Source organism: Gilliamella sp. wkB308 (assembly GCF_001690185.1).
GTDB lineage: Bacteria > Pseudomonadota > Gammaproteobacteria > Enterobacterales > Orbaceae > Gilliamella > Gilliamella apicola_I.
Genome location: NZ_LZGN01000038.1, coordinates 346,027 through 461,369, shown reverse-complemented (window position 1 = coordinate 461,369; position 115,343 = coordinate 346,027). Strand labels below are relative to the sequence as shown.

The following is a 115,343-nucleotide window of genomic DNA, read 5'->3' as shown; positions in this document are numbered from 1 at the left end:
GGCTATCGAGGTTGCAAGTATTGCAGTTTTAAGCTTTTTCATTATTTTTTTACCTATTTTTGTTTTGCATTAAATATAGTGAATGGAACGGTAACAATAAATTTGATATCTCGCTCATCTTGGAAGATATTGCCATAACCTTCACTCCAGCTTGGTATTTTTGAGTGATTGTTATATTTGGTATAATGTAACTGGAAAGAGGTGTTTTTAGCAAAACCCTGTGGTACTGTATAACTTAAATCGAAGTTATAAGCTGATTCAATCAATCGTCTTTTTTGGTCAAAATCTTTATTAGTACTTGGTTTAGCATCCCAACCATAAGCATACGAAGCGCCAGTTCTCCAACCAGATAAATAGTGTGATAGATGACTTAAATCATAGGTAACTTCTGCAAATAAGGCTTTTTCACCATTGGCATTAAAATCTGAACGTGAATTCCACCACACATCTAAACGACCATTTGAGGAAGCATAATCAGGCGTCATTCGTTGTAAAAAGAATCCTTGTTCACCTTCTGCTTTAACTGCAACACCTTCAAGACGTAATCCTACTGGTCCCATTTGATAACCTAATGTCGCTGCTTGTAACCATGCTAAACCATCGTATACTTTTGCTCCCTTATGAGACTGATCTTTCGCACCATAAAATTGATAACTCATTGTTAACGGGTTATCAAGAATATCTAATTGATAAGACGCTTTACCAAAAAACTGATTCATATAGTTATGTGATTGACCAAACGCGCCTTCTATTACGACATTATTTTTAAAATCATACTTCAAACCTGCAGAATGTAAGTAATCGATCTTTCTTCCTTTTTGCCATTGTCTAAATTCATAAAGTCGTTTATACCAAGGTGCTTTATATTTATCTGCCCACATATAGGACATGGATAACACTCCCGCAGAGTCAAAATCAAGCTTTGTACCAAATTCAACGCCTCGATAAGTGCCCGGTAATAAACTCCAGTGTGGAGCAAGCAACGTTTGTCCCGACGGTTGAATATACCCAGCTTTAAGCCAAAATAGTTCATCAAGTTTGAAGTTCAGTTGAGCTTTATAGAAACTAAGACCACTAATATCTTTTTTCCAATTTTCGTCCCAACGGTTATTAGCACCACTAAAACCGATTTCATTAGGATGACCATTACCACCGTTACTGACTTCCCAAGCACCATAGCCGCCCAGTTCAAAAGCAAACATATCGGCAATATATCCTGTTTTAAAATCCAGATTTGTATTGAAAGATGTATGTCTTAGGTTTTTTTCATATTTATGTTGAGTAACATTCTTTCTTTCCCGATCACGATTCCAAAAAAAGACATTACCGGTTAATGAAGCATCCTCAACAAATGGATGGGTATATTCTGCTTGAGCAGGCAACGCACTGATTAAAATGGAGCAAGGCAAAATAAGCTTGGTGATACGACTGAGTGAACGAGTGGTTAATAGGGGATTATAAAAATTCATATCTGCTTCCTTGAAATGACTTTTTTAAATCAACGATCAGATTAGTCCGTTAACAACTTATCTTTATGGATTAAAAAATCATTTTCTACCTAAAATCAATTAAATACGACAAAATTAATGTCAATCTTTTATACAAACAATCTGGTTAAATTTACTAAATTAATCTAAAACACCTGTTAATAAGGTATTTCCATAATGCATAAACATATTTTGGTTATCAAATTAAATGTTGTTAAATCGTGATCCGAATCACCAAAACACCCCTTTTTTTTTCTATTTTTTCGATAAATATCACAACTTTTTTTATTTTAAAAAATAAGAAATGATTAATAGTGTTTTGAATTAACCAATACGATCGCTTAACGCATTCGGATGTATAAATACTATGTTTAAATAAATTTGCTTGTCAGGAATGAAAAGATAGGAAGGGGAAAAAGAAAAATCAAAAAATTATTTTTACCAAAACTGTGATTAAACCCTATTGATAAAATTGAATTTATTAATAGGGATTTAATCATATCAATCAGTTTTAATTTTCAGTGTTAATTTCATCAAAACTTTTTACTAGCTCATCAATAGCTTTCATCTGTTTTAAAAATGGCTCAAGTTTAGCTAATGGAAGTGCTGAAGGTCCATCACATTTTGCATGACTTGGATCAGGATGTGATTCTAAAAATAGCCCTGCTATACCCACTGCCATGCCTGCACGAGCAAGTTCGGTCACTTGTCCACGACGTCCACCAGATGCTGCTCCCATAGGATCACGACATTGTAAGGCATGAGTGACATCAAAAATTACCGGTGAACCATGACTGGCTTTTTTCATGATGTTAAAGCCAAGCATATCAACCACTAAATTATCATAACCAAAGCAGCTACCACGATCACAAAGAATGATTTGAGCATTGCCTGCTTCCTCAAATTTTTCAACTATATTGCCCATTTGTCCGGGACTCACAAATTGTGGTTTTTTAACGTTAATGACGGCACCTGTCTTCGCCATTGCCACAACGAGATCGGTTTGTCTGGCTAAAAAAGCCGGTAATTGAATAACGTCAACAACATCGGCAACAGGTTGGCACTGTTGTTCTGTATGAACATCAGTAATGATTTTTACGCCAAAATGTTGTTTTAATTCTTGAAAAATCTTCATGCCTTCTTCCAATCCTGGCCCTCGATAGGAGTGTACAGAAGAACGATTCGCTTTATCAAACGAAGCTTTGAAAATATAAGGGATGTTGAGTTTATCTGTGACCGTCACAAAGTGCTCGCAAATTTTCATTGCCAAATCACGTGATTCAAGCACATTCATACCACCAAATAATACAAATGGCAGATCATTTGCGACCGTAATATCCCCAACTTTTACTTGTTTTTGCTTCATCATATATTGTTTCCTAATTAAGGTTTGAACCAACGACCAAGCGTCACTCGATCATTGCCACTATAGTCTGTGAAGGTTTCAACTAATTGAAATCCATGTTGTTTGAAAATCGTTTGTACCGCAGAGCCTTGCTTCCAACCATGCTCGATCAGTAACCAACCATATTGATTCAGATGTTTGGTAGCTCCTTTGACAATTAACTTAATATCCGCAAGTCCATCGTCGTCCGACACAAGGGCTGTTCTTGGCTCATAACGAACATCACCTTGCGATAGATGAATATCAGTTGGCTCAATATAAGGCGGATTTGATGTTATCATCGAAAATTTACGGGTTTTGAGTGGTTTATACCAATCGCCTTGTAAAAAATAAACATTATTTACACCGATTTGTGTCGCATTTTGTTGAGCTAATATTAGCGCATCTCGATTTTTTTCAACAGCAGTAAAAAGGCAATCTCGGCGCTCTGTTGCCATAGCAATGGCTATGGCTCCTGTACCTGTTCCAAGATCTAAAACTTCACAGGGAATTTTAGGTAAGTATTCTAATCCCAACTCAACTAATTTTTCGGTATCGGGTCTTGGGATCAAAGTACAATCAGACACATTAAATTTTAAAGACCAAAACTCTTTTTCACCGGTAATGTAAGCAATCGGTTCACCCGCTTGCCGACGCGCTAAATATGCATTGAGGCATGTTAACTCATCGTCTGATAATGAAGTTTCACTAAACGCCATTAAAAATGTTCGTGTTTTGTGCGTCACAAAACTTAATAGTATTTCCGCATCACGTTTAGGGCTTTCACTATCTCTTAAAGTCTGAGATGCATATTTAAGCCACTCTAAATAAGTCATTCATCTTGTTCCGATAATGCAGCAAGCTGGTCTGCCTGATATTCTTGTACAATTGGATCAATCAACATTTCTAACTTGCCTTCCATGACTTCATCTAAGCGGTAAATAGTCAAATTGATACGATGATCTGTTACCCGACCTTGTGGATAGTTATAGGTTCGAATGCGGTCTGAACGATCACCAGTACCTAAAAGGTTACGTCTGGTCGATGCTTCTTCTTGTTGACGTTTTCGGGTTTCAGCGTCTTGGATTCGTGCTGCTAAGACCGACATCGCTTTAGCTTTATTTTTATGTTGAGAACGTTCATCTTGGCATTCAACCACAATTCCTGTTGGAATATGGGTAATACGAATAGCTGAGTCGGTTGTATTAACGTGCTGACCACCTGCCCCAGACGAACGATAAGTGTCAATTTTTAAGTCGGCAGGATTAATTTCTGGCATTTCTGCTTCAGGAATTTCAGGTAACACCGCAACCGTACATGCCGAAGTATGAATACGACCTTGCGATTCTGTTTCAGGGACACGCTGCACACGATGACCGCCCGATTCAAATTTTAAGTTACCATACACGCCATCGCCACTGACTAACATAATGACTTCTTTATAGCCACCATGCTCACCTTCATTGGCACTCATAATCTCAACTCGCCAATGGCGGGATTCTGCATATCTTGTATACATTCTTGCAAGATCGCCAGCAAAGATTGCTGCTTCATCTCCACCAGTTCCAGCTCGGACTTCAACAAAGCAGTTGTAATCATCATTAGGATCTTTAGGTAATAATAAAACTTGTAACTGGTTTTCTTGCTCTTCGATACGGTTTAACGCTTCATTTAACTCTTCTTGAGCCATTTCACTCATTTCAGGATCGGCAAGCATCATTTTAGCAGTTTCAATATCTTCTTGCGTTTGCTTCCAACTTGTAAAACATTTCACCACACCCGTTAATTGCGCATATTCTTTAGAAAGAGTACGGAATCGATTTTGATCGGCAATCACCGATGCATCAGACAATAACGCTTGAACCTCTTCGTAGCGCTCTTGTAAAGTTTCTAACTTACTGATAATTGAGGGTTTCATATAAAAGTCTATTTTTAATCGTGAATAAATGAATTTGCGGGGCATTATATACTTAATCGCCTTTAAAATACAGTTTCCCTACTTTTTCATCCTATCAACTCTGAATAATGCAATGAAATATCTCAGAATTTTATTTTAAATACAGACATTCAAAAAGTGTTATTCATTTCACAAAAATCACTTTTTAATCTTTTCAAAAATTTGCTTAGTCGTTACTATGATTCAGTTGATTGATTACTTTGTTAAAAGGTCTTTACTCTATTCAACGTTTTTTATGAAAACAGGAAAAGATAACTAAAGTTAAGAAGGGCTAAGCTTAAATATCAATATTCGCATCACATTCACTCTATTATAGGTGATAATATGAAGCAAACGATATGGAAACTTGAAAATTGTATTAAAGATTATGATTGGGGAAGTATCGATAGTATCACAACCTTATTTGATATTAAAAACCCAAGCCAAAAGCCCATGGCAGAAATATGGATGGGAATTCATCCGTTAGGGTGTTCAAAAGCCATCGGCGTAAATGGTGAAAAGATCAGACTTGATGAGCTTATTTGTCAAAATCCACTACAGGTACTGGGTAAAAACACTTATCAACTTTTCGGCACACTTCCCTATTTATTCAAAGTACTTGCAGCAAATAAACCCCTTTCAATTCAGGTTCATCCGACTAAAGCTGATGCTCAAAAAGGGTTTGAAAAAGAAAATAAATTAGGTATTGACCTTCATTCGCCAAACCGAAATTTTAAAGATCCTAATCATAAACCAGAATTATTGTATGCACTCACGCCATTTAAAGCCATGAATTCATTTCGACCGATTGAGCAAATCTTGGCATTTTTTTCGCAAATAAAAATCCCCATCTTTAACCATGAATTAGCACAATTACACAACAATCCTAATCCAAAACAACTGAAACATTTTTTTCAATTCTTGTTAAATCTCTCACCAGACCAAAAATTACAAGCTATTCATCAATTATTAGCCTGTATTAGAAGTTTCAATCAAGCCCCTTTTTTAACCGTTCAAACACTGGTAAAAGATTATCCTAATGATATTGGTTTGTTTATGCCACTAATTTTAAATGTGATTGAACTTAAGCCAACGCAAGCAATGTTTTTACACGCCCAAACACCGCATTGTTATTTATCGGGGACGGGGTTTGAAGTGATGGCAAATTCAGATAATGTTTTAAGAGCAGGTTTAACCCATAAGTTTATTGATATTGATGCACTAATTGAGAATACTAACTTTAGTAGTACTGATGCTAGTGAACTGCTAAGCAATCCAAATATTAATCATAATAAAATTGATTTTCCTGTTCCCGTTAATGATTTTAAATTTGAAATCATTCAAAGTGATCTTCAATTAAGAAAAGAAAAAGTCAGCAGCCCTCAAATCCTATTTTGTATGGATGGCTCAGTTACTTTGACAACAAAAAATGAAGTACTCACTTTAAATAAAGGTGAATCGGTATTTATTGCATATCAAGCTCAATATTATAGTTATAGCGGGAAAGGATGTTTTGCGAAAGTGAGTAATTAAAAAAAAGCCGTCAATTATTGACGGCAAAAATTTTAAGATAGATAGAATGACTGAATATAGACTATTTTTTTACTGCTTTCGGATTCGGTAAATCAGTTACCGTTCCTTCATAAATTTCAGCAGCAAGTCCAATTGATTCATGAAGTGTTGGATGCGCATGAATAGTTAAGGCGATATCTTCGGCATCACATCCCATTTCAACCGCAAGGGTAATCTCTCCGAGCAATTCTCCCCCATTAGCACCAACTACTGCGCCACCTAAAAGGCGATTATCTGCTTTATTGAAGATCAGCTTAGTCATCCCTTGTGAACAATCCGATGCGATAGCTCGCCCTGATGCCGCCCAAGGGAAGATAGACACTTCATAATCGATACCCTTTTCTTTCGCTTCTTTTTCGGTTAAACCGACCCAAGCAACTTCCGGCTCAGTATAAGCAATAGAAGGAATCGTTTTTGGATCAAAATAGTGTTTTTTGCCCGCAATCACTTCAGCAGCCACATGTCCTTCGTGAACCCCTTTGTGCGCAAGCATTGGTTGACCAACAATATCACCTATAGCATAGATATGCGGTACATTGGTGCGCATTTGTTTATCGACTTCAATAAAACCACGATCGGTTACGTTCACGCCTGCTTTTTCAGCACTAATTAGTTTTCCATTTGGCGAACGTCCAATTGCCACTAATACTGCATCATAAGTGTGTGTTTCAGTGGTTCCGTCTTTTTTCTCCATAGTGACGTAAATCGCATCATGTTTTGCTTCAACCGTCGTCACTTTTGTTTCAAGACGTAGGGTGAATTTATCCTGAATCTGCTTAGTAAAGACTTTGATCACATCTTTATCAGCTGCAGGAATGACCTGATCAAACATTTCAACCACATCGACTTCTGAACCTAAGGCATGATAAACCGTACCCATTTCAAGTCCAATAATTCCCCCACCCATTAATAATAATTTTTTAGGAATGGTTGTTAAAGCTAGCGCATCTGTTGAATCCCAAATACGAGGATCATCATGCGGAATAAAAGGTAATTTAATTGGTCTGGATCCAGCAGCGATAATAGCATTATCAAACGTAATTTTAGTAATACCTTTTGCAGAAGTCACATCCATAGTATGACTACCAGTAAATTGCGCTTCGCCCTGAATAACATTGACTTTACGCATTTTAGCCATACCTGCTAATCCATTAGTTAACTGATTAATGACCTTTTCTTTCCAACCACGAACTTTATCCAGTTCGAGTTTAGGTGTACCAAAATGAATTCCATGCTCTGTCAGCGATTTGGCTTCGTCCATAACTTTGGCTACATGCAAAAGTGCTTTAGAAGGTATACACCCCACATTTAAACATACACCACCCAATGTAGAATAGCGCTCAACTAACGTTACGTCTAATCCAAGATCGGCGGCACGGAACGCTGCAGAATAACCTGCTGGGCCTGCACCTAAAACCACCACTTGTGTTTTAACTTCTTGACTCATAATTTATTCTCCTAAACTACATCACTAATCGACGTAAGTCAGATAAGACGTTAACAATATGGCTTAAGAAGCGTGCACCATCTGCACCATCAATCACACGATGATCGAATGACAGAGATAGAGGTAACATTAAACGTGGCGTAAACTCTTTACCATTCCAAACTGGTTTCATACTTGAGCGTGACACCCCTAAGATACCAACTTCAGGTGCATTCACTATTGGCGTGAATGAAGTTGTACCAATACCACCTAAACTTGAGATAGTAAAACATCCGCCCTGCATATCCGCACCCGTTAATTTACCTTCACGAGCTTTTTTCGAGATTTCGGCAAGTTCACGAGATAACTCAACGATGCCTTTTTTATTCACATCTTTAAATACCGGCACAACTAAACCATTTGGCGTATCAACCGCTACACCAATATTGATGTATTTTTTAACAATTAAGGTTTGTGCATCTTCTGATAGCGAACTGTTAAAACGTGGATAAGCAGTTAATGCACTTGCCACCGCCTTCATAATAAACACTAACGGCGTGATTTTAAGGTCGAGTTTTTTCTTCTCTGCTTCGGCATTTTGTTGTTTACGGAATGCTTCTAAATCCGTAATATCTGTTTCGTCAAATTCAGTAACATGTGGAATCATAACCCAGTTACGATGTAAATTTGCGCCTGACACTTTTTGGATTTTAGTTAGTGGCAAGGTTTCAGTTTCACCAAATTTGCTAAAATCGACTTTCGGCCATGGTAATAATCCCGGTAATGCGCCGCCTGCTGTACCACCTTCAACTTGTTTCACCGCATTTTTAACGTAAGCTTGAATGTCTTCACGTAGGATTCGGTTTTTAGGCCCTGTAGGTGATACTTTAGCTAGATTAACCCCAAATTCACGCGCTAAACGACGAACAGATGGCGTTGCATGTGCATAAGCATCATTTTCAACAAAATCATTACTTGTCGTTGAAGAAGCTGTGACAGCCGAAGTAGAAACATTACTCGCAGGTGTAGAAACCGGCGCTGATTTTTCAGGTGCTGGCGTTGCTGTTGTAGCTTGAGCAGGCGCACTGTTTGCAGCAGTTTCAAATTCCATAATTTTGGAACCTGTCTTCACTTTATCGCCAACTTTAACTGTGATTGTTTTAACCACACCTGCAATTGATGCAGGTATTTCCATTGAGGCTTTATCACCTTCAACAGTAATAAGTGAATCATCAACCGATACAGTATCACCGACTTTCACTAAAATTTCGGTCACTTCGACTTCGTCACCACCAATATCGGGTACATTAACATCTACCGTTTGGCTCACTGCTGCCACTTGTGGGGCAACATCGACTTTCGGGGCTGATTGTGCTTGAGCTGGCGCAGATTCTGCGCCATTCTCGGTATCAAATACCATAATATCGACACCAGTTTTAACTTTATCGCCGACTTTTACAGAAATAGATTTTACAATCCCTGCTTGTGGTGCTGGGATTTCCATTGAGGCTTTATCGCCTTCAACTGTTAACAATGATTGATCAACTTCTACCTTGTCTCCCACTTTTACAAGAATTTCGGTGACTTCGACTTCATCACTGCCAATGTCAGGTAATTTAATTTCAATACTCATGTTGGTTACCTCTTATGCAATACGTGGGTTTAATTTGTCAGCATTGATTTCAAACTTTTTAATCGCTTCATCAACAACGCTGGCTTTAATATCACCACGTTTAGCAAGCTCACCTAATGCTGCGACAACAACATAAGATGCATCCACTTCAAAATGATGGCGTAAGTTTTCACGGCTATCACTGCGACCAAAACCATCTGTACCAAGTACTCTGTAACTTTCTGCAGGTACAAAGGCACGGATTTGCTCAGCAAACAGTTTCATATAGTCTGTTGAAACCACTGCTGGGTTATTATTCATAATTTGTGTTACATAAGGTACTTTTGGTTTTTCACTTGGATGTAACATGTTATAACGCTCACAATCTTGACCTTCACGAGCCAATTCAGTGAACGAAGTAACACTATATACATCGGATCCAATGCCGTAATCTTTAGCCAAAATTTCTGCCGCTTCACGAACATGACGTAAAATTGCCCCTGAACCTAATAATTGAACAGTTGGACTACCTTTTTTACCTTTAACCGTATCGAGTTTATAGATACCACGACGAATACCGTCTTCAACACCTTCTGGCATTGCTGGTTGTGCATAGTTTTCATTTAGTGTGGTAATGTAATAGTAAACATTTTCTTGCTCACCATACATACGGCGTAAACCATCTTGCATAATCACCGCTACTTCATAAGCGTAAGCTGGATCATATGAAATACAATTAGGAATGGTTAAAGATTGAATATGACTGTGACCGTCTTGGTGTTGTAGACCCTCACCATTTAATGTTGTTCGTCCTGAAGTGCCACCAATCATAAATCCACGTGCTTGTTGATCCCCAGCAGCCCACATTAAATCACCAATACGTTGGAAACCAAACATTGAGTAGTAAATATAGAATGGAATCATTGGTAAGTCGTTGGTACTGTAAGATGTTGCCGCTGCAAGCCATGAAGCAGTTGCACCACATTCATTAATCCCTTCTTGTAGAATTTGTCCTTTTTCGTCTTCACGATAATAAGCCACTTGTTCTTTGTCTTGTGGCGTATATTGTTGACCGTGTGGATTATAGATACCAATTTGACGGAATAAGCCTTCCATACCAAATGTTCTTGCTTCATCTGCTAAAATTGGCACTAAACGTGGAGCAAGTTCTTTATCTTTAAGCATGATGTTAAGCGCACGAACAAAAGCAATAGTGGTCGAAATTTCTTTTGATTGCTCTTCTAAAAGTGGTGCAAATTCACTTAATGGTGGAATTGACACTGTGCCTGAGAATTTAGTTAATCGTGAAGGTACATAACCATGTAATGCTTGGCGACGTTCATGAATATATTTATATTCTGGTGTATGTTCTTCAAATTTAATGTAAGGTAATTTTTCAAGTGATTCATCATTAACCGGGATGTTAAAGAAATCACGAACATGACGAACGCCGTCCATATTCATTTTTTTCACTTGGTGAGCGATATTTTTACCTTCAGCCGCTTCACCCATACCATAGCCTTTAATAGTATGCGCTAAAATCACGGTAGGACGATCTTTAGTCTCTTTGGCACGACTAAATGCAGCAAACATCTTCTCTGGATCTTGACCACCACGGTTGAGTCTGAAGATTTCTTCATCGCTCATGTCTTTTACTAATTCAGCCGTTTCAGGATATTTACCAAAGAAATGCTCACGCACATAAGCACCATCTTTTGATTTGAAAGTTTGATAGTCACCGTCAAGTGTTTCGTTCATTAAACGAATCAATTTACCTGATTTATCTTTTTGTAATAATTTATCCCAACGATCACCCCAAAGCACTTTGATAACATTCCAACCTGCGCCAGCAAAAATACCTTCAAGTTCGTTGATAATCTTACCATTACCTGTTACTGGACCATCAAGTCTTTGTAAGTTACAGTTGACAACAAATACTAAATTATCCAATTTTTCACGGGTTGCCACCGTGATTGCACCTTTAGATTCTGGCTCATCCATTTCACCATCACCTAAGAAAGCGTAAACGGTTTGTTCAGAGGTATCTTTTAGTCCACGATGATTTAAATATTTTAAGAAGCGAGCTTGATAAATAGCACTTACCGGCCCTAATCCCATTGATACCGTTGGGAATTGCCAAAATTCTGGTAACAATTTAGGATGCGGATAAGATGGTAAACCTCTACCATGAATTTCTTGACGGAAGTTATCTAATTGTTCTTCAGTCAAACGTCCTTCGATGAAAGCACGAGAATAGATACCCGGTGAAATGTGACCTTGGAAGTAGACCAAGTCACCACCATCTTTATCGTTGCGTGCACGGAAGAAGTGGTTAAAACAGACTTCATAAAAAGTGGCTGCCGATTGGAATGAAGCCATATGACCGCCAAGCTCTAAATCCTTTTTAGATGCTCGTAATACCATCATGATAGCATTCCAACGAACAATTGAACGAATGCGCCTTTCAATCTCCCAGTCCCCTGGATAAGCAGGTTGTTCTTCTACTGGAATGGTATTGATATAATTACTTGTTGAAGAACCGAAAAGTAGTGGAACTCCACCATCTCTCGCTTTGTTGACTATTTGTTCGATAATGTACTGAGCACGTTCGATACCTTCTTCACGGATAATTGACTCGATACTTTTAAGCCAATCTTGCGTTTCAAATGGATCGATATCATTCATTTGCATGTCCGACATATAAAAACCTCTTTTTTGTTAAAAAAAATGCAGTTTTTGCTATCCTTAGCTATCACAAAAGCATAACTAAATATATAAGCTTCAATTCTGCACTATGGAGCTTTACTAATATCAGTCTGCCATTTTCACAAAAAAAGTAAAGTAAACCTGAGTTTATAAAAGAATGTTAATTCCTATCAAATTAATCAACCATTCCAATAAATATTGCTTTGAACATATATTTAATTGATATAAAAGAATTTTTAAGAAGTGAAAAACTAGAGAATTATCTATATGGTTATACCTTGTTCAAGCATAGGTTGTCAAGCTATAGTAAAATCTGCTATATAAATGTAAATTTTAAAGCAATGTAACGTAGAGATTGAAAAAACAAGCATGATAAACAAAGACATCATTATCAAAGATTTGAACCTACAACCTTACATGCAAACTTATCAAGCCATGCATGAATATACTCAACGTCGTGATAATCAATCGCCAGATCAAATCTGGCTTGTCGAACATAATGCTGTTTTTACTCAAGGTAAAGTGGGTAAACCTGAACACTTACTTAAACAAACTAATATACCTGTTGTACAAACTGACCGAGGCGGTCAAATCACCTACCATGCTCCCGGCCAGCAAATTATGTATATTTTGTTTGACTTAAAAAGAGCCAAACTTGGTATTCGTGATATAGTCAGTTATCTGGAAAATAGTGTCATACAAACTTTAGCTCATTATGATATCATAGCCTATGCCAAACCCGATGCACCTGGCGTCTATATTGATACAAAAAAAATCTGTTCACTTGGTTTACACATTCAACGTGGTTGCACTTTGCATGGACTTGCTTTAAATATTGATATGGATCTTACTCCCTTTACTTATATTAATCCTTGTGGCTATGCTGGATTGCAAATGACACAATTAAAAGACTATGTCACATCAATCGATCTCAAAGTTATTAAACAACAATTAACGGATAACTTTATTAGCCAGTTAAAAAATCAATAAGATAAAATTATGCAAAATGATGAACCAATAATCCGAAGCTCAAAATACCGTGATGCAGATAAAACACGTTTAATTCCAACTATTACGGTGGAAGATTCTGCCCCCTTAAAAAAACCTGAATGGATGAGAATTAAATTATCCGCTAACAGCGATAATATTGCGCATATAAAAAACACTATGCGCAAACATGGCTTACATTCGGTTTGTGAAGAAGCTTCTTGTCCAAATTTAGCGGAATGTTTTAATCACGGAACGGCTACTTTCATGATTTTAGGTGATATATGTACACGCCGTTGCCCATTTTGTGATGTTGCGCACGGTAGACCATTACCACCAGACCACGAAGAACCCATTAAACTTGCTAAAACAATTCAAGAAATGAGATTGCGCTATGTGGTTATTACCTCGGTTGACCGAGACGACTTAAAAGATGGTGGTGCAAGTCATTTTGCAGCATGTACTAAAGAGATTCGCGCATTCAGCCCAACTATTAAAGTCGAAACCTTAACACCTGACTTTCGAGGCTGCATAGATGAAGCTGTCGAAGTTTTAAGTCAAAATCCACCCGATGTATTCAATCATAATCTTGAAAACATTCCTCGTTTATACAAAAAAATACGCCCAGGGGCTAGCTATGAAGGCTCTTTAAAGTTATTAGAAGCCTTTAAAGAAAAACATCCCGATATTCCAACAAAATCGGGCTTAATGGTTGGTTTGGGTGAAACAAATGAAGAACTTATTCAAGTCTTAAAAGATTTACGTAGTCATGGTGTGACAATGTTAACCTTAGGGCAATATTTACAACCAAGTAAATATCATCTTCCTGTTGAGCGTTATGTATCACCATCAGAATTTGATGAACTAAAACAAATTGCCTTAAATATGGGATTTACTCATGCTGCATGTGGTCCCTTTGTCCGTTCATCTTATCATGCTGATTTACAGGCTATGGGTAAAGAAGTGAAGTAATAAATTAAAAAAACGGTTTATATTATGCAGAAATAGAAGCTGATATTAAAACAGATTCAGAATCTAAAACTTCAGCTATAAAATCCTTGCAAAATTTTTTGAAAAAGAGAATGTTACCTATGGTAAGAAACGAAAAAATATAACAATTATTTCACTACTGTGTAGTATTATGAAACATTCTATTATAGTAAAATACGAAAATCCTTAGAATCAACATTAAACAGTATATAAGATAAAAAATTAATCTTTTCAATAACAGCTTAAAATAAATTCTCGATACATAAGGAATATTAACATGAACGAAGGCTTAAAGTTAGAAAACATAAACGCATTATTTGAAAAATTTGAATTACCCAATTTTAACAGCTCATCAGTAATTTATGGTTGTATCAACCCAAAATTTTGGAAATTTGCACTTTATCAGGAATTAGCTGTTTTAGATATTAAAAATTATCTTATTTATTTTGATTCCAATGAAATTATTTTAATAGGTTTAACTGTAACAGGAGATTTTACTTATAATGTTCTCCAAATACCGATGACATCAATTTCAAATATGACATTCAAAAAAGGTTGGATTAACAGCAAATTTGAATTTACGACTACTGAAAATAAACGATATCCATTTAAAGTACCTAATTTTGTGTTGACTGCGAAATGGCAAAAGCCAAATTTAGCGAATATTATTACCACCTATATTAATCAATAACTAACCCAATTATCTTTTACTGGTGTTATTAAAATATTGCCTAATATATTGTCTTATTGGGCGATTTAATTTTAGTTTTTACATTAAATGTCGGATCCTATCATCGATGAAAAGTCCAAACTAAACTCGTTAACTTTTTTGCTTTGTATTTTTGAAAAAGTGCCGATATGTTCTAACTTGCATATTTTTATTTTCTAGTTTAATTTAGCTATCTGGATTAACTAATAATTGAAGAGTAAACATGACGATATCATTTAAAGAACAACAACAACGTATCAGTTTTGTAAAACAATTTTTTGCTGAACAATTAGCAAAAAACTTATCGCTTATTGAAGTGCAAGCACCCATATTAAGTCAAGTAGGTGATGGGATACAAGACAATTTATCGGGAACCGAAAAAGCCGTTCAAGTTAAAGTTAAAGCTATTCCTCAATCACAATTTGAAGTCGTTCATTCGCTGGCAAAATGGAAACGAAAAATATTAAGTATGCATCATTTCCCTGTCGGCGAAGGTTTGTACACGAATATGAAAGCATTACGACCCGACGAAGATCAACTCTCCCCTATTCACTCTGTTTATGTTGACCAATGGGATTGGGAGAAAGTAATGCGATCGGAAGATCGTAATATAGGGTATTTAAAGCAAACTGTTGAAAAGATCTATGCCGCCATCAAAGCGACTGAAAGTGCCGTATCCGATAAATATCATCTATCACGATTTTTACCCGAATCGATTACTTTTATCGATAGCGAGCAATTATTAAAACGTTACCCTGATTTATCACCTAAAGAACGTGAAAATGCCATCACAAAAGAGCTTGGTGCAGTGTTCCTAATCGGTATAGGTGGTGATTTGTCTAACAATGAAAAACACGATGTACGTGCACCGGACTATGATGATTGGAGTAGCGATAATGAAATGGGTTCAAAAGGTTTAAATGGCGATATTTTAGTTTGGAATCCAATTTTAAATAGTGCGTTTGAAATTTCGTCTATGGGAATTCGAGTTAATCCAGAAGCGTTGAAGCGCCAATTAAAAGCAACCAATGATGAAGACCGTTTACAATATGCGTGGCATAAAGCTTTAGTTGATGGTGATCTACTTCAAACTATAGGGGGTGGAATTGGTCAATCTCGTTTAGCGATGCTACTTTTACAACAAAAACATATTGGACAAGTACAAGCAAGTGTTTGGAACGATGTAACTCATCAAAATTACACTAATTTATTATAATGTAGTGATTATCTCTTCTATTTTCATAGTAGAAGAGATATTACTCACTTCTGATTAGAAAAATTACCTGCTTGAAATCGCCGCTTAACGTAACTTTATTCCTGAACAATTATTCACGTTGTTCATTCAATTTTGTTTTCTGCGCTTTGCTTCAAATCATCTTGCTTTTTACACTCAATGACCCCAGAATCTAATTCTGATGGTAAATCTGAAAAATTCTCTGTTTGATTATTTAAACGAAGATAAATAATTTTTTTCTTTCCAGTATCACAGGAGCCAACAATTTTGCCTTCAACTTGATCAGCAATATCAGTGGGTGAAATTTTTAAAATATAGTCAGATGTTTTTACACCATTATTTTCGATTTTTTCAGCAATATCGGTATAAATAGCGTCACAATTTGATGCCAGCGCAAATGTTGGCATACATATCATCAAAACAGAAACCACTTTTTTCATCTATTTCCTTAATAATATTCTATGAAATTAAAATATAATAAATCAAATTGTTATAATTACTTATTAAATGATAACGATTAACTTTGCCATATATTTATCTTAGCAGATTTTAAGACAAATAAACTCAAATACAATTTTGAAATAGGTAAACGAATAATCGGACAGGCAGTAACTTTTAAATATAATTATTGATGCTGTGAGTAACATCAAAATTATGCACTGTACTATTTGATAAGTATTTAACAAACCTGTTGATAACTCTTTATTTAATTGATTATTAAAGGTTTATCATTCAGATTAAATAATAAACGACCCCAAAAATGATATTATTTTAAAGAAAAAATCAAGTATTAAATTGTTAAAATTAGGCTAAATTAAGACGGATTAAATAGATGAAAAAGGAAGGGTCAGATAAATGAGCAGAAGCAAATACTTCCGCTTTCATTGACAATTATAAGGCGGTAAAAAAAGCGATGAGACCAAAAATTACCCCTGGTGAATTCGCTATCGCAATAGGCCAATCCTTTTTTTCACGCAAAAGACCATAACTGACCCATAAGGAACAGTTGATTGCTGCAGCTAACGGCTGAGTAGGATTTGATTTCATTCCCTGTAAATTATCAATGATTTGTGGAATATAAGAAATGTACATACCCAGTGAAGCAATGGTTGCAATAATACCCAGATAATGGAAAGCTTTTGCTGAAAGATACAAAATGACCTCCTAATTTAAAGTTGAATCAATATTTTTCAATAACAGCAATACTAATGATTTTAAATGAAAACGTTTAAATGATATAAAACTCATTAATGACTAAAGATTGACTAATGAAAAACGAAAAGATTTAAACAACGGTAACAACGTTAAAGATAAATTTAGTGTTATCGCTTCATGTTTATCACACGAAGTGACTGGATGACTTTACTAGTATAGGTCAACGCTGAATTTATACAACTCACATTTTGGGCAATCGTTAGATTAATGGTGTTTGCTTGGTTTCTTTACCTAATAACACAATAGCCATTATTGCCATTAAAATAGATAAGCTAAATATCCTAAAAATCACACTTAAACTAATATCTTTAGCCACTAAGAACCCAACCATGAGAGGGCCTAATATTCCCCCTATTCGTCCAACCGAAGCGGCAATACCTGATCCTGTTGCACGAATATTGGTAGAATACTGTTCTGGAGTATAGGCATACATAGCGCCCCAAGCCCCTAAATTGAAAAAAGACAATAATGCACCATACACAAGTAAAAGATTAACTGATTCTGCCTTACCAAATAAATAAGCACTGATTAATGTACCTAATAAATAGGTGATTAGCACCCATTTACGCCTTACTCGCTCAATCAACCAAGCAACCGAAAAATAACCCGGTAACTGCGCAAATGTCATTAATAAGATATATTGAAAACTTTTTATCATGGAAAACCCTTTCATCATCATGACACTAGGTAACCACAAAAACATACCATAATAGGAAAAAACCACACAAAACCATACTATCCATAACATGATGGTCGAACGGCGAAACTCTGAAGTAAGTAAAGAGTTAACTTTCTTAATTACCGATTCTTTTTTTAAATTTAAATTCAAACTATTATAAGCCGATGAATCCGGTAAATTAAAACGTAAGTAAAGCGCATAAAACGCAGGAATAGCGCAAATAATCATCGCCCCTCGCCAACCTATTGCCGGAATAGGAATAAGAAAATAAGCGATTAAAGCGGCTAAAATCCAACCAACAGCCCAAAAACTTTCAAGTAGTACGACAATTCGTCCTCGATGTTCAGGCTCGACACTTTCGCTTACTAAAGTAGAAGCAACCGGTAATTCACCGCCTAATCCCATACCAATAAAAAAACGTAAAATAAGCAGACTTGCCAGTCCCCAAGCAAATGCACTTAATCCGCTGGCAATACTAAACATTAATAAAGTAAATAAAAATGCGGATTTACGTCCTTTTTTATCCGCATAGATCCCAAACAGAAAGGCTCCTATCGCCATACCGATAGAATTGACACTACCAATTAAGCTAAGTTGTTCAGGGCTTAACCCCCAATCTTGTTTTAAGGCGGCAAGTATAAACGACAGTAAACCAACATCCATCGCATCAAACAGCCAGCCAGTACCGGCAATGATTAAAAGTTTTTTTGTTGACATTGAAAGTTTAGTTGAATATTGCATAACGTTAAATAAATGAAGTTAATGTTTGAAGATCAAACCAAATTCTAATTGAAATGTCCATAGCTTAAACGTATCCAACCGAATTTATCACCATAATCACTCCCTGGTGATACGATTATATTTTGTGCAAGCAATTGATTTAATATAGCGATTTCTTGTTGTGATGATTTGACAGATAATTGAGCATATAAATGAAATCCACCTAAGGGTTTTTGATAATTTAATAAGTGACCAAAATAATCATTGAGCCATTTCATTAATTGATTCGCTTTAAGATTGAGCTGTTCACTCAAAAAGCGTTGATGAGTAACATAATGATTTTTCAAATACTCTTCTGCAAGTAATTGTGGCAAAATGCTTAAACCTGAATCGATATGTTGACGAATATCCGCAAGATTTTCAATAATATTGCGAGGTGCTATCATCCAACCCACCCGTATATTTCGACCAATATATTTAGAAAGCGAACCTAAATAGATGACCTGATTATGGTGGTCAAACTTTTTAATGGGTGAGATGGATAATTGAGAATTAAATGCTAGACCACTATAAGCATCATCTTCAACGATACCAATACATTGCGAACGACAGAATGCTAATATCGCTTTTTTACGTTTATCACTCATCACAAACCCTAATGGATTTTGAAAGATGGGATTAAGAAACAGCCATTTTATGGGTTGCTGACTGACGACTTTCCTTAAACTGTCTAAAGTAATACCTTCATTATCGCACTCAATACCATATAATCGTAACCCTGCTGCTTGGAAAAGCGGCAAAGAGTAAAAATAAGAAGGCGATTCGATAGCAATTGCATCACCCGGTTTGAGTAATCCCTGTGTAATTAAAAATAGTGATTGTTGTGTACCTGATGTAATGAGTATTTGAGATGTATCGACCGACATAGCAAAACGTTGTTGCATATAATTGGCTATTTGCGTTTTTAGTGTTGGCAAACCTAATTGTAATTGGTCACTATTTTTTTCATGCATGATAAGCTCATCTGAGCTGATATTGGGTAATAACAATTTAGGCATCCAAATTGTGGGTAAGTCACCATTAGCAAGATCAATAATGTTAGTTTGTTGACGTCGTATTAGTTCGACTTTTTGTTGATAACGAGATTGTTTATTTTGGTAAAAACGTGCAGGCAAACGCCAATTTATCGTCGTATGCGCCTGTACACCCCATTTTTTATCATTAACAAATGTTCCACTTCCTTGCCTGCGGATTAAAAGTCCTCGTTCAGAAAGATTATCCAAAGCTCGAACCACCGTTGTTCGATTGATATTTAAAATATTAGCAAGTTCACGTTCTGAAGGTAATTGTTCGCCAGCAATCAATATGCCTTGCTCAATATAATATTCAATCAGTTGACTTACTTTATTAAAAAGTGCGCCTTGATAAGTGTTTAACTTCTGTTGATTCCACATGTTATCGATTACTCAAAATTAAAAACCTTGCCAGACAACGAGCAAAAATTGGATGACCTAATTATAGTCCAATTGGCTGTTTCTTCCCTAACGCTAATTTTAAATAATACATCACTAAGCATTAATTAATTTAAATCAGGAGACGTGATGAATAAAATTACCGGAACACAGACCGTAAAACGGGGTATGGCGCAAATGCAAAAAGGTGGCGTGATTATGGATGTGGTAAATGCAGAACAAGCCAAAATTGCTGAACAAGCTGGCGCTGTCGCAGTTATGGCACTGGAACGAGTTCCTTCAGATATTCGTGCTGCCGGTGGTGTTGCCCGAATGGCAGATCCAACTATCGTTGAAGCGGTGATGAATGCGGTAACAATTCCTGTTATGGCAAAAGCACGTATTGGTCATATTGTTGAAGCCCGTATTTTAGAATCAATGGGCGTTGATTATATCGATGAAAGCGAAGTATTAACGCCTGCCGATGAACAATACCATTTACTCAAAGATGAATTTACCGTACCTTTTGTTTGCGGGTGTCGTGATTTAGGCGAAGCACTACGTCGTATAGGCGAAGGGGCATCCATGCTACGCACAAAAGGGGAACCGGGTACAGGTAATATTGTTGAAGCGGTACGCCATATGCGCAGAGTTAACGAACAAATTCGATTAGTAAACAGTAAATCTAAAGATGAACTAATGACATTGGCAAAAGAAATCGGTGCACCTTATGAACTCGTAATACAAATCAAACAGTTGGGGAAATTGCCTGTTGTTAATTTCGCGGCTGGCGGCATTGCAACCCCAGCTGATGCAGCCTTGATGATGCAACTGGGCGCAGACGGCGTTTTTGTTGGTTCGGGTATTTTTAAATCCCAACACCCTGAAAAATTTGCGAAAGCGATTGTGCAGGCAACGACATACTATGACGATTATCCACGCTTAGCAGAACTATCTAAAGGATTAGGTGAGGCAATGAAAGGCATTGAGATCAGTAAATTGTCTGAATCCGAAAGAATGCAAGAACGAGGTTGGTAACGATGCAATCACTAAAACCCTTACGGTTAAAAAAAATTGGCGTACTTAACTTACAAGGCGCGGTTAGTGAACATATAACCATGCTACTGAGTATCGAAAATGTAATTGCGGTAACAGTAAAAAAACCTGACCATTTAGTGGGATTAGACGGTTTAATTATTCCAGGCGGTGAATCTACCACGATTAGCCGACTAATTAAACAAAATGGACTATTTGAACCCATTAAAGAATTTGCCCGTCAAGGTAAAGGTATTTTAGGCACCTGTGCCGGTTTAGTTCTTTGTGGTACAACGACCACTCATCATGAAGTTGAACTTCTTGAATTAATGGATATTACCGTTGAACGCAACGGGTTTGGTCGGCAAGTTGCAAGTTTTGAAACCTTTTTAGATATAGCATCAATTGGCGAGCACATTCCAGCTATCTTTATCCGTGCTCCCTATATCATGCATGCAGGTAACCCAGTAAAACAACTGGCATTTATTGATGATCACTGTGTAATGGCAGAACAAAATAATATTTTAGTCTGCTCATTTCATCCCGAGCTATCTAACGATAATCGGGTGATGAAATATTTTGTTGATAAATGTTGATACGAAGTATTTTTAAAAGACAAGGGATAGATATTTAATAATACAGGTTAAATAGTTTATCCCTATGTGTAAAAACAACACATTGACAAAAAGTACATTATGCTAACCGAAAAATGATTTATTCTTTTTCATAAACAAGATTACTTTTATCAAACTCAATAAAATTAAATTCAAGTCTCATTTCTTCTCTATATAAAGTAAACAAATTTTTTAATTAGACACCACCATAAATCGACGGTTTGCCGTGACAATTTGTAAAAATATAGGAAGACTTATTTTTTCTTCTTTTTGTAATGTATTATTGATATCGTAAATTTTAGATCGTCCAAATCCATCTAAAACAATTGTTTTATCATTGTATAGTGCAGCGATTTCTTTTTCGTTACCCGCCACTATCCATTGCCGTGGCTTGCTATTAAATAAGTTTTCACCTTGATTATATAAATGTGGTGATGTGTTAACATACAGCACATCTTGCATTAAGGTGCGCATAATATCAGTTTGCGATGTCAGTCGGGTGATTTGAGCGGGTTCTTTATTTGGCCATGAGATTATCAGTGGCACATTAAGCAATTCTCGACTGTAATTAATGTCGTCATTACGTATCGCTGTTTTTTTCGCTTCTTTTATAGTAATGTCATTGGTTCCGGTAATGACAATTACAGTGTTTTCGTAGGTATTGGTTAGTCTTAAATACGCTATTAATGATTCAAGATATTGATCTAATTTTTTTGCTTCTGTTTCAAGTTCTTTTAGCGGTATATTTTTATGTTTTACGCCGAGTGAATATTGTACCAGTGAAAATAGTGGTGCATGATTTTCTAATTTATTTTGTTCATCATGCCACGCCATCCAATTATCAGTAACCTGTTTATTAGTCATTTTTTTAGCTGGCGGTATTGAAAAATTGGATAGCAACGCATATCGATACAATGGTTCATCAAATCCATCGTAGGAAAACATCCCTAAGTTGTAATGACGGTAATTAATAGCATCAAATAGTACTGAAGGTTTATGACCCGCTAATATGCTGTTGTAATAGTTGGGATCGAGTCCATAAAATAATGAAAATTTATTAATATTTGTTTGGTTACTTGCAGAGTAATGATCCGTAAATTTAAGATTTTCTTTCGCAAATTCATTTAACCATGGCATGTTGTCGTTTAATAAACGACTATTCCAGCCGTCAATGACTATCATTAATATGTTTTGCGTTGCTTGTTTTTCATCATAACTCAGCCGTGCAAGCGGATATTCTATCGCAATGGCAAAAGGATTACCTTCTTGACTGACTCGAGTTCGGTAATCATTTTCTGGCATAAATCCATATCGTTCAAGGAAGTGTCGAGCAGTCAATGGATAGGATAATGGTAAGCTTGAACGTTGCATAGTTATTGGTCGATAAAAGTTAGCATCAGCCCAAATATGAATTAGATGCGAAAAGACAAAACAAAGAATAAATATAACCACGACTGGTTTTGCATAACGTTTACGCTTATTTAAGCTACGTAATTTTTTCCAACTCCATAATGCAAATAATATTTCAATTAATAAAATAAATGGAATGATAATAAACGCACTACTTAAAAAAGTGGCGTTTTGCGCTGTAAATAACTGCCATATGGATAAATTTAAGTGCATTCTAAAATGCGAGAAGATATCAATATCAACTAAAAGTAAGGCAATCCCTAATGTTGCAATTATGGTTGCTAATATTCGATGCCAACGTGCTGAGTGAATAAAAAAGCTTAACGGAAAAAGTAATATGAGGTAGGTAATAAACGTTAAAAAGCTAAAATGCCCAATTGCACTAATGATTGCATAAAACCGCCCCATAAATGTCCTTGGCCAGTCTGCAATGATTAAATATTGGCTACCCAAAGATATAACAACAAAAATATTAAATAATGTAAACCAGTGTCCCCAGCTTACAATTTGTGAGGATTGGGTATCTTTGATATGATTATTTTTGAGTTTGAGCATATTTATTATTGGTAACGATAATAATGAAGAATATTTACTGTAAGATACTTTACAGTTTACCTGATTTTGAAAAATCTTTCTGTAATTTTTTTATTTGTTAGCATAAAGATTTTGGTATGATCTTGGCGTTATAATCGATACTTGATATAATTTAAAGATTAAATTCGCTAACAACAAAGATAATAATTTTGGCTATCTCACAACTTAAATTACATCAAATCCAACCTGATTTGTCTCAGATTAGTACGCTTGTTGATCACAGTAAAGCAAAAACTGAATCTGCGATAGAAAAGTCAAAAAATATTCTTTCTTGGCAACCTCGTATTGCGTCAGCATTATCCATGTTATGCCCGAGTAAAAGAGCAAGTTATCACCCTCGTTTTATGTTACTGAAAGCGTCAGAAAGTGAACTTTTTTTTGATTTGTTAAAACAAGCAGTTAAATTACAGACTTCCTCTTCAAGGTTGGGTTATAGTTATTTTATCAATGATAATAAAGTTACGTTGACTGAAGCTAAAAGCAAGCAGGATAACTTTGCTATTCAAGATGATTGTCTAGCATCAAGCTATGTTGATGGCGAAAAATTATTTGGTTGTGTTCGACAACCGGAAAATAGCCCAATTAAACTCGATCCAGGTTTAGTTCATCAGGCTAATGGTGGCGTTTTAATTTTAGGTTTACGATCTTTATTAAGCCAACCTACTCTATTGATTAAATTAAAACAAATGGTATTTCAACAAGAATTCGATTGGTTTTCAGCAGATGAGTCGCATCCGTTGCCGTTATCCATCCCTTCTATGCCACTTGATTTAAGAATTATATTAGTTGGTGATCGACTGAGTTTAGCTGATTTACAGGATTTTGACCCCGAATTTTATAATACGTCAATCTACGCTGAATTTGAAAATGAATTGCAGATTACCTCATCTGATCAGCTCAATATGTGGGTGGATTATCTGAAGTTTATTGCAGATAAATTTCATTTGCCAAGTATTGCTCAATCAGCCTATAACAAAATTTATCAAGAAGCAGTGCGTTTTACGGGTGATCAGTTTTATCTTCCCCTTGCAATTGATTGGGTCCATGGGTTATTGGTTAATGCTAGTTATTATGCACAAAATGATGTGATTGATGCGTCATCAGTGGCTTTGTCGACTGAAAACAAGTTGTGGCGTGAAGATTATTTGAAAAAACGATTCCATGAAGAGTTTTTTAATAAACAAATCATGATTAATACTCAAGATCAGGTTGTTGGCCAAATTAATGGTTTATCTGTTGTTGAATATCCCGGCTATCCTTTAGCGATTGGTGAGCCAACGCGTTTAAGTTGTCTTGTTCATTTTGGCGACGGTGAATTAATTGATATTGAGCGTAAAACTGAACTTGCAGGAAATATTCATTCTAAAGGTATGATGATCATGCAGGCTTTTATTATGTCAGAATTTGCTATTAATCATCAATTACCTTTTTCAACTTCTTTAGTATTTGAACAATCTTATAATGAAATTGATGGAGACAGTGCATCGCTTGCTGGGCTATGTGCTATTTTAAGTGCGCTTTCAGGTCAGCCTATCGATCAACAATTAGCGGTTACCGGTTCGGTAGATCAATTTGGTCATGTACAATCAATCGGTGGTATCAACGAAAAAATTGAAGGCTTTTTTACTGTTTGTCAGCATCAGGGGTTAACCGGTCAGCAAGGCGTTATTATTCCCGCATCTAATCAACGTCATTTGTGCTTGAGTGATAATGTGATTGAAGCAATAGCTCATGAAAAGTTTTCTATTTGGACTGTTGAACATATTGCGGATGCACTTTATTTATTAACAGGAATTCCTTATAAAGATGATAATGCAATTAGTCTTTATAAGCTTATTTATGCACGTATGCAAACTATGCTTTTACAAGATAAAAAACAGGATAGTTGGTTTGCAAAATGGCAAAGATATTGCAAAAAATAGTAATACCCAATAAACTTGAAAGCCAAATTTGGTTGAGATGTAACGTTTTAGCAAGCGGCAAAAGATTTTACAGTATTGATTATTCATAATATTTTATTGAATAATTATTTTTATAATCATGTAAGTAATGACAGAAAATAAAAGGTTTTTTTATGACATTTGAACGTAAATCTTCATACGATAAAGCAGATCTGATTAAATCAGGAAATAGTGAACTTTTTGGTCATGACGGACCGCCTTTACCATCAGATTTAATGCTTATGATGGACCGTGTTGTCGAAATGAATGAAGAAGGTGGAAACTTTAATAAAGGTTATGTGGAAGCCGAACTTGATATTAATCCAGATTTGTGGTTTTTCAAATGTCATTTTAAAAATGATCCTGTCATGCCTGGTTGTCTTGGGCTTGATGCTTTATGGCAATTAGTTGGATTTTACCTTGGTTGGATTGGCGGTAAGGGTAAAGGTCGAGCTCTTGGGGTCGGAGAGTTAAAATTAAAAGGTCAAATATTACCCAAAAATAAAAAAGTTACCTATAAAATCCATTTTAAACGTGTGATTAACCGCAAATTAATTATGGGAATCGGTGATGGCGAAGTTTATGTAGATGGTAAATTGATTTACGAAGCTACCGATCTTAAAGTTGGGCTGTTCAAAGATACCAGCGAATTTTAATTTTTTTGATTTTTATTAGCCTTACACATTATTTCAGTAAGGCTATCTTGAATATCGTTTATCCAAGCAGTTTCTGATAATTCATTTATCCCTTGTTATAAAAATATATTTTCGCCCGTTTTTATCTTCTCAAAATTAACTATTAACTACAAATTATCTTCAGATTGATGATTTTTCATTAGTATTTTTTGGTATTCAATGTATAATGTGGTAAATTTTTTATAGTCTTTATTAATCATGAGTTTACTTAATCGTTTTGTTGTTTTTTTTATTTTATCTTGTTTTTTCAATACCGTTGCCTATGCTAATTTCAGTGGAAAAGTCGTTAAAGTAATAGATGGTGACACAATTGATGTTTTAACGCCTGTGAAACAAAAAATCCGAATCCGTTTAGTTGATATTGATGCACCAGAAAGCAAACAAGCCTATGGTAATGCATCTAGAAAATACCTAGCTTCACTTATCGCAGGAAAATCAGTTTATATTAAAGAAAGTAACAAAGATATTTATAACAGAACGTTAGGAACCGTTTTTTATAATGGCATAAATATCAATCAGAAAATGGTTTCAAGTGGATATGCTTGGGTATATCGCTATAAAGGTGTGGCTAAAAATAAGCAATTAATAGCGCTTGAATCGCAAGCCAAACAAAATAGAAAGGGACTATGGAAAGATAAAAACCCAATAGCCCCATGGAAATTCCGACGTTTAAATCAGAAATAAATTTTTCATCAAGAATTTATCAATTTATTTTAAAGCAGGATAAAGAGATTCTAATTGTTTAAGTGCTTCTAAACCTTGTTTACAACCTGTTTCTTGATCACTTGAGGACATAGCAGCAACTTGTTTTTTACCTGCTTCTAAATTTTGTTTCATCATATCAGTTTGCTGTTTTGTTGCTGCATCTTTAGGTAAAGATTCAACTAATTTATCCACTTTTTCAAAATAAGTTTTACAACTATCAGATAAATCAGCCATCGCAGCAGAAGATAAACTTAAAAGTACAGCAGAAACTAGAAATTTTTTCATTATTTATTTTTCCTTTCAATTTATAAAATTATCTTTTTGATAATATTAGTATATTTATTACACCTAATATTGCGGAAAATAATACATTAGAGATTTTGGAAAAGCAAATAAAATATTTTGTAGGATGTAGGAAATTATCAGCATATTTAAAATATGCTGATAAAATATAAAGATGGGTGCAGAATTACATTACAACAACATCTGCTGCAGCTGGGCCACGTTCACTGTCTTGAATTGAAAATTCAACCTGTTGACCTTCACCTAAAGTTTTAAAACCTTCACCAGAGATTGCAGAAAAATGTACAAATACATCTTTGCTACCATCAGCAGGAGAAATAAAACCATAACCTTTACTTTCGTTGAACCACTTAACTTGACCAGTTTTCTTAGACATAATAATCTTCCTATAAAATAATTTAAGCCAACAAGGCTAATTTAAAAAAAACATAAAACTTGGACTACTTATAAACACTGAAACGTGAAAGCTGAAGAGAACTAATACTAATGTAAATAGAAAGTAAACTACAAACTGCTTAAATCAAGATGTCACTAAATAAATCTGCACGTTATATGCTGTAAACTATTAACTCATATATTAATTGTTAATGCAAGTGTTGTTTGTAAAGTTTTACAAATTTATTTGATAGGCAAAACCTAAATTACTTTCAATCGTTAAATTAATTTAATTTTTACGTTTTAATTAATTTTTAGCATTTTGCCAAATGTAAATTTTAGATTAACTTATTTTTCACTCATGCTTTGAGACTTATTTATTGTTGCTTCAACAGCATCAATAACCGCCGCTCTGAATCCCTTTTCTTCAAGCATTTGCACACCCTCAATGGTCGTACCGGCTGGTGAACATACCATATCTTTTAATTCTCCAGGATGTTTACCCGTTTCTAGTAACATCTTTGCTGACCCCATTACTGTTTGGGCAGCAAATTTATAGGCTTGTTTTCGAGATAACCCCCCTTTTACTGCCCCATCAGCTATAGCTTCAATAAACATAAATACAAACGCTGGAGAGGATCCACTTGCACCTACTACAGCATCAATTAAATATTCAGGTACAATTTCAGTTTCACCAATACAATTAAATAATGTTTGAACCGTAGCTAACTCTTCCTCTGTAACTTCTGTATTTGGCGTGATTGAGCACATTGCTGCGTTGACTAAGGCTGGTGTATTTGGCATGACTCTAATAATTTTTTGTTCATATCCCACACATTTTGCAATCGTTTTTATACTAACTCCTGCAGCAATAGAAATCACAATAGTACTTTTTTTTAATTCTTTTTGGATATCATTTAAAACATCGATAATCGCATTGGGTTTTACAGCCACAATAACCATATCCGATTCTTTTGCTACATTTCTGGCTGAATCTAAATTATTAATTCCATAAGATTGATTAAGTGAAATCCCTTTTTCTGGATGGGTATCATAAATATTGATTTGGTTACCTGATACAATTTTACTTGATAAAATACCTTGTAAAATAGCATTACCCATATTGCCTAAACCTATTAAACCAATGCGTTGTTCCATTTTTTACCCCTTTTTCATTTGAACTTTTTAACATTAGTATAATTTATTTTTTTAGAAAACTTTAAATTTTATTAAATTACTGATCATTACAAATCATCACTTTGCATTATTTGCATACCATATTGTTGACCCGTTTGCATTAATGAAAGTATCTGTTTAGTTTTGCCTTCGTTGATAAGGTTGCTTACCGCAGGCGTATTAATCAAAACTTCGAATATCGCTTTACGCTGCCGGTTATTTGTGACTAATTTTTGGGTAATAATTGCTTTTAAGCTTGTCGATAATTGTGCTCGTATAAAATTATGTGAATGATTTTCAAAGACATCAATAATTCGGTTGATACTTTTAATTGCCGAGCTTGTATGTAAAGTTGCAAAGACTAAATGTCCTGTTTCAGCGGCGGTTAACGCAGCTTGAATAGATTGTTTATGCCGTAATTCGCCAAGCATGATAATATCGGGATCTTGTCTTAAAATACTATCAATTGCCGAGCCAAAATCAGAAATCTCACGTTGTTGAATAAGCGATTTATTATTTTGATAAATAAATTCTATCGGATCTTCTAAAGTAATAATATGTTTTGTTGCTGTAATATTGATGTATTGTATCAATGACGCCAACGTCGTTGATTTACCGCTACCCGTTGCACCGGTAACTAAAACAATCCCGCTTTGAGTTTGTGTTAATTCAGGTAAAATTTTTGGGGCTTTAATTTCTTGTAAACTTGGAATTTGGTGATTGATGACACGAAAGACAGCTGAAATACCTCGCATTTGATAAAATATATTTACTCGAAATCGCCCTATTTTTGCGGGATGATAGGCGATATCAATTTGACCATTTTGTTGTAATCGATTTTTTTGGGAATCATTGAGTAATTTAAATAATTCTATTTCCAAAACTTGAGCTGATAGTTGAGAAACAGACAAAAATTGTAGTTGTCCATTAATTCGCATACAAGGCACTTCGCCACTAGATAGGTGCAAATCCGATGCTTTTTGGGTTACACTAAGTGATAATAAAGAATGTAATATTAATTTAGACATACTAATGATAATTAGGTATAAACATGAATACAGTACATGACAATTTAATGGCTATAAAAAAAGATATTGAGAAAATAGCTTCAAATTGTGGTCGAGATCCCAAAAAAATTGAACTTATTGCGGTAAGTAAGACCAAACCAGTTACATTAATTACAGAAGCTATAGACGCAGGACAACTCGCATTTGGTGAAAATTATGTTCAAGAAGGTGTAGAGAAAATAAATTATTTTCAAAAAACGATGCCAAATTGTCCTCTTATTTGGCATTTTATTGGCCCTTTGCAGTCGAATAAAAGCAAGTTGGTTGCAGAACACTTTGATTGGATGCATACAATTGATCGTTTCAAAATCGCTCAGCGTTTAAGTGATCAGCGCCCTGCCAATATGGCTAAATTAAATGTACTTATTCAGGTTAATATAAGTCAAGAAGCCACCAAATCCGGCGTAAAACCAGAAGAAGTGTTAGCTTTAGCTAACCAGATTATTACATTACCTAACCTTTGTTTACGTGGTTTAATGGCTATCCCTGAAATCGAAGATGATTTCGATAAACAATTCATTATTTTTTCAAAAATGACGGCGCTTTTACAACAATTAAAAATTGATATTCCTTATGTTGATACATTATCTATGGGAATGAGTGGAGACATGAAAGCGGCGATTTTAGCTGGTAGCACAATGGTTCGTATTGGTACGGCAATCTTTGGCGAGCGAAAGTATTTATGATATATTGGCTCAATGACTTTCATTTAAGGAGTTTTCAATGGAATTGATCTACTTTCTTGGCAAAACGGTAATAACGTTTTGTCTGTATGTTTTAATTTTACGTTTGTGGATGCAGCAAGTCAGAGTTAATTTTCATAATCCAATCACTCAATTTATTGTAAAAGTTACTCAACCTATTATCGGTCCAATGCGCCGTTTTATTCCTTCAGTAGGAAAATTTGATTTTGCAACGTGGCTACTTTTGTATTTAGTTGCTTTAATTAAAATTTTGTTCATCTTTAGTTTTATCCCCATAAATTTACCATTTAATGTTAATTATTTATGGTTTGCTTTGGTAGCAATTTTGCATGCTATGGGTTACCTGCTATTTTGGTTATTGCTATTCAGAGCGATTTTGAGTTGGATTAGTCGTGGACAATCAGTACCTGACGAAATTCTTTACCAATTAACAGAGCCATTAATGGCACCAATTCGTCGTTTTATTCCACCTATTGGCATGATCGATGTTACGTTTGCAATTGTGGCTGTCGTGCTTATGTTTATGAACTATTTTGCCACCAAAATTTTTGGTGCGCTGTGGATCATTCTTTAGATGATTTAAAAAAGGAGCTGTTGCTCCTTTTTTTAAATGATATGATCTTCCCAACAAATCACATCTTTTTCATATACAATTCGATTTTTAACCGATATTTTTAATTCATGCATTAGTTTTTTGTTGCCCGCAATCAGTGGATGCCATTCAGGTAATTCCCCATTTTTTTGGAAATATCGATAAGAACAACTCAAAGGTAGCCATTCAATAGTAAGTAAATTTTCTCGAGTAAGCTTAATGCAATCGGGTTCATATTTGAATCGATTAGCGTAGTGTTTACATTGGCATGTGTTGGCGTCGAGCAAATTGCAAGCCACATTAGTGTATAAGATTTCGTCAGTGTCCTCATCCATTAATTTGTTCAGACAACATTGTCCACAACCATCACATAGTTGCTCCCATTCATCATCGCTGAGTTGATCTAAAGTCTTACCTTTCCAAAATGGCTCAATCATGCTTTAAAATCATCTTCTTTTAACATTTGTAAGAAAAACCCATCCGTTTTAATCTTTTCTTCGATTTCTTCGGATGTCCCAACTACAAAACGTCTTTTTCCATCTAATAATACTTTCATAACAAATATCGGAGAACCAAAAATTGAGAGTATTCTTTCAGGTATACCAGAAAAATCATTTTCATTTTTCATATACAAGTAACAATTTTCTTTTTTTGGACTACGATAGATATAACACCACATCATAAAATAAAACCTTTAATCAATATTTAGAAGACTATTTTGTAAATAAACACCTGCACCAAATAGCCCTGGATCTTCATGTGTAATCACATATACAGGAATTTTTTTGACCAGCGTAGACATTCGCCCTTTATATTCAAAGGCAGATCTAAACGGCGAAGCTTTAAAAAATTCAATAAAACGAGGAGCAATACCACCGGCAATATATACTCCCCCTTGAGTATTGAGCGTTAATGCTAAATTACCGCCAAATCTTCCCATAAATGTACAAAAGTAATTTAAGGTTTGCAAACATAAATCACAACTGTTTGTTAGTGCTTTGTTGACAATGATATCTGGAGTGATATTAGTTAATGGTTGATGATTAATTTGCTGTAGGGCTTGATAAATGTTAATAATACCATTTCCTGATAAAAATCGTTCGGCTGAAACTCGTCCAAATTTTTTACGCAACTGAACCAAAATACGATCTTCTTCTTCATTTATCATGGGTAATTCTGTATGCCCACCTTCACCGGACAAACTTACCCAATGCTGATTAACTTTTATCAAATGTGAAACGCCAAGCCCAGTTCCCGCACCATAAATTGCTATAGGATAATTTAAATTAGGCTCATCCCCTCCAATTTTTACCAAATCTTGCGGTGACAATCTTGGAATGGATGTCGAGACTGCTGTAAAATCATTAATCACCTCAAGTTTTTTTAGTTTGAGTTCTTCAATTAGTTCACGACGAGAAAATGACAAATTGTTATTTGTCATAATAACAGTATCAGTATCATCAATTGGACAAGCGATGGCAATGCACGCAATTTCAATTTTTACGGTTTGCGCTTGAAGATAATTTTTGATTAATGTAAGTAATATATCTTCTTTTGAAATGAGAATTTTTGTGATTGCCGATAGCTCATTTGTAACTAAATTAAACAATGCAAAACGGGCATTGGTTCCACCGATGTCGGTGACTAGTGCGTACTGACTCATGTTACTCCCTTTTTTGACAAACTAATTTTACTAATGATCTAAAATCGATATCTTTCAATACTTATTGTATTTGGTCATTGAGTTTAAAAAAGCATAAAAGGCAACCTTGTTGTCTCTTTGTTGTTCGTGGAGTCACTCAGTTCCCTTTGTTAACTTTTGAAATTAACTCATTTTTTTATTCACTGCCTTAAAAAGGCTAGGTTAACATATAATTAACGTCTATGTTTATAACCATTTTTTAAGTTTAAAATAAATATAGGGTGCTACACCGGCCAATAACATGAGTAATAATGAAAATGGATAACCGTATTCCCATTTCAGTTCTGGCATATTCTCAAAGTTCATACCATATGCAGATGCAACCACAGTTGGCGGTAAGAATACAACTGATACCACTGAGAAAATTTTAATAATTCGACTTTGTTCAATGTTGATAAAGCTTGTTGCTGCTTGCATTAAAAAGTTAACTTTTTGAAATAATGATTCATTATGTGGCACCAATGATTCAACATCGCGAATAACTTCACGTGCTTGCTCAAGTTGTTCTGCCGGCATTTTTGCTCGGCGAACAAGGTAGTTAACCGCACGTTGGCTATCCATTAAGCACAATCTTACTTTCCAAGCCGTATCTTCTAGTTCAGCTAACGATGTCATAGCTTCGTCGTATTGCTCTTGTGCAGAACGGTCCATAATTACTTGGCTCAATTCTTCTAATTTACTATAAATACTTTCGATTTGATCGGCTAGCTGTTCAACTTTAACTTCAAACAAATCCAGCAATATTTCATAAGGATTTCCATCAACCATGCTTTGATATCGAGATCGCATACGATATAAACGAAAAGCAGGCAGATCCCGTTCACGCAAGGTAAATAATCGACCATTGTGTACTGTAAAAGCAACGGTTGAATTTCCCGCCCGATCTTCAGCATCTTCATAAAAGAAGAAAGAGTGAACATGCAATCCTTCATTATCTTCAAAAAAACGTGCAGAGGCCTCGATATCATCTAATTCAATACTGGTTGCTAAATTTTGTCCTAAATGAGTTAAAACAAAATCACGATCGGCTTCTTCTGGTTCAATTAAGTCAATCCAAGCCGCATTGTTGATGTCGCCTTCATTAACTTTTACTAATTGTTTGTTCTTTAGTCCAAACGCATTAATCATAAGGCCCCCCTTAAAGAAAAGTTTCTAGAACATTCTATTAACAAATGTGGCGCATTATACTCGTAATATCTTTAAATTCCTATGTCTAAAGTTATTTTTGTAATGTTAAAAATAGAAGTAATATTCCAGAATTAAATTAAAAACGATGATGTTGCTGTTGTCTCATGTTACAATACGCAAATTAATTATTTAAGCAATTTTTAGGAGTTTATAATGGCAAACCGAGGAATAAATAAAGTCATTTTGGTGGGTAATTTAGGTCAGGATCCAGAAGTTCGCTATATGCCAAACGGAAGCGCTGTTGCAAATTTTAGCGTAGCAACTTCAGAATCATGGAAAGATAAACAAACAGGTGAAAACCGCGATCGTACAGAATGGCATCGTGTGGTTGTTTTCGGTAAATTAGCTGAAATTGCTGGTGAATATATTAAGAAAGGAACACAAGTTTATTTAGAAGGTCAATTACAAACCCGTAAATGGCAAGATCAAACTGGTAACGACCGTTATACGACAGAAGTTGTTGTTAATCCAATCGGTGGCACATTACAAATTTTAAGTTCACGAAATGGTAATGATAACTTCGATGATAATGCACAAAATTGGGGCCAAAGTGCGAATAATATTTCAACTGCGCCTGCCGCTGCAACTCGCCCAGCAACTCAAGCCGCACCCGCTGCTCAACCTAAAGCACCTGAACCACCAATGGATTTTGATGACGATATTCCTTTTTAATTTTCCTCTCCCTTTTAAAATATTGGGCGTAATTAGGCGCCCATATATCTTATCTTTTTAATTTCAATTATACTTATAACCTACCAATTTTTTTCATTTTATAGTGTTATGTTTGAACTGATACAAACTGTTGGCTTTGGTTTAATATTATTTATTCCTCTAACTAATCCGTTAACTACTGTCGTACTTTTATTAGGTTTGTCGGGTGATATGACCAATGAAGAGCGTAATTATCAATCTAAGATGACTTGTATTTACGTTTTTATCATTATGGTTGTTTCTTTTTATGGTGGACAACTAGTGATGAGTACTTTTGGTATTTCCATTCCAGGCTTGCGTATTGCTGGTGGTATGATTGTTGGTATTATTGGATTTAGAATGCTGTTTCCTCAACAACCTTCTCATAGAACATTAGAAGCCGATGCTAAAATGAAAGAAGTATCGAATAATATTGCTTTTGTACCGCTAGCCATGCCAAGTACGGCGGGTCCTGGAACGATTGCAATGATTATCAGTATGGCTTCAACAGTAAAAAGTGGAGGTTATGATATTTCAAGTTGGGTTGTTTATACATCTTCAATCTTTGTTCCGCTTTTATTGTGTATTATCCTTTGGTTCTGTATGAGAAGTGCAGGCAGTATTATGCGTTTTATGGGAAAAAGTGGAATTGAAGCGACGTCAAGAATAATGGGATTCTTATTAGTTTGTGTTGGTACTCAATTTATTATCAATGGTGTAAAAGAATTAATCATGAGCTTTCCCAATATTTAAGAAACTAAATCATTTTAAAAAAGTTGTTTATTAAAAAAATGTCGTTTACTTAGGTTAGCTCATTTAATCATGGTGTTAAATCATAAATTAGGAATATTTTTTATCATTTCCACCCGCATTAAATAATCATAAAGCGGTAATAGTTGTTTAAAACCCTTTGATAATTTGTCAGGTAGATCGCCGTTTAGCAAATCCTCAATATTGGAGTTAGTGACCATTGCGGCTAAACTTTTTCGATTATACCACGTTGCTATTTTTGGATCTTGATCTTTAATTAGAGGGCGTTTATAACTTTCACCAACAAGTTCAAATGGTTTTTTAACACAGCGAATCATGTCTAAAAATTTTGCACTGTCATTAAGAATTTCTTCACGAAAAATATCCATTGTCTGCTTTGATGCACAATAATAGCCAAGTCCATAACGATAGCAATCTGGTGCTATTTCAAAAAAGTAAGCTGGCGCTTCTTTCCAATCTCGGTTTGGTCGTTTAAATGTGAGCCATAAACGACTACGATATAACGATTTATCTTTCGAAAAACGTGTGTCACGATGTATGCGAGATATCGTTTTACCAATAGCGGGTTTTGTTTCAAACCATTCATCAATTTTGAGCATGTTGGGGGTTAACTGTTCTACTAACAGCCGGAATGGTTTGATCAATTCATTATCATAGATTGATCGGTGCTCTTCAAACCATGCTTTACTATTATTAATCCAAACATCTTGTAAGAAATTAAGTCCTGTTTGAGTAAAACCAGAAAATTGTGCCATATTTTAATCCTTGAATAACTTTCTGACTTTTTCTAAGTCTTCTTGCGTATCCACCCCAATAGCAGGTGCTTGTTTTGCAACCGCCACATGAATTTTTTCACCATACCAAAGTACACGCAACTGTTCTAACATTTCAATCTGTTCAAGTGTAGAAGGTGCCCAATTGATATATTGACGAATAAAACCAGCTCGATAGGCATAAATCCCGATATGTCGAAGATAAAAATCACCAATACTGGTTTGTTTGAAAAGATCTTCAGATTTTGCAAAGCGATCCCTTTCCCAAGGAATGGTTGCTCGTGAAAAGTAGAGTGCATAACCATCTTTATCAGTCACAACTTTTACTGCACCAGGATTAAATGCTTCTGCAGCTGAATCGATTGGAACAGCTAATGTTGCCATTCCTGTTTTATACTGTACTAAGTTTTCAGCAACTTGATCTATGATGATTGGCGGAATTAGCGGCTCGTCACCTTGTACGTTCACAATAATTTCATCATCAGAAAATTGATAGGCATTAATAACTTCTGCTAATCGTTCTGTACCCGAATTATGTTTATTGCTAGTCAGAATTACTTCACCGCCATAAGATTTCACCACATCGAATACTTGTTGATGATCAGTTGCAATAATGACCCGATTTGCTGAAGACTTTTTGGCTTGCTCCATCACTCGCACAATCATAGGTTTACCATGAATATCAGCAAGCGGTTTTGCCGGTAAACGACTTGAAGCATACCTTGCAGGTATAATAACCGAAAAATTCATAATTAAAACCTTTTACCTATTCGTGAACTGAAATTGAGGAATCCAGTGTTTTCGCTTCGTTTTCCAGTAACACAGGAATATTGTCTTTGATTAGATAAACAAGTTTATCCTTTGGACATATTAGACTATTTTGTTCAATATCATATTGAAGTTCACCATGACATTTAGGACAAGCTAGCGCCTTAAGGAGGATTTCTTTCATTTTTATTCTCTTTTAGATTTTATTTCTTCTAACAATGAGCAGATTTGATTAGTTACCTGATTAGGCAATATTGCCTCTATGGGTAAATACCACCAATTTGGTAATGTAAATTGGAAACATTTTACCGCATCTTTTTCTGTCATTAAAAGGGTTTGATCTTGTGTAGCAATATTCGCTAACAATGGCAATGTATATTTTTGGTGATCCGCAAATGGTACTGTTTTAATCACATCAGCTTTGAGTGTATTTAGCATAGTAAAAAAACGGTTGGGATCACCAATACCGGCCATAGCACAGATATTTTTTAATAAATGCAATTCTATTTTTTCTTTTGTTAATAAATTTACTGCATATTGCGGTTTTAGTTGCATTGTATAAGTTTTTTCGGGAAATCTTTCAGCTAAATGACTTTTAGTTTCGCCATTAATAATAATAATATCAACAGATTTTAATCGACTTTGTCGCTCCCTCATTGGCCCTGCCGGTATCCACCAACCGTTACCAAATAAGCGTTTACCGTCAACAACTACAATTTCAATATCTCGCTTTAATGCATAATGTTGTAAACCATCATCAGTTAAAATTGCATCTAGTTGATAGTTATCTAATAAAGCTTGTACTGCTTGACTTCGATTGGGAGAAACGGCAACAGGCACATGTGTTCGTTGATAAATTAATACTGGTTCATCCCCTGCTTGTGCTGTGGTTGTTTGTTCATCTAAAATAAGAGGATAACTTTCTGCTTTTCCACCATATCCACGTGAAACGACACCGATTTTTAAACCTTTAGCCTTTAAAGCTTCAATTAATTCTATTACCAAGGGAGTTTTTCCATTTCCACCTACCGATAAGTTTCCGATTACGATGATAGGTACTGGTGATTTCCAAGATTTTAATATTCCTGTTTTGTAGAGTTGGCGTCTAACCAATGTTATTAATCCATACAACCATGATAATGGCATCAGTAACCAATAAAAATGTGTTTTACCATACCATAATTTTTCAATCATTGTTTATTCACCATTGAATTATGCTTTTATATTAAATTTGCTATTGTAATCTATTCTGCTGTTTATTGACTAATCCAAATCATTTTAGTCATTTTTACTTTATACATTGAGAATAATCTAACAAAGCATAGTTAAGTAAGCCTTTTAAAAAATTATCCTATTTTATAATTTTAAAATCGATTAAACCAATGTTAAAAGTTTAAATTTAAGAATATTTAATCATTCAGTATTACTGACAATAATTTTAATATAGAAGGGAAACAATAAATAAAAAAGGATTCTTATCAAATCCTTTTTTATCACTGAGAAAATGAATTGATTATCAGTAATTAATCAAATTTATTTATCTTGAGATGTTTTTTGCAAATATTGTTGAAAATCTTGCTTATTTCCGTCAAAAACAATATTACCACCATTAAGCATAATAACTCGATCAACAAAGCTCAGAAGATTAGTTCTGTCTGTTGCAATAACCATTGTTTGTCCTTGTTTTGCACGTAAATCAAGTTGTGCTAACAATAACTGCTCAGTATTCGGGTCTAACTCGGCGCTAGGATTATCTAGAAATGATATATTATGCGGAGATAAAATAAATCGAGCTAAAGCTAACTTTTGACGTTGTAATGTCGTTAACGGAACAGGCAGTTGACGCCAATAAGTATCAAGACCATTATTTAAAAAAGGTAACAAATTTTGCAAATTCACTTGCTTTAATACTTCTAAAGCGCGATCATGCGAAATTTTGTCAGATTTATTATTTAGTGTAAGATATTCGTATACTGTTTCGCCGATAATACCACTATATTGCCATAGATAATGAGTTTCACTTCGTAACGAATCGGCAATAGATTTAGTTAACATAAAACCATTCCAAGTTATGTTGCCTTCATCTGCTTCTAAAATACCTAATAATAATTTTAGTAAGGTACTTTTACCTGACCCTGGCCCACCAACTATTGCTATCCGTTCACCTGACTTGATTTGCAAACTGATATCGTCTAAACAAGGTAAGGAAGGATGATATTTGAAACTGACTTTAGATGCCCCCCAACCATTTTTAGGTCCGTTGAAGCCACTTAATAATCCATTTTCATTTTGTTCTTTATCAAGAAGCGCATTAATCTGTTTCATGGAGTTAGTCATACGTTCAAGATTGGGTAACATATGCATTAACGAGAAAAACGGTTGACTCAAACGACCACCAATAATAATTGTCGCAAATAAACCTGCTGGCGACATATGACCTGTCTGTATTAGGTAAAAAGCGACAATCACGGCAAGCACAGTTTGTAAACTAGTTAAACCCATTAAAAAAGAACTACAGCGGTTATGAATAATATAACGTTTTTGTTCATTTTGCTGCGCTTTTTCATTACCGGCTAGAAAGGTATGAGTCGCTTCTTTATAAGAAACCGAAGACTGATAATATTCAAGGGTTGTCGGTGAAAAAGGAACTTGAGCATTTATCGTTGGAATAGATTTATTTTCAAAATAAAAAAGCGTGATACGAACGATTGCACATATAAAAATGAAAATAGGAACAACGATTAACCAACCCGCAACAATCGCAATAACAATAAAATAAAGCAGACTGAAAACCAGATCCAATACCGTGCTTGAAAAGAACGTTAAAAACTGCATTCTAAACACATTCCAGTTATTCATTGCCTCAATCACTTTGCGTCCCCATTGAGTTTTAAAGCTAGGCATAACTTGAATAAGTTCAGAAATAATTTTAGGTTCTAAACGATATTGTACTAAAGATGAATATTCACACCCCAATTTTATTCTATCCATTCTAAAGTAATACTCAACTAAAATAGCCAGCATTACACCTAAAGATAGTGTCCATAGTGAAGAGTCAGCTTGCCCGGGTATTACCCGATCATATATCGCATTTAAATATAATGGAATGAGCATGATAAAGAGATTGATTATCAGAGTTGTCCAAAAAAGACGACTGATAATCCTATTTTCTTTTTGTCCCATAACCAATAATGAACGCCAACTTAATTTATTTTTTCTTTCAGTTAGCAAGACACGCCAAGTCGCTTTTGGCAGTTTTTCTAATTTAACATTTTTTTCATTTTTTATCTTATTAGAATGAACAGTAAGCAGCGACCATCCTGTTTGTTCTTCAAAAGCAACATATAACCCTTTATTAACAGCATTATGTTCTTCGGAACAAGGAAATAGTTCTATACCAAGATATTTTTGTGCTAACTCAAACAACATCTCTTGGTTAGCAGTCTGATCTAATTTTCCAATCTGCTCCTGCCATTCCCATTGACCAACAGGCAAAGATAATTTTTTTGCGGCCTCTGACAAGACCGACTTTAGTTGAAAAATATCACCAGAATTTGTAGATAATTCACTATTCATAAAGATATTTGATACCTATACATGATTCCAAGTTAATGTATGGGTTCCATCTGTCCACTGATCAACACCCGGTGAAATTTCAGAATGTACCCAAGTACCTGCACTATCTAAAATTTGTAATGAATCAGTACTATCGGTATCAAATCGAATATTGTTATTATCCATATTCTCAAATAAATCACTTAAATTTACGAGGATAAAATCACCAGCTACCCCATCTTTAAAATTGAAAATATCAATATGTTTAAATAAATTTTTATTAACGACACTAAAATCAAACGTTCCAGCTCTTCCTTTTTTGGTAACACTATCTATACCTAAACCACCATCAATTGAGTGATATCGATTGAAATCGGATAGCGAAGTGAATTGAAACTCGTCATTAAAATTAGTTCCTGAAATATCGGTAATGGAAGTAAGTGTATCTCTCCCCCAATTTCCTTTAGAAACAGTCATATCTTTATTGTTAGTAACATAAACTCTTATACCTTCTCTTAAATTAGTATAATCTATTTTAGTATTACCACTAGTATTCACTATTCTATCATTACCACTACTGCCGTAAACAATATCATTTCCAGCACCAGTATGAATTTCATCACTTACACTACTACCATAAAATTCATCATCTTTATCGGTTCCAATGATTTTGTGTATATTCACGATACGATCTTCTTTACCATACCCATTATCGCTTACTATACCTGTGTCAAGATTTGCTTTAATTCCATTTGGTGATTTATATTGAACAACTGCATTATTACCAATGCCAATTAATGTATTGTTTCCATCACCACCAATTAAAATTCCTTTTCCTGATATTATATCGTCATATTGTGAACCATGTATGTTTTCGATATTTTTTATCGTATCTTTTCCGCCAAAACCATTAGTCGCCGTACCATTACCGTTTGCATCTAACGAAACAACTACACCTTGAATTCCATCATCGTAATAGAGCCAGTCATTACCAGCGCCACCGTCTATGAAATTATCACCACCTTTAGCATGGATATGATCATCACCTGCACCAGCAATAACGGTATTACCTTCTGTTTCGTTTCCATAAAACTGCAAAGTACCACCTTTAATGGTCACATTATTTATATTCTTTATTTCAGCATCATAATTATTAGCTGTAATACGATTGTTTTCTAAATCAACAATATACGATCCTTGCATTGTTTCATCTAAAATAAGCGAGTTAGTTCCACCACTACCGTCAACAAATGTTGTACTCTGGTTTATGATAAATGTATCATCATATTCCGTACCAACAAATTTTGTAAATCCACCCGCTGTAAAACTATCCTGAAATGCCTGTCCGTTGATATCTTTTATTACTGTTCCATTAGTAGCGTCTATCTCAATCCCAGAATTCTGCGCAACAATAGAATAACGACTATAATCTAACGTATTCGTTCCATTATTTTTAGCAATAATTTGGTCATTACCCAACGAACCGTAGATGATATTTTCCGACCCACCACCAACATGAATAATATTATCAGCATCACTTCCTTCAATAATATCATCAAAAGCTGAACCAACAATATTTTCGAAATTTGAGACCCTATCTACACCATCATTACCATTGCTATCTTTGGTACCATTTTTGGTTGCTACTTGATTTTTCAGGCTGATTTCAATGCCATTAGCGACATTACTATAATCGATAGTATCGACACCATCTCCACCATCATAATAATTAGACATTCCGCCTTTGCCTACAATAAGATAATCATCGCCAGCGCCAGTACTGATTAGATAATTAGTGTCATTAGCCAATTCAATACGATCGTCAAAATCTGTTCCAACAATGCCATTTATGTTAGTTAACTGATCCGCACCACCAAAACCATTTGAATAGGCACGTCGTGTTTTAAGATTTACATCAATGGCCGAAGTTGCTAGATGATAATCTACAACATCAATTCCTGTACCACCAATAAAGGAGTTATAACCTTGCCCAGCAACATAAAGATTATTACCTGCTTCACCGTGAATTACAGCTCGACTAATTGCATCACCTTCAATATAAAAGGTATCATTACCTTCACCACCATATATTGTTATACTACCTTTGGCAGTTTTAAAGATATCATCATGTTGACTACCTTTTATTGATTGAATATTCTTTAAAGTATCAGAACCATCAAAGCCATTATTGATAACTTGTTTATCTGTTTTAGAAAGGTCAACATTAATTCCTTTTGCGGATTCTTGATAACTGGCTGTACTATTTCCACCATTACCGCCTATTAGCGTATTGTTACCCCCCATACCTATTAGGATATCATTACCACCATTACCAATTATAATATTGTCTTTATCATCTCCAATTAAGACATCATCAAAACGTGTACCAGTAATGTTATTAATATTTCGAATTGAGTCATTTCGACCAAATGCATCGGTAACAGTGCCTTTAGTTAAATCAACGTTAACTCCGTTATCAGTGGTTTCATAACTTATTGTATTAATACCGCCTTTTCCATCTATCTGATTATCTTTGCCGCCACCAACAAAAAAGATATCCTTGCCATCACCACCAATCAAGTTGTTACTTTCTGTTAAGCTTCCGATAAAGGTATTATCACCATTGTTACCAATAATATTTTGAATATTTTCAACTTGTTGATTTACAGCTCCTGTAACAGTTTTCGTATGTAAATCAATAATTAAATCACCTTTTACTTGGCTATAATCTACAGTATTAATTCCAGCTCCACCGTCATAAATATCTTGTGTTGTGCCAGCAATAATGACATCATCGCCAGCACCGCCAACAACATGAACATTATTAGCGGAACTTGATAACAATATGTTTCCATCGATATCAATAAGTGATGAAGGGGAATCAACAACTGAAAAATTAAAGTCTTCTGTTACAGTTTTTCCATTTGAATCAGTGTATGTTACCGAAATCGAGAATTTATTAATCTGATCTTTCGGATATACAATAATGATTTCATTGAGCGATAAACCATATTTATCACCCTGCGCTGTACCGCCACGAATGATTTCATAGTCAGAAGGAAGCCCTGTTATGTTACCTATTGATTGAGCATCATCAAAAGAGACAATACGAAGAATTTTACCTTCTTCAATATAATTTTGATTTGCTACGTTAACCGTCCAATCAGCATTTTCTTGCGAAAGATCAACCAGTGTTGTTGAATACTGCGCATTGGCTGTAACATCCGTTCTTGCTGATAGATTACCACCACCGACGTCGTAAACATGTTGAGCACTATCTATTAATCCTTCCCACTGATAAAGTTTAACATTAGGCATCTTTGGCGTAATACTTGCAGGTGGTTTACTTTCAACAATAGGAACTTCACCATCGATACTTGATTGATACTTTTCTGAATCTGAACTGGATGATGAACTCTTCTTAAAGACAATATCTGCATGAGGTGACTTAAGTTTTGTAGGCTTCACTTGCATGTCTAAATCCATCATATTTTCAAGTGAAGATTGAATTTCATTTGATGACGTGTCTGCACCACCACTTGTATCAATAACAATAAAATTGTCTGTCATGTTTGTCGTGAGATCAACCGTTTTATCTTCGACACTTTCGACAGTGATATCATCCTCTTTAGTGGTAAGTTGTTCAGGTGCTTTTGTTTCAATGATCTCTGGTGTAATGTCTTCAATTTTCGCTAAACTCATAATTTCATATGAATTTAATTTTTTTCCATCATTAAATGCTAATGAAAGCACGCCTCCATTTAAAGAAGCTAATTCGGCTCCCATCGTTAAAATCAATTTACGATTGTCACCTGTAGTAATGATTAAATCCGAACCATTAATTGACAAAGATACTTTATCTTTTTCCCATGAAGCATTAATTTTATTGTCTTCATAAGTAAAAGGAATAATTGAAAGAGCTGGCTCCATCGGTGTTAAGGCTGTATTTGTGTTACTCATAAACTTGTCTCACTTCTTATCTCTATTTATACTCGGTCAACGATTAATTCATGTGTGCCATCTGTCCAAATTTCTTTTGAACCATTTACACTATGTGACCAAGAAGAAGAATTTATTAATGCTAAACTGTCATTACTATCTAAAACAAATTCAACTGAATCTGTATCCAAAGCATCAAAAAAGGTCGATAAATCAATGGAAATTCTATCCATGCTATTGTCTTTGAAATCAAAACTGTCTATATGTTTAAAAATAGTTGAACTTCCAAAAAAGAAATTATCTGTTTGACCAGATTTTTTAACAACATCAAATCCTTGACCTCCGTCAATACATTGATAGCCATTTAAATCTGCTAATGAGGTAATTTTGAATATATCATTACCATTGGTTCCAATGATGTTTTCAATACTTTTATAGTTGTCCACACCTTGATTACCATTATCATGGGTTTTGACAATTGTGTTAGTATTAAGATTAACTTCAATTTTAGTATTATTTAATTCATTATAAATTAAAGTATCATTACCGCGATCGCCATTATAACTATCGTTTCCTTTAGAAGCGTAAAATGTATCGTTTCCAAATCGTCCGGTTATAACATTGTCGTTATCATTGCCTCGAACAATACTATCACCCGAACCAGTTACAACTTTATTGATATTGATTAGTTTATCTGTACCTGAGGTTCCCCCACCGCTTTTTACAGCAATACCTTTTTCTAAATCGATATCCACATTTGATGCATCGCCATAATCAACCCACGCATTTTTACCAACGCCTTCTAGTGTATCGTTACCAGAAAATCCTCTCATTTCAGCGAAAGATTTAATATAGTCATTGAATTCGGTACCATAAACGGTTTCGACATTCACAATATGGTCTTTACCACCATAGCTATTTTGTGTTGCATAACCTGTACCACTTTGATTGAGTTCTACTACAACACCTTTTCCAGTAGTAGAGTATCGATAACTGATTATATCTGTGCCACTTCCACCAAAAATTTCATTATTTCCGCCTAAAATATAGAAGGTGTCATTTAATGAACCGCCGACAAACTTTGTTGAACCCGATGTTTTAGTATAGCCAATATTACCTGAAGCATTTGAAAATCTAACTTCATCAATATTTTTTACGGTGTGATGAAATAAATGTCTATCTTTAACATCATCATCAATCTGATTAGTATCAAGATGTGCGACCATTCTTCCAGACATACCACTATAATCTATGGCATCATGACCTGAGCTACCATCAATTGTTTGATTTCCTGCTGCAGCGATGAAAACATCATTGCCTTTTGAACCAATAAAAGTATTGAAATTGGTAAAATTATCTGTACCAGAGGTTTTAGTAACAGTTCCGTTACTCATATTGATAGTAACACCGTCACTGAGAGCATCATATCTTAATGTGTTTACACCTTCTCCACCATCAAGAATGTCATTACCATAATTGCCGTAAACTGTGTCATTTCCAGCCCCAGCTAAAATACTTAGATCGTTAGCACTACTGTAGATCACATCATCAAAATCAGTCGCTATAATTTTTTGAATGTTTGTTATGTTATCTTGACCACCAAAGCCATTTTTAGCAACATCACCCGTTACTAAATCCATTTCCAGACCTGAAGTTGCATTACTGTAATCAACAGTATTAATGAAACCTGCGCCTTGACTTCCTCCATCAATTTTATTGTTGCCAGAACCTGCTATGATTGTATTATTACCAAGACCCCCATCGACTGAATGATCACCATTACCTAAAACGAAATAATCATCAAAATTAGTTCCAATGACTTTATTAATATCCTTTAAAATATCGATGCCTGAGAAGCCATTGTCATAAACAATACTTTTATTGAAATCAATGCTAATTCCATAAGCTGCATTTACATAACTAAGGGTGTCAAAACCTGTTCCCCCTAAATAATTGTTAAATCCTGCTCCTGCTTCATAGGTGTTATTACCACTATTTCCACTTAAAAATGTGATGCTCGCTTCATTACCACTAACTTTAAAGTGATCATCACCAGCGCCACCATCAATAATGGTAGTGCCAACACCTGTTATGAATTTATCATCATAATCACTTCCAACAATAGCTTGGATATTAATTAATGTATCTTTTCCACCGAATCCATTATCTTCAACTTGGTTATTATCTTTTGTTAAATCCACTTCAATTCCAGTTTCCGCGTCTGAATAGTCAGCGGTGTTAATTCCCTCACCACCATCGAGTGTATTATTTCCACCTCGACCTGATAAAGTATCATTACCTTTACCACCAACAATGAGATTGTCTTGATCATCGCCTATTAAAATATCATCAAAATCACTACCAGTGATATTTTGAATATTTTTAACTGAGTCTGAGCCACCATTACCGTTATTAATGACTTTATTTGCAGATAAATCAACGTGAACACCGCTAGTCACATTTTCAAAGGCAATGGTATTGATACCTTTACCGCCGTCAATAATGTTGTTACCCCCACCACTCATAATCGTATCATTACCATCACCGCCAGTGAGTATATTATTTTCTTGGCTATGCCCAATTATGGTATCGCCATTATTGCTTCCAATTACATTTTGAATATTTTTTAATGTATGGTGGGTATTTTTGGCGTCAGTTTTTCCATTATTTAAATCAATAACCAGTGATTCTTTAAGTTGGCTATAATTAACTGTATTTGTACCTGCACCTCCATCATAATGTCCATTTTGATTGCCTGCGAAAATAGTATCATCACCACTACCAGCGGTGATATCAACATTATTTTTGGTTGATGAAAGTTGAAAATGCCCAGTATTATCAACAATAATTGCTGGGTGATCGGTAATATCAAAATTAGCCTGTTCATTTACTGTATTGCCTTGATTATCAATATAGCTAAAAGCAAGACTAAAAGACGATTTTATTCCTTCAGGATAAATAATTAAAAATTGATTTGCAGCTAATCCAAATTCTTTACCGAGTGCCGAATCAGCTGTAATAATTTTCATATTTCCGAGTTGACCAGTAACAGAAACGACACTTGTTGCATCATTAATTTCTATAACGCGACCTATTTGCCCAATAGGTAGCTTCGTTTCATCATTAGCGTAAATTGTCCAATTTTCTGTTTCTCCCGATAGATCTATATGAATATTCTCATATTGGATATTAAAATTTTCTGATTCAGCTGCTTCATCATTACCAGTACCCGCTATCCAAATTTTACTCCAGTTATTAACAACCGATTTGATTTGTAATAACTTTATTGAAGGAATATCGATTTCATCAGAGCTATCATCGTTATTGTTATTATTATCATTGATATCGATAATTTCATGAGATTCTGCAATAAATTTTTCCTTAGAAGATTCGGCTGTATCGGATGTTGAAGGATACGGGATATTTTCTGAAATATTGTTATCATTATCACTGATAGTTGATGAAGAATTTTTTGAAATAAGCTTTTCAAGATCTTCAACACTCTCTTCATCTTTTTGTAATTGACTGTCTAAATTATTCACTACGATAATTTCAACAGATTCATTAGCGACAGGTTCGATAACTTCATGTTCATCTTGCCCTTTCATCTCATTTTTTTCAGTAACATCAGATTCATTATTTTCAGTTAACTTTGGCGCAGTGTTAATAGATTGAGACTTGGAAATCAACTCATTAGCATTGATTGTAACCCCATCTTTAAATGAAAAAGTAAATATATTTGGGTCTAATGATGCTAGTTTAGCAGCTAATGGTAATATTAATTTCTTATCACCAGACTGAACAATCAAATCAGTACCATTAATTAATAATTCAACATCTTTATAATTAACGGGTATATAGTTTTCTGCATAGGTAACAGGAACAACAGCTGTTTCTGATGATGCAGGCATTGGTAATTCATTATATTGTGACATCTATTTATATCCATTCATCTAAATAAGTTAAGGTTCGGAAAAAACAAGAGAACTGTTTGACAATAAGGGTTTTAAAAAGTATTCCAGTAATGTCCTTTTTCCAGTCAGCAAATATGCATCGACACTCATACCTGGGTACATAGTTACATTATATTTCTCAGAAGGAACTTCAATACTAACAAGGTAATATCGACCTAAATTTTCGTCTGAAACAGCATCTGCACTGATAACAGATACTCTTCCCTCTAGTGTGTTAGCATATGAAACGTCAAAAGCACTGATATGCAATCTTGCAACCATTTTTTCCCAAATACGATCCCTATCTTCTGGTCTTACTTTTACTTCAGCAATGAGAGGAACTTCTGAAGGTGCTATTTCAACTACTTCTCCCCCTGCTCGAATAACTGCACCTGTATGAGCAACAAACAGACGCTGAACTACACCATCGGCAGGACTGACAATTTTTGAATTTTCTCGTCGTCCTTCACTGTGCGTTCGCGAGTTATCAACATCGCTTAAATTGATATTAACTTGGGTTAGTTGTTTTTGAACATCAGATATGAAGTCAGCTTGAATCTGTTCATATCTTGCTTCATATTCTGAAAGTTCGCTATTTAATCGTGGTACTCTTAATCTGGACTCATTAAGTGCGGTTTGTATTTGCTGATTTTCAAGTTTTTTCTGAAGCAAAGCTCCTTGTGCTGCTGCTCCCTTAGCTACCATGTTTTTGTACAGCTGTACTTCTTGTTTAGCCAACTCCGCTTGTTTGCTAAGGTCATCAATTTTAGTGACCAATTCTAAAATTTGCGCTTTCTTCTGTTCTACTTGAGCATTAATAACTTGTTTTTGAGCCCTTAAAGCTACGGATCTTGAATCAAATAAATGCAATTCATTCGTTATAATTTCATCTAATGATTTGTCACCCGTAAATTTAGGTTCAAATTTTTCATTACTTAATTCTGCATTAAGTCGTTCTATTCTAACCAATAATGCTTTGCGTTCAATTTCATTTTTGGCAAAGCTTTCATTAACATAGCTATTATCAACAATCGCAATTAATTGTCCTTTAGTAACATGTTGCCCTTCATGTACCAAAAGTTGTTGAATTACGCCACCCTCAGGGTGTTGGAGAGTGATATTTCGACTTTCGACACGAATAACACCAACACCTTTAACTAACACATCAACTTTAAATAACGAAATCCAAATTAGAAATAGAACGATAACAAGTAGTGTTCTACCTGCTATTCCTGTTGGCATATAGTTAGCTAGTTTTTTTAAAACTACCACTCCATCTTGAAATTTTTCTCTAAATCTATCTTTCATTTTGATTCAAATATTGTCATTAATTTGTTGGTATTAGTTGGCAACGATGACCACTTTAATTTACCTGTTCTAGTAATTTATTATGCCTATATTTTAGTTCTGTATCATTCTTTGACTTTGAATCTCTGAAGGCTGATTTTCAACCATATTGACTTCATCATCGCGTAATATACGGATAGATACAAATCCAATATCACTCCTATTAACAGAAGCATTTTCTATTTTTACTTTTTGAACGGAAACTTTTCGAGATTGTAAAATACTAAACACTTCTAAACTTCGTTGATATTGTAGACTTAAAGAAAAACCAACTTGTGCATCATCTGAGGAGGTAGCAAAAATAACAGCACCTTTTTCTTCAATTTGGTCTTTATTAGCATCAATCCATTTAATCAATTTTTCTTTATTTGCTTCTGTTAAGAAATTTCGATTTTTAGGTCCCTGAAAATCCAGACGTAATTCATTTGGATTGACCCCCTGATCATACTTATAAACATTAGTCACTAATTGATTACGCTCACGCAATTTAATCCCAACATTTTGTTGAGCAATAATCATTAATATTTGAAAAAGTAACGTGATTAAAAGATACACAAGTAATAATACTGTCATCATATCAACATATGCTGGCCAGAAATGTGAATTTGATTTCATAGAAATACCTTTCTTTTCATTATTTTAAGCTAAGTTTGAACATTCCATCATCTAACTTATCAGCAAGTAAATATAAACCGAGTGTAGAAAGATAATAATCATATAATGCTGATGATCGACTTACTTTCGCACTAAAGTAATCTGTTTCTACGGTTAATAAATCGTTTAGATTACGTTTACCTAAAATAAATTCATCCATATATAATTTGCGAGTTCTACTTGCATCATCTTCGGCTTTCGATTGTATTAGGTAAGTATCAGTAGAATTAAGCGCATCTTCTACCAAATTATTTGAAACTTCTTTAATATCACGTACCAGTTGATTGTAAGAAGCCATACTATAACTATATCGAGCTACTGCTTGACTGATTCTTGATGAATTAATACCACCATCTAATACAGGCATACTAACTTGTAATGAAACTTTGCCACCGATGAAATTGCCATTTTTATCACTTGGATGTTGGAAAGGTTTACTATACGAGCCAACAGCATCAACTGACGGATATCGCGCACTTTTTGCAACCTCAATTTCTGAACGAGCACTGTTTAACTGAGCCTCAGAAGATTTAATATCAGGGTTATTTTCCAACACATTATTCAAGATTTGGTCATATAATTGACTTGTAATAAATACTTCTTTTAATTTTACAGGATGGGTTGGCGCCGAACGACCTAACAAAGAATTTAACTCTTGAATCGATTTTTTCAATTGAAGTTCAATTGATTTAGAAGCATTTTGTGCATTGGTTAATGCTAATTGTGCCCTGATTAATTCTGACTGAGGTGAAAGCCCTCCTGTAACTTGTACACCAATAGTATTTACAAGTTGTGACATTTCTTTTATATAATCTTGAGCATAATCTTTTTGTTGAGTGTAACGACGCACATTAAAATAAGCTTTCACTACATTGAATGTAACTTTATTTTTTTCATAATCAGCAACATATTTAGCTGATTCACGAAGTTGTTTTGCGCTATCTACACTATAACGTGTACGACCAAAATCAAGCAGGTTATATTGAAAAGAGACCTGAGCTTGAGCATATTCATCATTAGACCTTGATATCGAGCTCATTCGATCGAAGGCTTTATCGCGAGTTTTAGCTAACACATTAACTTTAGGATAGTATGTTGCTTTCATTTCATCTATTCTTGCATCTGCTTCTTCTAATCTCGAGTTCGCAGAAACAGTACGCAAGGAGTAATATTGAGCAAGTTCTATGGCTTCTGCTAAAGATAATCCTCTTGATTCAATATCAAAACCATTTTGCAATATACTAGGTAATTGTTTATTAGCTAATAGAATATTTTCATTTGCTTCGTAAGTATTTTGGGTATTTGGTAGCTCATGTTTAACAGTACAACCAATCATAAGGGACGAAAGCACACTTAATACGATAATTTTATTTTTCACAACATAATCCATATAACAAATAACTATTTAAAAATAATTAACTCCATCTTATCTTTAATAAAATAGAGTTAATTAACTGTGCTACACAAAGTATTAACTCAATTTTGAACAGATGCTCTTAATGTAGTCATTTGACTAACACATTCTTGCAAAAGTTCATTTTGTTGACGTACTACTTGTACTACTGCTTCGGAATCACTTGTTTTCATACGAGCAACGGATTCAATTGTTAATAACTGTTGGCGAACACCTTCCATTTCAGATTGCAAACATGTCAGTGTTTCAGCTACTTCTTTAAATGTTTGAACTATTTGTATGCGATCCGCATTCATTCCACCAATTGCTTCAACTAGAGCAGTACGATTTCTATCTGTTGAGGTATAAACATTTTCAATAACTTCAATTGTTTGACTTTGAACCTCATTAATTTTCACCGTATGTTCATCAATTGCATTTAAAGCATTATTCGCTGTTTCTAATTCGACTTGAATACTTTTTAAAATAGGTTGTTGACCATCAATAGAGGCAAGCATTGAATTGACACCTTCTAACTCACTTTGTATTTGCCCCAACACAGATTGCATAGAATTGAATATTTGGTTTTGTGAGGCAAAACTCTGCTCTTGCTGTTGAATGAGCTTATCAAAATAATTAGATAATTTATTGGTGCTTTCAATCTGTTGTAATTGATTATCTTCGAATTTTTTCTGATAATTAAGAAATTGATTAAATGAATCTAATAAAGCTGCATTTAAATTCGTTGTTTGCAATTTAACGTCAGAAGGTGATGCAAGAGCAGACTCAGTAGAACTATTAATTACACTTGATATAGAAACGCCTACATCATTAGCATTCGTTTTAGCCCAATCTTCAACTGAAAAATAGATATTATCAACTATTGAGCCTAATAAATGCGCTAATAAGCCCATTACTAAAGAACCCATTAATCCAAGAAATGATGCAGTAAATGCTGCTGACATGCCACCTAAAGGTGCCGCAATACCACCAAGTAAAGCTGAAATATCACTGGTATTATTAGTAACAATATCCATTGATTCACGGATACTGCCCATTGTTAAGATTAATCCAATGAACGTACCTAATAACCCTAAACCAACTAATAAACCTGATAAATAATCTGCGCCAGATACACGGTGGGAAAAACCATCTTTTAATTTGTCTAGAACAGAATTACGGATTTCTGGACCTGAAAGTGCCAAATCAGATACACGCCCTCTTAACCCTTTAACTGCACCTTTAAAAGGAAAGTTATTTAATTTATCAAAATTATTGGGATTTTCTGAGGCTACTGATAAAAACTTTTTCCAGCTATTGATTCCACTCATTAGTGAAACAGAAACAATAAAAGTATAAATTACACCAATAACTTGCATTGAAATAATAGCGGTATTGATAATTTTATTATGATTAATAGCTTCTAAAAGATCATCAAAAAAATATGCATAAGCTATTACTATTACAAAGAGGATCAATAATATAAATCTTATCGATCGTTTAACAGAATTCAACTTCACTTTATCCATCCTTAAACTAAATTATAAAAACATTCATAATTTAGTATTACTATATTTATTTTCCAATTTTTTATAAAAAATTAATATTCATCAATCTTCTTAACGAAAATATGATGAATTCTTATTATAATACTGATTAAAAAAATTGAAACCTTTTTATTCAAAAATTTCCAAATAAATATTATTTAGAAATAAAAACATTTAAAAGAACTATAATAAACCATTATCTTTGTTAGCATTAATAAATATTGCGCTTTTATTAAACTATAATTTAGAAATTTTTAGATCAATTTTTTACGCCAATTCGCACCCTAAAATTGCATGAATAATTATGGCGAATCATTTTATATAACTTACTTAATTAAGTTCAATATCCTCAAGATAATTATATTATTAGCCAAATGAGCTATTACTGAGATTTTATAGAAGAGCGTAAAAATTTATTTTGTAAAATAAATTAACTTTTATTACAGAAAATTAACAATTAAGTATTTGTGTTGAATTCATGTTAGCAAATCTTATGTGATAGTTTTTTAGAGAAGATGATTGAAGAAATTAAACTATTTTTTTAAAAGGAAATTGAGTTAATATACAGGCAAATGACCAAACCAATTATGATACCACCGAGGATTTATTTCATTCCTCATTGTTTTCAACTCCCATTTATGATGATAAAAAACTAAACTTATTTGTCCTGATTGAGATGTGGTATAAAAATTTAATTGTCGATCTTTGTAACGTGCTATAACTTTATTGGAAGGCAATTTCCAAGGATTATAACGGGCAGTCGACAAAAGGGACACGCTAGGGTTAACAGCGTTTAAAAAAGCATAACTTGATGATGTATTACTACCATGATGAGGAATTTGCAAAATTGTTGATTTAAGTGTATTTCGATATTTTTCAATCAATTGATACTCTTGATTTTTTTCTAAGTCACCTGATAATAATACTGAAAATTGACCATCAGTAATGTGTATCACACATGAATCTTCGTTTTGCGCATATTCAGCCAGATGAGTTGGCCACAATACAGTTAAACTCAGATTATTCCATTTCAGATGATTTTCTGATAAACAGTGATAGTGATTTTTTAATCTTGACGATGAACTCATCAGCCATGCATTGGGATAATGTTGTTGAAGTAGAGAAAGCCCACCAATATGATCATTGTGTTGATGGCTAATAATAATTCCCTTAACATCTAAATTGTGCCTTTGTAAAAATGGAATGATTATACGTTCCGCAGCAGAACTATTTTGCCACTGTGCCCCCGTGTCATACAATATTGCGGATTTCCCATCATGTATGACAATTGCCAAACCATGACCGACATCTAACATATCCATTCGCCATAGATAATGCTGTTTTTTAAAAAATGGACTCACTATTATCATGAGTAAAATGCAGAGGGTTATAGTATGACGACGCCAAAATTCCGTTTTCAGTATAATTATGACCAGCCATCCAATAATACTTAATAAATAAAAATCAGATGAAGTAGTAAACCAAGGGAAATCAATTAGCTCCAGACAGTAAAATAAATAATCAAGTGACTGTTCAGCAACAAACCAAAACCATAATGCGAAATAGAAACAATCAAAAAAACTGAAACAAAGTGCTATTAAGATTGATGGAAAAGTCATTAGCGATATGATTGGAATCGCAATTAAATTTGCCAAAAGTGCCATAATACTGACACCTTGAAAAACAAATAATTGTATTGGTAACAATAACGCCGTTAAACCTAATTGTAGATGTATTAATTTAACTAGGTAACCCCTTTTGTTATATTGATTCTTTTTTGATAACGGAACCCATTCATATAAAAATATTAAGCTAACAACAGCATAACAAGATAACCAAAAACTTTCAGACAAAATCATTAATGGATCGGTTAATAATAATAAGGCTATTATTCGATTAACTTTCTGCCATGCACTGATATGTTGGTTTTTACAGCGTAAATAAATCCATATCCCTAATGCCATTATTGCACGTAAAGCAGGAGGATTGAATCCTGTTAACCAAGCATAAAAACAGGCGCATAACCATCCGATTACGATTGGGACATATAAATTATTGAATCGCTGTGGAATAAAAAACAACATTAATTTGACCAGGCTGTAACACATACCAAAGACTAACAAAATATGCATACCCGATATCGCCATTAAGTGAGCAACACCGGTATTCATCATAATTTGCCGATAATGATGATCAAGTTGAGAGCGATCACCAAAAGCCAATGCAAATAATATCCCACGGTAATGAAACAAATACATATAAGGCAAAGCATGATCAACAATCGTTTGTCTAATATCATTTTTATCTTTCAATAATTTAGCATTAATGATTTTTGCAGATAATAATGTCCGATTGGCTATAGCATAACGCTGGCTATCAAATCCTCCTTCATTTAAGTAACTATGAACGACCTTTGTTTTTATCGTTAATTGCCAAATTTGACCTATTTTAGGTACATTAACATTATCCCAATAAATTGAAATTGGGATAGGAGTTGATAATGTTTGATGATTACTATCAAGAATAGTCCATTGCAGATAGTAAGGATTTATTTGGTGAAATGGATGTCGGATATTGATACTTTCGACTTTGGCCTTGACGACGAGTGTTTTGTCAATGTAAGGAGCGATATTGATTAAATACTGTTTAGAATATGCTGTCGACCATAAGAAACTTAACATAAATATACTGATAAGTAACAATGTTTTTCTAAATAGAAATGTACTAACAATGACAGTAATCATCACACCAAAAGCTATCGCATACCAAAGTATGTCTGAAAGTAATTTAGACATAAACATTAATGGTAAGCAGCCTAATGAAAATGTAATTATAAGTAAATCATGTGAATAAATTTGCCGCATTGGCTCAATTTAGGCTATCAAATTAATAATAATTTAGCTTAACCTGTCAATAAATTATGCTCAGAACTTTTTGATAGATATTGCGATCTTGGTTCCAATCTTAATTTGCATTTGTTAAAAAACGATCATTATGATAAGAATATTCTTGAAACGTATTTTGATAGGTGTTAAGGCTAAAATTACTTTAAATAGTCATCAGACTTTTTAATTATTTTTAAATAACGGTTTAATGTGTAATCTATATATTAATTGAGGGGGTAATAAAAAAGCCTTTGAGATAACTCAAAGGCTTTAAAACTAAATATTATTTTAGAGATTATGCTTTAGCGGCATTATTTACTCTTTCACGTAATTCTTTACCTGGTTTAAAATGAGGAATGTATTTATGTTTAACCTCAACATTACCACCAGTTCTTGGGTTTCTCGCTTTACGTGGTGCACGATAATTTAAGCTGAAACTACCAAATCCTCGAATTTCTACACGATCGTTGCTTTCCATAGCTAAAGCGATCTGTTCAATAATATCTCTTACAGCGTCATCAACAAGTTGCACAGGAAGGTGTGCCCGCCAGTTGACTATCTTTTCCACTAAATCTGATCTGTTCATGGTCACTCCTAAGTTATGTATGTGATATATAATTTATTCATTTTATACCACAAAAGAAAAAGAGGGCAAGCCCTCTTTACTTTTTAATTGAATATTTTTTACTCGGTTTTTGATGCAGCCTTGAATGCTTCAGCCATTGCATTAGTAAATGATGCTTCTTCTTGAGTTGAAGTATTATTTACAGCAGCAAGCGCTTCTTTTTCGTCAGCTTCATCTTTAGCTCGTACAGATAATGAAATTGCGCGAGTTTTACGATCGATATTAACAATCTTAGCCTCGACTTCATCACCAACTTTTAATGCAGTTGTTGCATCTTCAATACGTTCACGTGCGATATCTTGAGCTTTTAAGTAACCTTCAATGCCTTCTGCGATTTCAATTGTTGCGCCTTTAGCATCAACAGCTGTTACACGACCTTTAACAATTGAACCTTTTTTGAAGTTTGAAGCAAAGCTACTAAATGGATCATCTTCAAGTTGTTTAATACCTAAAGAGATACGCTCACGTTCTGCATCAACTTGTAATACAACCGCTTCGATATCATCACCTTTCTTATAAGCTTTAACTGCTTCTTCACCTGGCATATTCCAAGAGATATCAGAAAGATGAACTAAACCATCAATACCACCATCTAAACCGATGAAGATACCGAAATCAGTGATTGATTTGATCTTACCGCTAACTTTGTCACCTTTATTGTGTGATTCAGCAAATTGTAACCATGGATTTGGTTTACATTGTTTAAGACCAAGAGAAATACGACGACGTTCTTCATCAATTTCAAGTACAATAACTTCAACTTCATCACCTAAGCTAACCACTTTAGATGGGTGAATGTTTTTGTTAGTCCAATCCATTTCAGAAACGTGTACTAAACCTTCAACACCCGTTTCAATTTCTACGAAACAACCGTAATCAGTTAAGTTAGTTACTTTACCAGTTACTTTAGTGCCTTCTGGATAACGTTTAGCAATAGAAACCCATGGATCTTCGCCTAATTGTTTTAAGCCAAGAGAAACACGTGAACGGTCTTTATCAAATTTAAGTACTTTAACAAGTAACTCTTGACCCACTTCAACCACTTCACTTGGGTGTTTAACACGTTTCCAAGCCATATCAGTAATATGAAGTAAACCATCAACGCCACCAAGATCAACGAATGCACCGTAATCAGTAAGATTTTTGATGATACCTTTAACTTCAGAACCTTCTTGAAGATTTTCAAGAAGTTGTTCTCTTTCTGCGCTATTTTCAGATTCAATTACTGCACGACGAGAAACAACAACGTTGTTACGTTTTTGATCTAATTTAATAACTTTTAATTCGATTTCTCTATTTTCAATATGAGAAGTATCGCGTAATGGACGTACATCAACAAGCGAACCAGGAAGGAACGCACGAACGCCATTAAGATCAACCGTAAAGCCACCTTTCACTTTACCATTGATAACACCTAAAACTGTTGCAGCATCTTCAACTGCTTTTTCTAATGTAAGCCACGCTTCATGACGTTTAGCTTTTTCACGAGATAGAATGGTTTCACCAAAGCCATCTTCAATTGAGTCAAGTACGACATCAACAACGTCGCCAACTTTAACTTCTAATTCGCCTTGGGCATTTTTAAACTGCTCTACTGGAATTGCTGATTCAGATTTTAAACCAGCATCAACTAAAACAACATCTTTGTCGATTGCAACGACAGTACCACGGATCATGTTACCAGAACGAGTGTCTAGTTGATTTAAAGACTCTTCAAAGAGTTGAGCAAAAGATTCAGTCATATTTATATACTTAAATTAATATTAACGTCCACATTACATCATGTCTTGTGGGGTTGTTTATGATACTCCACTCGTCCTTATAATGGAGCTTTGTTCACGTTATAAGTAAATTTACAACGCAAGTTTTTCGTTTATATACGTAATAGATTGATTAAATACATCTTGAATAGAGAGTGATGTGGTATCAATTATTAGTGCATCTGTTGCAGGTTTTAATGGGGCAACGGCTCGATTACGATCTCGCTCATCACGCGCAGTTATCTCCTGCAAAATTTCGGCGAATTTAGCATGTTTTTGCTTATCTTGCAACTGTTTCATTCTTCTTTCTGCTCTTGAGTGTGGGCTAGCATCCAGAAAAATTTTTACCGGCGCATCAGTAAATACAACTGTCCCCATATCTCGCCCATCAGCAATTAACCCCGGTGCTTGCCTGAAATCTCTTTGCCGTTGCAATAATGCTGCCCGAACTTGATTTAGCGAAGCGACTTTAGAAGCAGCGCCTCCAGTCTCTTCAGTACGAATATCTTTAGAGACATCGACGCCATTTAATAGTACTTTGACTTCGCCATGACGGGTATCAAATCTTAAAGGTAAATTTAATGCTAATTGAGTTAATTGTTGTTCATCATCCAGTGCAATATGATGATTGAGCGCCGATAACGCAAGCACTCGATAAATTGCACCAGAATCTAAAAGATGCCAATTGAAATGATTAGCTAACGCTTGGCACAACGTGCCCTTCCCCACACCACTAGGGCCATCAACAGCTATAACAGGAACTAATGTATTCATTTAGTATTCACTCAATCGTTTAAATTGTTCAAAATAGTCAGGAAATGTTTTCATTGTACATTTAGGATCTAATATAGTCACGGGCGTATCGGATAATGCCACTAATGAAAAACACATTGCCATACGATGATCGTTATAGGTTTTTATTTCAGCATGTGTTAAAGAGTTAGGCGGGATAATCGTTATATAATCGTTACCTTCTTCAACCTTTGCCCCTACTTTACGCAATTCAGTTGCCATAGCAGATAAGCGGTCAGTTTCTTTAACTCGCCAGTTATAGATATTACGGATAGTTGTGGATCCTTTGGCAAACAAAGCGGTTGTTGCTATTGTCATCGCCGCATCAGGGATATGATTCATATCCATATCAATACCGTTAAGTTCTCCTCGGCTACACTCGATATAATCATCAGCCCACGTTACTTTGGCACCCATTTTTTCAAGTACATGAGCAAATTGGGTATCACCTTGTAAGCTTTTTTTACCAATACCGGTGACGCGAACAGTGCCACCTTTAATCGCCGCTGCAGCTAAAAAATACGAAGCTGATGAAGCATCACCTTCAACCAAATACGTACCTGGTGATAAATAAGTTTGTTTTGCTTTGATAACAAATTTTTGATAATTATCATTGATGACCGACACCCCAAATATCGCCATCATTTTGATCGTGATATCAATATAGGGTTTAGAGACTAAATCCCCTAAAATAGTAATTTCAGTATCGTTATCAGCAAGTGGGGATGCCATTAATAGTGCCGTTAAAAATTGACTTGAAACAGAGCCATCCACCTGAATATTTCCGCCAATAAAGCCCCCATGAATATGCAGTGGTGGATAACCTTCATTTTCAAGATAATCTATTTTAGCCCCGCCTTGACGTAGTGCATCAACTAAATGTCCTATCGGGCGCTCTTTCATACGTGGTTCGCCCGTAAGCACAATATTATTTTCGCCAAGACATAACGCAGCAGTTAGAGGGCGCATCGCCGTACCGGCATTCCCTAAAAAAAGCTCTAATGCGTGGGATGAATGTAATTTTCCGCCGACGCCCTCAACATCACAAATCGTGCGATCATTCGATAATTGACACGTAACACCTAATGCTTTTAGCGCATCAAGCATATAACGGACATCATCACTATCTAATAAATTTGTTAAACGTGTATTACCATGACTCAATGCAGACAAAAGTAGCGCCCGATTAGACACGCTTTTTGAACCTGGTAAGTTTATCGTACCATTAAATCTTTTTATCGGTTGTAATGTTAGGGATAACATGATAGTTCTCTTTATATTTTTAAAATTTATCTAAAGTTGCTTTCAACAATTCAATTGCTTGTTTATCTTTAGCACTATTTTGCCACAATTTATCAAATAACAAACGGTATCGCTTAATCGCATCATAAGATGAGGTAATAGAAGCAATCCCTGTGGTCACATTTGGTAATTCACCTAATCGAAATGGGCTCATCGCTAACGAAATCGGGCTTTCATTTTGATAAAATAATTGAAAAGCAATAGATGGAATAGCATGCTCTGTAATAGCAATGGTTGGCGAATAAATTTGTTGTTCAATTAATTCAATTAAGTGATAGACTTCTTTGCGAGCTAATAGCATGCGTTCGGACTTTTTACCTGGTGAAAGATTTAAATTACCGACTAAACCAATATGTAAAAAACGCTCTACATTGCGTAAACTAATTAAATTAATGACTTTAGGCACTGATTGATAAAATTGTGTTTGTCGTTCTTTTAAAATGGCTAACGTTGTTGCATATTTTTTTAAATTAATTGAATCGCCCGATTCATCTAGCATCATAGCAAGATGAGAAAGATAATCTGGTGAAGTGAGTAAAAAAGAAAAAGGATCAAAATGAGAATAAATATGTGTTGATTGTTCTTCAAGTTGGCGCATACGTTCAAAAAAGCCTTCACCACTTGAATAATATTCCGTATCAATACCAAGCAAGCTCGCTAAGGATGTATCTAACAAAGTCGCTAAACGTCCTAATGTTTCGATTTTGATAATTTCACCCTTTTCTAAACGATAAACCGCAGCTCTTGAAATTTTAAGATTTTGTGCAATGTCTTCTGCTTTTAAGGAAGCTGCTATACGATACGCCCGTAAACGCTGACCTATCGCACAATAATCAATCGATCCACTATTCATAATTCACTCAAATCATTCGGATTTCGGCAGTGTAACATAAGGTAATCATATTGCCAATTTGCAATCCAGGCAATTTTGTTCAATTCATCATACCATTAACTTTTTTATATCATTTTCAATTCATCAATATATGATTTTTAACTCAAGTAATGAATAATCTATCATCCATAATTAAACAGCGTCATAAATATTGGCATTAGCAATGTAAGCAAAAAACCTTGCACGATAGCAGGTGGCACTATCATTATACCAGCTCCTTTTTGTAACATAGGCAAAGTAAAATCCATAGACGTTGCACCACATAAACCCAGTGTTGTTAATTTATACCGTTTTATTAATGTTGGAATAAGTATAATGGCAAAAAGTTCACGTAATATATCATTTAAAAATGTGGCACTACCAATAATTGCTCCATGCGCTTCAGTCATTAAAATACCTGACAAAGAATACCAACCAAATCCAGATGACATACCTAATCCTACACGCAAAGGGAGATCTAATAATAAAGCGGCTACCATTCCACCAATAAAAGTGCTTATAATGACAATTAGCGTTGTTGCAATACCGACTTTGTTAAGTAAAATTTGTTTAAGTGAAATATTATTACTTCTTAACTGAATACCAATTAACAAGAGTAAAAAAACTAAAACAACCTGAATAATGTTTTCGGTATATTGCCATACAAACAATGGAAAAAGTCCGACTATAAATCCCAAAACAAGTGCAATAAAGACACGTAATGATTCCAATATCATTTTTACGCGTGAACCAAAGGTTTGATTAGCACTTGAAGTTTTCCACGGTAAAAATAGGTCAAATAACATAAGAAAGATAAAATTACCGCCAAAAGTACAGATAAAAATAATAACAGTATAAAATAGAATGTTTTGCAAATTCGTCGCGAGGTTATCTAAATGAGCAAGTTCTGCGCCCATGATAAAAAGAATAAAATAAACCATCCAACTTAGAATTTGGTTAATTTTAGCTATCCATTTTTCTTGTTTGCATTTAATTAAATAACCAATGCACAAAGGCACAAGTGCTATTAGAATACCAAAATACATATTTCATTCCCTACCAATTAATTTGAGGCGATTATTTTATTAAGCTTTAATTAAAAAAATCGATAAACAACAAGTTGAATATCGATTGTAATCAATTTTGATAATTTGGCACTACATAAGGTAATAATCATTACCTTTACTCTATTATATAAATGATGCTAATTGTGTTTCAATATTCAGTTTGAGTTGATCTAACAAAGCATAACGATTACGGTATTCAGAACGTTTTTTACTCGCTATATCTTCTATCGATTTTCGGCTAATTTCAGTGGGTAAAATAAATAACTCACGATCGTCTTGTTGACCATCGATCGTTAACCAAAAATCATCATAATCGGACAAAATTCGTTCTTGTCTGCTGTTATAACGCCAATTGTTATAGACATGCGTTTTATTTCCAACCGCCACAATTTGCTCTAGCTGAAAATAATGTGCAATGATTAATGCTGCCTCAACGGCGACTCGTTTTGGAAATAATCCATAACATTGCTTAGTCGCTTTTTGCACCCGAACTCGCGCTTCATGATGACCGCTACCTTGCAACCCTGCAATAAATAAAGTCGTTTTTTGTTGATATTGAATGATTGAAAAAGTTAATGTTGCTAAATCAATACCCTCATTATCATAAAAATAAAGGCTTATTTCGCCTTCTCGAGCAAACTTGTTACGAGCTTGAATCGCAATTTGAATATTAGCCTCATTTTTTACTGTTAGGTTAGCCAATACATAAGGAGTTTTAGGATCATAAAAAGCCTTAGTCATGCTATCAGGCTGATTCGCTAAAAAATCATAATGACAAGCTAACGCATCAAAACGCTCTTGTTGCGACAAACTTGATGATAAATAGGGTCTTTGTAATTTACACGGTAAATTGGTTTGGCAAGAAAAATAGTAGCCAAGTAATGGATATTGTCTTAATTTATCTAACCATTTTAGTGTAATAGGACTTAAAAATAAGGTTCTAAAAAAAAATTTATAACGATAAGTCGGATTAAGCCAAAGTTCATTTAGCGGTAGTTTACCGGTACATAGCCAGTTAAAAAGTTGCCATTTGCTTTTTGGCTGGGACATATTCGTAATATTATTCATAAGCAGAAAAATAAATTTGAGTTAGTTAATTTATAAAAATTTTATATGTGGCTAAATTATAAAATATCAATAGATATCAAAGATTAGTCATAAATACCAACTATTAAGAGTACAATACAACATAAATCAACGCAACCTTTGCCATCGTATTCTATAAGAAAAGAAAATAAAAAACGGTGAACTGGTCACCGTTTCTTAGTTGAACAATTATTCAGTTTTATAAACTCAATTATTGTCCTTTCACTTCTTTAAGTCCGTTGAATGGAGCTTTAGCACCTAATGCTTCTTCAATACGGATTAATTGGTTGTATTTAGCAACACGGTCAGAACGGCTCATAGAACCAGTTTTTATTTGACCAGCAGCTAAACCAACAGCTAAATCAGCAATAGTTGAATCTTCAGTTTCACCACTGCGGTGAGAGATAACAGCAGTATAACCTGCATCTTTCGCCATTTTAACCGCTGCGATAGATTCAGTTAATGTACCGATTTGGTTAACTTTAACTAAGATTGAGTTAGCGATGCCTTTTTCAATACCTTGTTTGAAGATTTTAGTATTGGTTACAAAAAGATCATCACCCACTAATTGGATTTTGTGACCTAATGCTTTAGTTTGATATGCCCAACCGTCCCAATCGCTTTCATCTAAACCATCTTCGATTGATACGATAGGATATTGTTCAGTTAAACCTTCTAAATAGTGAGTAAATTCTTGAGCAGTAAACTCTTTATTACCTTCACCTTTTAATACATATTTACCTGTTTCTTTGTTATAGAATTCAGAAGCAGCACAGTCCATCGCTAAAGTAATATCTTTACCTAGTACATAACCCGCTTTTTCAACAGCTTCTTTGATACAAGCTAATGCTTCAGCATTTGAATCTAAATTAGGAGCAAAACCACCTTCATCGCCAACAGCAGTATTCATACCTTTAGCATGTAAAACTTTCGCTAAGTTATGGAATACTTCAGAACCCATACGGATTGCTTCACGTACGGTTTTCGCACCAACTGGTTGGATCATAAATTCTTGCAAATCGATGTTATTATCAGCATGTTCACCACCATTGATAATGTTCATCATTGGTAATGGCATTGAGTATTGACCTGGAGTACCATTCAAATCAGCAATATGTTGATATAGTGGTACACCTTTTGCTGCTGCTGCTGCTTTAGCATTAGCTAATGATACCGCAAGAATTGAGTTTGCACCTAAGTTTGATTTAAAATCAGTTCCATCTAAATCAAGCATGATTTGGTCGATAGCCGCTTGATCTAACGCATCTTTACCAACAACCGCTTTCGCAATTGGTCCGTTTACGTTTTCAACAGCTTTTAAAACACCTTTTCCTAAAAAGCGAGATTTGTCACCATCACGAAGTTCTAACGCTTCACGAGAACCAGTTGATGCGCCAGATGGAACGATTGCTAGACCAACAAAACCACCTTCTAAATGAACTTCAGCTTCAACTGTTGGGTTCCCACGAGAGTCGATGACTTCACGACCATGTACTTTAACGATTTTTGCCATGTTATTTTCCTCTATATGACAGATATATTACAAATGTAAAACTTTAAAACTATTTTTGTTGTAGCTGCTGATACTCCTTGGCAGCTTTTATAAAACTACTAAACAGTGGATGCCCATCTCGTGGTGTCGAGGTAAATTCTGGATGGAATTGACAAGCAACAAACCACGGATGATTAGGAACCTCAATAATTTCGACTAATTTTCTATCAGTTGAAAGCCCGGTTACTTTTAATCCTGCTTTTACAATTTCAGGTAATAAATTGTTATTCACTTCGTAACGATGACGATGACGCTCAGTGATTGACTCTTTTTTATACATGTCAAATACTAATGAGTTTGGTTCTAAATGACATATCTGAGAACCAAGTCGCATAGTACCACCTAAATCACTATTTTCATTACGTTGTACCACATTACCCGATTCATCACTCCATTCAGTGATTAACGCAATGATTGGATTCGCACAATCTTTAACAAATTCGGTAGAATTTGCGTCTTTAATTCCAGCCACATTACGGGCATACTCAATCATGGCGACTTGCATTCCAAGACAAATACCTAAATAAGGAATTTGGTTTTCACGCGCATAGCGTGCAGCAATGATTTTACCCTCTACGCCACGATACCCAAATCCACCAGGAATTAAAATCGCATCTAAGCCTGCAAGTAAATCCGTACCACGTGATTCAAGATCTTCTGAATCAATATAACGAATATGAACTGTTAAACGGTTTTTCAGTCCACCATGTTTCAATGCTTCGTTAACAGATTTATAAGCATCAGGTAATTCAGTATATTTACCTACCATACCTATGGTGACTTCACCAACAGGATTAGCTTCTTCATAAATCACTTGTTCCCACTCGGAAAGATCTGCCTCAACGCAATCAAGATGGAATCGATTGCAGACAAAAGTATCTAAATTTTGTGATTTTAAAAGAGCAGGGATTTTATAAATTGAATCGACATCTTTTAATGAAATAACTGCACGTTCAGGCACATTACAAAATAGTGCAATTTTTGCTCGCTCATTAGCTGGAATGATACGATCTGAACGACAGATTAACACATCAGGTTGAATACCAATAGATAACAACTCTTTGACTGAGTGTTGTGTAGGTTTTGTTTTAACTTCTCCAGCAGAAGCTAAATATGGCACTAGGGTTAAATGCATAAATAAGGTATGTTCTCGACCCACATCAACCGCTAATTGACGAATAGCTTCTAAAAATGGGAGTGATTCAATATCCCCAACTGTGCCACCGATTTCAACAATAGCAACATCGAAGCCTTTAGCTCCTGCAATAACGCGAGATTTAATCTCATTGGTAATATGTGGAATGACTTGAACAGTTGCGCCTAAATAGTCCCCACGACGTTCTTTACGTAATACATCGGAATAGATACGCCCTGTTGTGAAGTTATTTTTGCGCGTCATTTTAGTGCGAATAAAACGCTCATAATGACCTAAATCAAGATCCGTTTCTGCCCCATCTTCCGTCACAAAAACTTCACCATGCTGAATCGGGCTCATTGTACCCGGATCGACATTAATATAGGGATCAAGTTTTAACATGGTGACTTTTAAATTGCGGGCTTCTAAAATTGCAGCGAGTGATGCTGCGGCAATGCCTTTACCAAGAGAAGAAACGACACCGCCTGTAACAAAAATATAATTCGTGACCATTAATACCAGACCATTATTAATTTATAAGAACAATATTGAGTCGTTTTCAAACGATAAAAGCAACACAATATACGATAAATCAGACGGGAAAATAGTATAACAGAATCTGACCTTGCTCACAATTGAATAATTATCTTTAACAGATGTTTTAATTAAGCTGATTAGATATATTTAATGCTACTCAATCTAATCAACTTTAATTGGAAAACAGAATTATCCTCGGCAATAAATCTAAATTGTAAGATGAGCATAAAAGTTTTTAATCTTACTTTTACGAATTCGATTTTGTATCCGTTTCCAAACGAAAATTAAACCATTAAAAATCGTACCCAATGCAAATAAAGCAAATAAAGAGATACTTAAAATAATGGGTAACAACCTGTCTTGTTCATTAATTTGATATCTAATGTCAGGATTAATCGTAAATCCTGAGATAGAATTATCATCCCGATAATAGATATCTGAAACTAATCCAGAAAAATTGACTCGCCCCGATTGGCTATCCAAACTATTTAAAGAAGTGAAATTCGAAACCCGATTAGATTCTAAATCCTCTTGGTCTTTGCTATCCGTTTCGTTAAAAAACTTATTTTTCAGCGTAATGGTGAAAGAAGCATTATCGGTTTGATTATGAATTTCTACTTTTTCACACTTACTTTTTACCTTTTTGTTATATTTATCACAAAGTGCCCCTTCCGTGGTAACATTTACCCAATCGCCCTCTTTTAGATTGTTGGTTAATAATTGTGAACTATCATCAAAATTCCAACTTTTTAGATCATGATTCGTAAAGTGATACATATAAAAGATATTATCTTTGACATTGGCTTTTGCATAAACAATAAATGTCAAAATAATACCTACAAGAAAAAGCCATAAATTACGCCCCGTAAACTTTGGCGACCCAAAATTTTCAACCTCTTTCGAAACAGACAGTGTATAACCATAACGAATTATTTTTTTATCCTCAAAAGTAACATCAAGCTCAACATTGGTTAACGTATGCTCGGGAATATATGCTTGCCAATTATCAGGATAATTTAAAATAGAATTGTGACCAACAGTAATTTGTTTCGTTTTAGAGTTTTTATTTTTAACTTTTCCTCTTATTCGATTAACATATTGAATTTTGACTTTAGACTTTGGTTTACGGCGATAAAAATAGATAACTGCAACTAAATTTAGACCAAACAAAAACAGATCAAATAGTTCATTACTTTGCCAAAAATCTAAAAAATAATTAATTGTTAAAAAGCAAAAAAATACCGCAATTATCCCTTTATTATTTTTATTTCGATACGCTGATTCTAACGGTGTTTCTTGTCGTGTCATTAAAATTTCATAACCAAATTTTTGTTGATTTTCAATGCGATTGTTTATCGTCTCATTGTCATGATTATGATTTTCTGGATGTTGAACATCAAAAAACTCATTTGCCCAATACTCCATTTCATCATTTTCTAATTTTTTTTCATTGATGATATTTTGATGCGCTGCATAACGAATATCGTGATCATTTAACCTGATCACAATTGCATAGTCTTCAGTGAAAACTACTTCAGCCACATTATCATCTAAGATAAAACGATCCATATCATAGGGGATAACAACATCAATATTATTAATTTTATAAAAAAGTGTTTCGCCAACATAGTGATTAATATTTTGTTTGACTAATTTGCCAGATATAGATATTACATCTGAATTGATTAATGACGATTCTTTTACCTCTGAAGATAAATGTTTCGTTGTTTTTAGATAAGGTGTTATAAGACGTTCTTCTAGTGCGGATAATTGCCTGATAGGCTTAAGATCAACAATATAGTTTTTTTCCATTAACTTTTTCTTTTTTTTGGCACTTTTAAAGTTTTTTCTAATCGATGAAACGATCAAAACCAAAATGTGAATGACAAATATTAAACCAAGTATATTCATGTTGTGACTTATTCCTTATGAAACATTATTATAGTTATATTTAATCGATAAAATTGGTCAATCTTATTCTTTTATTTAGTGATTTGCCGTTTTTTCACTACGCGATAATCCAATAATTCCCGATCGAACCATTTCGACAATATGACAAGTTTCACGTATCGACAATAGGAAAGAATCAAGTTTTTCACTTGTACCCGATAATTGAACAATGTAATGCGTTGCGGTAACATCGACAATCGAGCCTCTAAAAATATCGGCACAACGTTTGACTTCATCTCGTGCATCAGACCCTTTAGCGGCCACTTTCACTAACATAATTTCTCGTTCAACATGAGGCCCTTCGGTTAAATCATGTACACGGTAAACATTGACAAGTTTATGAAGCTGCTTTTGAATCTGCTCTAGCACATGTTCATCACCTGTTGTTTGAATGGTCATTCTGTGCATGGTCGGATCTTCTGTCGGTGCTGTCGTGATGGTTTCAATATTAAAACCACGTTGTGAGAACAGACCAATAATTCGAGATAAAGCCCCAGGTTCATTCTCTGTTAAAATTGATAAAATATATCGCATTAGGTTCTCTCCGTTTTACTCAGCCACATTTCGTTCATTGCTCCACCACGTATTTGCATTGGGTAGACATGTTCAGTTGCATCGGTCATGACATCAATAAAGACTAATCGATCTTTAATTGACAAGGCTTTTTTTAGTTTTGTTTCCAGATCTTCACGTTTGGTAATGACCATACCAACATGACCATAAGCTTCCGCTATTTTTGCAAAATCGGGCAATGACTCCATATATGAACAAGAATGTCGCCCTGCATAAATCATATCTTGCCACTGTTTAACCATGCCTAAAAAACGGTTATTCAGATTTAAAACAATAACCGGTAAACCATATTGTAAAGCAGTTGAAAGTTCTTGAATATTCATTTGAATACTACCATCACCAGTTACACATACGACACATTGATCAGGAAAAGCAAGTTTCACCCCGAGCGCAGCAGGAAGACCAAACCCCATGGTACCTAGACCACCAGAAGTAATAAAATGACGCGGTTTATCAAATGGATAATACAAAGCAGTAAACATTTGATGTTGACCTACATCAGTGGTGACAAATGCATTACCTTGCGTTAATTTATACAAAACTTCAATTGCTTCTTGTGGTTTGATGCTTTCACCTTCATGACTATAAGCTAAACAGTGACGTGAACGCCAATGATCAATTTGTTTCCACCAATCCACTAATGCATCAAGATCACGATCAGCTTGCAATTCATTAAGTTCGGATAACATCGTTTCAACCACTACTTTAGCATCACCCACAACAGGAATAGTGGCAGAAATTGTTTTTGAAATTGATGTTGGATCAATATCAATATGTATTATTTTTGCTTTCGGACAATATTTTTCAACATTATTGGTTGTTCTATCATCAAATCTGGCACCAACAGCAACTATTACATCGGCATTATGCATCGCCATATTGGCTTCATACACCCCATGCATTCCAATCATGCCTAAATAGTGTTTATCTGTACCAGGAAAAGCACTTATCCCCATTAATGTTGACGCAACAGGGAGATTCAATTTTTCGGCTAAACTTTTAATTGCATCACTTGCACCGGCGCTAATTACTCCGCCACCAATAAACAAGACGGGTTTTTTAGCTGCCAATAATGTCGTTAATGTTTTTTTAATTTGTCCTTTATGTCCTTGAATAGTTGGATTATATGAACGCATTGAAACAGATTTAGGATAATGGTAATTATATTTATTAGCAGGATTAACAATATCTTTTGGTAGATCAATCACAACTGGACCAGGTCTACCTGTTGACGCAATAAAGAAAGCTTTCTTAATGATTTCAGGAATGTCTTTACTGTCTTTTATTAGAAAACTATGTTTGACTATCGGACGTGATATACCGACCATATCGCACTCTTGGAAGGCATCATTTCCAATCAAGTTACTTGCTACCTGACCCGAAATAACAACCAATGGCACAGAATCCATGTAGGCAGTCGCAATACCGGTAATTGTATTCGTCGCGCCAGGCCCTGATGTTACCAGTACAACACCAACATCACCTGTAGCCCTAGCATAACCATCTGCCATATGTACAGCGGCTTGTTCATGACGAACTAATATATGCTCTATGCCACCTAAAGTATGAATTGCATCGTAGATATCAAGAACACTACCACCGGGATAACCAAATATCTGTTTTACTCCTTGATCAATCAAAGATTGAATGACCATTTCTGCGCCTGACAGTTTTGCCATCGTTGTTGCCTCCAATATTACAAATTAGTCATTTATTTTGCATTAACTACTACATTAAATCAATAAACTGAATAAGGTTATTAATTTTCTTTATAAGATAACAGCGTATACAAATGTCAATAAAAGTCAATATAAAACATACTGTTAAAAAAATTAACGCAAAATATAATTCTTGTGTTTTATTGTTATTTTTATGTTTTTTCTATACACTTTGGAAGAGTCTATTTAAGTCTTATCTAAACCCGACATATTATTCCTAAAAGGTATTATCATGAGCAATTATTCTTTGGAACCTATCTCGCTGGCTGATTGGCAATTAGTAAAAGTGATAGGGGAAGACAATCTTAAATATTTACAAGGTCAAGTGACTATTGATATGAAAAATCTTTCCGAGCACTCAGCATTGTTTGCTGCTCATTGTGATGCAAAAGGAAGAATGTGGAGTAATCTTTTATTATTTATGCGCGGTGCTGAGATATATTATTTAGTGCGTAAAAGTGTTGCAGATAAGCAAATTGCCGAACTAAAAAAATATGCTATTTTTTCCAAAGTGACGATTGAAAAGGTACAAGATTTAAATATGTATGGAATTATGGCTGATGCATTACCAGAGAAAATTCTATCAAAATTCGATAATGATAATTGTATTAGTGAAAATGACACTACTTATATTAAATTAATGTTACCTCAACCTCGAATCATTGTCATTACGCCACAGCCTATTGAAAGTCATTTACAACCAAGCAATAAATGGTTACAACTCGATTTAGAAGCAGGCTATGCCATTATCGATAGTGAAAATACAGAAAGTTTATTACCGCAAGCGTGTAATTTACAACTCTATAATGCCATTAGTTTTGATAAAGGTTGTTATTGCGGACAAGAAATGGTTGCTAGAGCGCAATTTCGTGGCACAAATAAACGAGGGCTTTATCTATTATCTGGCAAAAGCGATGTACTACCTATCATTGGTGATACGATAGAATATCAAATAGAAGGGAATTGGCGAGAAGGGGGAAAAGTGCTAGCAGCACTAAAACTTAATCAAAATCATGATGTGTATGTACAAGTAGTACTACCTAATGGTATAGATATCAATACTGACTTTAGAATTAAAGGACAATCAACAAGCAAGCTAAATTTTCATTGATTAGTTAGTTTGCTATTAATCATTCAAATTAAAAACGATATCGATTTTTCAATTTATATTCATTGAAATTAAACAAATTGAATTGATAAAAATAGCTAGAATTTAAATAAATATCTTCTAGCTATCAATGAAATCTTTAATTATCCCTTACCTAACTCTTGATAAACAATTTGCACAAAATAGTTTACACCCGTTGTTAATAGATCATCATTAAAATTATAAGCAGGATTATGCAAATTCGCTCCCTGCCCTGCACCTAACCAAACATAAGCACCGGGCACCTTTTGTAACATAAAGGCAAAATCTTCAGATCCCATTGAAGGGGGCGGATCAATCGTTACATTATTATCGCCCACCACTTTTCTTGCTGCGATAATGGCTATATCCGCCTGCTTAGCATAGTTTATGGTAGCAGGATAACGACGCTGATAATTGACTTGCGCTTTGGCATCAAAAGTTGATGCTATGCCTTGTGCTATCTGTTTGATTCTTGATTCAGCCATGTCCTGCACATCAGAACTAAATGCTCTAACTGTTCCTCGAATTACAGCTTGTTGAGGTAATACATTCCAAGTATCACCACTATGAATTTGTGTTACGCTGACAACTAACGAGCTAAGAGGATCGGCATTACGGCTCACAATACTTTGTAATCCATTGACAATTTGTGTTGCAGTTAAAATTGTATCTTTACCCAAATGCGGTGCCGCTGCATGTGCGCCAACACCAGTGACAGTAATTTCAAATACATCATAGGATGCCATTATGGCACCATGATTAATATAGAAATGATTTAATGCCATATTTGGCTGATTGTGAATTCCATATACTGCTTCTATAGGCAATTTATCAAATAGCCCATTTTCCGCCATTACACGACCACCCCCTTCGTTTTCTTCGGCTGGTTGGAAGATGACAACTACCGTTCCACTAAAATCACGATGCTGGCTCAAATATTTCGCCGTCCCCAATAACGTTGCTGTATGTCCATCATGACCACAAGCATGCATTTTTCCGTGTATTGTTGAACAATAATCAATATTATTTTCTTCGGTAATATCCAAGGCATCGATATCCGCACGTAAGGCAATCATCCGCCCTTCTTTATTACCTTTTATGATGCCAACAACCCCTGTTGGTGCAAAGTCAGTGTATAATTCTGATATACCAAATGATTTCAACTTTTCAATAATAAATTGAGTGGTATTAGTTTCTTCAAATGCGGTTTCGGGATGAGAGTGAATATAGTGACGCCATGAGATCATCTCATTTTTTAGTTGTGTAATTGAGTCCATTAATTATTCCTTTCTAACTAATTGATTGACCAGTTATACCTCGAATTAATAGCCACTATAATACGATATCATTCTTAATAAAAATAACTAATTTTACTATGATTATTAATTTTAGTTATAAGTTTCACATTCAAATCTAGTTAAATGCCTCTATTTTCAATCGAACATTAAAACGGCTTTTAAAACTGTATATAACTGAAAAAACTTACACATGGTAATAAAAAATCAAGTAACCCGAAATTAACAAAAACGGACCAAATGGAATAAGAGTTATTGATTGATCACTGAATCCATAACGCAAAATAAGATAATAAACGATAGCTAAAAATGATGAAAAAACTAACAAAAAGGGAAGGTCATCATAAGATATCCATGCGCCTAAAGCAGCTAATAACTTAACATCACCTTGCCCTAGCCCCTGTTTTTTGGTCAGCAAATAAAATAAGTCTTTAGGGACTATTAATAAAAAATACCCCCAAATAATGCCAGTGATCGCTTTATTTAACGTAATGCCAAATAGATTAAAATAGCCAACTAAAATCCCTGACCATAGTAAGGGTTGAGTAAATCGATCTGGCAATAAATAATATTTTAGATCTATCATTGCCAACAAGACAAAATAACACGCTAATATCATTAATAAAATCGTGTTTAAATTCCAACCTTTTGTCAAAAATAGAATAGCAAAAATAACCGCAAATAAAACTTCAAACATGATATAGCGATAATGAATTTTCCCTTTGCATGACCAGCATTTTCCCTTCAGTAATAGCCAAGAAAAAACAGGAAACAGTTGCCAAAATCTAAGTTGTTTGTGACAATGCGGACAACGAGAGCGATGAAAAGAAATGGCAATCAAATATTCATACCCTGAATAGTTAGGCTTAAAACGACAATAAGCCACATGAATGAAGCTACCCAAACACATTCCCAATCCAATAATCAACCAAATCATCAATGAATAACATCCCCCAATTGGAAAATCGGTAAATACAAGGCAATAATTAAGCCACCAATTATCAAACCTAAAATTAACATCAACAGCGGTTCAAACAACTGTATCATGTTATCAGTCAAAGTTTGATGTTGTTCCTGATAATATTCTGCTAGTTGTTTTAGCATCAAATCTAATGTACCTGACTCTTCACCAACCAAGATCAATTGACTACACAATGGAGGCAATAAACTTTGCTTATCGATAACAGCACTGAATGAATGACCTTGTTCAATTCCGGCGATAATTTGATAAACAACATGACGATAATGGTAATTTTGCATAATTGTTGCAACCGCATTCAACCCACTCAATATAGGAATACCTGCTATTTGCGTGATAGAAAGAGTCTGAAATATTTGGGTTAAATGCAAAGTATGAATTAACGAATTCAAAAAGGGTAATTTCAATATTAATTTATCCATTTTTGAGGGGTAATATTTTTTTAAGTGATAGTGATAAATAAGCCAAAACAAACCAATCATGCCGACCCATTTCCCATAGTTATTCTGAATATAGTAAGATAAATCAATAATTAATAATGTAAAAAAGGGAAGTTCAGCTTCAAAACTTTGATAAATATCTACAAATTTAGGTAATACAATCAATAACATAATTAGTGTTACAATAACTGACATAAACAAAAGGAATAATGGATAACGCAATGCTTTTTTTAGTCGTTTTTGTAAATTGATTGATGCCTCTATTTGAAAAGCCAATTGTTCAAAACTCAAATCAAGCTGTCCTGTTAATTCTCCTGTTGCAATAATTTCAGCATAAAGTGGAGGAAAGACAGATTGATGTTGAGTTAGTACTGTTGATAGTCGTTCCCCTTTAGCTAGTTGCTCTGCAATTTCTGTCAATAAACATTGCCAATGCTGTTTAGGGTGTTCATGCGCAAGTAAATGCAAAATTTCAAGCAAAGGCAATCCAGCTTTTAGCATGGTAGCCAGTTGTTTTGTCAAAACAAATAATTCAATACGATTAAAACTACTTGAAAATACATAGTGACCTGCCCTGAATTTTATGGCGATATCCCCTTGCAATAATAATTGCCGTCGCGCTTCGTTTTGTGAAGCAGCTATAATTTTATGTTCTACAAAATTGATGTCATACCAATAATAGAGCCTTTTCATGTTTCACCTAATACTCTATTTATTTCAGCTAAAGTCGTTATCCCTTGCTGTATTAATTGTTCAGCTGATTGCCTTAAAGAAATTTGATTTGAAGGTGTAATAACCTGTTGATTTAAAATTTGTTGTTGAATTTCAGGGGTGATAGTTAAAAATTCATATAACCCTATTCGTCCTGAGTAACCACCTACGCAGTCCTCACATCCGATTGCGATATAATGTGGAATTGGCTTTTGTCCTAGCCTAATCAGCTCGCTCGCCACCACTTTACAATGACAACATAACTTACGTACTAATCGTTGAGCGATAATTAATTTGACACAAGCAGAGATGAGATATCGCTCTATTCCCATTTGATTCAAACGTGTTATCGCTTCTATACTTGAATTAGTATGTAAGGTAGACAGGACTAAATGTCCGGTTTGTGCAGCTTGAATGGCTATTTCTGCTGTTTCATGATCACGAATTTCACCAATCATCATTACGTCTGGATCTTGCCTTAACAAAGCCCGTAAAATGGTTGCAAAAGTTAACCCAATTTTCATATTTACAGAGGTTTGATTAATACCTTCAACCGGTATTTCAATCGGATCTTCTACGCTACAGATATTACACTGAGGCAGGTTTAATGTTTTCAGTCCACTGTAAAGCGTTACTGTTTTACCGCTGCCTGTCGGCCCTGTAACTAAAATTAGTCCTTGTGGGTAATTTAATATTTGTTGAAACCGAGTAAGATCCCTATCCGTTAATCCCAAATCGTGAATTGACCGTGGTGAATCATGGTTATCGAGCAAGCGTAATACCACTTTTTCACCATTCATAACCGGTATGGTTGAAATCCGCATCGCATAACGATCTATCACCAATTGCCCATCTTGGGGTAATCGCTGTTCTGCGATATTCAACTTTGCCATTATTTTCAATCTGGCAACAATTTGCTTTGCCAATGTTAAAGGAGGAGCCAGCATGGTATGCAATACACCGTCAATCCGCATACGAATTCGATAACTTTGTTGATAAGGTTCAAAGTGAATATCCGAAGCACGTTTTTTTAATGCTTTAAGCAATAATTTATCTATGCTGTCGACTAGTTGATCTTCTTGCATGACTAAAACCATTTTAATGTTGCATTAATTAAAATTTAAAGATATCTTCACATATACTATTTAAGCTTACATCAACAGGATTGGTTACGCAGCTACGTGACCAATCAACACTACCATGGTTTATATTCAGCGTTGGTGTCATTGTTACTGTTAAGGTAGATAAAGCATTTTGTCCAACTAATTGAATTACCCCATTTGTGACAGTCACGGAGGTGACATAATTGGTTGATTTAGTCATTGGAATACCATTACTTGCATTATTACAATTTGCTAATCCACCTTGCTCAATCACACATATTTCTACCGCTGTTTTATAAGCGGTCATGGCTTGTAGCATATCGGTCATGGCTGCTTTTTTTACATAACCTTGATAAGCCGGCAAACCAATTGCCGTTAAAATAGCAATCACTATAATTGCTATCATGAGTTCAAATAAAGAAAATCCCGATTGTTTGTTCATATTCATTCTCTGTTATTAAATTGCTATCGAAACACAAGCAACTTTATAGCGTTTAAAAAAAATGAAATAATAACGGTATGCCAAATATGGAAAAAGAATAACAATAATTGTTTTTCTGATTTCATCATTATTCAAATTATTGGAAGTCAAATCACAAATCAGTCATTTGATAACAAAGTTTTATAAGATAGGGAGTCAATATGTCCTTAAAGATCGTTAATGGTTGGTTACAAGGTGTAAAACAGGTCATTTCACCATTTTATAATGATCGACCAAGTGATAAACCAATTTCATTATTGGTAATACATAATATTAGCCTTCCGCCCAATCAATTTGGTGGCCCTTATGTAGAACAGCTTTTCACAGGTCAGCTTGATCCAAATGAACACCCTTATTTTGCCGATATCTATCAAATGCAGGTATCAAGCCACCTATTTATTCGCCGTGACGGTGAGATGATTCAATTTGTGCCTTTTGATAAACGAGCATGGCACGCAGGTATATCAGCATTTGAAGGACAAGAAAATTGTAATGATTTTTCAATAGGAATCGAATTGGAAGGATGTGATAGTGAAAAATTTACCGAAGTGCAATATCAACAACTGGCAAAAGTTACCCTTTTACTACAACAAACTTATCCAATTAACAATATCACCGGACACAGTGACATTGCGCCAGAACGTAAAACAGATCCCGGACCTTATTTTGATTGGCAATATTATAGGCATTTGCTTGCTAACAAAATGCAAGCTAATTTAATTAAAGATCAATTAGAACGAATTGAGCAAGCGTTAAAAAAAATAGATTTATGGCAAGCATTGCCACCCAGTCAGGATGCTTTTTTAAGTCAACAACCTTTTGCTCTTGATACCATGAAATCATACGAATGGTTACAATGGATTTTTATACCCCGAATTCGAGCTATAATTGATGCAAATTCGGCTATTCCACCCTTTGCATTACACCCCTATTTTGAAGAAGCGTTAAAAGAGTCAGATAAAAATATTGACCATTTGTTAGATCTAATAAAACAACTTGATGAATTGACCCAATCAAAATAGTTAATGATGGCTTAAACATTTGAAAAGGTGATATTGAATAGATCTGAGAAGTTAATTACCGCGTTCTGTCCGCGGTAATTTTAATAAAGAAAACAATTTTTATTTTTTTAACTTATTTCGATACTCATTAACTGCTTTTAAATGGCTATTGTAATTCGTCGTAAACGTATGTCCTCCCTTACCATTAGCGACAAAAAATAGATATTTGGTATCAGCAGGATGTGCCGCAGCTTCTAACGACGCTAAACTTGGCATTGAAATAGGCGTAGGTGGTAAACCATTAATAACATAGGTATTATAAGGATTAGTCTTATCGGTCATATCAATACGTCTAATTTTACCGGTATATTTATCACCTAAACCATAAATAATTGTAGGATCGGTTTGCAGCTTCATTTTTGCTTTTAATCGATTAACAAAAACAGATGCGACATTCGCACGTTCAGAACTAAGACTAGTCTCTTTTTCAATAATTGAGGCAATAATAAGTAATTCATACGGCGTGCTATATGGCAGCCCACTATCACGATTTTCCCACACTCTTTGCAAGTTATTTTTCATAGTGAGATGAGCACGTTTTAAAATATTAATATCTAAGGTGTCGACCGTATAAAGATAAGTATTTGGCGAAAGCCACCCTTCAAGAGGCCCCTCAATACCTAAAATTTTTGCAATATCATCGCTTGATTTATCAACCAAAGTTTGTTGAATGTAAGGGGTATTTTTCATGGTATTTAACCAATCATTGGCTCGCTTCCCTTCTACAAATCTTAGCGTAAAACTGCTTTCTTTTCCTGACACTAATAATTGTAGAAACTCATCAACAGTCATATGGGGTTCTAACTTATATCCCCCAGCTTTAATAGAACTTAATTCAGGATTTAATTTATACAAATAAGGAAGTAGATAAGCCCTATCCATTAAATTTGCTTGATCTATTTGTTCAACTAACTGATGTATTGACGTTCCTTTTTTGATAATAAACACTTTATTATCATCGTTAACATGAATATGCTGTTTAGAAAACTGTTGTAAAAAATAGTAACCCAACGCAAGCGAAGCGGTGACAACTAAAATTATTGCCAAAAACGTGTATAAAAATATTTTTTTAATCATAACTTATTTATCTATATAGTGAACCTTAGCTCGTGTAGTTAAGCGCGTTAATAATTCATATGCACTGATACCTGTATGTTTAGCAATTTCTTCTACCGGCAACTCCTTTCCCCAAAAAATGACTTCGTCTCCTGGTTTATCCGAACTATTCTGACCCAGATCAACAATAATCATGTCCATTGAAACACGCCCCACAATAGGAACACGTCTGCCATTAATTAACACAGGCGTATTCTCGGGTATACCGCGAGGATACCCATCACCATATCCCATTGCAACAACACCTAATTTTGTCTCTTTATGACTTGTCCAAATTTGCCCGTACCCCACAGATTCACCCTTTTTATGCTTTCTTACTGCAATTAGTTCTGACTTAAACGTCATTGCTGGGTGTAATTCCGCAATAGGATTCTCAAAAGGAGAAACTCCATACAAAGCAATACCTAATCGAATCACATCACGATGTGAATTTGGCCAAGCAAGAATACCGCCAGAAGCAGCAATAGATTGCTTGTGAAGCAATGATTTGTTAGAAATTGATTCAACAAATTCGTCCAACAGCAAACATTGATTTGACGTTTGGTCGGAAGAAAAATCATCAGCAGAACTAAAATGACTGATAATATTTAATGGTTTACGCACAACGCAACAACTTGCTAATCGATTAAATTCACCTTGAGCCTCATCAAAACGAAACCCTAGACGATGCATACCCGTATCAATTTTGAACCAAACTGTGATTTGATTTTCAATTTTAATCGCATTTAACGCATCAATTTGCCAACTTGAATGAACTACTGTTTGCAAATTAAAATCAATTAAATCCGTTATCTCATCATGAGGAAAAAAACCTTCCAACAAAACAATGGGGGTAATAATCCCAATTTGCCGTAACAAAAGCGCTTCAGAAAGTCTTGCAACCCCAAAGTAATCGACCTTATCAGATAATAATTGAGCAATGCCAGCAATCCCATGACCATAAGCATTTGCTTTAAGAATAGCCATTAAAGTGCTATTAGGTGAATTTCGTCTAACATACTCAATATTATGCAGAATAGCTTGACGGTTAACATTAACGACAGCAATAGACATTACTTCCAACCTAACTCAGGTAAAAAAAGATATTTTAATTTCTGTTCTAAATAATAACAAATAAAAAATGAAAGGTTAATCAAGTTTTAATACAAAAAAACCACACAATCAATAAGTTAATTAAACAACTCGGGGGAATAAGTAATTTATCTTTCTAAAAAATTATAGGATAATTTGCTAGAAAACGGTATGATCATTAAAGATATTTTTAGAAATCAGCATAATTTTTTAAAGGATAATAGATGATTGATTATAATTTATTTCCTGAACAACGCCAATCTTTTATCCGGCAGCTTCTGACTGAAAAAGGACGTGTTGTCAGTGCTGATTTAATTAAATTGTTAGGTGTTTCAGAACATACGATTCGTCGAGATTTACAAAAACTAGCCCGTGATGGTGTTTGCAAGCGTGTATATGGTGGAGCTGTTAGCCATTTAAAACAATCAGCCACATTTGAAACTCGTGTTAGTCAAAGTGTAGATGAAAAATCTTCGGTAGCAATACAATGTGCAAAATTAATCAAAGATAACTCCTGTATTTTTATTGATACGGGCTCTACCTATTTAGCAATGGCAAGTTATATCCCACAAAATTTGACATTAACGATTGTCACCAATTCACCTCAAATTGCTTCGGTCTTAAGTAGCCGTACCAATGGTGAACTCATTTTATTAGGTGGCAAAGTCAATCCATTAACTGGGGGAACAATGGGCGCTGATACCGTTAATCAGATCCGAAATATGGTTTTCGATCAAACCTTTATTGGCGTCTGTGGACTTGACCCACATGCGGGGTTAAGCGCAGTTTATTATGATGATGCCTGCTTCAAAAAAGAGGTCATTAGGCAAAGCAATGAAGTTATAGCCGCGGTGATTGCCGACAAAATGCTTCAAATTGCACGTTATAAAGTTGCCACTTGTGAAGATATAGATATCATTATCGCTAGTCGAGATAGCAAAATTGAGGGCTTTGAAGATTTTAATCTAAAAATTGAAATCGCTTAATAGATTCAGCTGTCATCAACTGAATCTGAGCATGGCATCAGTTGCTTTGTAATTCAATTAGTTGCTTTATCGTATTTAGTACCGCACTATCATCATTAAAACCGGTGATAAATTTTGCGACAGCTTTGGTTTCTTCAAATGCATTACGCATTGCAAAACTGTACTCCGCTTGTTCAAGTAATTCTATGTCGTTGTAACCGTCACCAAATGCCATGGTTTCATGATAACTTACCTTAAGTAGCTGTTGTAATTTTTTGATAGTATTTCCTTTATGAACATCATGCTGAGTGATATCAATCCATGCAGCTTCAGACACCACAATATAAGCTTGGTTTTCAAACGGGGTTAAATGCTGTCGAGTTTGTAAACATTGCCCTTTTTCATCATATACAGTGATTTTGATAAAGTCATCACCAATAATAGCAAGATCATCCACTTCAATTATTGTTGCATATGAACCTCTGACTTTAGCTTTTAATCGTTCAGGTAAATGGGCTTTGATGACGGCTCCTTGAGCAGTACAAGCAATGATAACGTGCTCTTTACTAACTTGTTCCAAGGTTTTTATCATACGCTGCCCTAGTTCATTAGGGATGAATGAGCGATAAATAAATTCACCTTTATGTTTTATGGTCGTTGCGCTATCACCGACTATCCAGATTTTGTCGCTGTAATCACCAAAGAGTTCTTCAACCCGTTCACATTGTTTACCGGTACATGCCACAAAATGAATTTGTTGTTCAGCCATGAGTGCATACACTTGCGAAAATAGCTGACGGTCATAATCACCTTGGCTATTTAAAAATGTCCCATCTAGATCACTTATAATCAATTTAATCATTTTATTATCCTTTTTCATTGCAATTTTATTTAATCAATCAAGATATGATTGATTATGATTCTTTATGCTCGATTTGGCAATATTGTAATAGTTTAGGATGAGATCACGATCACAAAAAATGAACTAATTTAAATTCTATTGATGTTTTTAAAATAGGAAATACTTAATATTATTAATATATTAAAGTTATTATTTGTGCAAATGAGTAAAAACGAGAATGGATCGATTGATTATTGAGAGAACTAAAATTGTCGATGACTTATTTACCGCAACATACACTCTTAAAGTGATAGCAATATAATAAAAAACCGACCATTAAGGTCGGTTTATTTGTTGATTACTGTTTAGCTTCGATATTATCACCAACTAAATCCAAATGAATGGTTTTACCTGGTACTAATTTACCGGACAATATTTGTTGTGCTAATGGGTTTTCTATTTCTTGTTGAATAGCGCGTTTTAGCGGTCTTGCACCATAAATTGGATCGAAACCAACTTTAGCAAGATGCTCTAACGCTGCATCAGAAATATCCATTTCATAACCTCGCTCATCTAAGCGTTTTTCAACATGTGCCAATTGAATTCTAGCAATCGCTTTGATGTTTTCTTGACCTAGTGGATGGAAGACCACCGTTTCATCAATACGGTTGATAAATTCAGGTCTGAAATGTTTAGTTACCACAGTCATAACTAATGCTTTCATTTCGTCATAACTAAGCTCAACTTGTCCTTGAATTAAGTCAGAACCCAAGTTAGATGTCATGATGATAACCGTATTACGGAAATCCACTGTACGTCCTTGTCCGTCAGTTAAGCGACCATCATCTAAGACTTGTAATAAAATATTAAAGACATCCGGATGCGCTTTTTCCACTTCATCAAGTAGAATCACTGAATAAGGTCGACGTCGTACGGCTTCGGTTAAATAGCCGCCCTCTTCATAACCAACATAACCAGGAGGCGCACCAATTAAGCGAGCAACGGAATGTTTTTCCATGAATTCAGACATATCAATCCGTACCATGGCATCTTCACTATCGAACATAAAGTTTGCCAATGCTTTACAAAGTTCGGTTTTACCCACACCTGTTGGACCTAAGAATAAGAAAGACCCAATCGGTTTATTCGGATCAGAAAGACCAGCACGGCTACGACGAATAGCATTTGCAACAGCGACAACGGCTTCATCTTGCCCAATAACACGTTTATGTAAAGCTTCTTCCATGTGTAATAATTTATCTTTTTCGCTTTCAAGCATTCTTGAAACAGGAATACCCGTCGCTTTCGATAATACTTCGGCAATCTCGTTATCGGTCACTTTGTTACGCAATAATTTCATGGTTTTACCTTCTAATTGCGTAGCTGTTGCGAGTTTCTTTTCAAGTTCCGGAATTTTGCCATATTGCAATTCCGACATCTTGTTTAAATCCCCAGCTCGACGAGCTTGTTCTATCTCAGTGCGAGCTTTTTCCAACTCTGCTTTGATATTCTGAGTGCCCGAAAGTGCAGCTTTCTCTGATTTCCACTCTTCTTCAAGTGACGCATAATCCTTTTCTTTTTCAGCAAGTTCATTATTTAACATCTCAAGTCGTTTTTTACTGGCATCATCCGACTCTTTCTTAAGCGCTTGTTGCTCAAGTTTAAGTTGAATGATACGTCTTTCAAGACGATCTAATGATTCTGGTTTAGAATCCATTTGCATACGAATACTCGATGCAGCTTCGTCAATCAAATCAATGGCTTTATCTGGCAACATACGATCTGAAATATAACGATGCGATAAGGTTGCCGCTGCCACAATGGCTGGATCGGTAATTTGAACATGATGATGCAATTCATAACGCTCTTTCAAACCACGCAAAATGGCAATGGTATCTTCAACAGTCGGTTCAGCCACATAAACTTTTTGAAAACGACGTTCCAATGCAGGATCTTTTTCAATATATTGACGATATTCGTCAAGTGTTGTTGCCCCAACGCAGTGTAATTCACCTCGCGCTAAAGCTGGTTTTAACATGTTACCGGCATCCATAGCACCATCGCCTTTACCTGCACCGACCATGGTGTGAATTTCGTCGATAAATAGAATGATACGACCTTCTTCTTTAGCGATGTCTTTAAGGACAGCTTTCAAACGCTCTTCGAACTCACCGCGATATTTAGCACCAGCAATTAAGGCTCCCATATCCAAGGATAAGACACGTTTATTACGTAATCCTTCGGGGACTTCACGATTCACAATACGTTGTGCTAATCCTTCAACAATCGCAGTTTTACCCACACCCGGTTCACCAATTAACACAGGGTTATTTTTGGTACGACGTTGTAACACTTGTATCGTACGGCGAATCTCTTCATCACGTCCAATAACCGGATCGAGTTTACCTTGTTCTGCACGCTGTGTTAAATCAATAGTATACTTTTTCAACGCACCACGTTGATCTTCTGCATTTGGATCATTCACGTTGTCGCTTCCTCTTAATTGATTGACTGCTTGAAGAAATTTATCTTTAGTGACACCCGATTTTTTCAGGATATCGCCAAGGCTCCCTTTTTCGTCTAATGCGGCTAATATAAATAGCTCTGAAGAGATATAACTATCTCCATTTTTTTGAGATAATTTATCGCATAAATTTAAAACTTTAATTAAATCTTGAGAAGGGATAACTTCGCCACCGACACCCTGCACTTGAGGTAATCGGTCAATAGATTGATTTAATTCTTGTTGTAAAATGGCATTATTTGCCCCAGCAGCAGCCAATAATGGTTTAACACTACTACCTTCTTGATTAAGCATTGCTGAGAGTACATGAATAGGCTCTATATATTGATTATCTTTACCTAATGCCAAAGACTGTGCATCAGCTAAAGCTTGTTGAAATTTGTTTGTGAGTTTATCTAACCTCATATTATCTATCTCCTTAGCAATAAATTTGGCATAAATGATTAAACACTTATTCCATTTGCATAATGACTAAATGAGTGTGGAAGGAAAAATTTCAAGAGCTTGTCAAGAATTTTTTTACAGATAATAAAAATTAACTAACGCAAAACATTTTAGACCTAAAAATGATAAATTTAAATATATTTAGAATCGCATCCTAAACAGGATATCTGGTTTCAGATAATAATTGAAAGGTGACAAATAACTTGATATCAATTATATTAACCGCTTTCTTCTGTTAGGTTAACTAACCGTGGTTCGTAATCCATCCCACGAAAAAAAACTAGGAATGTAAAATGTTCAAAATTGCCAAAGAGTTCCAATTTGATGCTTGTCACATGTTAGACGGGCATAACAAGAAATGTCATAACCTGCATGGTCATACTTACCGTTTAGTCGTCGAAATTAGTGGTGAACTCATTAATAAGGGTTCGAGCGAAGATATGGTAATGGATTATGCTGATCTCAAATCCATTGTAAAAAAACATATTATTGATCCTCTCGATCATGCTTATCTTTATCACCAAAATAATGTTAATGAATGCCGTATTGCTACCTTATTGCAAGAAATGGATCGGAAAACCTTTGCTTTTCCGTGTCGAACAACCGCTGAAGGAATGAGTCAATACATTTTTGATTGTTTATCGAACTATTTACCCATATCAAAGATTAAACTGTGGGAAACCCCAAGCTCTTACTGCGAATATCAACGGAGTTAACTATGCTTGAGTTTCGTATTGTTGAAATCTTCGAATCACTGCAAGGCGAAGGTTATAATACTGGTATGCCCGCCATTTTTATTCGATTGGCAGGTTGTAATCTGAATTGTCGTTGGTGTGATACCAATTTTCGTCAATATACCCGTTTCACATTAGATCAACTTCTCGACAAAGTGAAGCAGTATAAAAGCAAAAATATCATTATCACTGGTGGCGAGCCAACCTTAGTTAAAAATCTGTCTAAATTACTCTTCCCCCTTAAACAAGCGGGTTATTTTATGGCTATTGAAAGTAATGGTTTAGGTAAAGTAGACGATTTAATTGATTATATCGCTCTCAGTCCTAAGTTTTGCTATCAATCACGTTATCAAAAAATAGTCCAGTCTAGTGCTAACGAAGTGAGAATCGTTGCTGAAAATCATCCTGACTTCATTTCGTTTTGCCAATATATTGAACAAAATATTCAAGCTAAACGCTATTACTTATCGCCTTGTGAAAAAAATGGCGAGTTTAACATGTATGAAACTATCACATTACTTGGACAAATTAATCAAAATCGTATTGAAAATAAATGGTTACTGAATATCCAAACACACAAATTTGCTAATATTGAATAATTGATCACGAAAAAGCACATCTGTTTACCGTTAACGGCTCATCATTTTGCCCTGAACGATGGTGATGGTTTTATAACTTAATAATTTAATACATTTTTTGTTGTGAAGATAAGAATAACGTGTTTGAATCTTGCATAATATTAGTTAAGATTAACTTGTACAAAACCTGAAAGACGAATTTTTAATGAAAATTGACTTAGCTTCTCTAAGTTAAACAAATAAAAATGATTATTTAGCTGGCAGAAGAGAAATTTTATATTTTTTAGTCTCCAAAATAGAACACCTGAGGAACGCCATGATTGGTTTCTTTATTTGCCAGCTAATCTGAAAATGTTTGCACCATTTTTTTAAATATCACTCAAACCAAATCATTGATGCCATTCTTCCTGTTCGGTTTTCTCGTCGATAAGAAAAGAATTTATCTTGTTCTGTATAAGTACAATAATCACCACCAAATATTTTATTTACACCTATTGAATTCAAACGTTGTTTGGCAATTAGGTAGAGATCGGCCAAATATTTTTGCTCTGGTATATTGATTAATTTAAATGCACTTTTTGCTTCTGGATCAATGGCTTCAAATTGTTTTTTTATTTCTTCCCCTACTTCATATTTTTTGGCACTTATGGCGGGTCCCATCCAAACCATAATTTCGGATGGTTTACAGGAAAACTTTTTAACGGTTTCTTCTAAAATTCCATTGCACAATCCTCGCCAACCAGCATGCGCTGCCGCAACCTCATCGCCTTTCGAAGAGCAAAATAATAAAGGCATGCAATCGGCAGTTAAAACAACACACACTTGCTTTGCTTGATGAGTATAAGCCGCGTCAGCTTCAAATATTTGTTTATTATTAACGATTCCAGTGGGGGGTTGTAATTTTATTTGTGAAATATCGAGGGCGACAGTACTATGAGTTTGATTAAGCCAATAAGGTTCGCTAGGTATTTGTTCAGCGATAATTAAGCGTTTTCGGTTTTCTGCAACATCATTTATATTATCACCAGTACGCCCTCCCATATTCAAACTTTCAAATGGCGGCATACTGACACCGCCCATTCGTGTTGTGGTCAACGCACGAACATTTTTCGGCGCAAACCAATAAGGATAAATCGATTTAATCATTTTTCTTTCACCAATCTAGCTCATGTTTATATAATTCTGTATCTTCTTGTAATGCTTTAACTAGTCTTTGCATATCTTCTGGTATAGGCGCATGCCATTCCATTTGCTCTCCCGTTACTGGATGATATAACCTTAACATGGTTGCATGTAATGCTTGCCTATCAAATTCTCGTAATGTGTTAATAAGTGTTTCGCTGGCCCCTTTTGGTGGTCTTGGACGTCCGCCATAAAGAGGATCACCGACCAAAGGATGAGCAATATGTGCTAAATGTACTCGAATTTGGTGTGTTCGTCCAGTTTCTAATCGTAAACGCAATCTTGTATGCAATCGATATTTTTCTAAAACACGATAATGTGTTACAGCAGGTTTTCCTGTCGGAAACACAGCCATATGAGTTCGTTTGGTAGGGTGTCGGGTAATCGGCTGATCTATCGTTCCCCCCGCTGTAATAATACCCATAGCTACCGCTTCATACTCACGGGTTATTTCTCTTAATTGTAGCGATTCGACTAAATGCGTTTGGGCAACGATAGTTTTAGCAACGACCATCAAACCGGTCGTGTCTTTATCCAACCGATGAACGATACCTGCACGTGGAACGCGAGCAATTTCAGGGAAGTAATGTAATAACGCATTTAAAACTGTGCCATTTGGATTACCTGCACCGGGGTGAACAACTAAATCTCGTGGTTTATTTATCACTAAAATATCATCATCTTCATAAACAATATTTAATTTAATATCTTCTGGTTGATGATAAGTCTCTTCTTCAATCTCAGCATGAATAATAATTTTTTCACCACCCAATACTTTCTCTTTGGGTTTATTAACTATCACATCGTTTACTAATACTTTATTATTGATAATCCAGTCTTTAATTCTTGAGCGTGAATAATCGGGGAAAAGTTCTGATAATGCTTGGTCTAAACGCATCCCAAGTTGAGTTGACTCAATTTGATTTGATAATTTTAATTCTTGCATATGTAATTTATCTATTTTAAGCTGATATGTTTTAGAGTATTATATACTAATCATAACGGTTATTGTTTATTTTTTGGATTGGAAACTGAATGAAATTACGCTTACACTCGTTATTGGCTATCGCATTAAGTGGTGTGCTTATTGGTTGTACATCAACAAAGCCTGATGTTGAAAATGTATCAGAGGTTGAACTCCATAGTAAAGCACAAGATGCACTTGATAATGGTAATTTAAAATCAAGTATTACTGTTTTAGAAGCATTGGATAAAAGTTATCCTTTTGGTCCCTATTCTCAACAAGTTCAACTTGATTTAATTTATGCATATTACAAAACTGCAGATTTACCACTTGCTGTAGCCTTGATAGACCGTTTTTTAAAATTAAATCCAACTCATCCAAATGTTGATTGGGTGATATATATGCGTGGCCTATCTAATATGGCTCAAGATGACAATATGATTCAGGGTTGGTTCAATGTTGATCGTTCAGATCGCGATTCCCAATATGCGATCACTGCTTTTAAAGATTTTTCTTACCTTGTTTCCAGTTTTCCATCAAGTTATTATGCCGCTGATGCGCAAAAACGCTTAGTTTTTTTAAAAAATAGAATAGCTCGTTATCAATTAAAAGTAGCTGAATTTTATACCAAACGTGGCGCATATGTCGCTGTTATTAATCGCGTGACACAAATGCTATCCCTATTTCCCGATACAGATTCAACAAAATCTGCTCTATTGTTAATGCGCAATGCTTATCAAGAATTAGGGTTAACTGCAGAAGTCGAAAATGTTGATAAACTTATTCAAGCTAATCTTGAAAACATACCCAAAGAGGAACAAAAGTCATTCTTTTCACGGTTTACTAGTGTCTTTAATGGCGGCTAATTAACCATTAATCACTTCATATCCAAATTTGTATAAAATCGAGTATGGCTATTTAATTGTTTAAATAGCCATATTAGTATTTTATGATCAAGAAACATTGCCTCGTTACCTTCTGACATATAAATAACGGTATACTCCATGATCATCATTTATATTTGTTAATGCTTTTGTTAGTTCTTGGGTAAGTTTAGTTGATAAAGTTGTATCCGATGAGGATAATGTAAAATCTGGCTTTATAATTTGTTCTTCGACATATTGTATAAATTGAAGAAATTGATCAATATCTTTTTTGGATAAATATATACTTTTTGCCATCATCATATTAATAAGCTTATTGTTAAACTCCAAAATAATCGTTTGATATAGCACTACGGTACTTTTATACATTATTACTGTTTTTAATGCTGACCATTGAAACGTTTGATTCAATGTTTTATGGTCATCAATACTAATCGAATATGAATTGACATTAATCGTCATTTTTTTACGAAACAAGCGAGCAATACATATAGCAAATAGAAAGATAGAAAATAATTCCGGAACAAGCAGTCCAACAATAAAAATGACCTCAAAGTACCGGTTGGGAATCATCGGCATGATCGCATCAGAGAAAAATAAATACATGAGACAACCAAGGACTAAAACACCAAAGCAACAAATGAGTATCATTAAATTTTTAAATGAGCGCTGAGTAAAACAACGAAATTCAAATGTACGATTTTCCATAAGCTATTCCTTATATTTTTTTAGAAATATATCTTAAGTTTTTTTTAAATACTTTGAGAAGAAAAGATCTATTTCTTTTTATTTTGTTAACTTTATTGAGTTTAATTCATATAAATATTGGTATCAAATCATTCTCCTTGTTTCTTACATCGTTTGTATAACGTGCCAATAGAGTTAGCAAATTTTTTTATTAGCAATAATAGGTAGGACATATCACGCAAGAGCAATATCGCCCCAGCAAGATTGAAGCCCAAAAAGTCGATGAACTTATTTAAACCAATTTCGAAAATATACCGGTTGAAGAGAAAAATCATTCTTTACGTTTCTTAAGTGCGTTTAATGGTAGCTAATATATTGACCAATTAAAAGGCAGTTGAAGTTTATCAATACAGTTTAAGGCTATTTAAACATTTCAATAGCCATTGTTTTATCATTAATTTATAAACAATAAATGCGCAATAGCTACTTTCTGACATAAAGGTAACGATATTCTAAATCATGTGAAACATTCACTAGAAATTCAGCTGTTTTAGATGATAAAGTTTTATCCACCGAGAATAATGTAAAATCTGGTTTGAGAACTTGTTCATGAAGATATTGTGTAAATTCAAAAAATTGATCGATATCTTTTTTGGATAATAGTGGAATTCTTCCCTTTACTATCTGCATATTAATACGCTCATTGTCAAACTCAAGGATAAGTGTCTGATTAATCCAAACAGCGTTTTCGACTTTAAACATTATTACTTTTTGTAATGCTGACCATTGAAACGTTTGATTCAATTTTTTATGGTCATCAATATTGATCGAATATGGATTGAAATTAATCGTCATTTTTTTACGGAATAAACTCACAATACTTATAGCAAACAAAACGCCAGAAAGTAAGCTCAACACAAGGATTCCACCAAAAAGAATCTCCATAAAATATTGTTTGGGGATCAAAGGCATGACAGCATCAGAAAGAAATAAAAGAATGAGATAACCTGCGACAAATGAAGCAAAGCTAATAACTGATATAACTAAAACAATAAATGATCGCCGAGTGAAACAACGAAATTCAAATGTACGATTTTCCATAAGAAGCTATTCCTTAAATTTTTTAGAATATATCTTAAGTTTTTTTAAATCTATTGAGAAGCAAAAATGTATTTCTTTTTATATTGTTAACTTTATTGATTTTAATTCTTATAAATATTGGTATCAAATCATTCTCCTTGTTTCATATATCGTTTGTAAAACGTGCCAATAACCAATACAATTAGCAAATTATTTTTTATTAGTAATAATAGATAGGACATTAATTCGTCATGCAAGAACAATATCGCCCAGATGAGATTGAAGCCAAAGTTCAACAACATTGGCTAGAGAACAAAACATTTCACGTTACTGAAGATGCATCTAAAGAGAAGTATTACTGCTTGTCAATGCTTCCTTATCCTTCAGGTCGTTTACATCTTGGTCATGTCCGTAATTATACAATCGGTGATACGATCTCACGTTATCAACGTCTAAATGGTAAAAATGTATTACAACCAATAGGTTGGGATGCCTTCGGTTTACCCGCTGAGGGGGCGGCAGTAAAAAACAATACCGCACCAGCAAAATGGACTTACGAAAATATTGCTTACATGAAAAAGCAATTACAGTTATTAGGTTTTGGTTATGATTGGGATCGTGAAGTCACCACTTGCCGACCGGAATACTACAAATGGGAACAATGGTTTTTTACTAAACTTTATGAAAAAGGTTTAGTTTACAAAAAGACTTCAGCAGTTAACTGGTGCCCTAACGATCAAACTGTACTGGCGAACGAACAAGTCGTTGAAGGTTGCTGTTGGCGCTGTAATACCCCTGTCGAGCGTAAAGAGATCCCACAGTGGTTTATCAAAATTACTGACTATGCCGAAGAACTACTCAATGATTTAGATACGCTTGAAGATTGGCCAGAACAAGTTAAAACAATGCAACGTAACTGGATTGGTCGTTCTGAAGGAGTCGAATTTGATTTTGCTGTAGAAAACTACAATGATAAATTGCGTGTTTATACAACTCGCCCTGATACCTTAATGGGCGTAAGTTTTGTCTCAGTTGCCGCTGAGCACCCATTAGCACAATTAGCAGCGAAAGATAATCCGAAAATTGCTGAATTTATTGCAGAATGCAAAAATACCAAAACCGCAGAAGCCGATATGGCAACAATGGAGAAAAAAGGCATCGCCACTGGATTTTATGCAATTCATCCGTTAACGGGGAATAAAGTGCCGGTATGGATTGCCAACTTTGTCTTGATTGAATATGGCACTGGTGCTGTGATGGCAGTACCGGGACATGATGAGCGCGATTATGAATTTGCATCAAAATATAATCTGCCAATTAAACCAGTTATCTTAAATCAAGATGGGCAAGCTCCTGACCTTTCCGAAAATGCTTATACTGAACACGGTAAGCTATTTAACTCGGGTGAATTTGATGGACTTAATTTTGAGCAAGCATTCAATGCTATCGCCGACAAATTGACTACATTGGGTATTGGTCAACGTAAAGTCAATTATCGCTTACGTGATTGGGGTGTTTCCCGTCAACGTTATTGGGGCGCACCAATTCCAATGGTCACCCTTGAAGATGGAACAACCATTCCGACGCCAGAAGACCAATTACCGGTTATTTTACCTGAAGATGTCGAAATGAATGGGATCACAAGTCCAATTAAAGCCGATCCAAATTGGGCAAAAACGACAGTTAATGGTCAACCGGCACTTCGCGAAACCGATACCTTTGATACCTTTATGGAATCATCGTGGTATTACGCACGTTATACTTGTCCGCACTATGACAAGGGCATGTTAGATGAAAAAGCAGCGAATTACTGGTTACCTGTCGATCAGTACGTTGGTGGTATTGAACATGCCATTATGCATTTACTTTATTTTAGATTCTTCCATAAATTAATGCGTGATTTTGGCTTAGTCAGCTCTGATGAACCAGCTAAACGATTACTTTGTCAAGGCATGGTACTTGCTGATGCATTTTATTATACCAGTCCGACTAATGAACGCATTTGGGTATCACCAACCGAAGTGATCATTGAACGTGATGAAAAAGGTCGCATTTGTAAAGCAACCGACAGCAAAGGCAATGAACTTGTGCATGCAGGTATGACCAAAATGTCGAAATCGAAAAATAACGGCATCGATCCACAAGAAATGGTAGAAAAATATGGTGCTGACACAGTTCGATTATTTATGATGTTTGCCTCGCCTGCTGATATGACGCTTGAATGGCAAGAATCAGGTGTTGAAGGGGCTAACCGTTTTATTAAACGTGTTTGGCGTTTAGTGTATGAGTATGCACAGCAAGGTAAAAGTGTCAAATTAGATGTGACACAATTAAATGCTGAACAAAAAACTTTGCGTCGCGAACTTCATAAAACCATTGCTAAAGTCAGTGATGATATTGGACGTCGGCAAACATTTAATACAGCAATTGCTGCCGTCATGGAGTTTATGAATCGTCTACAAAAAGCACCTTTAGAAAACGACCAAGACTATGCATTAATGAACGAAGCTTTAAATGCGATTGTCCGCCTACTTTATCCAATGATTCCGCATGTTTGTTTTGTTATGTGGCAAGCATTAGGGCATAGTGAATCAATCGATAATGCAACATGGCCGATTGCTGATGAATCAGCGATGATTGAAGATGAAAAACTCATCGTAGTACAAATTAATGGTAAAGTACGTGGCAAATTCACTGTACCTGCTAATGCTGAGCAAGATTTTGTTGTAGAACAAGCTAAACAAGAACCTAATATTCAAAAATATTTGGCAGATGTGACTATTCGTAAAGTCATTTATGTACCAGGTAAATTATTGAATTTGGTTGTTGGTTAATATTGTTAATAACGAAAATTGGTGGTAATACTTATGAAAAAATATATCGTTTTAATCATGCTAATGGCAACATCACTGACAGGGTGTGGATTTCATTTGCAAAATGAAACTGAAATTCCTGCACGATTTAAAACCATGTCTTACGTAAGTTATGATCCTTACGGTAAATTATCAAGATATGTTAAAGAACTCTTGCATGATAATCATATCACACTAGTCAATGATGATGCTTCAGGCAAATATCCGACGCTGAATATCACCAATGAAAATATTGATCGCAATACCATATCGATTTATCAAGACGGTAAAGCTGCTGAATATCAATTAGTTTTAACCGTCCATGCTCAAGCCGTGATCAATGGTAAGCAAATTTATCCAATTAATGTACGGATATTCCGTACATTCTTTGATAACCCGTCAACGCCATTGTCTAAAACAGCAGAGCAAAATTTAATCGAAGACGAAATGTATAGACAAGCAGCAAAACAGATTATAGGTAAATTAAAATCTGTAGATGCCAAAAAATAAACGTTGTTATGATTAAAATCAATGCTGATCAAATTACTAATCACCTAGGATCGCCCTACTATTTATTAATAGGAGGTGATCCCTATCTGCAACATTATGCACAAACGCAATTGCGTCATACTTTTAAACAGAAAGGATTTGATGAGCAACTGACATACACGATAGACAATCAAACCGATTGGTCAGCAATCTATGACAGTTGTCAGGCATTGAATCTATTTTCGAATAACACGCTTATCTTTCTTGATTTTGGTGATAACGCATTAAATACTGCTTTAATAACAAAGCTTAATACACTAAGTGACGTTTTAACCCCTGAAATTGCACTAATAATCAGTTTAAACAAAATCACTAAAACTCAAGAAAACGCAACATGGTATAAAGCGTTAAACGATAAACTTGTGGTCGTTAATTGCGTCACGCCCGATACCTTACAATTACCTCATTGGATAAAAAGTCATCTTCAGCACAGACAAATAAGCATCGAACCACAAGCGATTGAACTACTTTGTTATTACTATGAAGGTAATTTACTCGCATTAACACAAATTATTGAACAATTAAAATTACTTTATCCAAATCATACCATTAGTTATGATCAAGTTGAAAATAACATTAATGATTCGGCCGTATTTACGCCTTATCATTGGATTGATGCTATGGTTGCCAATAAATCTAAACGTGCAACACATATATTACACCAACTAAAAATGAATGATTTGGAACCACTAATTTTAATGCGAATTTTTCAAAGAGAGCTTATTCTAATTATTAATTTAAAAAAATCTTCAGAAAAAAAATCGCTTAAACAAACGTTTGATGAATATAAAATATGGCAAAACAAAAGAGCTTTATATACCGCCTATTTAACGCGTTGTGATATCAAAAATTTATTTACCACTTTGGCAAAATTGACCGATATTGAGATCGGTTTAAAGCACGATAGCCAATTGCAAATTTGGGACAATTTGACCAGTTTGATGATGCAATTTATGGGATTAAATCAATGCTAACCGCTTTATTTGGTGGCACGTTCGATCCTATTCATTACGGTCATCTACGCACTGCAATTTCATTAGCGCAAGAAGTGGGCTTGACACAGATAGTTTTATTACCCAATAAAATACCACCTCATAAACCGCGACCAGAAATAACCACACAACAGCGTCTGGCAATGTTAGCATTAGCCATTGAAGATTTACCCTTGTTTACCGTTGACACGCGTGAAATTGTTCCTTGCTCTGTAAATCGTCCTTCTTATACCATCGATACTTTAAAGCAATGGCGTCATGAAAACGGGAAAGCAGCATCACTTGCATTCATTATGGGGCAAGATTCATTACTGAGTTTGCCAAGTTGGTATAAATGGCAATCATTACTGGATTATTGCCATTTGATTATTTGTCAGCGACCAAATTATGCAGCAAGGACTGATAACATTGAATTTCAACAATGGATTGATAAAAATCGCACGACTAATATAAAACATTTGCATGATTCTGCTCAGGGATATATCTATTTTTCTCACACACCATTAGAAAATATTTCAGCAACCCAAATCAGACAAAAAATTAAGAATCAACAAAGTTGTGAAGGTCTATTACCACTAAAAGTTTGGCAATATATCCACCAACAAGGTCTTTATCAGACAAAGAAAATTTAGAAATGACTTTACTTCTGGGAGTTTTTTCGGCATTATTTTGCGGCGATACTTATATGTTGTAAGTTGAGCTTTTTTATGTTTATACACACTATCATTTTTCTTATGATAAAATACTGATCTAGTCATTTAAGAAAAGCACCCTAAGTTGACTTTTCTTTCCCTCAAAATTTAAAGGGATGTCATAAACGAGTTGTGTATAGTTAATTTGTTTTTATTATTAAGAGGCCCCAATGGCAAAAGAAGATAACATTGAAATGCAAGGTACCATACTTGATACTCTTCCTAACACGATGTTTCGTGTTGAACTTGAAAATGGTCATGTCGTTACTGCACATATTTCTGGCAAAATGCGAAAAAACTATATTCGTATTTTAACTGGCGATAAAGTTACTGTTGAAATGACGCCTTACGATCTTTCTAAAGCACGTATCATCTTCCGTAGTCGCTAATATCGTTATCAAACTTGTTATTTAAAAATTAACTAACCTTATGGGTTATTTTTCTCTTTTTTAATAAAATTCCGTCGACATAAGTGTCGACGGAAGAGAAAAAATGTTATCAACTTTCTCAAACTAATCTGTTTGAGAAAAATCCATATCTTCGTATTTCACCCATTTAGTTTTCTTCACAATCTTATAACCCAAATAAATAATAAAGAATAATGGGATACCGACATAAGTCGCTATTACACCATTCCAATCAATGGTATCTTGTAAAAATGCTTCATAGTTTTGCCCAAGAGTGATAGTGAGACAAAGTACAAAAGCAAATATAGGGCCAAAAGGGAAACAACTTGAACGATAAGGTAATTTATTAACATCAAAACCTTGAGCCATATATCCTTTTCTGAATCGATAATGACTAATTGCGATCCCAAGCCATGCAATAAATCCGGTCATCCCCGACATATTAAGAAGCCATAAATACACTTCCTGATCTTTGTACATTGAGGTTAAAAAACATAACATCGCAACAAATGTTGTGGCTAACAATGCAAATCGAGGTACACCCGTTGAAGATAATCTTGAAAAGATTTTAGGTGCTTTTCCTTCTTTCGCTAAGGCATATAGCATACGTGTTGAGGCATATAAACCAGAATTACCAGCGGATAAAACTGACGTTAAAATAACCGCATTCATTATGGCTGCTGCCGATAGTAAGCCCGCATGTTGGAACACTAATGTAAATGGGCTAACACTAATGTCGGTTTCCTCATTACGAAGTAAATTAGGATCGGTATAAGGAATAATCAAACTGATGACTAAAATTGCAAAAATATAAAATAGCAAAATACGCCAAAAAACTTGTTTCATGGCTTTAGGTATATTTTTTTCAGGATCTTTTGATTCGCCGGCTGCAATACCAATGAGTTCTGTGCCTTGGAATGAAAAACCAACCACCATAGCAACACCAATCATCGAAGAAAAGCCACCAACAAAAGGCGCATCACCAACAGTCCAATTTTGCAAACCGGTACTTTCACCCCCACGTAAAATACCGACAATCATCAATAAGCCAACAGCAATAAAAATGATAACAGTCACAACTTTAATTAATGAGAACCAGAACTCAGCTTCACCAAAACCTTTGACAGAGATATAATTTAAACAGAAGATAATGCTTAAAAATAGCAAACTCCAAAGCCAACTATACGCTCCGGCATCAAACCAATATGAAATCACCAGCTGTGCAGCAACCAGATCGACCGCGACGGTAATTGCCCAGTTGTACCAATAATTCCAACCAATCGCAAATCCGAACGCCTCGTCAACATAACGAGCGCCATAAGTCGCAAATGTCCCAGATACAGGTAAATATGCTGCAAGTTCACCAAGGCTGGTCATTAAAAAGTACACCATTACACCAATAATGGCATAGGAAAGCAAAGCGCCGCCAGGCCCTGCCTGTGCAACTGTCGCACCGGATGCAACAAAAAGCCCAGTTCCAATTGAACCACCGATTGCAATCATGGCTAAATGGCGAGCCTTTAAATCCCGTTTTAATTTATTTTTCATAACAAAAATCTTCTTTTAAAGAGAGTAAATGTAATTAAGAAAACTTTAGTTTCCAATCGTATATTTTAACAAATTGATAGAAAACGCTATTTATCTTAATTATTGTGTATATTTATCATTGAATAATGAAATGCGGTGAAGTGTATCAAAAAAAAAACAACACGAGATAAATAATTCTAATAATAGCGCAAGTTTGTTAAATATTAGCAATATTTAGGCGCTAGTGACCTGTTCTAATTGAGTTAAATAATCTAAAGCTTGTTCACGATCATTGCCACACATTTCCATACACGGCTTTAATCGACAACAAACCCTTGGTCTGGAGGATTGTCCAAAAAGCTGGCATTGAAAACGACTATCTAAATGGATACAGGGCACACCGGCAGGCTTGCCATTCGGCATTCCGGGAATAATCGACGAGATAGAAGGTGCAATACAGCAGGCCCCACAATTTTGACGACATTTAACCAATTCTGTCATAAGATTCCTTTAATTTAAGGAACATCGATAAATTTTGATGGTGACAATAGCAAGATAGCGGTAAAATAGCGAGCTAAATTTTAAAACCTTACAAAGAAACGATTATGGCAAAAGCAAATGAAATAAAACGTGGCGATGCCGTCACTTATAATGGTAAATTATTACTGGTTAAAGACATTGATGTTCAAAGTCCAAGTGCCCGTGGTGCAAGTACACTCTATAAAATGCGTTTTACCGATGTCAAGACAGGCGGTAAAGTAGAAGAGCGATTTAAAGGTGACGATATTATCGAAACCATTGAACTTTTTCGACGTCCGGTCAGCTTTTCCTATATTGATGGTGATGAATATGTCTTTATGGACAATGAAGACTATAATCCTTTTATTTTCAAAAAAGCGCAAATTGAAGAAGAACTGCTTTTTATTCCAGAAGGTGGCATGAACGGCATTCAAGTACTCATGGCCGATGGCGAAGTCGTTGCGTTAGAATTACCGCAAACAGTTGATCTAGAAATTATTGAGACCTCACCAAGTATCAAAGGTGCATCAGCAAGTGCTCGCACTAAACCAGCCACATTATCAACAGGACTTGTTATTCAAGTTCCGGAATACATTGATAACAATGAAAAGGTCAAAATTCATATCGCCGAACGTCGCTATATGGGACGATCAGAATAACGTATTAATTTGTCATGAAAACCTATAATCAAAACAAACTCCATAAACGATTGCGTCGCCTTACCGGTGAGGCGATCGCTGATTTTAATATGATCGAAGAAGGCGATCGTATTATGGTCTGTTTATCAGGCGGTAAAGATAGTTATACTTTGCTTGATATTTTATTAAATTTAAAGATCAGTGCGCCTATTGATTTTGATCTCATCGCCGTTAATTTAGATCAAAAGCAACCCGGATTTCCTGAGCATGTATTACCGCAATACCTTGAGTCGTTAGGCATTGAATATAAAATAGTTCAAGAAAATACCTATGGTATTGTTAAAGAAAAAATTCCAGAAGGTAAAACAACTTGTTCGCTTTGTTCACGTCTACGCCGTGGTATTTTATATCGCACCGCAACCGAACTTGGCGCCACAAAAATAGCCTTAGGTCATCATCGTGACGATATTTTAGAAACCTTGTTTTTAAATATGTTCTACGGCGGTAAACTTAAAGCAATGCCACCCAAATTAATGAATGATTCAGGTGAACATATCATTATTCGACCGCTTGCGTATTGCAAAGAAAAAGACATTGCAAAATATGCTGAAATTAAGCAATTTCCAATAATTCCTTGTAATCTTTGTGGTTCACAGCCTAATTTACAACGTCAAGTGATAAAAGAGATGCTTAATGAATGGGATAAAAAATATCCCGGACGCATTGAAACCATGTTCCGTGCAACCCAAAATATCACCCTATCACATCTTTGTGATACCTCACTTTTTGATTTCAAAGGAATTAAAAAAGGGGATCGTGTAATTGATGGAGGAGATATAGCATTTGATCACGAAGATATGCCACAACCGATTGGATTTGATGCATCTGACCTTGAAGATCAAGACATGATCTTATGGAAAGAAGTTAACTAAATCTATATATTATCGCTATCTTATCGAATTATCCCACTAAAACTTTAGTGGGATGACAAAGCTAAAATATCATTTTTGCGTCAATTTTAATAACGTTAACTCACTGATAACATTCAATCGATTATTCCATCGAAAAATTTTAAATTGGTTAACAATATTAATATTTTTCAATCCATTAACCATTTAGCCCAACTCTGATTGACGATTTGTTTTTCCTCAACAAAACAGGTGTTATCAACCGTGCTGGGTAACAGTTGTAATGATAATTGATGAATTTCGTTACGCATATCAATATAAGCTTGAGTGAGCTTTTGGGCTTCATCCTGTTCCATAATTTGATAATTAGCAGCTAACTCTAATATCCGAACGTTATCGCTCCAAGTTGTCATTTTAGGATAATGATGTGCATAATTAAGCACAAGATACTGTGATAAAAATTCAATATCCCCTATTCCACCCTGATCAATTTTTAAATTGAATGAATCCGGTTGAGTTGACCCCAAATGAGTACGCATTTTTTCACGCATTTCTCTAACTTCGGTTTTTAATTGGCTTTCATCCCGTACTTTACAAAGCACTTTATGTCGGATTTGTTTAAAACGCTCAATAAGTTCAACTTCGCCATAAATGGCTCTGGCGCGAACTAATGCTTGATGCTCCCAAGTCCATGCGTCTTGCATCTGATAGTCCTCAAAAGCAGCTAAACTGCAAGCTAATAAACCCGCTTCCCCTTGCGGACGTAAACGAACATCAACTTCATACAAAATACCAAAACTGGTACGTACATTGAATAAATGGATAATACGCTGAACTAAGCGAAGATAGAATTGACGACTATCTATCTGTTTTTCACCCCTAGTCATACTGTTAACAGGACAGTCATGTAAAAAAACTAAATCTAAATCCGACCCATAACCCAGCTCCCAACCGCCTAATTTACCATAAGCAATAACCACTAAACCTTTATGATCATCAGTAAGATGTTGTGGCTTGCCATATCGAGCTATCATTTGATTCCATGCCATTTGAACAACAAAATCAAGGAGAGCTTCGGCCACAAACGTTAAATGATCACTGACTTTCATGGTAGTTAATACATGTGCAACATCAGCAGCAGCGATATGCAATAACTGCATCTGCTTGAACTGGCGGAGCGCTTCAAGTTGTTGTTCTTCATCATCAACTTGAATGCGAAGCAAATATTGGTAAAGTTCACTTTTATATTCATTAGGGGCAACTGTTTGATAAAGTGAATGAATATCGATGAGTTCATCTAACAAGATCGGATAATGTGCCAACTGATCACTAATCATCGGGGAAGCACTACACAACCGAATTAACTGCTTCAATGCGGTAGGATATTCAAGTAATAATTCTAAATAGGTGGTACGGCTAACAATATTGACTAATAAAGGAAAAATTCTTGCTAACACAGTTAAGGCATTTTTTTCATTGCAGAGTATTTCTAATAATCTCGGCATAAGTTGATCAAGGATTTCTCGCCCACGCACTCCAATTGTCCGTTTACCAATATCATTGCGAAATTGTATTAACAATTGACAAAGCTGGGTTGCCATTTGATCAGAATAGTTAGGTAATACCGCTTTGACATCACTTAATTCTAAGTCTGGTACCCATAAATCATCAAACTTATCATTATATTGTTTAGACTGGGTGGATTCGGACTGTTCATCGCCAATTAATTCATTGAATATTTCACGGTTGATCAACATTCTTTTTGACAAGTCTTGTTCAAAGTTTTCCCAATTATTAAATCCCATACTGGTTGCTAAACGCATTTGATCTAGTTCATTGTCTGGTAAAGTTTGGGTTTGCTCATCATTAATCGCTTGTAAAAGGTTTTCACAACGACGTAAAAAAAGATAATTTTCTCGAAGTAAAATCACTTCACTGAGTTTCAGTAATGATTCTTGTTCAATTACCTGCAAAGCGTTTAATAACGAACGTGTCTGCAATCCAACCACTCGACCACCTCGAATAAGTTGAAAAACTTGAACGATAAACTCAATTTCCCGAATGCCACCAGCGCCAAGTTTAATATTGTTTTTTAAACCACGACGACGGACTTCACGTTCAATCATACTTTTCATGTTTCGCAGTGACTGTAAAACACTAAAATCGATATAACGGCGATAAATAAAAGGTTTAAGCATTTGATAGAGTTCTTGGGTATAAGGATCATGCTGATCACCTAATACCTTTGCTTTCACCATTGCATAACGTTCCCAATCTCGACCTTGTTCTTGATAATAATCTTCCATAGATGAAAAGCTAAGAACCAATGGACCACCATCCCCTAAAGGGCGTAAACGCATATCAACACGGTAAACAAATCCATCTTCTGTAATCTGATCAAGCGTTTTAATTAAACGTTGTCCTAAACGTGTAAAAAAAACCGCATTATCCAATTCTCGACGTCCACCTTGTGTCTGTCCATGTTCTGGATAAGTGAAAATCAAATCAATATCAGACGAAAAGTTTAGCTCGCCTCCACCCAATTTACCCATACCTAAAATCAATAACGGTTGGGGTTTTCCTTGCATATTGCTTGGCGTTCCCCATTCTTGACAACTTAATGTATAAAGCCAATCACGAGCGGTGACAACAATTATTTCTGCCAATTCACTGAGTTGTAACAAAATCTGTTCATCACTACTTGCCTTTATTAATTGAGACCATGCCAAGCGAATTAGCATTTTATGGCGAAATTGCCTTAAAGTTTTCATTAATGCGGCTTCATCCACGACTGAAACTAACTGTTCATTTAACCAAGATTGATAATATTGTCTTTCATCTGCCAGTGGTGGGTTTTGTACAAAATCAGCAAGCCAATGTGGAAAACGAGAAAATGCCTCAACAAGAAAATTACTTTGCACTAAAATATCAAGGTTTGATTGTACCAGTACTGGATCGCATTGTTGAAGCAGATTGATAACGCGTTGCTGTTGATCTTTAAAAACATTAGATTGGGGCATTTTTCTGTCTCACACAAGGTATTATCGGGTTTGAATTGTCAGATTATTTTATCGATGTCATTTGCTATAACCGAAAACATAATCTAAGTATTACTTTAAAACTCATTTTCACCAATACATCTATAACATCTTGTATTATTGCGTGATATTAATGTTATTTTTGGTTGAATTAAATAACAGTTTAGTCATAATTCTAACCATTATCGAACTTAAAATAAACACCATTCCTATCGTTATCCATGTATAACACAATAAAAAGTTATTGGAGAATCTATAAAATGCTTGAGAATATTCATACAGAAAAACAGATACCCAAAAAATTATTGCAACCAAGATACAATTGAAAATAAATATACATAGCGAACTAAATATAAGCTTTTTAAGGTTTAAAATTTCTGTTACGCCTGTAAAACATTTTCTCAACAAAAAATAGCCTATCAAATTAGTCATGAATAAAAATAGAACTAAAATTGTTAGATTAATAATTGAACTTGTTAAACTGTGATAATAACCGAAAAAAATTAGAGGAAATAACAACGTGCTAAAATAACAATTATAAAGCGAAATAAATAACCCAAAATGTAACCGCTGACTTTCTGATTGAGTTAATACGTTATTGCTGCGAATAAAATTTTTATTCAACAATTTGATACTAAGATAAGTCCACAGTATTATAAAAATATAACTAATTAATATGTTAACAAAATTAATCGATTCATGAGTTAGAGACGAAGAAGAGATAACAGAATTTGAATAATTAAGTTTAGATCCAACCCAAGAAAAGATACCACTGTAGAAAAGCGATCGTCCTGCAACCTCCATTGAGGCAAATAAAATAGCAACAAATAAAGTATTAATAATATTTCTCGAATTGACTTGATGAATGGAATATTTATTAAATAATACTATTGAAACAACAAATAAAACAATCGAACAGGGTATTTGGAAGAAGAAGTTGATTACGACTTGCCTAGTTACATACCGAATAAATTGATTATTTGTCATATCTGACAATAAAGGATAATCATCAAATCCAGTAACATAGACTATGATATATAAAATATTAAATAACCAATAAAATAAAACTAATAATAGTGGTAGTTTAAAAAAAGTCCTGTCCAATTCCATTGTTATACCTATATTCCATTTATTTCAGAAATTAGCTTAAGTTTGAGTTTTGTGTTTACCTCGCTATAAGCAAACTTTGCAATCGAGTCAATACGTTGTATCGCCATTTGCCATTGCTCAAATTCCGGCTCAATTTGAAGATTTTGGTTTATTAATACTTCGTTTATTTGAATAAGTAACTGTTTATAATAAGTGAAATAATTATTTTCTAAAGCATATTCTTCATTTTGTTGCCAAAAGTTGAGTAAACTGGATAAATCTTGTTCAATTTGTGCAGAAAAGATTTCAGAAGTAACTGGTTTATTTAATAATAAACGGTAACCTCTTGAAGCCTTACTCTGCGAAAAAAGATGTAAGTTAAAACGACTTAACTCAATCGCAAAGTTAATCAAATCTTGTTTATTACCTTGTTTTATTTCGAGTTCAACTTCTTGTATTGGTTGAAATTTATCATTTGAGGTTATTTTGCCTATATCTAAAGCAACTTCAATTTCGCTATTTGCAAACGAGATTAACCACACTTGACGAGTAAAGTTAGTAGTAAAAAGTGGTTTTAAATTTTGCTGCAACTGTTCGATGTCACAATCGTTAGAAAATACGCCTACAGGAAATAGAGATAAATCGAGTTGTGGACGATTTAAATCAACATTATATTCAGCGCGTTCATGCAAACCGGCTATAGCATGACTATCACGTTTTAACGTCATTTCGTACTGTTTACTTTCGTTGTTTTCAGTTGTTCTAAGTCTTAATCCACAATGATGATTTCGCAAATAATTATCCGCTGTATCATAGTAGCAGTTACACAAAGATAAGGTTGAAAATGTACGCTGATTATTCGATAAGCTGGAAAATTCAAGCTCATCACTACTTGCCCATTGATTTAAAAAAGATTGTAGATCAGCAATATCACGATTATTTATCTGGAATTTTAACTCAATTTCATTACTCATGAATTTAAACAGGAATATGATTTATTTTGCTATATCATATCCCGATTAATAAAATAAATATACACTATTAGGCGGGAATAAACAGTTGATCATCACTTTTTATAATTAACCAACTGTTCAACTTAATTTATCATCACGTTTTTGGGTTAAATTATTACTTCACTACTCGGAATGGGTTTGTTGATTTCTTCTCGGTTTTATCAGATTTCTGAATATCGGTTTCGCGTTGCTGTTTATATTCGGGTTCGTCTTCAAATCCCATCCCCACGCCATTTTCACGAGCATAAATTGCTTCTACTGCTGACATCGGCACAACAATATGTTGTGGCACACCTGAAAATCGCGCATTAAATTCAATTTTTTCATTCGTTGCCATATATTGTGCAACAGAATGGGGAGCAATATTTAAAACGATCTGATTATCTTTAACAAACTCTTGCGGAACAAGAACACCCAATACCGAAGCATTTACCACGATATAAGGAGTGAGTTCATTATCAACAATCCAATCATAAAACGCCCTGAATAAGTAAGGGCGTCGGGCAGTCATTTGGTTAGGATCCATTTAGATTACCTTCTAAAATCACATCATAAATTAGAGCAGATAAATTATTATACTCTAATTTTTCTCTCATCTTCAGTTAATGAACTGATAAAAGCTGGACGTTCAAAAATTCTAGCCATGTAGGCTAAATAATTTTTTTCAGCAACTTTAGGTAATTCAATACCAAGTTGAGGTAATCGCCATAATAGCGGAGCGAAATAACAATCGCATAACGTAAAATCATCACTCATAAAAAAGTCTTTTTCTTTAAACATGACAGAAATTGAGACTAAATCATCAAGAAGATTTTTACGTGCGACTTTAGCAGCATCACTATTTGGATCAGCGATAATGGTTTCATAGGCACTGTACCATTCTCTTTTAATACGATACATTGTTAATCGAGAATTAGCACGCACAATCGGATAAACAGGCATTAATGGTGGATGAGGAAAACGTTCATCGAGATATTCCAACGCTATATGAGGCTCATATAATGTCAAATCGCGATCTATCAACGTTGGAATTGAACCATAAGGATTAAGATCCAGCAACTCCTGAGGTAAATTATCCGCAGTTACAAACTCAATTTCAGCAGTCACACCTTTTTCTGCCAACACAAATCGGATCTGATGACCATAGATATCTGTTGTATCACAAAATAATGTCATTACAGAACGTTTATTAACAGCAACAACCATGTTCACTCCAAATATGCAAAATTTAAAATAGGTTTAGAGAGCTTCTATTCTAACAAATTGGATAACAAAATTGTTAAAAAAAATTAATTTTCTTATCATCTTTCTTCAAATAATCGTTTTTATTGTGAAAAACTTTGACAATTTACAATGTTTAAGTCAATTAAAACCAATACAATTTATCAATAACAATTAGGCTCACAACAAATCATCAGATGAAATGAACAAAAAGACTTTGGTAATTTGAAATGTGACCAAAATTTAGTCATAAAAAAACCCAGATAATGCTGGGTTTTTGAAATAATTTTGTAACGTCTGCAATTAACGTTTGCTGAATTGTGGACGACGACGTGCTTTGCGTAGACCCACTTTTTTACGTTCAACTTGACGTGCATCACGAGTAACAAAGCCCGCTTGACGTAATGAAGAGCGTAAAGTTTCATCATATTCCATTAATGCACGAGTAATACCGTGACGAATTGCACCCGCTTGACCTGAAATACCGCCACCTTTAACAGTGATGTAAAGATCAAGTTTGTCAGTCATTTCAACTAACTCTAGAGGTTGCATCACAACCATACGAGCAGTATCACGACCAAAGTATTGCTCTAATGAACGTTTGTTAATAACGATGTTTCCACTACCTGGTTTGATAAACACACGAGCAGCAGAACTTTTGCGGCGACCAGTACCGTAATATTGATTATCAGCCATCTTCTATCCCCTTAAATATCTAATACTTGCGGTTGTTGTGCCGCATGATTGTGCTCGCTACCAGCATAAACTTTAAGTTTACGGTACATTGCACGACCAAGAGGACCTTTCGGTAACATGCCTTTTACAGCAATCTCGATGACTTGTTCAGGATGACGTTCAATCATTTCTTTAAAAGTCGCTTCTTTAAGTCCACCGATGTAACCAGTATGACGATAATAGATCTTATCAGTGCGTTTTTTGCCTGTTACAGCAACTTTTTCTGCATTGATAACGATAATATAATCACCTGTATCTACATGTGGTGTATATTCTGCTTTATGTTTACCACGCAAACGGCTTGCGATCTCAGTAGCTAAACGACCTAACGTTTTACCTGCTGCATCAACAACATACCAGTCGCGTTTAACTGTTTCTGGTTTAGCTGAAAAAGTACTCATTCGTATTTATCCAATTTTTAATTAATCTCACGTTAATAAATCAAACGATTTATTTACACTTTTTGATTGCAATGATCAAGTAACTAACCCCTTCGAGTTGTTATATTAACCTTGACAACCGAAAACAGCGTTGGGAAAACACTGTTGTAACGTGGGTTGCAATATTATACAGAAATATAGTAAAAGTGCTAGGATTTGTCATAAAAAATTATAGCAAGAAAAAACGCTTGCTGTTAAACTCTAAAACTCAATTAATCTAAGCATATTATTCCAGATGAGCCATATAATCCAACTTACCGACAAAGATTACATTAGCAAAGGATTACATCGTAAATGTTATCATCATCCAAGCAATCCTTCTCAATGTATTAAAGTCAATTATAATGACGGAGCGGAACAAGAAACTAACCGCGAAATTGCCTATTATAAGCATCTTATTAAACGCAATATCTCGTGGGATGCGTTAGCCAAATATTATGGCCCTGTGCAAACAAATTTTGGTGAAGGACATCTTTTCGAATTGATTCGTAATTATGATGGAAAAACTGCTACACCACTCGAAACATATCTTGCTGACCAACAATTAACGCAACAATACTATGATGAATTAATTGTTTTGTTAAAAGCACTAAAGTCAAACTTGCTAAACAATCGTATTATTACGATGACGATTAAAAGCAAAAATATATTATTTCAACATCTTTCAGAACAAAAAAATCGGCTGGTCATTATCGATAATATTGGTAATTCTACCTTTATTCCGATTGCCAACTATGTCCCCTATTTTGCTAAATCGAAGATTGAGCGCACATGGCAACGTTTTTTAAAATCAGTCATCAAAGATAATTGGCATAATCCACTGGTGGCTAAGTTAATTGATGAGGTAAATCAGTAAGCCGTAGCTGAGCAACGGTACCTTGATGATGATCATGACGATTTTCTAAAGTAAACGACCCATGATGTAACTTTGAAATACGATTTACTATACTTAATCCAAGCCCTATTCCATCATGTTTTCGATCCATACGGAAAAAGGCTTGAGTTAATTTTTCGCTTTTAGACTCGTCAATTCCGCTACCTTCATCGACGACATTAATAATAATGCCTTTTGCATCTTTAAAACAATTAACGACAATTTTAGTATTGGGCGGACTATAACGACAACTATTTTCAACCAAATTTCGAATCAACAATCTAATTAAAGTGGTATCTCCTTCAAACATCAGTTTTTTATCGGGTATATTCCATTGAATCGCTTGTTGCTTATGTAATGCTTGCTCTGATAACTCTTCAAAAAGCGGCAACATAATATCATCATGAAAATTAATTTTTTGATAGTGACCAACGGTAAATTTTTGACTAGCTCTGGCAAGCATTAATAACTGTTCGACGGTATTAACTAAGCGATCGATACGATCAATTAATTCATGACAATCGATATGATGTGTTGATTCTAATAACTCTAAATGCAAACGGATACCGGCTAATGGTGTTCGCATTTCATGCGCAACATCAGCCGTAAAAAGACGCTCTTGAGCAAGCGTACTGCTTAATCGGACAAACAACTTATTTAAAACAGTGGTAATGGATTTAATCTCTCGCTTATTACTAATCGGATCAATAGGACTAAGATTATCTTCGGTTCGTTCATTTAAATCTTTTTCTAACACTTCTAATGGTTTTGTAATCCATTTAATGGCTTTATATGCAAGGAATAAAGTGACTAACATCATTGAAAAAGCAGAACAAAATAAGGCAAAAATAGCTTCTAATTCTTCATGTTCGACCACTTCATCAATCTTGTTTTGACTTAGGGTCAAATTTACCAATACATCTATCTGTTCTTTACTTTCATGCCATAACCATAACACCGTAATGATCTGGCAAATGAGCATAATCGCCCCCAAAGTGAAAAAAAGATTCCAACGAATACTTTGACGAATATTATTTAAGGATTTAAAGATCATCATGTTTTTCATTTAATAAAAAAATAATAATTTAATGGTCGCTATTGAGTTGATAACCATAGCCCCGCACAGTTTTGATCAAACTTTTACCTAATTTAGTTCGTAACCCATGAATATAAACCTCAAGTACATTGGAACTTGGATCACTTTGCCAATCATATAAATCATTTTGTAATAAATCACGGTGTACTTTTTCACCAGCTTTTAACATCAGTCGAGAAAGTACAACAAACTCTTTAGGCGTTAATATTACTTCACGCTGATATTGAGTGACAATTTGTTGCTTAATATCAATAGTAATTGAACCAAAGCAAATAACATTATCAGCTGTGCCCTGATTACGTCGAATTAAGGCTCTAACACGGGCTAAAAGTTCAGTTAAAGCAAAAGGTTTAATAAGATAATCATCGGCACCATGATCTAATCCTTCAACTCGATCTTCAATGGTATCTCGAGCGGTTAAAATAAGCACCGGGGTATCAATCTGTTTTTTACGCCAACGCGTTAGCAAATCTAAGCCGTCACAATCAGGTAAACCCAGATCCAATATTATCAGACTAAATTGACCAAATTGAATAAACTGCTCAGCTTGTTTACCATTAGATGCCACTTCACACACATAACCATTAGCGGTAATGCCATCATAAAGCCCTTTTTGAAGAAGGCTATCATCTTCAACAATAAGTATTTTCATTAGGTGTTATCCTATTGTCGATTGGACATTCATAATAAATGTTCCTTAATTAACGTAATAATAGTGTTATTAAAAAATTTAATTACTGGATTAACTTACTTAACCTTATTGAGTTATCGATAAATACACTCGATCATTTAAGAAAAGCAACCCAAAATTTAGACACAAAATAAGCCGATAAAAGACTGATAATAAAACTGATTATAATATCTAAAGGCCAATGAATACCTAAATAAACCCGGCTCCAACAAACCAATAATGCAACCACAAAACAGCAATAATATAATTTTTTAACTTGTTGCTTTGCATTAAAAAAAATTGAAAAAAACAGTGTCCATACAAAAACAGCATGTTGGCTTGGTAACGAACTATTGGTTTCGTGATACAGATAATGGGTTCCAACATCTAGCGCAAAAGGGCGAGGCGAATAAAATAGATGACGTATCACAAAAGAAATTAATAGCGCTAACACTAAACTCACTATAATTTTAACAATCGATTGTCGATAATCGGGTTTTAAAAACCAATAGCCAGCTAACATGATAATTGGAAAAAACATTAAATAATTAGCACAAAAGATTGCAAAGTAGATAAAGGATTTTGATGCTTGATCAGAAGCATTAATCAATAAAAAGAGTTTAGTATTAATATCATACCACATGAAAAGTTGAACAGACTGAATTATTCATATCAAAAATGTAACGTATTAACCTTAAAAAAACCTTAACAACCCTTTTTAATCTATTTTACATGAGTGACTTATCGTTATACGGGTTTAATTTTAATACTGAAAAATTAGACATATTTATTTATGGTCGAAGCCATAATGCAACCAACATTTAGCCAAAAATGAAACTGTAATATCAAGCAACCAACAAATGAAAAAATAAACCACAATGACAAATAAAAAAATCTCAGTCGGATAAACCATACTAAGATTATTAATTTGTGTTGCAACAAAGGTAAATTCGGCAACACCGACAATATAGGCCAAAGAAGTATCTTTAATCAGTGAAACCCATTGGTTAACAAACGACGGCAACATCATTTTTAATGCTTGCGGTAAAATGATAGCGATAATCACTTGCGCTTTATTCAATCCCAATGAATAAGCAGCTTGCCACTGATCTTTACCAACTGCAATCATACCGGCATGAACAGAGTGACCAATATAAGCAGCCCCAATTAATGATAAAGCAAAGATCACGGTCGCAATAGCCGGTACATCGATATTAAAAATCACAGGCAATAGAAAATAAGTCCAAAAAATTAACATGATGACTGGGATTGCTCGCAAAAAAGCAAGAAGCGTGATGAGTAACTGACGCATTCCCCCTTTTAGCACGGTCAAACCGATACCGGCTAAAATGCCTAACAGAGTTGAAAAAACAATCGCAACAATGCTCATTAACAACGTCAAAAACATGCCACCAGGAAAGTTACCCCACATCAGATAACCCAAATTATTCCAAATAACAGCAAATCCCATAAAATCCATAACTGACTAACCTTTACTTATTTGCAATCGACTTGCTTGATAAATCTTACTTGATAAATATTGCCAAGCGTTCCTACTATCACAATGGCAAAAATATATAACAAAGTTGCAATAGCAAAATCTTGAAACGTCTTTAACGTCTCTGTTTCGACTTGCCGAGAAACATAAGAAAGTTCAAGCACACCGATAGCCATGGTTAATGATGAATTTTTGATAACATTCATATATTGCCCAATTAATGGCGGAAAAGCGATGCGAATACTTTGTGGTAAAATGATAAACCGCATACTTTGCCACCACGTTAACCCCAACGCTAAAGACGCTTGTTGTTGACCCTTTGCTACGCCTAAAATACCAGCCCGAAACTCTTCAGCAATAAAAGCACTGGAATAAAAAGTTAAAGCTATTAAACCAATAATAAACTCAAAAGAAGGCATTTTTAACGTTAAAAAAAAGAGTTGAATTTGGGGTTCATCAAATAACCACACTTTAAATTCAATAGGTAATAAATTACCGACACCAAAATACCAAAAAAACAGTTGGGGCAGTAAAGGCGAATAACGAAAAATAGCATTGTAGGCTGTTACTGCTCCTTTGATGATTTTGATATGACTTTGTTGAGCAATGACTAACAAAAAACCCAGCACGGTTGACAATATTATGGTGAATAACGAAATCGCAAGCGTCACTAAAAAACCGTCCCACAACCACCACAAATATCGTGGTTCAAGTAATTGCTCAACCATCTATCTATTGACCTTTACCAATTTTGAAATCACCACGAGGCATTGCTGACGTCGTTTCGGGTCCAAACCAACGATTATAAATCGTCACTGCTTCACCGTCTGTTTCAAGATTTAACAAGATTTGATCCACTTTATCTTTTAGACGAGTTTCACCTTTAGGAATACCAACCGCTTGATATTCTTGCGTAATACTAAAGGGTGAAATTTCAAAAACGGCACGTTGATCTTCCGGTATATTGGCAAGTAAACCAATCAATTTAGCATCATCTTGCGTAATAGCTTGCACCACACCATTACGTAATGCTGCAAACGCAAACGGCGTATCATCATACGATATTACTTTAGCGGTAGGATATTTTTCACGTAGGGTAATTTCCATTACTGTCCCTTTATCGGCGCCTATACGAAGATTTTTTAAATCATCCGGTGATGTTAATACCCCTTTTTTTGCCACAAATTTTTGTCCGGTAGCAAAGTAAGGCACACTAAAATCGACCGCTTTGGCACGCTCTTCAGTTACGGTGAAATTAGCCACAATTAAATCGGCTTTTTGTGAAGTTAATAATGGTATACGATTAGCAGGATTAGTCGGTACAAGTTCAACCTTTACCTTTAAAGCTTTACCGATTTCATTGGCATAATCCACATCTAACCCGACAATATTATGCGTTTTTTCATCAACAAATCCAAAGGGTGGATTACTATCAAATACCGCAATTTTAATTACCCCTTTTTTTTCGATATCATCAAGACGATCAGCATAAACCGAACTTGCAACCAATAACGAGCCGATTAATGCAGCTGCCGACAGTGACTTAGTAAAAAATTTCATTGTTATTATCCCCCTTTGGACTTAATAGGGTTTTAAGTTTATCAATAAAAAATCGAAGGGAATAAATAACGATTATTTAGGTGTTTATAACTTAAAGTTATATTAAAAATGTTTTATAGTCTTATAAGTAAAGCGAAAAATTATCTGAATTTAGAGAACATTTCTATTTACACTCACTCGGGCGGATTTGATACTCAAAAAAGTAAATGAAAAGTAAGATAAATTTCTGCTCTTTGCCAAAAAAATATTTCAAATTATCATAAGCCGAACTCGCAACCAAAAATGAGCCGATTAAGGTAACCACTGTCAGTGACTTTGTTAAAATATATGATTATCCCCCCCCTTTGGACTTGATAGGTTTTTTAAGTTTATCAATAAAGTATCGAAGGGATAATAACGATTATTTAAATGCTTTTAACTTAACGTTATATTTATAAAAGAACTAGTGATAGTAAGTTCAGTTTAAACTAAACATATCAAAATGCCTTTAAATAATCATTGCTATCATCAATTTTTTATTACGTCTACTTGGTATTTATGGATCAAGTTTTGCCAGTTCAGATGACCAAATTTCTTGGAATTCATGATCATAAGTTTTTATTTCTCCATATTGAGAAAGCGGAATGATAATAGCTAAAGCAACGGCTGCCACAAAAATAATGATAAAACAGGTCATCAAAATATTTTCGTTTGCCGGAATTAAAGCAATCAAAGTAAACAGTAACGAAATGATACTTATAAGATAAACAACCGGTAAAATAAATAATTCAATTTTTTGATTTGAAGGCTGCATATTTTTATCATACAACTGCATGATATGAATCTCATCACCACACTGCGCTACAACCATTTGCCCTTTTTGACCTTGATTTACGGCTTCGGCAGCAAGCGATAACGTCAACCATGCGTGGCTATCATCTAAAACACCTAAGTTCTCATCCAAATGGTAAAGCTTATTCGGTTCGATAATGATCTCACTGTCATTATCTAAAAATGTTCCCTTTAAAATATTCAATGCAGAAGCAGGCAGATGCGCTGCCCATAATTGTCGAACCTGTTTTTTTTCAATCTGTTCAGCTTTAATTAAGTATTCAATATCATCACTTAAATCCGTTAATTTGGTTATAATGGGGCGAAATACCCTTAATTTTGAAAGTTTTGACGCTTTATTTTCATTTGAAAATAATAAAGCACAACAATATTCACTAAAAGGTAAACTATTTTTGACATCATACACCAAATTAATAATCAAGGTTGTTTGATTATCATATTCATCTACCCATTCATTAATCATTTTTGGCGAAG

The 115,343-nt window shown here is 34.8% G+C and carries 99 protein-coding genes, 3 pseudogenes and 1 riboswitch (2 of these 103 only partly in view); of the genes and pseudogenes, 29 read left to right on the top strand and 73 right to left on the bottom strand.

Going from position 1 to position 115,343, the window contains the following annotated elements:
• From A9G10_RS09950 to prfA, 5 genes are all read right to left on the bottom strand, one after another.
• Nucleotides 1-42: the 5' portion of a beta-N-acetylhexosaminidase gene (locus A9G10_RS09950; RefSeq protein WP_065559375.1), read on the bottom strand. It extends 2,640 nt beyond the left edge of the window; the window shows 42 of its 2,682 coding nt (coding positions 1-42); its start codon is at nt 40-42; the stop codon falls past the left edge of the window.
• An 11-nt stretch (nt 43-53) separates the two neighbouring features.
• Entirely contained in the window at nt 54-1,469 is a 1,416-nt protein-coding gene (locus A9G10_RS09945) for an OprD family outer membrane porin (protein ID WP_065559374.1), read from the bottom strand.
• A 529-nt stretch (nt 1,470-1,998) separates the two neighbouring features.
• On the bottom strand, nt 1,999-2,853 hold the full coding sequence (kdsA, locus tag A9G10_RS09940) for a 3-deoxy-8-phosphooctulonate synthase (protein WP_065559504.1): 855 nt from the start codon (nt 2,851-2,853) through the stop codon (nt 1,999-2,001).
• A gap of 17 nt (nt 2,854-2,870) precedes the next feature.
• Nucleotides 2,871-3,707, bottom strand: coding sequence for a peptide chain release factor N(5)-glutamine methyltransferase (prmC, locus tag A9G10_RS09935; RefSeq protein WP_065559373.1), 837 nt, complete (start codon nt 3,705-3,707; stop codon nt 2,871-2,873).
• Nucleotides 3,704-4,789, bottom strand: a complete 1,086-nt coding sequence (prfA, locus tag A9G10_RS09930; protein ID WP_065559503.1) for a peptide chain release factor 1 — start codon at nt 4,787-4,789, stop codon at nt 3,704-3,706. The genes prmC and prfA overlap by 4 nt, the downstream gene beginning before the upstream one ends.
• Nucleotides 4,790-5,152: 363 nt before the next feature.
• Between prfA and manA the strand changes: the two genes are divergently transcribed.
• Entirely contained in the window at nt 5,153-6,340 is a 1,188-nt protein-coding gene (gene manA / locus A9G10_RS09925; protein WP_065559372.1) for a mannose-6-phosphate isomerase, class I, read from the top strand.
• Between the two features lie 61 nt (nt 6,341-6,401).
• Here manA and lpdA read toward each other — a convergent pair whose 3' ends face one another.
• From lpdA to aceE, 3 genes are read right to left on the bottom strand one after another with little or no spacing between them, the layout of a single operon-like run.
• Nucleotides 6,402-7,826 (bottom strand): dihydrolipoyl dehydrogenase, encoded by a 1,425-nt coding sequence (lpdA, locus tag A9G10_RS09920; protein ID WP_065559371.1) that lies wholly within the window; start codon nt 7,824-7,826, stop codon nt 6,402-6,404.
• 16 nt (nt 7,827-7,842) lie between these two features.
• Nucleotides 7,843-9,438 (bottom strand): pyruvate dehydrogenase complex dihydrolipoyllysine-residue acetyltransferase, encoded by a 1,596-nt coding sequence (gene aceF, locus A9G10_RS09915; protein WP_081299179.1) that lies wholly within the window; start codon nt 9,436-9,438, stop codon nt 7,843-7,845.
• A 12-nt stretch (nt 9,439-9,450) separates the two neighbouring features.
• Nucleotides 9,451-12,117: a pyruvate dehydrogenase (acetyl-transferring), homodimeric type gene (gene aceE / locus A9G10_RS09910; RefSeq protein ID WP_065559370.1), complete on the bottom strand. Its 2,667-nt coding sequence runs from the start codon at nt 12,115-12,117 to the stop codon at nt 9,451-9,453.
• 375 nt (nt 12,118-12,492) lie between these two features.
• Here aceE and lipB point away from each other — a divergent pair, with 375 nt between their 5' ends.
• From lipB to asnA, 4 genes are all read left to right on the top strand, one after another.
• On the top strand, nt 12,493-13,113 hold the full coding sequence (gene lipB / locus A9G10_RS09905; protein WP_065559369.1) for a lipoyl(octanoyl) transferase LipB: 621 nt from the start codon (nt 12,493-12,495) through the stop codon (nt 13,111-13,113).
• Between the two features lie 9 nt (nt 13,114-13,122).
• Nucleotides 13,123-14,082 (top strand): lipoyl synthase, encoded by a 960-nt coding sequence (lipA, locus tag A9G10_RS09900; RefSeq protein ID WP_065559368.1) that lies wholly within the window; start codon nt 13,123-13,125, stop codon nt 14,080-14,082.
• 295 nt (nt 14,083-14,377) lie between these two features.
• Nucleotides 14,378-14,791: a hypothetical protein gene (locus tag A9G10_RS09895; RefSeq protein ID WP_065559367.1), complete on the top strand. Its 414-nt coding sequence runs from the start codon at nt 14,378-14,380 to the stop codon at nt 14,789-14,791.
• Between the two features lie 241 nt (nt 14,792-15,032).
• Nucleotides 15,033-16,025: an aspartate--ammonia ligase gene (gene asnA / locus A9G10_RS09890; protein ID WP_065559366.1), complete on the top strand. Its 993-nt coding sequence runs from the start codon at nt 15,033-15,035 to the stop codon at nt 16,023-16,025.
• A gap of 122 nt (nt 16,026-16,147) precedes the next feature.
• Here the strand turns inward: asnA and A9G10_RS09885 are convergent, their stop codons facing one another.
• From A9G10_RS09885 to A9G10_RS09870, 4 genes are all read right to left on the bottom strand, one after another.
• Complete coding sequence (locus A9G10_RS09885) at nt 16,148-16,483, bottom strand: DUF1161 domain-containing protein (protein WP_065559365.1); 336 nt, start codon at nt 16,481-16,483, stop codon at nt 16,148-16,150.
• Between the two features lie 451 nt (nt 16,484-16,934).
• Nucleotides 16,935-17,198 (bottom strand): SemiSWEET family transporter, encoded by a 264-nt coding sequence (locus A9G10_RS09880; RefSeq protein WP_081299178.1) that lies wholly within the window; start codon nt 17,196-17,198, stop codon nt 16,935-16,937.
• 259 nt (nt 17,199-17,457) lie between these two features.
• Nucleotides 17,458-18,654, bottom strand: a complete 1,197-nt coding sequence (locus A9G10_RS09875) for an MFS transporter (protein WP_065559364.1) — start codon at nt 18,652-18,654, stop codon at nt 17,458-17,460.
• Nucleotides 18,655-18,722: 68 nt separating this feature from the next.
• Nucleotides 18,723-20,111: an aminotransferase-like domain-containing protein gene (locus A9G10_RS09870; protein ID WP_065559363.1), complete on the bottom strand. Its 1,389-nt coding sequence runs from the start codon at nt 20,109-20,111 to the stop codon at nt 18,723-18,725.
• Between the two features lie 147 nt (nt 20,112-20,258).
• Here A9G10_RS09870 and pdxS point away from each other — a divergent pair, with 147 nt between their 5' ends.
• Both pdxS and pdxT read left to right on the top strand, forming a co-directional pair.
• The gene (pdxS, locus tag A9G10_RS09865) at nt 20,259-21,146 is read left to right on the top strand and encodes a pyridoxal 5'-phosphate synthase lyase subunit PdxS (protein WP_065559362.1); all 888 of its coding nucleotides are present in this window, start codon (nt 20,259-20,261) and stop codon (nt 21,144-21,146) included.
• 2 nt (nt 21,147-21,148) lie between these two features.
• Nucleotides 21,149-21,739 (top strand): pyridoxal 5'-phosphate synthase glutaminase subunit PdxT, encoded by a 591-nt coding sequence (pdxT, locus tag A9G10_RS09860; RefSeq protein ID WP_065559361.1) that lies wholly within the window; start codon nt 21,149-21,151, stop codon nt 21,737-21,739.
• Between the two features lie 210 nt (nt 21,740-21,949).
• Here the strand turns inward: pdxT and A9G10_RS09855 are convergent, their stop codons facing one another.
• Complete coding sequence (locus tag A9G10_RS09855; protein WP_065559360.1) at nt 21,950-23,722, bottom strand: DUF3413 domain-containing protein; 1,773 nt, start codon at nt 23,720-23,722, stop codon at nt 21,950-21,952.
• A gap of 188 nt (nt 23,723-23,910) precedes the next feature.
• Here A9G10_RS09855 and A9G10_RS09850 point away from each other — a divergent pair, with 188 nt between their 5' ends.
• The 3 genes from A9G10_RS09850 to A9G10_RS09840 all read left to right on the top strand — a co-directional run bounded on the left by A9G10_RS09850 (nt 23,911) and on the right by A9G10_RS09840 (nt 27,080).
• Nucleotides 23,911-25,683, top strand: a complete 1,773-nt coding sequence (locus A9G10_RS09850; RefSeq protein ID WP_218837386.1) for an AAA family ATPase — start codon at nt 23,911-23,913, stop codon at nt 25,681-25,683.
• Between the two features lie 152 nt (nt 25,684-25,835).
• On the top strand, nt 25,836-26,357 hold the full coding sequence (fabA, locus tag A9G10_RS09845) for a bifunctional 3-hydroxydecanoyl-ACP dehydratase/trans-2-decenoyl-ACP isomerase (RefSeq protein ID WP_065559359.1): 522 nt from the start codon (nt 25,836-25,838) through the stop codon (nt 26,355-26,357).
• 237 nt (nt 26,358-26,594) lie between these two features.
• Nucleotides 26,595-27,080: a thermonuclease family protein gene (locus tag A9G10_RS09840; protein WP_065559358.1), complete on the top strand. Its 486-nt coding sequence runs from the start codon at nt 26,595-26,597 to the stop codon at nt 27,078-27,080.
• Nucleotides 27,081-27,104: 24 nt separating this feature from the next.
• Here the strand turns inward: A9G10_RS09840 and A9G10_RS09835 are convergent, their stop codons facing one another.
• From A9G10_RS09835 to A9G10_RS09820, 4 genes are all read right to left on the bottom strand, one after another.
• The gene (locus tag A9G10_RS09835; RefSeq protein WP_081299177.1) at nt 27,105-27,386 is read right to left on the bottom strand and encodes a DUF5339 domain-containing protein; all 282 of its coding nucleotides are present in this window, start codon (nt 27,384-27,386) and stop codon (nt 27,105-27,107) included.
• Nucleotides 27,387-27,570: 184 nt separating this feature from the next.
• Nucleotides 27,571-27,780, bottom strand: coding sequence for a transcription antiterminator/RNA stability regulator CspE (gene cspE / locus A9G10_RS09830; RefSeq protein WP_065559356.1), 210 nt, complete (start codon nt 27,778-27,780; stop codon nt 27,571-27,573).
• Nucleotides 27,781-28,127: 347 nt separating this feature from the next.
• Entirely contained in the window at nt 28,128-28,937 is an 810-nt protein-coding gene (gene proC, locus A9G10_RS09825) for a pyrroline-5-carboxylate reductase (RefSeq protein WP_065559355.1), read from the bottom strand.
• Between the two features lie 86 nt (nt 28,938-29,023).
• Nucleotides 29,024-29,983, bottom strand: coding sequence for a type IV pilus twitching motility protein PilT (locus A9G10_RS09820; protein ID WP_065559354.1), 960 nt, complete (start codon nt 29,981-29,983; stop codon nt 29,024-29,026).
• Nucleotides 29,984-30,006: 23 nt separating this feature from the next.
• Here A9G10_RS09820 and A9G10_RS09815 point away from each other — a divergent pair, with 23 nt between their 5' ends.
• Nucleotides 30,007-30,708: a YggS family pyridoxal phosphate-dependent enzyme gene (locus tag A9G10_RS09815; RefSeq protein ID WP_065559353.1), complete on the top strand. Its 702-nt coding sequence runs from the start codon at nt 30,007-30,009 to the stop codon at nt 30,706-30,708.
• A 37-nt stretch (nt 30,709-30,745) separates the two neighbouring features.
• Nucleotides 30,746-31,300 (top strand): YggT family protein, encoded by a 555-nt coding sequence (locus tag A9G10_RS09810; RefSeq protein WP_065559352.1) that lies wholly within the window; start codon nt 30,746-30,748, stop codon nt 31,298-31,300.
• Between the two features lie 32 nt (nt 31,301-31,332).
• Here the strand turns inward: A9G10_RS09810 and A9G10_RS09805 are convergent, their stop codons facing one another.
• The 4 genes from A9G10_RS09805 to corA all read right to left on the bottom strand — a co-directional run bounded on the left by A9G10_RS09805 (nt 31,333) and on the right by corA (nt 34,148).
• A complete protein-coding gene (locus A9G10_RS09805) occupies nt 31,333-31,755 on the bottom strand; it encodes a YcgN family cysteine cluster protein (protein WP_065559351.1) in 423 nt (140 codons plus the stop codon).
• The gene (locus A9G10_RS09800) at nt 31,752-32,000 is read right to left on the bottom strand and encodes a YcgL domain-containing protein (RefSeq protein WP_081299176.1); all 249 of its coding nucleotides are present in this window, start codon (nt 31,998-32,000) and stop codon (nt 31,752-31,754) included. The genes A9G10_RS09805 and A9G10_RS09800 overlap by 4 nt, the downstream gene beginning before the upstream one ends.
• 12 nt (nt 32,001-32,012) lie before the next feature.
• Nucleotides 32,013-32,981: a glucokinase gene (gene glk, locus A9G10_RS09795; protein ID WP_065559350.1), complete on the bottom strand. Its 969-nt coding sequence runs from the start codon at nt 32,979-32,981 to the stop codon at nt 32,013-32,015.
• A 225-nt stretch (nt 32,982-33,206) separates the two neighbouring features.
• Nucleotides 33,207-34,148, bottom strand: coding sequence for a magnesium/cobalt transporter CorA (gene corA, locus A9G10_RS09790; protein ID WP_065559349.1), 942 nt, complete (start codon nt 34,146-34,148; stop codon nt 33,207-33,209).
• A gap of 213 nt (nt 34,149-34,361) precedes the next feature.
• Here corA and A9G10_RS09785 point away from each other — a divergent pair, with 213 nt between their 5' ends.
• Both A9G10_RS09785 and A9G10_RS09780 read left to right on the top strand, forming a co-directional pair.
• Entirely contained in the window at nt 34,362-34,880 is a 519-nt protein-coding gene (locus A9G10_RS09785) for a single-stranded DNA-binding protein (RefSeq protein ID WP_065559348.1), read from the top strand.
• A gap of 108 nt (nt 34,881-34,988) precedes the next feature.
• Nucleotides 34,989-35,651, top strand: a complete 663-nt coding sequence (locus A9G10_RS09780; protein ID WP_065559347.1) for a MarC family NAAT transporter — start codon at nt 34,989-34,991, stop codon at nt 35,649-35,651.
• An 80-nt stretch (nt 35,652-35,731) separates the two neighbouring features.
• Here A9G10_RS09780 and A9G10_RS09775 read toward each other — a convergent pair whose 3' ends face one another.
• The 24 genes from A9G10_RS09775 to ilvI all read right to left on the bottom strand — a co-directional run bounded on the left by A9G10_RS09775 (nt 35,732) and on the right by ilvI (nt 71,412).
• On the bottom strand, nt 35,732-36,424 hold the full coding sequence (locus A9G10_RS09775; protein ID WP_065559346.1) for a DUF2461 domain-containing protein: 693 nt from the start codon (nt 36,422-36,424) through the stop codon (nt 35,732-35,734).
• 3 nt (nt 36,425-36,427) lie between these two features.
• The gene (kdsB, locus tag A9G10_RS09770; protein WP_065559345.1) at nt 36,428-37,192 is read right to left on the bottom strand and encodes a 3-deoxy-manno-octulosonate cytidylyltransferase; all 765 of its coding nucleotides are present in this window, start codon (nt 37,190-37,192) and stop codon (nt 36,428-36,430) included.
• A gap of 16 nt (nt 37,193-37,208) precedes the next feature.
• Complete coding sequence (locus tag A9G10_RS09765; protein WP_065559344.1) at nt 37,209-37,394, bottom strand: Trm112 family protein; 186 nt, start codon at nt 37,392-37,394, stop codon at nt 37,209-37,211.
• A gap of 2 nt (nt 37,395-37,396) precedes the next feature.
• Entirely contained in the window at nt 37,397-38,404 is a 1,008-nt protein-coding gene (gene lpxK, locus A9G10_RS09760) for a tetraacyldisaccharide 4'-kinase (protein ID WP_065559343.1), read from the bottom strand.
• A 339-nt stretch (nt 38,405-38,743) separates the two neighbouring features.
• Nucleotides 38,744-40,786 carry an ATP-binding cassette domain-containing protein gene (locus A9G10_RS09755; protein ID WP_065559342.1) on the bottom strand — a complete coding sequence of 681 codons (2,043 nt, stop codon included), beginning with the start codon at nt 40,784-40,786 and terminating at the stop codon, nt 38,744-38,746.
• A gap of 15 nt (nt 40,787-40,801) precedes the next feature.
• Nucleotides 40,802-44,725, bottom strand: a complete 3,924-nt coding sequence (locus A9G10_RS09750; RefSeq protein WP_065559341.1) for a beta strand repeat-containing protein — start codon at nt 44,723-44,725, stop codon at nt 40,802-40,804.
• Nucleotides 44,726-44,751: 26 nt separating this feature from the next.
• The gene (locus tag A9G10_RS09745; RefSeq protein ID WP_065559340.1) at nt 44,752-48,639 is read right to left on the bottom strand and encodes a beta strand repeat-containing protein; all 3,888 of its coding nucleotides are present in this window, start codon (nt 48,637-48,639) and stop codon (nt 44,752-44,754) included.
• 27 nt (nt 48,640-48,666) lie between these two features.
• Complete coding sequence (locus A9G10_RS09740; RefSeq protein ID WP_065559339.1) at nt 48,667-49,965, bottom strand: HlyD family type I secretion periplasmic adaptor subunit; 1,299 nt, start codon at nt 49,963-49,965, stop codon at nt 48,667-48,669.
• A 93-nt stretch (nt 49,966-50,058) separates the two neighbouring features.
• Nucleotides 50,059-50,619, bottom strand: coding sequence for a hypothetical protein (locus A9G10_RS09735; protein ID WP_065559338.1), 561 nt, complete (start codon nt 50,617-50,619; stop codon nt 50,059-50,061).
• A 19-nt stretch (nt 50,620-50,638) separates the two neighbouring features.
• Nucleotides 50,639-52,036 (bottom strand): TolC family protein, encoded by a 1,398-nt coding sequence (locus A9G10_RS09730; protein ID WP_179855830.1) that lies wholly within the window; start codon nt 52,034-52,036, stop codon nt 50,639-50,641.
• A 98-nt stretch (nt 52,037-52,134) separates the two neighbouring features.
• Nucleotides 52,135-53,571 carry a MotA/TolQ/ExbB proton channel family protein gene (locus A9G10_RS09725; RefSeq protein ID WP_065559336.1) on the bottom strand — a complete coding sequence of 479 codons (1,437 nt, stop codon included), beginning with the start codon at nt 53,569-53,571 and terminating at the stop codon, nt 52,135-52,137.
• A gap of 584 nt (nt 53,572-54,155) precedes the next feature.
• The gene (locus tag A9G10_RS09720; RefSeq protein WP_218837385.1) at nt 54,156-56,399 is read right to left on the bottom strand and encodes a DNA internalization-related competence protein ComEC/Rec2; all 2,244 of its coding nucleotides are present in this window, start codon (nt 56,397-56,399) and stop codon (nt 54,156-54,158) included.
• A 379-nt stretch (nt 56,400-56,778) separates the two neighbouring features.
• Nucleotides 56,779-57,069, bottom strand: a complete 291-nt coding sequence (gene ihfB, locus A9G10_RS09715) for an integration host factor subunit beta (RefSeq protein ID WP_065559335.1) — start codon at nt 57,067-57,069, stop codon at nt 56,779-56,781.
• A gap of 98 nt (nt 57,070-57,167) precedes the next feature.
• Nucleotides 57,168-58,850: a 30S ribosomal protein S1 gene (gene rpsA / locus A9G10_RS09710; protein ID WP_065559334.1), complete on the bottom strand. Its 1,683-nt coding sequence runs from the start codon at nt 58,848-58,850 to the stop codon at nt 57,168-57,170.
• A 111-nt stretch (nt 58,851-58,961) separates the two neighbouring features.
• Nucleotides 58,962-59,642, bottom strand: a complete 681-nt coding sequence (gene cmk / locus A9G10_RS09705; RefSeq protein ID WP_065559333.1) for a (d)CMP kinase — start codon at nt 59,640-59,642, stop codon at nt 58,962-58,964.
• Nucleotides 59,643-60,926: a 3-phosphoshikimate 1-carboxyvinyltransferase gene (aroA, locus tag A9G10_RS09700; protein WP_065559332.1), complete on the bottom strand. Its 1,284-nt coding sequence runs from the start codon at nt 60,924-60,926 to the stop codon at nt 59,643-59,645.
• 16 nt (nt 60,927-60,942) lie between these two features.
• Complete coding sequence (locus A9G10_RS09695; RefSeq protein WP_065559331.1) at nt 60,943-61,815, bottom strand: helix-turn-helix domain-containing protein; 873 nt, start codon at nt 61,813-61,815, stop codon at nt 60,943-60,945.
• Nucleotides 61,816-61,976: 161 nt separating this feature from the next.
• Complete coding sequence (locus tag A9G10_RS09690) at nt 61,977-62,879, bottom strand: lysine exporter LysO family protein (RefSeq protein WP_065559330.1); 903 nt, start codon at nt 62,877-62,879, stop codon at nt 61,977-61,979.
• A gap of 144 nt (nt 62,880-63,023) precedes the next feature.
• A complete protein-coding gene (locus A9G10_RS09685) occupies nt 63,024-63,950 on the bottom strand; it encodes a VirK/YbjX family protein (protein WP_179855829.1) in 927 nt (308 codons plus the stop codon).
• A gap of 247 nt (nt 63,951-64,197) precedes the next feature.
• The gene (eno, locus tag A9G10_RS09680; RefSeq protein WP_065559328.1) at nt 64,198-65,499 is read right to left on the bottom strand and encodes a phosphopyruvate hydratase; all 1,302 of its coding nucleotides are present in this window, start codon (nt 65,497-65,499) and stop codon (nt 64,198-64,200) included.
• A gap of 49 nt (nt 65,500-65,548) precedes the next feature.
• On the bottom strand, nt 65,549-67,186 hold the full coding sequence (pyrG, locus tag A9G10_RS09675; RefSeq protein WP_065559327.1) for a glutamine hydrolyzing CTP synthase: 1,638 nt from the start codon (nt 67,184-67,186) through the stop codon (nt 65,549-65,551).
• Between the two features lie 231 nt (nt 67,187-67,417).
• Nucleotides 67,418-69,121, bottom strand: a complete 1,704-nt coding sequence (locus tag A9G10_RS09670; protein ID WP_065559326.1) for an IgaA/UmoB family intracellular growth attenuator — start codon at nt 69,119-69,121, stop codon at nt 67,418-67,420.
• Nucleotides 69,122-69,196: 75 nt separating this feature from the next.
• Entirely contained in the window at nt 69,197-69,694 is a 498-nt protein-coding gene (ilvN, locus tag A9G10_RS09665) for an acetolactate synthase small subunit (protein ID WP_065559325.1), read from the bottom strand.
• A complete protein-coding gene (gene ilvI / locus A9G10_RS09660) occupies nt 69,694-71,412 on the bottom strand; it encodes an acetolactate synthase 3 large subunit (protein WP_065559324.1) in 1,719 nt (572 codons plus the stop codon). The genes ilvN and ilvI overlap by 1 nt, the downstream gene beginning before the upstream one ends.
• A 271-nt stretch (nt 71,413-71,683) precedes the next feature.
• Here ilvI and ygfZ point away from each other — a divergent pair, with 271 nt between their 5' ends.
• Complete coding sequence (gene ygfZ, locus A9G10_RS09655) at nt 71,684-72,562, top strand: tRNA-modifying protein YgfZ (protein WP_065559323.1); 879 nt, start codon at nt 71,684-71,686, stop codon at nt 72,560-72,562.
• Between the two features lie 140 nt (nt 72,563-72,702).
• Here ygfZ and A9G10_RS09650 read toward each other — a convergent pair whose 3' ends face one another.
• The 5 genes and pseudogenes from A9G10_RS09650 to ppdD all read right to left on the bottom strand — a co-directional run bounded on the left by A9G10_RS09650 (nt 72,703) and on the right by ppdD (nt 77,550).
• Nucleotides 72,703-73,857, bottom strand: coding sequence for a M20 aminoacylase family protein (locus A9G10_RS09650; RefSeq protein ID WP_065559322.1), 1,155 nt, complete (start codon nt 73,855-73,857; stop codon nt 72,703-72,705).
• A gap of 205 nt (nt 73,858-74,062) precedes the next feature.
• On the bottom strand, nt 74,063-74,812 hold the full coding sequence (locus tag A9G10_RS09645) for a prepilin peptidase (RefSeq protein WP_065559321.1): 750 nt from the start codon (nt 74,810-74,812) through the stop codon (nt 74,063-74,065).
• Nucleotides 74,812-75,987, bottom strand: a complete 1,176-nt coding sequence (hofC, locus tag A9G10_RS09640; protein WP_065559320.1) for a protein transport protein HofC — start codon at nt 75,985-75,987, stop codon at nt 74,812-74,814. The genes A9G10_RS09645 and hofC overlap by 1 nt, the downstream gene beginning before the upstream one ends.
• Nucleotides 75,984-77,075 (bottom strand): annotated as a pseudogene (locus A9G10_RS09635) (GspE/PulE family protein); the annotation flags it as partial. The pseudogene A9G10_RS09635 and the gene hofC, both read right to left, overlap by 4 nt.
• Before the next feature lie 43 nt (nt 77,076-77,118).
• A complete protein-coding gene (gene ppdD, locus A9G10_RS09630) occupies nt 77,119-77,550 on the bottom strand; it encodes a prepilin peptidase-dependent pilin (protein WP_065559498.1) in 432 nt (143 codons plus the stop codon).
• Between the two features lie 200 nt (nt 77,551-77,750).
• On the opposite strand from ppdD, the pseudogene ampD reads away from it, so the two are divergent.
• Nucleotides 77,751-78,287: pseudogene (gene ampD, locus A9G10_RS13030) on the top strand (1,6-anhydro-N-acetylmuramyl-L-alanine amidase AmpD); the annotation flags it as partial.
• Nucleotides 78,288-78,293: 6 nt separating this feature from the next.
• Nucleotides 78,294-78,611, top strand: coding sequence for a YqcC family protein (locus A9G10_RS13025; RefSeq protein ID WP_442903223.1), 318 nt, complete (start codon nt 78,294-78,296; stop codon nt 78,609-78,611).
• Between the two features lie 99 nt (nt 78,612-78,710).
• Here the strand turns inward: A9G10_RS13025 and mltG are convergent, their stop codons facing one another.
• Nucleotides 78,711-79,724, bottom strand: a complete 1,014-nt coding sequence (gene mltG / locus A9G10_RS09620) for an endolytic transglycosylase MltG (RefSeq protein ID WP_442903222.1) — start codon at nt 79,722-79,724, stop codon at nt 78,711-78,713.
• A 6-nt stretch (nt 79,725-79,730) separates the two neighbouring features.
• Nucleotides 79,731-80,819, bottom strand: a complete 1,089-nt coding sequence (alr, locus tag A9G10_RS09615) for an alanine racemase (RefSeq protein ID WP_065559316.1) — start codon at nt 80,817-80,819, stop codon at nt 79,731-79,733.
• A 242-nt stretch (nt 80,820-81,061) separates the two neighbouring features.
• Here alr and A9G10_RS09610 point away from each other — a divergent pair, with 242 nt between their 5' ends.
• Nucleotides 81,062-81,823: a DeoR/GlpR family DNA-binding transcription regulator gene (locus A9G10_RS09610; protein WP_065559315.1), complete on the top strand. Its 762-nt coding sequence runs from the start codon at nt 81,062-81,064 to the stop codon at nt 81,821-81,823.
• 37 nt (nt 81,824-81,860) lie between these two features.
• On the opposite strand, the gene A9G10_RS09605 is transcribed toward A9G10_RS09610, so the two are convergent.
• Nucleotides 81,861-82,664 (bottom strand): Cof-type HAD-IIB family hydrolase, encoded by an 804-nt coding sequence (locus tag A9G10_RS09605; protein ID WP_065559314.1) that lies wholly within the window; start codon nt 82,662-82,664, stop codon nt 81,861-81,863.
• 337 nt (nt 82,665-83,001) lie between these two features.
• A complete protein-coding gene (clpB, locus tag A9G10_RS09600) occupies nt 83,002-85,572 on the bottom strand; it encodes an ATP-dependent chaperone ClpB (protein ID WP_065559313.1) in 2,571 nt (856 codons plus the stop codon).
• Between the two features lie 283 nt (nt 85,573-85,855).
• Nucleotides 85,856-85,901, top strand: a riboswitch (PreQ1 riboswitch).
• 3 nt (nt 85,902-85,904) lie between these two features.
• Between clpB and queD the strand changes: the two genes are divergently transcribed.
• Together queD and A9G10_RS09590 are read left to right on the top strand one after the other, a co-directional pair.
• Nucleotides 85,905-86,327 carry a 6-carboxytetrahydropterin synthase QueD gene (queD, locus tag A9G10_RS09595; RefSeq protein WP_065559312.1) on the top strand — a complete coding sequence of 141 codons (423 nt, stop codon included), beginning with the start codon at nt 85,905-85,907 and terminating at the stop codon, nt 86,325-86,327.
• Between the two features lie 2 nt (nt 86,328-86,329).
• Nucleotides 86,330-86,944: a 7-carboxy-7-deazaguanine synthase QueE gene (locus tag A9G10_RS09590; RefSeq protein ID WP_065559311.1), complete on the top strand. Its 615-nt coding sequence runs from the start codon at nt 86,330-86,332 to the stop codon at nt 86,942-86,944.
• 354 nt (nt 86,945-87,298) lie between these two features.
• On the opposite strand, the gene pgeF is transcribed toward A9G10_RS09590, so the two are convergent.
• Both pgeF and rluD read right to left on the bottom strand, forming a co-directional pair.
• Nucleotides 87,299-88,066, bottom strand: coding sequence for a peptidoglycan editing factor PgeF (gene pgeF, locus A9G10_RS09585; RefSeq protein WP_065559497.1), 768 nt, complete (start codon nt 88,064-88,066; stop codon nt 87,299-87,301).
• Nucleotides 88,067-88,076: 10 nt separating this feature from the next.
• Nucleotides 88,077-89,051: a 23S rRNA pseudouridine(1911/1915/1917) synthase RluD gene (rluD, locus tag A9G10_RS09580; RefSeq protein ID WP_065559310.1), complete on the bottom strand. Its 975-nt coding sequence runs from the start codon at nt 89,049-89,051 to the stop codon at nt 88,077-88,079.
• 89 nt (nt 89,052-89,140) lie between these two features.
• Between rluD and bamD the strand changes: the two are divergent.
• Nucleotides 89,141-89,869 (top strand): annotated as a pseudogene (bamD, locus tag A9G10_RS09575) (outer membrane protein assembly factor BamD); the annotation flags it as partial.
• Between the two features lie 171 nt (nt 89,870-90,040).
• Here bamD and A9G10_RS09570 read toward each other — a convergent pair.
• Nucleotides 90,041-90,661, bottom strand: coding sequence for a hypothetical protein (locus A9G10_RS09570; protein WP_065559308.1), 621 nt, complete (start codon nt 90,659-90,661; stop codon nt 90,041-90,043).
• A gap of 462 nt (nt 90,662-91,123) precedes the next feature.
• A complete protein-coding gene (locus A9G10_RS09565; RefSeq protein ID WP_065559307.1) occupies nt 91,124-91,741 on the bottom strand; it encodes a hypothetical protein in 618 nt (205 codons plus the stop codon).
• Nucleotides 91,742-91,971: 230 nt separating this feature from the next.
• On the opposite strand from A9G10_RS09565, the gene leuS reads away from it, so the two are divergent.
• The 5 genes from leuS to infA all read left to right on the top strand — a co-directional run bounded on the left by leuS (nt 91,972) and on the right by infA (nt 97,194).
• Complete coding sequence (gene leuS, locus A9G10_RS09560) at nt 91,972-94,554, top strand: leucine--tRNA ligase (RefSeq protein ID WP_065559306.1); 2,583 nt, start codon at nt 91,972-91,974, stop codon at nt 94,552-94,554.
• A gap of 33 nt (nt 94,555-94,587) precedes the next feature.
• Nucleotides 94,588-95,082, top strand: a complete 495-nt coding sequence (gene lptE, locus A9G10_RS09555; RefSeq protein WP_065559305.1) for an LPS assembly lipoprotein LptE — start codon at nt 94,588-94,590, stop codon at nt 95,080-95,082.
• A gap of 8 nt (nt 95,083-95,090) precedes the next feature.
• A complete protein-coding gene (holA, locus tag A9G10_RS09550; protein ID WP_065559304.1) occupies nt 95,091-96,095 on the top strand; it encodes a DNA polymerase III subunit delta in 1,005 nt (334 codons plus the stop codon).
• A complete protein-coding gene (gene nadD / locus A9G10_RS09545; protein ID WP_065559303.1) occupies nt 96,089-96,745 on the top strand; it encodes a nicotinate-nucleotide adenylyltransferase in 657 nt (218 codons plus the stop codon). Before holA ends, nadD begins: the two co-directional genes overlap by 7 nt.
• Before the next feature lie 230 nt (nt 96,746-96,975).
• Nucleotides 96,976-97,194, top strand: coding sequence for a translation initiation factor IF-1 (gene infA, locus A9G10_RS09540; RefSeq protein ID WP_025315083.1), 219 nt, complete (start codon nt 96,976-96,978; stop codon nt 97,192-97,194).
• A 123-nt stretch (nt 97,195-97,317) separates the two neighbouring features.
• Here infA and A9G10_RS09535 read toward each other — a convergent pair whose 3' ends face one another.
• The gene (locus A9G10_RS09535; protein ID WP_065559302.1) at nt 97,318-98,760 is read right to left on the bottom strand and encodes an amino acid permease; all 1,443 of its coding nucleotides are present in this window, start codon (nt 98,758-98,760) and stop codon (nt 97,318-97,320) included.
• A gap of 213 nt (nt 98,761-98,973) precedes the next feature.
• Complete coding sequence (locus A9G10_RS09530; RefSeq protein WP_065559301.1) at nt 98,974-99,240, bottom strand: YkgJ family cysteine cluster protein; 267 nt, start codon at nt 99,238-99,240, stop codon at nt 98,974-98,976.
• Between the two features lie 104 nt (nt 99,241-99,344).
• Between A9G10_RS09530 and yeiP the strand changes: the two genes are divergently transcribed.
• Both yeiP and ttcA read left to right on the top strand, forming a co-directional pair.
• A complete protein-coding gene (yeiP, locus tag A9G10_RS09525; RefSeq protein ID WP_065559300.1) occupies nt 99,345-99,917 on the top strand; it encodes an elongation factor P-like protein YeiP in 573 nt (190 codons plus the stop codon).
• A gap of 14 nt (nt 99,918-99,931) precedes the next feature.
• Nucleotides 99,932-100,828: a tRNA 2-thiocytidine(32) synthetase TtcA gene (gene ttcA / locus A9G10_RS09520; protein WP_065559299.1), complete on the top strand. Its 897-nt coding sequence runs from the start codon at nt 99,932-99,934 to the stop codon at nt 100,826-100,828.
• Nucleotides 100,829-100,995: 167 nt separating this feature from the next.
• On the opposite strand, the gene glnE is transcribed toward ttcA, so the two are convergent.
• The 6 genes from glnE to rplM form a co-directional block, all read right to left on the bottom strand.
• Nucleotides 100,996-103,824, bottom strand: coding sequence for a bifunctional [glutamate--ammonia ligase]-adenylyl-L-tyrosine phosphorylase/[glutamate--ammonia-ligase] adenylyltransferase (gene glnE / locus A9G10_RS09515; protein ID WP_065559298.1), 2,829 nt, complete (start codon nt 103,822-103,824; stop codon nt 100,996-100,998).
• 1,136 nt (nt 103,825-104,960) lie between these two features.
• Nucleotides 104,961-105,905 (bottom strand): CYTH domain-containing protein, encoded by a 945-nt coding sequence (locus A9G10_RS09505; RefSeq protein WP_065559296.1) that lies wholly within the window; start codon nt 105,903-105,905, stop codon nt 104,961-104,963.
• Between the two features lie 154 nt (nt 105,906-106,059).
• Complete coding sequence (locus tag A9G10_RS09500; RefSeq protein ID WP_065559295.1) at nt 106,060-106,470, bottom strand: ClpXP protease specificity-enhancing factor; 411 nt, start codon at nt 106,468-106,470, stop codon at nt 106,060-106,062.
• A gap of 47 nt (nt 106,471-106,517) precedes the next feature.
• A complete protein-coding gene (gene sspA / locus A9G10_RS09495; protein ID WP_065559294.1) occupies nt 106,518-107,150 on the bottom strand; it encodes a stringent starvation protein SspA in 633 nt (210 codons plus the stop codon).
• 318 nt (nt 107,151-107,468) lie between these two features.
• Entirely contained in the window at nt 107,469-107,861 is a 393-nt protein-coding gene (gene rpsI, locus A9G10_RS09490) for a 30S ribosomal protein S9 (RefSeq protein ID WP_034901366.1), read from the bottom strand.
• An 11-nt stretch (nt 107,862-107,872) separates the two neighbouring features.
• Nucleotides 107,873-108,301 carry a 50S ribosomal protein L13 gene (gene rplM / locus A9G10_RS09485; RefSeq protein WP_034901369.1) on the bottom strand — a complete coding sequence of 143 codons (429 nt, stop codon included), beginning with the start codon at nt 108,299-108,301 and terminating at the stop codon, nt 107,873-107,875.
• A 274-nt stretch (nt 108,302-108,575) separates the two neighbouring features.
• On the opposite strand from rplM, the gene A9G10_RS09480 reads away from it, so the two are divergent.
• Complete coding sequence (locus A9G10_RS09480) at nt 108,576-109,196, top strand: YrbL family protein (RefSeq protein WP_065559293.1); 621 nt, start codon at nt 108,576-108,578, stop codon at nt 109,194-109,196.
• Here the strand turns inward: A9G10_RS09480 and pmrB are convergent.
• The 7 genes from pmrB to A9G10_RS09445 all read right to left on the bottom strand — a co-directional run.
• Complete coding sequence (gene pmrB, locus A9G10_RS09475) at nt 109,168-110,271, bottom strand: two-component system sensor histidine kinase PmrB (RefSeq protein WP_218837381.1); 1,104 nt, start codon at nt 110,269-110,271, stop codon at nt 109,168-109,170. The genes A9G10_RS09480 and pmrB overlap by 29 nt on opposite strands.
• Before the next feature lie 28 nt (nt 110,272-110,299).
• Nucleotides 110,300-110,962, bottom strand: a complete 663-nt coding sequence (gene pmrA / locus A9G10_RS09470; protein WP_065559291.1) for a two-component system response regulator PmrA — start codon at nt 110,960-110,962, stop codon at nt 110,300-110,302.
• A gap of 133 nt (nt 110,963-111,095) precedes the next feature.
• A complete protein-coding gene (locus tag A9G10_RS09465; RefSeq protein WP_065559290.1) occupies nt 111,096-111,623 on the bottom strand; it encodes a phosphatase PAP2 family protein in 528 nt (175 codons plus the stop codon).
• 144 nt (nt 111,624-111,767) lie between these two features.
• Entirely contained in the window at nt 111,768-112,451 is a 684-nt protein-coding gene (locus A9G10_RS09460) for an amino acid ABC transporter permease (protein WP_065559496.1), read from the bottom strand.
• Between the two features lie 26 nt (nt 112,452-112,477).
• Entirely contained in the window at nt 112,478-113,206 is a 729-nt protein-coding gene (locus A9G10_RS09455; protein WP_065559289.1) for an amino acid ABC transporter permease, read from the bottom strand.
• Nucleotides 113,207-113,210: 4 nt separating this feature from the next.
• On the bottom strand, nt 113,211-114,038 hold the full coding sequence (locus A9G10_RS09450; protein ID WP_065559288.1) for an ABC transporter substrate-binding protein: 828 nt from the start codon (nt 114,036-114,038) through the stop codon (nt 113,211-113,213).
• A 535-nt stretch (nt 114,039-114,573) separates the two neighbouring features.
• On the bottom strand, nt 114,574-115,343 hold the 3' portion of the coding sequence (locus A9G10_RS09445; protein WP_065559287.1) for a hypothetical protein. 631 nt of this gene lie beyond the right edge of the window; only the last 770 of its 1,401 coding nucleotides appear in the window; its start codon lies off the right edge, out of view; its stop codon occupies nt 114,574-114,576.

Coding starts and splice junctions, on each gene's coding strand:
- corA (WP_065559349.1), bottom strand. CDS start 34,148: ATGATTAATGCGTTTGGACTAAAGAACAAACAATTAGTAAAAGTTAAT.
- A9G10_RS09755 (WP_065559342.1), bottom strand. CDS start 40,786: ATGAATAGTGAATTATCTACAAATTCTGGTGATATTTTTCAACTAAAG.
- asnA (WP_065559366.1), top strand. CDS start 15,033: ATGACGATATCATTTAAAGAACAACAACAACGTATCAGTTTTGTAAAA.
- A9G10_RS09720 (WP_218837385.1), bottom strand. CDS start 56,399: ATGTTTATGTCTAAATTACTTTCAGACATACTTTGGTATGCGATAGCT.
- pdxS (WP_065559362.1), top strand. CDS start 20,259: ATGAATAAAATTACCGGAACACAGACCGTAAAACGGGGTATGGCGCAA.
- lpxK (WP_065559343.1), bottom strand. CDS start 38,404: ATGATTGAAAAATTATGGTATGGTAAAACACATTTTTATTGGTTACTG.
- lptE (WP_065559305.1), top strand. CDS start 94,588: ATGAAAAAATATATCGTTTTAATCATGCTAATGGCAACATCACTGACA.
- A9G10_RS09450 (WP_065559288.1), bottom strand. CDS start 114,038: ATGAAATTTTTTACTAAGTCACTGTCGGCAGCTGCATTAATCGGCTCG.
- prmC (WP_065559373.1), bottom strand. CDS start 3,707: ATGACTTATTTAGAGTGGCTTAAATATGCATCTCAGACTTTAAGAGAT.
- A9G10_RS09765 (WP_065559344.1), bottom strand. CDS start 37,394: ATGAAAGAAATCCTCCTTAAGGCGCTAGCTTGTCCTAAATGTCATGGT.
- glk (WP_065559350.1), bottom strand. CDS start 32,981: ATGAGTCAGTACGCACTAGTCACCGACATCGGTGGAACCAATGCCCGT.
- alr (WP_065559316.1), bottom strand. CDS start 80,819: ATGTCTATTGCTGTCGTTAATGTTAACCGTCAAGCTATTCTGCATAAT.
- eno (WP_065559328.1), bottom strand. CDS start 65,499: ATGGCAAAAATCGTTAAAGTACATGGTCGTGAAGTCATCGACTCTCGT.
- rluD (WP_065559310.1), bottom strand. CDS start 89,051: ATGCAAGAATTAAAATTATCAAATCAAATTGAGTCAACTCAACTTGGG.
- A9G10_RS09650 (WP_065559322.1), bottom strand. CDS start 73,857: ATGGACTCAATTACACAACTAAAAAATGAGATGATCTCATGGCGTCAC.
- queD (WP_065559312.1), top strand. CDS start 85,905: ATGTTCAAAATTGCCAAAGAGTTCCAATTTGATGCTTGTCACATGTTA.
- prfA (WP_065559503.1), bottom strand. CDS start 4,789: ATGAAACCCTCAATTATCAGTAAGTTAGAAACTTTACAAGAGCGCTAC.
- A9G10_RS09820 (WP_065559354.1), bottom strand. CDS start 29,983: ATGTCTAAATTAATATTACATTCTTTATTATCACTTAGTGTAACCCAA.
- ihfB (WP_065559335.1), bottom strand. CDS start 57,069: ATGAACAGATCAGATTTAGTGGAAAAGATAGTCAACTGGCGGGCACAC.
- A9G10_RS13025 (WP_442903223.1), top strand. CDS start 78,294: ATGCAAGCTAATTTAATTAAAGATCAATTAGAACGAATTGAGCAAGCG.
- ilvN (WP_065559325.1), bottom strand. CDS start 69,694: ATGCGATATATTTTATCAATTTTAACAGAGAATGAACCTGGGGCTTTA.
- A9G10_RS09690 (WP_065559330.1), bottom strand. CDS start 62,879: ATGTATTTTGGTATTCTAATAGCACTTGTGCCTTTGTGCATTGGTTAT.
- pyrG (WP_065559327.1), bottom strand. CDS start 67,186: ATGGTCACGAATTATATTTTTGTTACAGGCGGTGTCGTTTCTTCTCTT.
- leuS (WP_065559306.1), top strand. CDS start 91,972: ATGCAAGAACAATATCGCCCAGATGAGATTGAAGCCAAAGTTCAACAA.
- fabA (WP_065559359.1), top strand. CDS start 25,836: ATGACATTTGAACGTAAATCTTCATACGATAAAGCAGATCTGATTAAA.
- A9G10_RS09800 (WP_081299176.1), bottom strand. CDS start 32,000: ATGATGTGGTGTTATATCTATCGTAGTCCAAAAAAAGAAAATTGTTAC.
- nadD (WP_065559303.1), top strand. CDS start 96,089: ATGCTAACCGCTTTATTTGGTGGCACGTTCGATCCTATTCATTACGGT.
- A9G10_RS09740 (WP_065559339.1), bottom strand. CDS start 49,965: ATGAAAGATAGATTTAGAGAAAAATTTCAAGATGGAGTGGTAGTTTTA.
- A9G10_RS09835 (WP_081299177.1), bottom strand. CDS start 27,386: ATGAAAAAATTTCTAGTTTCTGCTGTACTTTTAAGTTTATCTTCTGCT.
- proC (WP_065559355.1), bottom strand. CDS start 28,937: ATGGAACAACGCATTGGTTTAATAGGTTTAGGCAATATGGGTAATGCT.
- A9G10_RS09750 (WP_065559341.1), bottom strand. CDS start 44,725: ATGAGTAACACAAATACAGCCTTAACACCGATGGAGCCAGCTCTTTCA.
- hofC (WP_065559320.1), bottom strand. CDS start 75,987: ATGAAAAGGCTCTATTATTGGTATGACATCAATTTTGTAGAACATAAA.
- aceF (WP_081299179.1), bottom strand. CDS start 9,438: ATGAGTATTGAAATTAAATTACCTGACATTGGCAGTGATGAAGTCGAA.
- A9G10_RS09805 (WP_065559351.1), bottom strand. CDS start 31,755: ATGATTGAGCCATTTTGGAAAGGTAAGACTTTAGATCAACTCAGCGAT.
- cspE (WP_065559356.1), bottom strand. CDS start 27,780: ATGTCTAAGAAAACTGGTCAAGTTAAGTGGTTCAACGAAAGTAAAGGT.
- rpsI (WP_034901366.1), bottom strand. CDS start 107,861: ATGGCTGATAATCAATATTACGGTACTGGTCGCCGCAAAAGTTCTGCT.
- A9G10_RS09570 (WP_065559308.1), bottom strand. CDS start 90,661: ATGGAAAATCGTACATTTGAATTTCGTTGTTTTACTCAGCGCTCATTT.
- A9G10_RS09840 (WP_065559358.1), top strand. CDS start 26,595: ATGAGTTTACTTAATCGTTTTGTTGTTTTTTTTATTTTATCTTGTTTT.
- A9G10_RS09605 (WP_065559314.1), bottom strand. CDS start 82,664: ATGATTAAATTGATTATAAGTGATCTAGATGGGACATTTTTAAATAGC.
- A9G10_RS09875 (WP_065559364.1), bottom strand. CDS start 18,654: ATGTCAACAAAAAAACTTTTAATCATTGCCGGTACTGGCTGGCTGTTT.
- A9G10_RS09810 (WP_065559352.1), top strand. CDS start 30,746: ATGGAATTGATCTACTTTCTTGGCAAAACGGTAATAACGTTTTGTCTG.
- A9G10_RS09870 (WP_065559363.1), bottom strand. CDS start 20,111: ATGTGGAATCAACAGAAGTTAAACACTTATCAAGGCGCACTTTTTAAT.
- A9G10_RS09735 (WP_065559338.1), bottom strand. CDS start 50,619: ATGAAATCAAATTCACATTTCTGGCCAGCATATGTTGATATGATGACA.
- A9G10_RS09610 (WP_065559315.1), top strand. CDS start 81,062: ATGATTGATTATAATTTATTTCCTGAACAACGCCAATCTTTTATCCGG.
- lpdA (WP_065559371.1), bottom strand. CDS start 7,826: ATGAGTCAAGAAGTTAAAACACAAGTGGTGGTTTTAGGTGCAGGCCCA.
- A9G10_RS09670 (WP_065559326.1), bottom strand. CDS start 69,121: ATGAATATACTTGGTTTAATATTTGTCATTCACATTTTGGTTTTGATC.
- A9G10_RS09815 (WP_065559353.1), top strand. CDS start 30,007: ATGAATACAGTACATGACAATTTAATGGCTATAAAAAAAGATATTGAG.
- A9G10_RS09745 (WP_065559340.1), bottom strand. CDS start 48,639: ATGTCACAATATAATGAATTACCAATGCCTGCATCATCAGAAACAGCT.
- cmk (WP_065559333.1), bottom strand. CDS start 59,642: ATGAATACATTAGTTCCTGTTATAGCTGTTGATGGCCCTAGTGGTGTG.
- pdxT (WP_065559361.1), top strand. CDS start 21,149: ATGCAATCACTAAAACCCTTACGGTTAAAAAAAATTGGCGTACTTAAC.
- A9G10_RS09480 (WP_065559293.1), top strand. CDS start 108,576: ATGAGCCATATAATCCAACTTACCGACAAAGATTACATTAGCAAAGGA.
- ilvI (WP_065559324.1), bottom strand. CDS start 71,412: ATGGCAAAACTGTCAGGCGCAGAAATGGTCATTCAATCTTTGATTGAT.
- A9G10_RS09505 (WP_065559296.1), bottom strand. CDS start 105,905: ATGAGTAATGAAATTGAGTTAAAATTCCAGATAAATAATCGTGATATT.
- A9G10_RS09885 (WP_065559365.1), bottom strand. CDS start 16,483: ATGAAAAAAGTGGTTTCTGTTTTGATGATATGTATGCCAACATTTGCG.
- ttcA (WP_065559299.1), top strand. CDS start 99,932: ATGAAAACCTATAATCAAAACAAACTCCATAAACGATTGCGTCGCCTT.
- aceE (WP_065559370.1), bottom strand. CDS start 12,117: ATGTCGGACATGCAAATGAATGATATCGATCCATTTGAAACGCAAGAT.
- kdsB (WP_065559345.1), bottom strand. CDS start 37,192: ATGAATTTTTCGGTTATTATACCTGCAAGGTATGCTTCAAGTCGTTTA.
- A9G10_RS09785 (WP_065559348.1), top strand. CDS start 34,362: ATGGCAAACCGAGGAATAAATAAAGTCATTTTGGTGGGTAATTTAGGT.
- A9G10_RS09645 (WP_065559321.1), bottom strand. CDS start 74,812: ATGATTTGGTTGATTATTGGATTGGGAATGTGTTTGGGTAGCTTCATT.
- holA (WP_065559304.1), top strand. CDS start 95,091: ATGATTAAAATCAATGCTGATCAAATTACTAATCACCTAGGATCGCCC.
- A9G10_RS09565 (WP_065559307.1), bottom strand. CDS start 91,741: ATGGAAAATCGTACATTTGAATTTCGTTGTTTCACTCGGCGATCATTT.
- rplM (WP_034901369.1), bottom strand. CDS start 108,301: ATGAGTACTTTTTCAGCTAAACCAGAAACAGTTAAACGCGACTGGTAT.
- infA (WP_025315083.1), top strand. CDS start 96,976: ATGGCAAAAGAAGATAACATTGAAATGCAAGGTACCATACTTGATACT.
- A9G10_RS09855 (WP_065559360.1), bottom strand. CDS start 23,722: ATGCTCAAACTCAAAAATAATCATATCAAAGATACCCAATCCTCACAA.
- kdsA (WP_065559504.1), bottom strand. CDS start 2,853: ATGAAGCAAAAACAAGTAAAAGTTGGGGATATTACGGTCGCAAATGAT.
- lipA (WP_065559368.1), top strand. CDS start 13,123: ATGCAAAATGATGAACCAATAATCCGAAGCTCAAAATACCGTGATGCA.
- clpB (WP_065559313.1), bottom strand. CDS start 85,572: ATGAGGTTAGATAAACTCACAAACAAATTTCAACAAGCTTTAGCTGAT.
- pmrB (WP_218837381.1), bottom strand. CDS start 110,271: ATGATGATCTTTAAATCCTTAAATAATATTCGTCAAAGTATTCGTTGG.
- rpsA (WP_065559334.1), bottom strand. CDS start 58,850: ATGACTGAATCTTTTGCTCAACTCTTTGAAGAGTCTTTAAATCAACTA.
- A9G10_RS09775 (WP_065559346.1), bottom strand. CDS start 36,424: ATGGCACAATTTTCTGGTTTTACTCAAACAGGACTTAATTTCTTACAA.
- glnE (WP_065559298.1), bottom strand. CDS start 103,824: ATGCCCCAATCTAATGTTTTTAAAGATCAACAGCAACGCGTTATCAAT.
- A9G10_RS09945 (WP_065559374.1), bottom strand. CDS start 1,469: ATGAATTTTTATAATCCCCTATTAACCACTCGTTCACTCAGTCGTATC.
- A9G10_RS09535 (WP_065559302.1), bottom strand. CDS start 98,760: ATGAAAAATAAATTAAAACGGGATTTAAAGGCTCGCCATTTAGCCATG.
- manA (WP_065559372.1), top strand. CDS start 5,153: ATGAAGCAAACGATATGGAAACTTGAAAATTGTATTAAAGATTATGAT.
- A9G10_RS09460 (WP_065559496.1), bottom strand. CDS start 112,451: ATGGGATTTGCTGTTATTTGGAATAATTTGGGTTATCTGATGTGGGGT.
- A9G10_RS09500 (WP_065559295.1), bottom strand. CDS start 106,470: ATGGATCCTAACCAAATGACTGCCCGACGCCCTTACTTATTCAGGGCG.
- yeiP (WP_065559300.1), top strand. CDS start 99,345: ATGGCAAAAGCAAATGAAATAAAACGTGGCGATGCCGTCACTTATAAT.
- ppdD (WP_065559498.1), bottom strand. CDS start 77,550: ATGAACAAACAATCGGGATTTTCTTTATTTGAACTCATGATAGCAATT.
- A9G10_RS09695 (WP_065559331.1), bottom strand. CDS start 61,815: ATGAATAGTGGATCGATTGATTATTGTGCGATAGGTCAGCGTTTACGG.
- A9G10_RS09465 (WP_065559290.1), bottom strand. CDS start 111,623: ATGTGGTATGATATTAATACTAAACTCTTTTTATTGATTAATGCTTCT.
- A9G10_RS09685 (WP_179855829.1), bottom strand. CDS start 63,950: ATGTCCCAGCCAAAAAGCAAATGGCAACTTTTTAACTGGCTATGTACC.
- A9G10_RS09455 (WP_065559289.1), bottom strand. CDS start 113,206: ATGGTTGAGCAATTACTTGAACCACGATATTTGTGGTGGTTGTGGGAC.
- lipB (WP_065559369.1), top strand. CDS start 12,493: ATGATAAACAAAGACATCATTATCAAAGATTTGAACCTACAACCTTAC.
- A9G10_RS09590 (WP_065559311.1), top strand. CDS start 86,330: ATGCTTGAGTTTCGTATTGTTGAAATCTTCGAATCACTGCAAGGCGAA.
- A9G10_RS09780 (WP_065559347.1), top strand. CDS start 34,989: ATGTTTGAACTGATACAAACTGTTGGCTTTGGTTTAATATTATTTATT.
- sspA (WP_065559294.1), bottom strand. CDS start 107,150: ATGGTTGTTGCTGTTAATAAACGTTCTGTAATGACATTATTTTGTGAT.
- A9G10_RS09530 (WP_065559301.1), bottom strand. CDS start 99,240: ATGACAGAATTGGTTAAATGTCGTCAAAATTGTGGGGCCTGCTGTATT.
- A9G10_RS09895 (WP_065559367.1), top strand. CDS start 14,378: ATGAACGAAGGCTTAAAGTTAGAAAACATAAACGCATTATTTGAAAAA.
- pmrA (WP_065559291.1), bottom strand. CDS start 110,962: ATGAAAATACTTATTGTTGAAGATGATAGCCTTCTTCAAAAAGGGCTT.
- ygfZ (WP_065559323.1), top strand. CDS start 71,684: ATGAGCAATTATTCTTTGGAACCTATCTCGCTGGCTGATTGGCAATTA.